84 protein-coding genes and 1 tRNA gene (1 of these 85 running past the window's edge) are annotated in these 102,646 nt (G+C 54.0%); 50 read left to right on the forward strand and 35 right to left on the reverse strand.

The genetic code is table 11. From position 1 onward, the window contains the following. On the forward strand, window positions 1-547 hold the 3' portion of the coding sequence (locus AB1724_07435) for a DUF2333 family protein (protein ID MEW6077625.1). The gene continues 635 nt to the left of window position 1, outside the view; 547 of the gene's 1,182 nt are visible here — the last part of the coding sequence; the start codon falls outside the window, past its left edge; the stop codon is at window positions 545-547. Window positions 548-634: 87 nt separating this feature from the next. Continuing rightward, the gene (locus tag AB1724_07440; protein MEW6077626.1) at window positions 635-1,225 is read left to right on the forward strand and encodes a chalcone isomerase family protein; all 591 of its coding nucleotides are present in this window, start codon (window positions 635-637) and stop codon (window positions 1,223-1,225) included. A gap of 36 nt (window positions 1,226-1,261) precedes the next feature. Here the strand turns inward: AB1724_07440 and AB1724_07445 are convergent, their stop codons facing one another. The 3 genes from AB1724_07445 to AB1724_07455 form a co-directional block, all read right to left on the reverse strand. After that, window positions 1,262-1,681 (reverse strand): response regulator, encoded by a 420-nt coding sequence (locus tag AB1724_07445; protein ID MEW6077627.1) that lies wholly within the window; start codon window positions 1,679-1,681, stop codon window positions 1,262-1,264. Between the two features lie 161 nt (window positions 1,682-1,842). Then, window positions 1,843-2,010, reverse strand: coding sequence for a hypothetical protein (locus tag AB1724_07450; protein ID MEW6077628.1), 168 nt, complete (start codon window positions 2,008-2,010; stop codon window positions 1,843-1,845). Then, window positions 2,011-3,822, reverse strand: coding sequence for a radical SAM protein (locus AB1724_07455; GenBank protein MEW6077629.1), 1,812 nt, complete (start codon window positions 3,820-3,822; stop codon window positions 2,011-2,013). Window positions 3,823-3,999: 177 nt separating this feature from the next. Here AB1724_07455 and argJ point away from each other — a divergent pair, with 177 nt between their 5' ends. From argJ to AB1724_07520, 13 genes are all read left to right on the forward strand, one after another. Then, window positions 4,000-5,190 (forward strand): bifunctional glutamate N-acetyltransferase/amino-acid acetyltransferase ArgJ, encoded by a 1,191-nt coding sequence (argJ, locus tag AB1724_07460; GenBank protein ID MEW6077630.1) that lies wholly within the window; start codon window positions 4,000-4,002, stop codon window positions 5,188-5,190. 104 nt (window positions 5,191-5,294) lie between these two features. After that, window positions 5,295-6,026, forward strand: a complete 732-nt coding sequence (locus AB1724_07465) for a pseudouridine synthase (protein MEW6077631.1) — start codon at window positions 5,295-5,297, stop codon at window positions 6,024-6,026. Beyond that, window positions 6,023-7,162, forward strand: coding sequence for an alanine racemase (gene alr / locus AB1724_07470; GenBank protein ID MEW6077632.1), 1,140 nt, complete (start codon window positions 6,023-6,025; stop codon window positions 7,160-7,162). The genes AB1724_07465 and alr overlap by 4 nt, the downstream gene beginning before the upstream one ends. A gap of 140 nt (window positions 7,163-7,302) precedes the next feature. Beyond that, window positions 7,303-8,583, forward strand: coding sequence for a citrate synthase (locus tag AB1724_07475; protein MEW6077633.1), 1,281 nt, complete (start codon window positions 7,303-7,305; stop codon window positions 8,581-8,583). Window positions 8,584-8,617: 34 nt separating this feature from the next. Beyond that, entirely contained in the window at window positions 8,618-10,690 is a 2,073-nt protein-coding gene (priA, locus tag AB1724_07480) for a primosomal protein N' (protein MEW6077634.1), read from the forward strand. Between the two features lie 28 nt (window positions 10,691-10,718). After that, window positions 10,719-11,213, forward strand: a complete 495-nt coding sequence (locus tag AB1724_07485) for a metallophosphoesterase (protein ID MEW6077635.1) — start codon at window positions 10,719-10,721, stop codon at window positions 11,211-11,213. A gap of 112 nt (window positions 11,214-11,325) precedes the next feature. Beyond that, the gene (locus AB1724_07490) at window positions 11,326-11,625 is read left to right on the forward strand and encodes a DUF1573 domain-containing protein (GenBank protein MEW6077636.1); all 300 of its coding nucleotides are present in this window, start codon (window positions 11,326-11,328) and stop codon (window positions 11,623-11,625) included. 54 nt (window positions 11,626-11,679) lie between these two features. Then, window positions 11,680-12,171: a hypothetical protein gene (locus AB1724_07495; protein MEW6077637.1), complete on the forward strand. Its 492-nt coding sequence runs from the start codon at window positions 11,680-11,682 to the stop codon at window positions 12,169-12,171. Then, on the forward strand, window positions 12,158-12,775 hold the full coding sequence (locus AB1724_07500; GenBank protein MEW6077638.1) for an HAD family hydrolase: 618 nt from the start codon (window positions 12,158-12,160) through the stop codon (window positions 12,773-12,775). Before AB1724_07495 ends, AB1724_07500 begins: the two co-directional genes overlap by 14 nt. A gap of 30 nt (window positions 12,776-12,805) precedes the next feature. Then, window positions 12,806-14,260 (forward strand): NfeD family protein, encoded by a 1,455-nt coding sequence (locus AB1724_07505; protein ID MEW6077639.1) that lies wholly within the window; start codon window positions 12,806-12,808, stop codon window positions 14,258-14,260. Next, entirely contained in the window at window positions 14,257-14,739 is a 483-nt protein-coding gene (locus tag AB1724_07510) for an NfeD family protein (GenBank protein MEW6077640.1), read from the forward strand. Before AB1724_07505 ends, AB1724_07510 begins: the two co-directional genes overlap by 4 nt. Before the next feature lie 44 nt (window positions 14,740-14,783). Then, window positions 14,784-15,770, forward strand: coding sequence for a flotillin-like protein FloA (gene floA, locus AB1724_07515; protein MEW6077641.1), 987 nt, complete (start codon window positions 14,784-14,786; stop codon window positions 15,768-15,770). A 5-nt stretch (window positions 15,771-15,775) separates the two neighbouring features. Then, the gene (locus tag AB1724_07520; GenBank protein ID MEW6077642.1) at window positions 15,776-16,417 is read left to right on the forward strand and encodes a hypothetical protein; all 642 of its coding nucleotides are present in this window, start codon (window positions 15,776-15,778) and stop codon (window positions 16,415-16,417) included. Window positions 16,418-16,493: 76 nt separating this feature from the next. On the opposite strand, the gene AB1724_07525 is transcribed toward AB1724_07520, so the two are convergent. Then, window positions 16,494-17,090, reverse strand: a complete 597-nt coding sequence (locus tag AB1724_07525) for an indolepyruvate oxidoreductase subunit beta (GenBank protein MEW6077643.1) — start codon at window positions 17,088-17,090, stop codon at window positions 16,494-16,496. 205 nt (window positions 17,091-17,295) lie between these two features. Then, the gene (iorA, locus tag AB1724_07530; GenBank protein ID MEW6077644.1) at window positions 17,296-19,152 is read right to left on the reverse strand and encodes an indolepyruvate ferredoxin oxidoreductase subunit alpha; all 1,857 of its coding nucleotides are present in this window, start codon (window positions 19,150-19,152) and stop codon (window positions 17,296-17,298) included. A gap of 280 nt (window positions 19,153-19,432) precedes the next feature. Between iorA and AB1724_07535 the strand changes: the two genes are divergently transcribed. The 3 genes from AB1724_07535 (at window position 19,433) to AB1724_07545 (ending at window position 23,638) form a co-directional block, all read left to right on the forward strand. Then, window positions 19,433-20,266 (forward strand): DUF169 domain-containing protein, encoded by an 834-nt coding sequence (locus AB1724_07535; protein ID MEW6077645.1) that lies wholly within the window; start codon window positions 19,433-19,435, stop codon window positions 20,264-20,266. 94 nt (window positions 20,267-20,360) lie between these two features. Beyond that, window positions 20,361-20,621, forward strand: a complete 261-nt coding sequence (locus AB1724_07540; GenBank protein MEW6077646.1) for a GxxExxY protein — start codon at window positions 20,361-20,363, stop codon at window positions 20,619-20,621. Beyond that, a complete protein-coding gene (locus AB1724_07545; protein ID MEW6077647.1) occupies window positions 20,618-23,638 on the forward strand; it encodes a TaqI-like C-terminal specificity domain-containing protein in 3,021 nt (1,006 codons plus the stop codon). Before AB1724_07540 ends, AB1724_07545 begins: the two co-directional genes overlap by 4 nt. Window positions 23,639-23,910: 272 nt before the next feature. On the opposite strand, the gene AB1724_07550 is transcribed toward AB1724_07545, so the two are convergent. The 9 genes from AB1724_07550 to AB1724_07590 form a co-directional block, all read right to left on the reverse strand. After that, the gene (locus tag AB1724_07550; GenBank protein MEW6077648.1) at window positions 23,911-24,483 is read right to left on the reverse strand and encodes a TIR domain-containing protein; all 573 of its coding nucleotides are present in this window, start codon (window positions 24,481-24,483) and stop codon (window positions 23,911-23,913) included. Between the two features lie 2 nt (window positions 24,484-24,485). Further along, window positions 24,486-25,337 (reverse strand): macro domain-containing protein, encoded by an 852-nt coding sequence (locus AB1724_07555; GenBank protein ID MEW6077649.1) that lies wholly within the window; start codon window positions 25,335-25,337, stop codon window positions 24,486-24,488. Window positions 25,338-25,501: 164 nt separating this feature from the next. Continuing rightward, window positions 25,502-26,443, reverse strand: coding sequence for a hypothetical protein (locus AB1724_07560; GenBank protein ID MEW6077650.1), 942 nt, complete (start codon window positions 26,441-26,443; stop codon window positions 25,502-25,504). A gap of 177 nt (window positions 26,444-26,620) precedes the next feature. Continuing rightward, window positions 26,621-28,270, reverse strand: a complete 1,650-nt coding sequence (locus AB1724_07565) for a TIGR04141 family sporadically distributed protein (GenBank protein ID MEW6077651.1) — start codon at window positions 28,268-28,270, stop codon at window positions 26,621-26,623. A gap of 333 nt (window positions 28,271-28,603) precedes the next feature. Further along, window positions 28,604-29,383, reverse strand: coding sequence for a metallophosphoesterase (locus AB1724_07570; GenBank protein ID MEW6077652.1), 780 nt, complete (start codon window positions 29,381-29,383; stop codon window positions 28,604-28,606). 254 nt (window positions 29,384-29,637) lie between these two features. Next, on the reverse strand, window positions 29,638-30,165 hold the full coding sequence (locus AB1724_07575; GenBank protein ID MEW6077653.1) for a hypothetical protein: 528 nt from the start codon (window positions 30,163-30,165) through the stop codon (window positions 29,638-29,640). 158 nt (window positions 30,166-30,323) lie between these two features. Then, window positions 30,324-30,533 carry a hypothetical protein gene (locus tag AB1724_07580; GenBank protein ID MEW6077654.1) on the reverse strand — a complete coding sequence of 70 codons (210 nt, stop codon included), beginning with the start codon at window positions 30,531-30,533 and terminating at the stop codon, window positions 30,324-30,326. Window positions 30,534-30,726: 193 nt separating this feature from the next. Continuing rightward, on the reverse strand, window positions 30,727-30,975 hold the full coding sequence (locus AB1724_07585; GenBank protein MEW6077655.1) for a hypothetical protein: 249 nt from the start codon (window positions 30,973-30,975) through the stop codon (window positions 30,727-30,729). Window positions 30,976-31,113: 138 nt separating this feature from the next. Continuing rightward, the gene (locus AB1724_07590) at window positions 31,114-31,728 is read right to left on the reverse strand and encodes a response regulator (GenBank protein ID MEW6077656.1); all 615 of its coding nucleotides are present in this window, start codon (window positions 31,726-31,728) and stop codon (window positions 31,114-31,116) included. Between the two features lie 411 nt (window positions 31,729-32,139). Between AB1724_07590 and AB1724_07595 the strand changes: the two genes are divergently transcribed. The 7 genes from AB1724_07595 to AB1724_07625 all read left to right on the forward strand — a co-directional run bounded on the left by AB1724_07595 (window position 32,140) and on the right by AB1724_07625 (window position 42,225). Then, complete coding sequence (locus tag AB1724_07595) at window positions 32,140-33,522, forward strand: sigma-54 dependent transcriptional regulator (protein ID MEW6077657.1); 1,383 nt, start codon at window positions 32,140-32,142, stop codon at window positions 33,520-33,522. Window positions 33,523-33,615: 93 nt separating this feature from the next. Continuing rightward, window positions 33,616-35,475, forward strand: a complete 1,860-nt coding sequence (locus AB1724_07600; GenBank protein ID MEW6077658.1) for a TonB-dependent receptor — start codon at window positions 33,616-33,618, stop codon at window positions 35,473-35,475. A 7-nt stretch (window positions 35,476-35,482) separates the two neighbouring features. Then, on the forward strand, window positions 35,483-37,054 hold the full coding sequence (locus AB1724_07605; GenBank protein MEW6077659.1) for an ABC transporter substrate-binding protein: 1,572 nt from the start codon (window positions 35,483-35,485) through the stop codon (window positions 37,052-37,054). A 382-nt stretch (window positions 37,055-37,436) separates the two neighbouring features. Continuing rightward, entirely contained in the window at window positions 37,437-38,762 is a 1,326-nt protein-coding gene (locus AB1724_07610; GenBank protein ID MEW6077660.1) for a radical SAM protein, read from the forward strand. Further along, window positions 38,762-39,931, forward strand: coding sequence for an MFS transporter (locus tag AB1724_07615; GenBank protein MEW6077661.1), 1,170 nt, complete (start codon window positions 38,762-38,764; stop codon window positions 39,929-39,931). The genes AB1724_07610 and AB1724_07615 overlap by 1 nt, the downstream gene beginning before the upstream one ends. 95 nt (window positions 39,932-40,026) lie before the next feature. Continuing rightward, window positions 40,027-41,778 carry a sensor histidine kinase gene (locus AB1724_07620; GenBank protein MEW6077662.1) on the forward strand — a complete coding sequence of 584 codons (1,752 nt, stop codon included), beginning with the start codon at window positions 40,027-40,029 and terminating at the stop codon, window positions 41,776-41,778. 9 nt (window positions 41,779-41,787) lie between these two features. Further along, on the forward strand, window positions 41,788-42,225 hold the full coding sequence (locus AB1724_07625; protein MEW6077663.1) for a cereblon family protein: 438 nt from the start codon (window positions 41,788-41,790) through the stop codon (window positions 42,223-42,225). Between the two features lie 20 nt (window positions 42,226-42,245). Here the strand turns inward: AB1724_07625 and AB1724_07630 are convergent, their stop codons facing one another. Beyond that, window positions 42,246-43,976, reverse strand: coding sequence for a YcaO-like family protein (locus tag AB1724_07630; GenBank protein ID MEW6077664.1), 1,731 nt, complete (start codon window positions 43,974-43,976; stop codon window positions 42,246-42,248). A gap of 160 nt (window positions 43,977-44,136) precedes the next feature. On the opposite strand from AB1724_07630, the gene hrpA reads away from it, so the two are divergent. After that, window positions 44,137-48,147, forward strand: a complete 4,011-nt coding sequence (hrpA, locus tag AB1724_07635; GenBank protein ID MEW6077665.1) for an ATP-dependent RNA helicase HrpA — start codon at window positions 44,137-44,139, stop codon at window positions 48,145-48,147. A gap of 135 nt (window positions 48,148-48,282) precedes the next feature. Here hrpA and AB1724_07640 read toward each other — a convergent pair whose 3' ends face one another. The 8 genes from AB1724_07640 to AB1724_07675 all read right to left on the reverse strand — a co-directional run bounded on the left by AB1724_07640 (window position 48,283) and on the right by AB1724_07675 (window position 61,570). Further along, on the reverse strand, window positions 48,283-51,309 hold the full coding sequence (locus AB1724_07640) for a PAS domain S-box protein (GenBank protein MEW6077666.1): 3,027 nt from the start codon (window positions 51,307-51,309) through the stop codon (window positions 48,283-48,285). Between the two features lie 116 nt (window positions 51,310-51,425). Then, window positions 51,426-52,265, reverse strand: coding sequence for a glycosyltransferase family A protein (locus AB1724_07645; protein MEW6077667.1), 840 nt, complete (start codon window positions 52,263-52,265; stop codon window positions 51,426-51,428). A 68-nt stretch (window positions 52,266-52,333) separates the two neighbouring features. Beyond that, complete coding sequence (locus AB1724_07650) at window positions 52,334-54,112, reverse strand: B12-binding domain-containing radical SAM protein (protein ID MEW6077668.1); 1,779 nt, start codon at window positions 54,110-54,112, stop codon at window positions 52,334-52,336. Between the two features lie 180 nt (window positions 54,113-54,292). Further along, complete coding sequence (locus AB1724_07655; GenBank protein ID MEW6077669.1) at window positions 54,293-55,150, reverse strand: protein-glutamate O-methyltransferase CheR; 858 nt, start codon at window positions 55,148-55,150, stop codon at window positions 54,293-54,295. Between the two features lie 12 nt (window positions 55,151-55,162). Further along, entirely contained in the window at window positions 55,163-56,296 is a 1,134-nt protein-coding gene (locus AB1724_07660; GenBank protein MEW6077670.1) for a chemotaxis response regulator protein-glutamate methylesterase, read from the reverse strand. An 84-nt stretch (window positions 56,297-56,380) separates the two neighbouring features. Beyond that, window positions 56,381-56,836, reverse strand: a complete 456-nt coding sequence (locus AB1724_07665) for a chemotaxis protein CheW (GenBank protein MEW6077671.1) — start codon at window positions 56,834-56,836, stop codon at window positions 56,381-56,383. 39 nt (window positions 56,837-56,875) lie between these two features. After that, a complete protein-coding gene (locus tag AB1724_07670) occupies window positions 56,876-60,208 on the reverse strand; it encodes a chemotaxis protein CheW (protein ID MEW6077672.1) in 3,333 nt (1,110 codons plus the stop codon). 126 nt (window positions 60,209-60,334) lie between these two features. After that, window positions 60,335-61,570 (reverse strand): U32 family peptidase, encoded by a 1,236-nt coding sequence (locus AB1724_07675; protein ID MEW6077673.1) that lies wholly within the window; start codon window positions 61,568-61,570, stop codon window positions 60,335-60,337. A gap of 179 nt (window positions 61,571-61,749) precedes the next feature. On the opposite strand from AB1724_07675, the gene AB1724_07680 reads away from it, so the two are divergent. From AB1724_07680 to AB1724_07755, 16 genes are all read left to right on the forward strand, one after another. Continuing rightward, window positions 61,750-62,238, forward strand: a complete 489-nt coding sequence (locus AB1724_07680) for a hypothetical protein (protein MEW6077674.1) — start codon at window positions 61,750-61,752, stop codon at window positions 62,236-62,238. 54 nt (window positions 62,239-62,292) lie between these two features. Further along, the gene (locus AB1724_07685) at window positions 62,293-62,730 is read left to right on the forward strand and encodes a hypothetical protein (GenBank protein MEW6077675.1); all 438 of its coding nucleotides are present in this window, start codon (window positions 62,293-62,295) and stop codon (window positions 62,728-62,730) included. Window positions 62,731-62,749: 19 nt separating this feature from the next. After that, window positions 62,750-64,270 carry a GMC family oxidoreductase gene (locus AB1724_07690; GenBank protein ID MEW6077676.1) on the forward strand — a complete coding sequence of 507 codons (1,521 nt, stop codon included), beginning with the start codon at window positions 62,750-62,752 and terminating at the stop codon, window positions 64,268-64,270. Between the two features lie 20 nt (window positions 64,271-64,290). Further along, complete coding sequence (locus AB1724_07695; protein MEW6077677.1) at window positions 64,291-65,298, forward strand: hypothetical protein; 1,008 nt, start codon at window positions 64,291-64,293, stop codon at window positions 65,296-65,298. Between the two features lie 441 nt (window positions 65,299-65,739). After that, complete coding sequence (gene aprB, locus AB1724_07700) at window positions 65,740-66,174, forward strand: adenylyl-sulfate reductase subunit beta (GenBank protein ID MEW6077678.1); 435 nt, start codon at window positions 65,740-65,742, stop codon at window positions 66,172-66,174. A 65-nt stretch (window positions 66,175-66,239) separates the two neighbouring features. After that, window positions 66,240-68,213: an adenylyl-sulfate reductase subunit alpha gene (gene aprA, locus AB1724_07705; protein MEW6077679.1), complete on the forward strand. Its 1,974-nt coding sequence runs from the start codon at window positions 66,240-66,242 to the stop codon at window positions 68,211-68,213. A gap of 259 nt (window positions 68,214-68,472) precedes the next feature. Then, window positions 68,473-69,744, forward strand: a complete 1,272-nt coding sequence (locus AB1724_07710; protein ID MEW6077680.1) for a CoB--CoM heterodisulfide reductase iron-sulfur subunit A family protein — start codon at window positions 68,473-68,475, stop codon at window positions 69,742-69,744. Between the two features lie 11 nt (window positions 69,745-69,755). Next, complete coding sequence (locus AB1724_07715) at window positions 69,756-72,095, forward strand: FAD-dependent oxidoreductase (protein ID MEW6077681.1); 2,340 nt, start codon at window positions 69,756-69,758, stop codon at window positions 72,093-72,095. Window positions 72,096-72,147: 52 nt separating this feature from the next. Then, window positions 72,148-73,356, forward strand: a complete 1,209-nt coding sequence (gene qmoC, locus AB1724_07720; GenBank protein MEW6077682.1) for a quinone-interacting membrane-bound oxidoreductase complex subunit QmoC — start codon at window positions 72,148-72,150, stop codon at window positions 73,354-73,356. 237 nt (window positions 73,357-73,593) lie between these two features. Further along, window positions 73,594-73,797, forward strand: a complete 204-nt coding sequence (locus tag AB1724_07725; protein ID MEW6077683.1) for a helix-turn-helix domain-containing protein — start codon at window positions 73,594-73,596, stop codon at window positions 73,795-73,797. Between the two features lie 10 nt (window positions 73,798-73,807). Further along, a complete protein-coding gene (pilM, locus tag AB1724_07730; GenBank protein MEW6077684.1) occupies window positions 73,808-74,863 on the forward strand; it encodes a type IV pilus assembly protein PilM in 1,056 nt (351 codons plus the stop codon). Beyond that, window positions 74,860-75,402 carry a PilN domain-containing protein gene (locus AB1724_07735; protein MEW6077685.1) on the forward strand — a complete coding sequence of 181 codons (543 nt, stop codon included), beginning with the start codon at window positions 74,860-74,862 and terminating at the stop codon, window positions 75,400-75,402. Before pilM ends, AB1724_07735 begins: the two co-directional genes overlap by 4 nt. A 50-nt stretch (window positions 75,403-75,452) precedes the next feature. Beyond that, window positions 75,453-76,175 (forward strand): type 4a pilus biogenesis protein PilO, encoded by a 723-nt coding sequence (pilO, locus tag AB1724_07740; GenBank protein MEW6077686.1) that lies wholly within the window; start codon window positions 75,453-75,455, stop codon window positions 76,173-76,175. Between the two features lie 56 nt (window positions 76,176-76,231). Continuing rightward, the gene (locus tag AB1724_07745; GenBank protein MEW6077687.1) at window positions 76,232-77,146 is read left to right on the forward strand and encodes a pilus assembly protein PilP; all 915 of its coding nucleotides are present in this window, start codon (window positions 76,232-76,234) and stop codon (window positions 77,144-77,146) included. Window positions 77,147-77,148: 2 nt separating this feature from the next. After that, on the forward strand, window positions 77,149-80,088 hold the full coding sequence (gene pilQ, locus AB1724_07750) for a type IV pilus secretin PilQ (GenBank protein MEW6077688.1): 2,940 nt from the start codon (window positions 77,149-77,151) through the stop codon (window positions 80,086-80,088). Window positions 80,089-80,897: 809 nt separating this feature from the next. After that, on the forward strand, window positions 80,898-83,579 hold the full coding sequence (locus tag AB1724_07755; protein ID MEW6077689.1) for an Ig-like domain-containing protein: 2,682 nt from the start codon (window positions 80,898-80,900) through the stop codon (window positions 83,577-83,579). A gap of 677 nt (window positions 83,580-84,256) precedes the next feature. On the opposite strand, the gene AB1724_07760 is transcribed toward AB1724_07755, so the two are convergent. Genes AB1724_07760 through serS form a run of 3 tightly spaced genes read right to left on the reverse strand, consistent with a single transcriptional unit; the run spans window position 84,257 to window position 87,797 of the window. Further along, window positions 84,257-85,021, reverse strand: a complete 765-nt coding sequence (locus AB1724_07760; protein MEW6077690.1) for a tetratricopeptide repeat protein — start codon at window positions 85,019-85,021, stop codon at window positions 84,257-84,259. 11 nt (window positions 85,022-85,032) lie between these two features. Next, complete coding sequence (gene thrC, locus AB1724_07765; protein MEW6077691.1) at window positions 85,033-86,526, reverse strand: threonine synthase; 1,494 nt, start codon at window positions 86,524-86,526, stop codon at window positions 85,033-85,035. Beyond that, window positions 86,520-87,797 (reverse strand): serine--tRNA ligase, encoded by a 1,278-nt coding sequence (gene serS, locus AB1724_07770; GenBank protein ID MEW6077692.1) that lies wholly within the window; start codon window positions 87,795-87,797, stop codon window positions 86,520-86,522. The genes thrC and serS overlap by 7 nt, the downstream gene beginning before the upstream one ends. 200 nt (window positions 87,798-87,997) lie before the next feature. Here serS and AB1724_07775 point away from each other — a divergent pair, with 200 nt between their 5' ends. Both AB1724_07775 and AB1724_07780 read left to right on the forward strand, forming a co-directional pair. Continuing rightward, window positions 87,998-88,585 carry a 5-formyltetrahydrofolate cyclo-ligase gene (locus tag AB1724_07775; GenBank protein MEW6077693.1) on the forward strand — a complete coding sequence of 196 codons (588 nt, stop codon included), beginning with the start codon at window positions 87,998-88,000 and terminating at the stop codon, window positions 88,583-88,585. A gap of 7 nt (window positions 88,586-88,592) precedes the next feature. Then, entirely contained in the window at window positions 88,593-89,258 is a 666-nt protein-coding gene (locus AB1724_07780; protein ID MEW6077694.1) for a protein-L-isoaspartate(D-aspartate) O-methyltransferase, read from the forward strand. Window positions 89,259-89,273: 15 nt separating this feature from the next. Here AB1724_07780 and coaD read toward each other — a convergent pair whose 3' ends face one another. The 8 genes from coaD to lpxC all read right to left on the reverse strand — a co-directional run bounded on the left by coaD (window position 89,274) and on the right by lpxC (window position 96,152). Beyond that, window positions 89,274-89,774, reverse strand: coding sequence for a pantetheine-phosphate adenylyltransferase (gene coaD, locus AB1724_07785; GenBank protein MEW6077695.1), 501 nt, complete (start codon window positions 89,772-89,774; stop codon window positions 89,274-89,276). Window positions 89,775-89,792: 18 nt separating this feature from the next. Then, a complete protein-coding gene (gene rsmD / locus AB1724_07790) occupies window positions 89,793-90,356 on the reverse strand; it encodes a 16S rRNA (guanine(966)-N(2))-methyltransferase RsmD (protein MEW6077696.1) in 564 nt (187 codons plus the stop codon). Next, window positions 90,353-91,714, reverse strand: coding sequence for a sigma-54 dependent transcriptional regulator (locus tag AB1724_07795; GenBank protein ID MEW6077697.1), 1,362 nt, complete (start codon window positions 91,712-91,714; stop codon window positions 90,353-90,355). The genes rsmD and AB1724_07795 overlap by 4 nt, the downstream gene beginning before the upstream one ends. A gap of 42 nt (window positions 91,715-91,756) precedes the next feature. Then, window positions 91,757-94,006 carry an ATP-binding protein gene (locus AB1724_07800; protein MEW6077698.1) on the reverse strand — a complete coding sequence of 750 codons (2,250 nt, stop codon included), beginning with the start codon at window positions 94,004-94,006 and terminating at the stop codon, window positions 91,757-91,759. Between the two features lie 54 nt (window positions 94,007-94,060). Beyond that, the gene (locus AB1724_07805; GenBank protein ID MEW6077699.1) at window positions 94,061-94,642 is read right to left on the reverse strand and encodes a DUF4390 domain-containing protein; all 582 of its coding nucleotides are present in this window, start codon (window positions 94,640-94,642) and stop codon (window positions 94,061-94,063) included. A 43-nt stretch (window positions 94,643-94,685) separates the two neighbouring features. Then, window positions 94,686-94,904, reverse strand: a complete 219-nt coding sequence (locus AB1724_07810) for a type II toxin-antitoxin system HicA family toxin (protein MEW6077700.1) — start codon at window positions 94,902-94,904, stop codon at window positions 94,686-94,688. After that, window positions 94,905-95,147 carry a type II toxin-antitoxin system HicB family antitoxin gene (locus tag AB1724_07815; protein MEW6077701.1) on the reverse strand — a complete coding sequence of 81 codons (243 nt, stop codon included), beginning with the start codon at window positions 95,145-95,147 and terminating at the stop codon, window positions 94,905-94,907. A gap of 87 nt (window positions 95,148-95,234) precedes the next feature. Further along, window positions 95,235-96,152, reverse strand: coding sequence for a UDP-3-O-acyl-N-acetylglucosamine deacetylase (lpxC, locus tag AB1724_07820; GenBank protein MEW6077702.1), 918 nt, complete (start codon window positions 96,150-96,152; stop codon window positions 95,235-95,237). A 260-nt stretch (window positions 96,153-96,412) separates the two neighbouring features. Between lpxC and AB1724_07825 the strand changes: the two genes are divergently transcribed. The 6 genes from AB1724_07825 (at window position 96,413) to AB1724_07850 (ending at window position 102,391) form a co-directional block, all read left to right on the forward strand. Beyond that, complete coding sequence (locus AB1724_07825) at window positions 96,413-96,679, forward strand: AbrB/MazE/SpoVT family DNA-binding domain-containing protein (GenBank protein MEW6077703.1); 267 nt, start codon at window positions 96,413-96,415, stop codon at window positions 96,677-96,679. After that, on the forward strand, window positions 96,676-97,080 hold the full coding sequence (locus AB1724_07830) for a putative toxin-antitoxin system toxin component, PIN family (protein ID MEW6077704.1): 405 nt from the start codon (window positions 96,676-96,678) through the stop codon (window positions 97,078-97,080). The genes AB1724_07825 and AB1724_07830 overlap by 4 nt, the downstream gene beginning before the upstream one ends. Window positions 97,081-97,162: 82 nt before the next feature. Beyond that, window positions 97,163-98,698 carry a YifB family Mg chelatase-like AAA ATPase gene (locus tag AB1724_07835; GenBank protein ID MEW6077705.1) on the forward strand — a complete coding sequence of 512 codons (1,536 nt, stop codon included), beginning with the start codon at window positions 97,163-97,165 and terminating at the stop codon, window positions 98,696-98,698. Window positions 98,699-98,836: 138 nt separating this feature from the next. After that, a tRNA-Glu gene (locus AB1724_07840) sits at window positions 98,837-98,911 on the forward strand. A gap of 293 nt (window positions 98,912-99,204) precedes the next feature. After that, on the forward strand, window positions 99,205-101,097 hold the full coding sequence (locus AB1724_07845) for an AAA family ATPase (GenBank protein MEW6077706.1): 1,893 nt from the start codon (window positions 99,205-99,207) through the stop codon (window positions 101,095-101,097). Beyond that, window positions 101,090-102,391 (forward strand): hypothetical protein, encoded by a 1,302-nt coding sequence (locus tag AB1724_07850; GenBank protein ID MEW6077707.1) that lies wholly within the window; start codon window positions 101,090-101,092, stop codon window positions 102,389-102,391. The genes AB1724_07845 and AB1724_07850 overlap by 8 nt, the downstream gene beginning before the upstream one ends. A gap of 61 nt (window positions 102,392-102,452) precedes the next feature. On the opposite strand, the gene AB1724_07855 is transcribed toward AB1724_07850, so the two are convergent. Further along, window positions 102,453-102,646 (reverse strand): hypothetical protein (locus AB1724_07855; GenBank protein ID MEW6077708.1); only part of this gene is annotated, 194 nt, incomplete at its 5' end.

The raw sequence follows: 102,646 nt of genomic DNA on the forward strand, positions 1-102,646 counted from the left end.
GGACGAAAATCTGGAAAGGGCCATGAACGACTTTATGATCGCTCCCGACAGTTTCATGCTGCCGTCGGCTGAATCAAAATACGGAGAAGGGTTGAAAGAGCTCCGGGCCTATCAGGCGCGACTGCTCTCCGGGGAAGCCGATTTTTATACCCGGGCGGACAATTTAATTCCTCTGCTGGTGGCCTTCGCCGACCTGCTGGGAAGTTGTGATGACAATCTGGTCAAAGCAACGGAAAAAAACGGCCAGCCGGTCAGCACCTTCGCGGCGGATAATTATTTTTACTACGCCAAGGGCGTTGCCAGCACCATATTGCCGATTCTCGAAGCCGTGGCCGAGGATTTTGAGGAAACATTAACCACCCGCAGGGCCACGGACGTGCTGCTTCACGCTATTCATGCCTGCCATGAAGCTTCAGGGATTGAGCCTCTGGTTGTACTGGAAAGCGACCTGGACAGTATTTTTGCCAACCATCGGACCAATATGGCGGCCCACATCAGCCATGCCCGGTTTTATCTGGACGTGCTGGCGGCAACCCTGTCGACCTGATGAAGTCCGATCAGTTATCGGCAGCAAAAAGGTCAGGAAGCCATAAAAACGAATCGGTATCGGATTAAAACGAATTAAAGGGGGTTTATGATGATGAAAAAGGCATGCATTATATTCGTTCTGCTGCTTATTCTGGCGCCGGCGGCCGGGGCTGCAGTCGTGTCCGGCGTTACGCTGCCGGATACGATAACCGTGGAAGGCCAGCAGCTGGTGTTAAACGGCGCCGGCATGAGAGAGAAAAAATTTCTGGTTGTTCCGGTCGATGTCTATGTGGCCGGGTTGTATCTGAAAAGCAAGACATCGGCGGCCCAGGCCATCATCGATGCCGATGAAACTATGATGCTGAAGATTCAAATTGTTTCCAGTCACCTGACCGCGGAGAAATTCAAGAACGCGACCCTGGAGGGCTTTCAGGAATCCACCGGCGGGAACACAGGGCCCATTCAGAAAGAAATCGACCTTTTCATGAAGGCCTTCGCGGAAGAAATCAAGCAGGGTGATGTTTTTGACATTCAATATGTAAAAGACAAGGGCGTGCTGGTTTATAAAAACGGGAAAACCACGCCCGAGGTGCTGGTTCCCGGTCTGAACGTGAAAAAGGCGCTGTTCGGCATCTGGCTGGGAAAAAGGACGGAAAGTTATCTCCAGGTGCTGGCGACGAAGCTGCTGGGAAAATAACAAGATAAGGTCGGCTGAAAAGCGGGGGTATCTCTTTTAGAGGTACCCCTTACTTTTTTTTCGGTCTGACTGTTCCCCCTGCAGACGACGCAATTTTTCAAACGCCCCGTCAATCGCCTGTTTGAGCGTATGAGAGTTGGATGGTTTGCTTAAATAACCGTCAAAACCGCAGGCCTCGAGTTTCTGCTCATCAAAAGAGGCGATGTATCCGGACAGGGCGTAAATGATAACGTCCGGATGGATTTTTTTAATGCGGCGGCACAGTTCCAGACCATCCATTCCCGGCAGGCTCAAATCGGTAATCATCAGCGGGAAAAATTCCGTTTTAAGTATTTCCAGCGCTGTTTCAGAGGAGTCGGCGGTTTGAACGGCATAGCCGATCTTAGGGATAAACCGCTCCATGATATCCCGCTGGGAGGCTTCATCGTCGATGAATAATATCTTTTTTTCGATCATCTGCCCCCCTGGTAGCCGTCAAATCTGTATAGCATTCTGAATAATTTTCAGGAGAACGCCCGGATCGTCCGCTTGTATGATACCGACAGGCCTTGACCTGATCGGGCTGCGGTCGATGGCGCGGCACGGCATATCCCCAGGCCGCCACCCGTCAGCCAGCTTTATTTGCGGGTTTCCGCCTCGGCTTCTTTTAACCGCCGGATAAATTCCCTGGCTTCCTCCTCGGTTCCGAACCGTCTTTTTTCGTATGCGGAATCCCTTTCAATAGTCACAATAACAGACACGATTTCTCCGTTTTTGTTTTTTTCCCTGGAAAGTTTCGCCTCCATTTACCTTCCTCCGCCGTTGTTTTCGGTAAACTGTCCGATGTAGTCACGAAATTGATGTTTTATTTCCGGATTGGCTTCGTTGTCGTAAAGTCGTTCGAAAATCCCCCGGACACCGTGTCTTGAAGTGACCAGGGAGTCCCCTTGTTCCTTGTAAAGGCTTACCGCCGTCTGGGATATGGCCGAGCACAGCGCGTCCAGAAACCGCTGCTTCACGCGCAAGCCCTCGCCGTTTTTGGTCGGATGAAGCAGGGACCGTAAAAAGATGGCCGATGAATTGCTGATGGCGGCCAGGGGGGAACCGATTTTTTTGGTGGCTTCATAGACCATGGCGGCAATGATCAGCGGGCTGTTGCGCAGCGAATCCGGGGGTTGTTTGTTGGTTTCCCCCAGGTCGGCGATGCACAACGAAATGAAGTATTCCATGGTCCCTTTTTTACCGTATAGATAGCTTCCGTTGACCTGGCTTTCGTTAAAGAAGATGGATCCCGGCAGATCGGTAATGGTGCTGGGCTGAACACCGATTTTGTTTTTCGTGCAGAATGCGGCCACCCGGGTGCCGGTGTTATCGGAAATGGAGTTGAAATAATCGTAGGGCAGCCCGAAAATAAAGGAACCGTGGATGGAAATGCCGTGGGCATGTATTTTTTTTATTTTAGACCGGTAATATTCTTCCACCGATAGACCGCTTTTTTCAATGTCTCCGACAATGTGTTTGTTGATGTATTTCAAATTGCGAAGGTCAAGGGATTCCAGGCCGATAAAAAAGTGGGTACCGCCCGATCGCCGGATTTTTTTCAGCAGGTCGGCGTCGTTGGCTACGTCTATGGAAATCTGAACCGCGTAATTGATGCACAGGTCGCTGTCGATGATCTTGTCCAGCATGGTTAACAGGTTCTTTTTCCCCAGCAGCAGGTTGTCCGGCGTAAAGAAATAGTAGCGGTTTGTAAAATCGGGCTTTTCTTTCTGGGAGGATTTCAGTTCCTCGACAAAATCATCCGGATCCCTAAGCCGTAAGGCGCGTTGTTTTTTAGGCAGTGTCGAAATGGAGCAGAAGTTGCAGGAAAAGGGACAGCCCGTATGGGGCGCCACCGGATTGATCCGGAAGTCCTTAAGCGGGGTATGCCGGATTAAGGGTAACCGCTGCAGCAGGTTGATTTTTAACGGGGTCAGCGGCTCCACGTTGGGAAAATCTCCCCAGACGCCGTTTTCAATCAGCTTATAACCGGTATATTCGGGCTTGAGGGTCCCGGTTTTGAGGTTGTCCAGAATTTCACTGATAACAATGGAGTCACCCGCGCCCTTGACAATGGAGACAAGTTCCGGGTGGGGAACATGCTCCCGGATAAAGGTGTCCACATCCTCGGCCGAGGTGGAGACGTGAATCCCTCCCAGAACAACCGGGATCTCGGCATGGTTGAGTACGATGGCCGCGGCCGCGGCCGCCGGAAAATTGGAGCTCATGGATGTGATGAAGACCGCCCGGGGCCGGCGCTGTTTTTCCTTGATCACCGCGGAAAACAGCTTTCTTTTTCCATCCAGCATGACCACCAGATGATCCTTGGCCAGTCTGGCCAGCTGGTTCTGGATGTAAACGGCGGAGTACATTTCGATGGCCAGGGTGTCCACCATGGTCATGCGCTGCTTGCCTGTGTGAAAGTCTATATATTCTAAAAAGTTGGCGGGGGTTATCGGTTTTTTCTGCTTTCCCGAAAGATAGCAGACGATATCGACGGGTGAAAGACCTGCTGACGGAAGCAGATCCATGAGGGAATACGTCAGCGGGTTATATACGATAAAATAGTTAAGCGGCATAACCGGAAAACCCTGCCGGCGAGCGGCCGGCTATTATTGATAAACACGCACTTATAACACAAGTAACACCGTTTTTGCAATACGGGATGATGTTTTTTGCGATAAAAAGTTATGGCCGGACGCGTTTTTGTGTGATAGAAAGCTGATAATAAAAAAGATTTCATGAAGGAGGGCAATATGACGTTGCCGGTCTGTCCCGGTTTTCAATGGAGCGGTGTTTCCGCCGGCATTAAGCCCGGAGGAGACAAGGACCTGGGGATGATTCTGTCCAACATGCCGGCCCGGGCCGCGGCCGTGTTCACCAAGAACCGGGTCAAGGCGGCACCGGTTCAGCTGGACCTTGAGCGTATTGTCTCCGGAATATGCCAGGCGGTTATTGTCAACAGCGGCAATGCCAACTGCTGCACCGGTGAGCAGGGGATGGGGGACGCCCGGCTGATGACCCGGCTGGTGGCCGAGGAACTGGGTATAGACGAGGAGTGGGTCCTGGTCGCGTCCACCGGCGTCATTGGCGTGCCCATGCCCATGGACAAGGTAACGGCCGCCGTTCCCAAAGCGGTGGAAGCCCTGTCTCCCGACGGATTCATTGATTTTGCCACCAGTATTCTTACCACGGATCAGTTTCCCAAAACCGTTACCCAGGTCTTCCAGATGGATGACGGCAGCGAGTTTTCCATCACCGCCGCGGCCAAGGGCGCCGGCATGATCCATCCCGACATGGCCACCATGCTCTGTTTCGTCTGCACGGACATCCAGGCCGCGCCGGAGGCGCTGGCCACGATCCTGGGCCGGGCGGTGGATTACTCCTTTAACCGGATAACGGTGGACGGGGATACCAGCACCAACGACACGGTCATGATCATGGCCAGCGGCATGAGTGAGGCCGACCTGGGTACGGATTCGAACCGGAACCGGTTTCAGCAGGCCCTGGATGAAGTGCTGCTGGAAATCGCCAAAATGATTGTCCGGGATGGAGAGGGAGCCACCAAGCTGGTCGAAGTCAACGTGCGGGGCGCCCATTCCGCGGAGGAGGCGCGGCGGGCGGCCCAGGTCGTGGCCGGATCGCCCCTGGTGAAAACGGCTTTTTTCGGTGAGGATGTCAACTGGGGCCGGATCATGGCTGCCGTCGGCCGGTCCGGGGTTGAAATGAAGCCCGAAAAACTCGATATTTTTTATGATACCGTCCAGGTGGTCAGCCACGGCCGCGGTTGCGGGGCAGCCGCTGAAGCGGCGGCGGGAAAAGTGATCCGGCAGAGCGAGATGACCCTGGTCATTGACCTCAACACCGGCGGGACCGGCAACGCTTCAATGTTTACCTCCGATCTGACCCTGGATTACGTGAAGCTGAATGCCCATTATCGTTCCTGATGACAAGACGTCTTTCTAAAGGGCTTCCGGCCTGCCGGCCCTTGAATCCTGTTCCCCGCCCGGAGCCGGATCCGGCAAGCGTCGGGGGAAAACCTGACCGTTTTATGCGTCTCCAGAAGTATATCGCTTCAGCGGGAGTCTGTTCCCGCCGGCAGGCTGAAACGTATATCAGCGACGGCCGGGTCGCCGTCAACGGCCAAGTGATCACCCGGATGGGCGTAACGATTGACCCGGCCACGGCCACGGTCACGGTCGACGGCCGGGCCGTTGTTTTGGATCGGCCCCCAATTTATATCGCCCTGAACAAGCCGGCCGGGTATGTCAGCAGCTGCCGGCAACGGCAGGAGAAGACCATTCTGGAACTGGTCGATGTGTCCGAACGGATTTATCCGGTGGGGCGGCTGGACAAGGAGTCCACCGGCCTGATCCTGCTGACCAACGACGGCGACCTGCATCTGGCCCTGTCCCATCCGTCGTTTGATCATGAAAAGGAGTACGATATCACGGTGGCGGCGCCCATCTCCGACGACGACCTGGCCAAACTGCGCGAGGGCGTCCGGATCGACGGCCGGAAAACCCGTCCGGCAAAAGTGGCCCGGGTTTCGGAACGGCGGTTTCGAATGACGCTGCTGGAAGGCAGAAACCGGCAGATTCGAAAAATGACGGGCAGCCTGGGCCATCGCGTGGTCGCCCTGAAGCGCTTGAGAATGGGCGGCATAAAACTGGGAAACCTGAAAGAGGGACAATGGCGCCATCTGACCGACGCCGAACGGAAGTCCCTGTTGAGCCTCACGGGCGCGAAAAAAGATCCTGCGAAAGTGCGGAGCGGAAATTGAATTTTTATTTTGCCTGGGCGGAAATTGATCTGACGGCGATCGCCCGCAACGTCCGTTCCTTGAAAAATTTTATCGGCAGCGACTGCCGGCTGATGGCCGTGGTCAAGGCCGACGGCTATGGCCACGGCATGGGCCGGGTGGCCAAAACCGCCCTTGAAAACGGCGCTTCCGCCCTGGCCGTGGCCAGGATCGAGGAAGGCATCGGCCTGCGGGAGATGGGTGTCGCCGCGCCGATCCTGGTACTCGGTTACACCCCGGCGCGGCTCTGCCGGGAGCTGATCGGTCATGACCTGATTCAGACGGTCTGGTCGGAAGACGACGCCCGGGCTTTTTCCCGGGAGGCCGCGGCCGCTGGAAGGACGCTGGCCGTCCATTTCAAGGTGGACACCGGCATGGGACGGCTGGGAAAAAGCCTTGTGTCGGGGGAAACGGCCGAAGCCGTCCGTGAAATGAGGGCCGTCAACGATCTGCCGGGCATCTCCCTTCAGGGCGTTTACACCCATTTTTCGTCCGCCGACGAGGCGGATAAAACTGGCGCCGCAGGGCAGCTGGCGCTTTTTTCGCGACTGACCGAAGCGCTGCCAGCGGCCGGGCTGTCTTCACTGCTCCGGCACGCCGCCAACAGCGCCGCCATCATTGACCTGCCGTCCTCTCATCTGGATATGGTCCGGGCCGGCATCGCCATGTACGGACTTTATCCTTCCGCCGCCGTCAGCCGGCGGGTATCGCTTGAGCCGGCCATGGCGCTGAAAACCCGCGTCATTCAACTCAAGCCGGTTGCGGCCGGAACCGCGGTCAGCTACGGAGCCACTTATATCACGCCCCGGGCGACGGTCCTGGCAATCGTGCCCATCGGCTATGCCGAAGGATACAACCGCCTGCTCTCTTCCCGGGGGCACATGCTGGTGCGCGGCCGGCGGGCGCCGGTGGTCGGCCGTGTCTGCATGGACCTGACCGTCCTCGATGTCGGCGGCATTGAGGGGGTCCGGGTCGAGGACGAGGTGGTGGTCTTCGGCCGGCAGGGGGAGGAGCAGATCACCGTGGACGAGATCGCCGCCGCCCTGAACACCATCAACTATGAAGTCGTCACCGCCGTCACCGACCGCGTCCCGCGGGTGTACTCCGAAAAAAAATGATTGTCATCCGGCCGGCCGTCTGATAAAAAAATAACTGCTTGTGATGGTCTTTTTTCCCCGGCTCTGAGAGCTCGCAACCGTTTTCCCGCGGTACATTAATTCGGTTTCGGAAACAGCGGACAACATACAGGAGAAGAACGATGACGAAAAACGCCACGCTGATCATTGACGGCCAAAGTTATGAATTGCCGATTGTAGAGGGCACCGAAGGCAAGCCCGGCATCGACATTCGCAAACTTCGCGATCTCACCGGTCATGTCACCTACGACCCCGGTTTCAGCAATACCGCCGGCTGCAAAAGCGCCATTACCTACATGGACGGCAAGGAAGGGGTTCTCCGTTACCGCGGCTATCCCATCGAGCAGCTGGCTGAAAGCGCCTGTTTCGTGGACGTGTGCTATCTGCTGTTAAACGGCGAACTGCCGACCCAGACGGAACACAACCGCATGAGCTGCATGCTCAATGATCAGTCCCTGGTTCATGAAGACATGCAGATATTCTTTCAGAATTTTCCCCGGTCTTCAAACCCCATGGGTATTCTGTCCTCCATGGTCAATGCCTTGAGAAATTTCTATCCGGAACTGATGGACAGCGACGAAGCCATGGAAATCACCTTTCTGCGCTTGATTTCCAAGGTCCGGACCATGGCCGCCATGTCCTACAAGATTTCCCGGGGTCACAAGGTGGTTTACCCCCGGCCGGATTACACCTATTGCGCCAATTTTCTGAACATGATGTTCGACACCCCGGTCATTCCCTACACCCCCCGGTCGGAATTCGTGGACGCCCTGAACACCTTCTGGGTGCTGCATGCCGATCATGAACAGAACTGCTCCACCTCCACGGTCCGCGGCGTGGGCAGCGCCCGGGCCAACATTTACGCCGGTATCTCGGCCGGCATTTCGGCCCTGTGGGGGCCGCTCCACGGCGGTGCCAACCGGGCGGTGGTGGAGATGCTGGAGGATATCCGCAAGAACAACGGCGACGTCCGCCAGGCCGTGGCCCGGGCCAAGGACAAGAGCGACCCCTTCCGGCTGATGGGATTCGGTCACAGTGTTTATAAAACCTACGATCCCCGCGCCCGGATCATGAAAAAGATGTGCGACCGCATGCTGGCCGTGTCCAAAATGGATGATCCCCTGGTGGATATCGCCCGCCGCCTGGAAGAGATCGCCCTGGAGGACGAATATTTCAAGGATCACAATTTATATCCCAATATCGATTTTTACAGCGGTCTGGTGCTGCGCACCCTGGGTATTCCCATCACCATGTTTACGGTCATGTTTGCCATCGGACGGCTTCCGGGATGGCTTGCCCACTGGAAGGAACTGTGGGAGGATCCGGAAAAGAAACTGTTTCGCCCGCGCCAGGTTTACACGGGCAGGCTGAAGCGGGATGTCCTGCCCAAGCAGGAGCGGTAATTCCGGCCGGATTCGTCCTTTACGGTAACGAAAAATGTTCTCGACCCCGAACACACCGACCCCCATCGACGTTCCGGTCAACGGCTGTGTTGACGTGGCGGTCTGCCTGCCGGTCTTCAGCACCTATACCTATCGGGTGCCGGCCGATCTGGCCGCGCAGGCGGTGCCGGGGAAACGGGTGACGGTTCCTTTCGGCAAGCGTTCCGCCACCGGCTATATTCTCGGTCCGGCTGGAGAAACGCCGGACGGTGAGATCAAGCCCATCCTGGAGATCCTGGACATCCTGCCCCTTTTCCCGGACGCCATGACCGGGTTTTTCCGCTGGATCGCCGACTATTACCTCTACCCCCTGGGGGAAACCATCAAGAACGCCCTGCCGGCGGCAACCGGCGCCAAAGCCACCAGCCGGGTCACAAAGAAAAACCGGGACGCTGTTGGCGAGGTCATTGCCCCGGACACTCCGCCGGAGCTGACGCTTCAACAGCGGCAGGTGGTCACGGACGTGGCCGCGCGGATCGGCGACGGTTTCTATTCCTGCCTGCTGGCCGGCGTCACCGGCAGCGGTAAAACCGAGGTCTACATGCGCCTGGCCGAAGCCGCCCTGGAAAAGGACCGCGACGCGCTGATCCTGGTGCCGGAAATCGCCCTTATTGTCCAGGCGGAACGACGATTCAAAGCGCGTTTCGGAGACCGGATCGCGGTTCTCCACAGCAGCCTCTCGGCCACCGAGCGCCGCAACCAGTGGATGCGGATCGTCCGTGGAGAAGTCCGCCTGGCCATCGGCACCCGCTCGGCCATCTTCGCGCCGCTCCCGTCACCGGGAGTGATCATCGTCGACGAGGAACACGACACCTCCTACAAACAGGAGAACGGCCTGCGCTACAATGCCCGGGACCTGGCCCTGGTGAGGGGAAAGCAGTCCGGCGCGGTGGTGGTTCTCGGTTCGGCCACGCCTTCCATGCAGTCGGTTTACAATGCCGCTACCGGTAAGTTTTCCGCCGTCTATTCCCTGGACACGCGTATCAACAATCAGCCGCTGCCCGAGATCACGGTGGTGGACCTGCGCCGGTATGAGGACCGGCGTGGCCTGGAGAGGTTCATTACCGATGAACTGAGGCAGGCCATGCAGGAGACCCTGGCCGCGGGCAACCAGGTGCTGCTGTTTTTAAACCGCCGCGGGTTCGCCAGTTTTCCGGTCTGCGCCGCCTGCGGTCAGGCCGTTAAATGCAAAAATTGCGACATTACCATGACCCTGCACCGGGCCGGCAACGCCTATCGCTGCCACTTCTGCGGGTTTTCCCGGCCGCTGACGGCCGGGTGCGCCCAGTGCGGTTCCACGTCCATAAAACAGCTCGGCCTGGGAACGGAAAAGGTGGAGGAGGCTGTCCGCAAACTTTTTCCCGAGGCGGCCGTGGACCGGCTGGACCGGGATACCACCGTCCGCAAAGGCTCCGTGGCCCGGATATTAAAGGATGTCAGAAAGGGGAAAACCGACATTCTCATCGGCACCCAGATGGTCGCCAAGGGGCACGATTTTCCCGGTATCACCCTGATCGGCATTATCTGCGCCGATATGTCCCTCAATTTTCCCGACTTCCGGGCCGGGGAGGTGACCTTTCAGCTGCTGGCCCAGGTGGCGGGCCGGGCCGGCCGGGGAAACGATCCCGGCCGGGTTATCATGCAGACCTACAACCCCGACCATTTCAGTATCCAGACGGCCCGGATGCAGGACGTGTCGGCTTTTTATGAGAAGGAGATCGCCTTCCGGAGGCAATTGTCCTATCCGCCTTATGCCCGACTGGTTCAGCTCCGCATTTCGGGCGGCGACAGCGATAAAACCAGGGCCCAGGCCCAGCTGGCCGGACAACGGTGCGCCATACTCAAACAAAGTGATTTGGCCCGGTTCGGCTCGGTGGAGATCCTCGGGCCGGCCGAAGCGCCTATTTACCGGCTGGCCGGCCGGTTCCGGTGGCAGATTCTGTTAAAGGCCCGCTCCGCCAACGTGCTCAACGGATTTGTGGCCTCCCTGCTCACTGAAAGCGGCGCCGCCATCCGCCAGCATGGGGTTCGCCTGGTGGTGGATGTTGACCCTTATGTCATGATGTAGTAATTTGCTTAAAAAGGACGCAAACGCGATGCGCATAGCCGTCATGAGCGATACCCATGACCAGATTCCCAATCTCCGCCGGGCCATTGCCGAAATCCGGACCGCCGACTGCGGCCTGATCATTCACTGCGGAGATTTCGTGGCGCCGTTCATGTTAAAGGAACTGGAGGCGTCCGGGCTGCCGGTTCACGGTGTTTTCGGCAACAACGACGGGGATCAGTATCTGCTGACCCGGCATTCCCTGACCCTTTACCGGAACATCACCCTGCACGGCCATTTCGGGCAGGTGGATGCCGGCGGACGCCGCATCGCTTTTATGCATGACGGCGTGGTCGCCGACGACATTGCCGCCGCCGGCCGCTTTGATGTGGTATGCTATGGCCACTATCATGTGTACGCCCAACGGAAAATCGGGAAAACCCTGGTGGTGAATCCCGGAGAAATGCTGGGCAAGGACGATGTGCCGGGCTTCTGTATCGTGGATACGGAAACCCTGGAGCCCCGGCGGGTGACCCTGGCCTGACGGGTTATAGAAATAATTTTTACAGGAGCGCATTATGTGGAAAATGAGGCTGGTCGGTTGTTTGGTCCTGTTGCTTGTAATCGGCACTTATGCTGGCGCGGAGTCTGTGGAAATGACGTCCGAAACAATGAAGAAGGTCGGTCCGGCGGTGACCCTTCCGGCGATTACCGCGCCCTCATCCGACGCGGCCAAGGAGGCTGCCGCGCCGGTCACGGAAAAGGACCGGAAGGCCGTCACGCCGCCTCCGGAAGCAGCCGTTAGCGCACCCCCGACCGGTCGGCCCATCGCGATCGTTGAAAACACCCTCTACACTTTTCCCGCGGTTATGGAGGGGGAAGAAGTGGTGCATGATTTCGCCTTTCGAAACGCGGGAGATGCCCCGCTGATTATCGAACAGGTCAACGCCGGGTGAGGGTGCACGGCCGTCTCGTTTACGAGATCCATCCCCGCCGGCGGCGTGGGAACCGTGACCATCAAGGTAAATACCAGCGGATTCGGAGGAAAGACGATTACCAAGGTTGCCAAGGCAAAAATCAATGATCCCTTGAAAAAAACGATCGATTTGACGCTAACCGGGACGGTGGAATCTTTCGCCGAAATCGTACCGCCGGTAGTCCGGTTTAACCTTCCGGTCGGCACCGCCCAGCGGCAGGAAGTACGGGTGATCCCCGGAGAGAAAAATGTTTTTAAAATCACCGGCTCCAGCGCCCGGGAAGGGAAAAACATCCGCTTTGAGGTAAAAGAAATTACCCTTGATACCGGGCGGACCGGTTATCTGGTGGAAGTGGAAAACACCAAGAAAGATGCCGGCGCCTATCAGGACATGATTTTTCTGAATACGGACAGCAAGAAACGGCCGCAACTGACCATCCGGGTTCATGGCTCCATTTATGATGAGTCGTTATTAGAAGAACAGAAAAAACCCGACCAGACGAGAACACCCGATGTCACCCATTAAAATCGTTGCCTTTGACTGCGACGGGGTCCTGTTTGACACGGTTGAGGCCAACCGGGCTTACTATAATTGCATTCTGGCCCGGATGGATCTGCCGGCGCTGACGGATGAACAGTTTCTTTATGTTCAGATGCACACGGTGGAGGAGGCCCTGATCTATCTTTGCGGCGCGGAAAACCTGGCCCAGGCCCATGCCCATCGCCGGCAGGTCAGTTATCTGCCGTTTATTTCACACATGAAGAAAGCACCGTTTCTGGAGGATCTGCTGGACCGCCTGTCCGGCCGGATGCATACGGCCATCGCCACCAACCGTTCCAACACCATGAACCGGGTGCTGGAGGAGCACGGCCTGGCTGACCGGTTCGAACTGGTGGTGACGGCCCTGGACGTGATGCGCCCCAAACCGGCGCCGGAGCAGCTTTTAAAAATTCTGGACTTTTTTAACGCCCGACCTGACGAGATGATGTACGTGGGGGACTCGTCTCTGGATGAAATGGCGGCCCGGTCGGCCCAGGTTCCCTTTATCGCCTTTAACAACACCGCCTTGTCCGCGGACTATCATGTCACGGGCATGCGGGAGGTCGGGGCGATTCTGGGGCTGGAATAAGCAAGGCTTACAATATTTCAGGAAGGACCAATGAGATATCTGTCCGCAATTATAGCCCTGCTGATGACGGCGCTGACAATGAACGGCCGGTGTACGGCCGCGGCTGAAACGGCGCCGAAGGTCTATATCATCGACATTGCCGGCGATGTTGCCCCCGGTATGGCGGCCTTTGTCAAGCGGGCCCTGGACGACATTCCCAGGGCCGAAGGCACCGTCATCGTGTTTGAGATGGATACCTTCGGAGGCCAGGTGGACGCGGCTTTGACCATCGTGGATCTCATCGTCGAGACGGACAAGGGGCAGACCATCGCTTTTGTCACCAAGAAAGCCATTTCCGCCGGCGCACTGATCGCGCTTTCCTGCGACCGGCTGGCCATGAAACCCAACACCACCATCGGCGACTGCGCGCCCATCATGATCGGCGGTGAAGGTCCGGAAATGCTGGGGGAAAAATTTCAGTCGCCCCTGCGGGCCAAGTTCCGGTCCCTGGCCAAGAAAAACGGATATGCCGAGGTTCTGGCCGAAGCCATGGTCACGGCCGAGATGGAGGTTTTCCGGGTGGTGAGGGACGGTAAGACCGTTTACATGGACGCCCGCGAGTTCGAGGAGCTCAGCGAAAAAGAGAAGGCGGCGGTTACTGAAAAAAAGACAGTGGTGGCCAAGGGTGAGCTGCTGACCATGGACGACGTGGAGGCCCGGGACCTGGGGTTTTCCCGGCTGACAGCGGACAATGCCGAGGAAATGCTCAAGAACCTGGGCATCACCGGCCGTGACATCATCCGGGTGGAGCAGAAGTGGTCCGAAGGACTGATGCGATTTATCGGTACCATCGCGCCGCTGTTGATGCTTATCGGACTTGGCGCTGTTTATACGGAGATCAAGGCCCCCGGTTTCGGCGCCCCCGGGGTCATCGGCATCATCTGCCTGGCGCTGTTCTTCATGCATCAGTATACCGTGGGCCTGGCCGATTACACCGAAATGCTGATCATCGCCCTGGGGTTTGTGCTCATCGGGCTGGAGATTTTTGTGCTGCCCGGTTTCGGCATCGCGGGTATTGTCGGCCTGATTTGCATCATCACCGGCCTGGTGCTCTCTTTGCAGGGATTTGTCCTGCCCGATCCCGCCCTGCCCTGGCAGACGGAACTGATGACCGCCAACCTGATCCAGGTCTTCGGATCGATCATCCTGGCCTTTGTCCTGGCGCTGGTGATGCTGCGCTACGTGCTGCCCCGGGCGTCGGCGGCCGGGCCTTATCTGGATACGACCCTGCGCGACTCCCACGCCGACTCCCTGGCCAACACCGGTGTGGCTATTGGGGATAGAGGCGTGGCCGTTACCCCCCTGCGGCCGTCGGGTAAAATGAAAACCGGTACCGGCGTTTATGACGTGGTCACCCAGGGCGATTTTCTGGACCGGGGAACGCCGGTGGTCATCACCGCCGTTTCCGGCAACCGGCTGATTGTCACAAAGGAGGCAAGGGAATGAATCCATTGCTGCTGGCCGTTCTTCTGCAGCTTCTGGCGGTGGCGGTCCTGATTACCGAGGTCATCATCCCTTCCGGGGGCCTGCTGGGCATTCTGGCGGCCGGGCTCATCGGCTATTCGCTCTATTCGGTTTTTACGGAAGTTTCTACGAATACCGGCTATCTGTTTCTGGTCGTTGACGTGGTGACCCTGCCGGTCATCTTCCTGGCTGGGCTTAAACTCCTGGCCAAATCTCCGGCCACGCTCCGGAAGGATCTGTCCACCGCCACCGGCGTGACCTCCCAGGCAGCGGACCTGGAAGCCTATCTGGGGAAAGCGGGGGTCACCGTCACCAATCTGCGGCCTTCCGGAATCGCGCTGATAGAGGGAAGGCGGCTTGACGTGGTCAGTCGAGGAGAATACATCGAAAAGGATGCCCCGATCGTTGTGTCGGCGGTCACGGGCAACCAGATCATTGTCAAAATTATGCCTCGTTCGTAGAGCGTATTCAACCCATAACCTTATTTTTAATTCAGGAGAACGCCATGCAAATGTATATTCTTGTTTTTTTGATAATCGCCGCCATCATTCTGTTTTTCTTTATCGGCTCGGCCATTTCCCTGTGGATCCAGGCCCTGGTCTCCGGCGCTCATGTCGGACTGCTGAACATCGTCTTCATGCGGTTCAGGAAAGTGCCGCCCAAGCTGATCGTGGTCTCGAAAATCATGGCGGCCAAGGCCGGTCTTGAAGTCACCACCGACGAACTCGAATCCCACTTTCTGGCCGGCGGTAATGTCAGCCGTTTGATTCAGGCCCTGATCGCGGCGGACAAGGCCAAAATCGAGCTGAATTTCAACCGGGCCGCGGCCATTGACCTGGCCGGCCGGGACGTGCTGGAGGCGGTGCAGATGAGCGTCAATCCCAAGGTCATCGAAACCCCCATGATCGCGGCCATGGCCAAGGACGGCATCCAGCTGCAGGCAGTGTCCCGGGTGACCGTTCGGGCCAACATCGACCGGCTGGTGGGCGGCGCCGGTGAGGAGACCATCCTGGCCCGGGTCGGGGAAGGCATCGTCACCACCATCGGTTCGGCCGAATCTCACAAGCATGTTCTGGAAAATCCCGATCTTATTTCCAAGCGGGTTCTGGACAAGGGGCTGGATTCCGGCACGGCCTTTGAGATTTTGTCTATCGATATCGCCGACGTGGACGTGGGCAAGAACATCGGCGCCGAGCTGGAGACCGACCGGGCCGAGGCCGACAAGAAAATCGCTCAGGCCAAGGCCGAGGAGCGCCGGGCCATGGCGTTTGCGCGAGAGCAGGAAATGAAGGCGCAGGTGGTGGAAATGCGGGCCAAGGTGGTGGAGGCCGAGGCGCAGATTCCACTGGCCATGGCCGAGGCGTTCCGCAAGGGGAACCTGGGCATTATGGACTATTACCGCATGAAAAACATCATGGCCGACACGGACATGAGAGAGAAAATCGCCGCCGGCCCTGAAGGCAAGGGCGGCGATCCCTCCAAAGGCAGGTAATAGTCATGGATATGGATACGCTGATTACAGTCGTTTTTGTGGCGGTGATTATCGCCTTTCAGTTGTTCGGCTCGATAGCCGGCCGTCTGCTGAAGCAGGGGCGGTCCGCGCCGGGTCAGTCCGAAAAAAAAGAAGGACTGTTGACCCGGGTCGGCCGGGAAATCCAGCGAGCCATGGAGGAGGCGGCCGCCAAGCAGCGGGAGGCTTCCCATGATGACGCGCCGCCGGACCGGGTGAGGGAAGAAGAGAAGACCGTCGTTGATGAAGGGCCGGGGAAAAAGCCGGCCCCGGCCACACGACGTCCGGCGCCCAGGCGAACCGCGCCCACGCGGCCGGCGATTAAAAAACCGGAAAGGCGTACTCCCGCGGTATCAGCCCCGTCCGTCGCCCGGTCGGTTGTTAGGAAACAAGAAAAGCCTGCTGCCGTTGAATCGGTCCAGGAGGACAAGGCCCTGATGGCGGATATCCGGCAGGGGCTGCTGGAAGCTGCGGCCCCGGACAAGCCCGGCGTCAGTCCAGCGATGACGGGCCAAGACGGCCCTGCGCTGGCGGGGATCGAACCCGGGAATGGGTACGAAGCGGATGACCTGCGCCGGGCCGTGGTCTGGTCGGAAATCCTCGCCCCGCCGGTGGCGTTGCGGGAATAAGGGCGGTAGGGGAGGTCGCCTGGTAGGGGCACGGCCCGCCGTGCCCCTACGTCTCGGCATGTCCGCACAGAGACCCTTAAGCCGCTTTTCCCGCCGCCGCAAAGCCCAGATCAAAGGCCTTCAGGTTGATATCGACCGTGGATTTCTTGGTGAAATCGGTGATGGCTTTGCGTACGATTTCAGGGGTGATCGGCAACACCCCGGTGTGAATCAGCGCTCCCAGCAGCACCATGTTGACCGACAGGGGACTGCCGGCTTGGGCGGCCAGCCCGGCGGCGTCGATGGCCACCAGTTTCGCGGTTTTTTCCGCCAGCAGAGACTTGATTTTTTCCACCGGCGGGTAAACGCCTTTGCCGATGGCCGCCGTAAACGGCGGCATGGGCGCCGTGTTGGTGACGACCACGCTGTCGGTGTTGCATCTGGCCAGGGCCCGCAGGGCCTCGGCCGGTTCAAAGGCCAGCAGTACGTCGGCGCAACCGTCGGAAATGATGGTGCTGTGAGCGTCGCCGAAAACCAGGGAGGACTCCACCACGCCGCCCCGCTGGGCCATGCCGTGAATCTCGCTCATTCGCACAGGTATATTGGCCAGCATAGCCGCTTCCGCCAGCACCTTGGAGGCCAGCAGGTTGCCCTGCCCGCCCACCGCCACGATGATCAACCGCTTGATATCCACATTCAACTCCTTTTCCGCAGATAATGCCCGGAGATGGTTATTGAGCGACCCTGATTGTTTTCGGGGGAGAATTCAGCAACGGCCCCGGCGTTAAAAATTTCTCGCTGTCTGAGGGCGAAGCCCGAGTTCGAGAAATTTAGCCGGGGACTTTGCTGAATCCCGAAAGCAATCGGTCGCGAAAAAACATCTCCGGGCATTATCCCCATTACTCCTTTACCGGCACAATGGCGTGTTCCGGGCAGATCTGGGCGCAGACCGCGCACCCCACGCACAGCACCGGATTGATGCGCACCCGGTTGTCCGGGTCAATATAAAAGGCCGGGCAGGCGAATTCATTAATGCAGGTGCGATGATTCTTGCACCGGTCGCTGACATGGAACACCCGGTTGGATTGCTGCTTCAGGCTTTTGGCCTTGAGCACGCAGACTTCCCGGGCGATGACCACCGACACGCCGGGATAGGCCACGGCTTCCTTTATGGCTTCGATGCTTTTCTTCAGGTTGTAAGGCTTGATCACGGCCACGTGGCCGACCCCGATTCCCCGGACCACATTCTCGATGGAGACCCGGTTGTACCCGGGAAAGTTCAGTTCGGCCATGTCCACGCCGGGATGGGGCTGATGGCCGGTCATGGCGGTGGTGCCGTTGTCGAGAATGACCAGGGTAAAGTTGTGGTTATTGAAAACGCCGTTGATCAGGGCCGGGATGCCGGAATGGAAAAAGGTAGAGTCCCCGATCAGGGCAACGACTTTCTGGTTGGACGCCCGGGAAAAGCCGCTGGCCGTGCCCACGGACGAGCCCATGCAGATGAGAAAATCACCCATGGCCACCGGCGGCAGAAACCCCAGGGTATAGCAGCCGATATCCGTGGGAAAGATGGTTTCGGCCGGGTTGACGGCCTGCTTGATGGCGTAAAAGGTAGCCCGGTGGGAGCAGCCGGGACAGAGATTGGGCGGCCGCTGGGGGATTTCCGGAACCCCGGCCGGGTCCACGGGCCTGGCCGGATCGTATTTCAGCCCGAAAAACCCGGCCATCACCCGGGCCACGGCCTGGGGATCATATTCGGACAGCCGGGAAAACAGACCCTCGCCCTTGCCGGCGATGGCCGGGCAGAGGCAGGCTTCGGCGGCCATGGCTTTGACCGCTTCTTCCATGACCGGCTCGCCCTCTTCGACGATGAGTACCTTTTCCTTTGATTGAAGAAAATCTTTTATAATGGCATCCGGCATGGGATGGGAAAACCCGATCCGCAGCACGGCGATCCGTTCTGCCGCTTTGAGTTCCGCCAGGGCGTCCAGCACGTAGCTGTGGCTGACGCCATTGCAGATGACGCCGAATTGTCCGGCGCCGGAAACAAAGTTGTAGGCCGAGGCATTGGAAAGTTTCCGGGCTTCCTCCAGGTGGGCCAGCAGTTTTACGTGCAGTTTGCGGGATACCGCCGGAACGGTGACGTAATTAAACGGGTCCTTGACAAACCGGCCTTTGGACTGGCGCGGCTTAAGCTTGCCCGGGGTGACCGGGCCGGTGGAATGGTTGATGCGGGTGGTGGTCCGCAGGATGACCGGTTCCTGCAGGGCCTCGGAAAGGTCAAAGGCGTAACAGGCCATTTCCCGGGCTTCGGCCACGGACGAGGGCTCCAGCACCGGCAGGCCGGATAGCTTGCCGTAGTAACGGTTGTCCTGCTCGTTCTGGCTGGAGAACATGTGCGGGTCGTCGGCCGAGAGGATCACCATGCCGGCCTTGACGCCCACGTAAGCCAGGGTCATGAGGGTGTCGGCGGCCACGTTGACGCCGACGTGCTTCATGACGCACATGCTGCGCACCCCGCAGTTGGCGGCCGCGGCCGCCACTTCCATGGCCACTTTTTCGTTGGTGCTGTATTCAAAGTAAAAGTCGTCGACCTGTTTGGAAATCTGGAAAAAACTCAGCGAGATTTCCGACGAGGGGGTTCCCGGATAGGTGGAGGCGAAGCCCACGCCGGCTTCCAGGGCGCCCCGGGCAATGGCCTCATTGCCGAACAGCAGGGTCTCTTTTCCGTCCATGTCCGTCAGAAGTTTGTGCATTTGTGTCTCTCCAGTCATAAAAGGGCGTTTTCACTTTTCCGGAACATATCCTATACGGCCGAAAAAGCGCAACGGTTTTTGAGAACTTGTTTTTAAAAATGGTTCGGTTATGATGAGTTGTCTTTGACCGGTCCCGGCGATTTACGGCACAGCCCAAAACTCCGCGATGATGATACGCTGAATGGTTGGCGTTGAGCGATCGTCGTCCGGCATGACCGGAAGTTTCGTGGAAGCGGCTGATACCTGTTCTGGAACAATGCTTTTTTAGGGAGAGAATTCTATGTCCTTTTCGGAACAATCTGTGGAAACCTTTCACCGTCTGGGGGCGGAGCTGGAAATCCTGATCCGGCCGGCCACCTTTCCCCTGGCCGTCAAACTGGCCCGGGAGGAAAAGGACATTCCGCCGGAATGCAGGCGGCCGAAACAGGTCTTCGGGGTTCAGAACTTTGTCTGCCAGAATTTCAAGATCGCCCGGACCTACGGCTGGACCATGGCCGTGACCGAGCAGGACATCAACTGCTACCTGGCCCGGAACATCTACGGCTGGGACCCGGTCACCGAAGAAACCATCCAGGCGGCCCACGCTTTCAATATCGGCCTGTATGCCAGGGACATGGAAACGTCCAAAAAACTGGAGGCTCACCTGTTCCGGCCGGCGGAACCGTTGCACGGTCTGGTCATCGCTCCCCTGACCCGCACCCGGGTGGCTCCCGACGTGGTGCTGATTTACTGCCTGCCGGCCCAGGCAATGCGGCTGATCCACGGCTATCTGTTCATCCGGGGCGGCGCCCTTTCCTTTTCCGCCACCGGCCGCATCGGCTCATGCCACGAGGGCGTCATTAAAACGGTGGTGACCGGTGAGCCGCAACTGGTGCTGCTGGGCAATGGCGACCGGGTCTGGGGCGGAGCCCAGGACGCCGAAGTGATGTTCGCCTGCCCGGCCGGCAAGCTGGAGATGCTGGTCGACGGCCTGAAACAGACCCACGCGGCGGGCCTGCGCTATCCGGTGCCGGTCTACATGAATTACTCCCCTGGCTTTCAGGATGATTTTGAAAAACGGGCCCTGGATCGGGCCGGGCGGACCATTGTCCGCCCGGAGGAGTCGGACAAATAGTGTAACGGAAGGCTTTAGCCTTCAAGAACTTCTTTAATCCGTGAAAATCCGTGTAATTTTTTGTAATCTGTGGATAAATAAAAAAATCGGACAAATGCTGAATCCTGACCTCAACGCAATCAACGATCCGCAAACGTATGCTATTATAGGGGCCGCCATGGCCGTGCACCGGGAACTGGGCAGCGGCTTTCTGGAAGCGGTATATCAGGCGGCCCTGGAAAAGGAGTTCCGGAACCAGGGCGTCCCTTATCAGCGGGAGCGGTCGCTTCCGGTGTATTATAAAGAAGACGTAATCGCTACCTACCAGGTTGATTTTCTCTATCAGCCCCTCCAATCGGCGGAACCCCGTCCATGACCGCACCCGATACCATAAAAAAACTGATCGACACCTTTGACAACAACCTGGAGGCCTACAAAAAAGGCATCTACAACGAAACCCAGGTGCGCCGGGAGTTCATCGACCCCTTTTTCCAGGCCCTGGGCTGGGACGTCACCAACGAAAACGGCTATGCCGAAGCCTACAAGGACGTCATCCACGAGGACGCCATCAAGGTCGGCGGCGTCACCAAGGCCCCGGATTACTGTTTCCGCATCGGCGGGGCGCGCAAGTTCTTTCTGGAAGCCAAAAAGCCCGCGGTCAATATTTCCGAAGACGTCCATCCGGCCTACCAGTTGCGGCGCTATGGCTGGAGCGCCAAGCTGCCCTTGAGCATTCTGACCGATTTTGAAGCCTTCTCGGTTTACGACTGCCGGGTAAAACCGGCCCCCTCCGACAAGGTCTCCCATTCCCGGGTCCTCTATCTGACCTACACCGAATATGTTGACCGCTGGGACGAGATCGCCGCCGTCTTTTCCCGGGAGGCGGTGCTCAAAGGCTCCTTTGACAAGTACGTCGCCTCCAGCAAGATCAAAAAAGGCACCACCGAGGTGGATGCCGCCTTCCTGCAGGAGATCGAGCGCTGGCGGGAGCTGCTGGCCCGCAACATCGCCCTGCGCAATGCCGGCCTGTCCCAGCGGGAGTTGAACTTTGCCGTGCAGCAGACCATCGACCGCGTGGTTTTCCTGCGCATCTGCGAAGACCGGGGCGTGGAACCCTATGGTTCCCTGATGGCCCTGCAAAACGGCGAAAACGTCTACCGCCGGCTGTTTACGCTGTTTAAAAAAGCCGACGATAAATACAACTCCGGCCTGTTCCATTTTAAAAAGGAAAAGGACCGGGAAAATTGCGACACGCTCACGCCCGCCCTGGCCATCGACGACAAGCCCTTAAAGGATATTTTCAAAAATCTTTACTACCCGGACAGCCCCTACGAGTTTTCCGTGCTCTCGGCCGATATCCTCGGCCAGGTCTATGAAAAATTTCTGGGCAAGGTCATCCGCCTGACCGCCGGCCACCAGGCCAAAATAGAAGACAAGCCCGAGGTGCGCAAGGCCGGCGGGGTTTACTACACCCCCACCTACATCGTGGATTATATCGTTAAAAACACCGTCGGCAGGCTGGTGGAAGGCAAAAAACCCGGGCCCAAGGGCGGGGTCAGCCACCTTAAAATCCTGGACCCGGCCTGCGGTTCGGGTTCGTTTCTGATCGGGGCGTATCAGTTTCTGCTGGACTGGCACCGGGACGCCTACCTGGCCGACGGCCCGGGAAAATGGGCCGTCGGCAAAACCCCGCGCGTCTATCAGTCCCACAAAGGCGAGTGGCGCCTGACCACCGACGAGCGCAAGCGCATCCTGCTCAACAACATCTTTGGCGTGGACATCGACCATCAGGCCGTGGAGGTGACCAAGCTTTCTCTTTTGTTAAAAGTCCTGGAAGGCGAGGACGAGCAGAGCATCGGCCGGCAGATGAGCCTGTTCCAGGAGCGGGTCCTGCCCGATCTTGCCGACAACATCAAGTGCGGCAACTCCCTCATCGGCCCGGACTTCTACGACCACCGGCAGATGACCCTGTTTGATCAGGAAGAAATGTACCGGGTCAATGCCTTTGACTGGCAGACCGAATTTAGCGACATCATGAAAGAAGGCGGCTTTGACGCGGTGGTCGGCAACCCGCCGTATGTGCGCCAGGAAGGGCTGGGCGATTTTAAGGCCTATTTTGAAAAGCGGTACTCCGTCTATCATGGCGTGGCCGATCTGTACGCCTATTTTATTGAAAAAGGGATTTCTCTTTTACGCCCCAATGGATTTTTTTCCTATATTGTGGCCAATAAATGGTTTCGGGCCAACTACGGCAAACCCCTGCGCCAATGGATGAAAGCGCGGCACATCGTTGAGGTGGTGGACTTTGGCGATTTGCCGGTTTTTAAACAAGCCACCACCTATCCCTGCATTCTGGTGGTTCAGAGCAAAACCCCGGCTCCGACCTTTCGGGCGGTTACAGTTCAGACCCTGGATTTCGGCAGCCTGTCGGATTATGTGGCTGAACATCACCATCCCGTGCGGCAGAGCGCCCTGGACGACGCCGGCTGGTCCCTGGCCGATCAGGCTTCCCAGGGCCTGCTGGACAAACTCCGCAAGACCGGTATTCCCCTGGGCGAATATGTCGAGGGGAAAATATATTACGGTATCAAAACCGGTTTGAACGAAGCCTTTGTCATTGATGCCGCCACCCGGAAAAGGTTGATCGCGGAAGATCCCAAAAGCAAAGAAATCATCAAGCCCTTTCTGGCCGGCCGGGACATAAAGCGGTATATGCCCTTGGATACAGAAAAATACCTGATCCTTTTTCCCCGTGGATTTACAAATTCGAAAGCTCCTGGTGCCGGCAGCCACTGGGCCTGGTTGAAAAAGAGCTATCCCGCAATTGCTGATCACCTTGAGCCGTTTACGGAGAAGGCTGAAAAACGGTGTGACAAAGGGGAATATTGGTGGGAACTCCGCGCCTGCGATTATTATGACGCGTTTGAAAACCCGAAAATCATGCTCCCCGATATTTCGCTGCGTGGTAATTTTGCGCTGGATAATAACGGGGGAAAGTATTGTGTTAATACCGCTTATGTCATTGCAAACTCAGAACAATACCTGTTGGGTGTTCTGAATTCAGCCTTGACGACTTTCTTTTACAAAACACTTTCTTCAACCTATCGCGGTGGTTATTTGCGGTTTATTTATCAGTATCTGGTAATGCTCCCCATCCGCACCATCAACTTCGATGATCCGGACGACGTGGCCCGGCACGATCGAATGGTTGACCTGGTGAACCAGATGCTGGACTTAAACAAGAAACTGGCCGAATCCAAAACCCCCCAGGAAAAAGCCATGCTCCAGCGCCAGATCGAAACCACCGACCACCAGATCGATCAACTGGTCTATGAGCTTTACGAACTGACGCCCGCAGAAATCGCCATCATCGAATCGGACAGCAGTAAATGACACACCCGGCTTCGGAAACAAACAATCCACGGATTACGCCGATTAACGCAGATTTCTTAATCCGTGAAAATCCGTGCAATCTGCGGATAATAAAAACAGCCGGACAACAAATCCAAAATTCAGTAGGTTGCCGAGAAAAAATGTAGGGGAGGGCTTCAGTGATTGCCCTTCAGCAACTCGTTAACGTAACAAATAACCGGTGCAAAAGGAGCACAGCGGAATTTTCATCCGAATTGATTTGCCTTGTTATGTGCCATTATATCTGAATCATCCTAATCGCACGGATAAAAATACATATCCGCATCCTTCTTTGTGTTCACCATGAAGCCTTCGCTTTCAAGCGCCTTCTTAATCAAGGCTTTTTTGTTCGGGATATGCAATGTAGGAACGCTACTCATTGAATCTCTAAATTTTGGCAAATTGTCCCACAAATTCTTGATCTTTTGTTTTATTGTGTTCGATTTGCAATCAATTATGTCTGATTTTTCACTGTATTCTGGATAAACAACTATCACAGGAAGTCCATTTGTGTTTATGCCAAAATCAACTTCTTCCCGAATCGCTCTTGAATTTTTAGTTATAGAACTTAAAAAAAGTATAATATTCTTGGAGTTGTTTAATCGATCGTGAATTCTTGGCTTTAGAGTTTTCTCCCAATCGCTTCCATCCCGAACATTGTAGTTCTTATTATGGGAGTCCACAAACGGAAAGGTTGAATCTGCCCCCTTCCAGGCTCTCAGGAGATTGTAACTTACAAAGTCTTTGGTAGAATGCGCACCAAGGTTGTTTTCGTTGAATGGTTCATCAACATAGAAAGCCGAATAGTTTCCGTTTCTGTATGCCATAATTACCTCCCTATAAGGACATGGTTTAAATTGTCTTTTATATCATATAAGTTGATTTGAAATCTGTGGGCATCTTCTGGATGAACCATAATGACAAGTCGGTCTGTGAACTTCCTGTCAAGTGAGGCATTAACGAAAGATTCAGCGATCTTCTCGATCATTTTCTTTCTTGGAATTTCAAGTCTTCCTCTTGCAGTGCCAATCACGGGCACAACCAGTTCTTGAAGTTCTCCAGATTCCCGAACATATCGCCAGAGACCATCCATTGCCTTCTCTATGAACCGAGGAGTGGTAGAAGCCGTTCCTTGTTCGTTTAGTTCAGCCATAGCAACAAAATAGAACGTCTTACCGTGTGTGTTTACGGGGATTGTGGTGCCCATAGGATACGGAGGACCGTCCAGACCATTTAATTTTGTCTTGATAGTTTCTATTAATGTTTTTTGGTCTCCAGTATAGTATTTGGCCGTAAATTGTCCTTGTAGGCTATCTGGTGAGATCTTTCCTCCAGCGACATCAGATTCAAATATGGTATTTGTGGAAACCATGATTGCACCGGCTGCGTCGAAAATGTTACCAATGCGGACTTCCACACAAAAGTCATTTTTTGGAAACGAAACGACAATTGAACGAATTGGATGCCTGAAAAGAATGGCTACAACTACCGCTGCAGCCATAACTACTATAAAACCGTATGATCCATATTGATCACGCGTATAAACACCAAAAAAGTCCAATGATTCAATTAAAAGCCAAAAGCCACCAAAAATAGCGAGTACAGTTCGAGCACCAACCCGAGAGAACAATACATAACGCCAATACGCTTGGCTCGTCACTGTATCGACTATGTACTTCACGGGCAACCTCCTATTCCATTTTTGCGATTTTTGGTTATGTCGCTTTTAAGTATCCGCTTACGCTCAACGAAACCAACCGTGTGCAGAACACGCGAAGCGGCGGTATGCCCCTGCTCCACTCGTAATACTTGGATTCGTTGCACATAAAAATGGGTATTAGCAGATTAAAAATGCGACGCAGTAGGAATTGCGGTTGTATGCGATTCGACCTTATCTTGCATCTCCGATCCGTCTTCAGATAGGTATGACGAGATGTCAGTGCAATCTCTAAGCAGCGACTCAATGTCCTGTTTTGCCTTTTGGTAGAAGCTTTCCTTTCCCGTATCTACGAAAGTAAACACTGGAGGCGTTTTGCGGATTTTTGCCAGGAAATAAGGTGTCAAAACAACGTCATTGTCGCCAAGAAACACACTCATCGTGTTGTAAAGCTGGTGACCGACTATCCTCAATGGTTTTTGTTTCGAATTGGCACTTTTGAGCAAATTCACGGTCTCAGCAATTCTTATGCGAATTCCCTGAACCGTTGAGCCAACTTTAGTCGCATGGAGTTGTATGGCCGGCGAATTGGGATGCATTAATATGAAAGTAGTTTCCTTACCATCATCATTTTGAAACCTATTGACAAAATTCTCATAATGGTTCCCGATCCATGTTCGTCCGTCATTTAAAACAATCGTCAGGCTCTTTGGTGTTTCGATAATGTTTGTAAAGTCGAATTGTTGAGCTTCGTTGAAGCAATGAGAAACACCAAGTTCACGTTGTTCTCTGTTTGCAGCGATGAAGTCTGCAATCTTCTCCGATCGAGACTTCGCCTCCTCGCCAAGTTGAGAAACACATTCGCAAATCGTTTGAGTCTGTTTCTCGGTGACATTGAGAAACTCCTTCCGGAGAAAGTACTCATAAAGTCCGCCTGTAAAAGCACCGACCAGCATTGCTGTAGCAAGGTGCTCAAAGAGAAGCTTCCAAAAAGTCCCGTTCTGTGTCAGTTGATCAATACTGATATTCTGGCTGAGTATCAACAGGACGAGCCCCACTATTAGGACGACGATGATAACCAACATATATTTGTAACGGAAATGGAGTTTAGGAATTTCGGCGTCATTCATTAATTACCTCCTTCGTTTTTGTCGAACGGTTGCAATACCTGATTTTTCTGTTATTCCAATGTTCAAACAGCAAACTGGGAAAGGTGAAAAGGTACGCCAGGACGTCGCTTCTGACAATCACCGGCCCGGCTTTTCGTGGCCGGTGCATTTTCTGGTTGCACGATCTATCCTTGTTCGTTAGCCCTTCGTTCCTATTTTCCTCTTTGGTGCTTTGCGTGGCGGGATTTTCTTTGTCTTTGAAAATATCGGATCAACTTTAATCTTCAGTAACTCAACCTTGAAACCATAGCCACGTAAGATTCTGTGTGTATTATTCAGATTGACGCGAGAAAAAAAAGGTAAACGGAGTCCTTCCCCTTGGTCTTCGCTAATCACAGCAAATGTAATTGTAAACTCTTGATCCTCCGGACGGTTGTCTTCAGAAATCAAGGGCCTAAATGAAGTGGGCAACTTGGTTTTGATCTTAGCACGGAAATCAGCATCTAATTGCATTAGCTGACCAGAAACAAAGCCCTGTGAAAACAAATGACTTAGTACACTTGATTTTCCATATCTCTTAATGTGAATAAGATTTTTCTTCGCGGAAAACAGATCGCATATTTCAACTTGGCCGTGTCCTCCGCCATGGGAAACCTTGTTCTTGTCATCTAATAGGGCGTATTCTTCAGGCATAGATGCGGATACTGATTGATTGTAGGCACCCTCATTTTCGTGTTTGTAGAACGGCAGGGAGAGGCCTGAAAAGGAAATTTTGGAAAAATTAGAATTAGTTTTTGTCACGAAATCCGGCTCAATCCTAAACCAATCTCCATCATTTAGCACATATTTTGCGCCTTCGAGATTCAACTCCGCATACAGACACCTGTAGACCGGCCAGGACCTATTTACACAGTTGTGATCTTCATCAGCACAGGAGACCTTTCTATCTTTTAATAGATCGAGAGATATTTTTTCGTCATTCACAGTCGTCATGAAGCCATCCATTGTGATATCGGAATGGATAATTTTTCGACCGCATGTGAACATAAACCCCTTCACTACGTCCCACTGAATGATCTCAGGAATTGATAACCAGACATTCTTAAAATCTTTCTTTTGGAGTTTTTGCTCTAAAGCGGTCTCTAAGGCGTCAATCAGAGATGGGTTGTTCTTAATGTTCGAAATATTATTGACCCATTCATAACCTTTATCTGAAAGGTCTTGTTCAAACTTGCTTAAATACGAATCCAATAGAAACTTGACATTTACTATATCTGTTTTTACAGATACGGACAAAGAATCAGCACCAGTCATTCTGCTTCCAAGCTTTTTGTCCTCCGGAGATCCGACTACCGCCTTAAGCATGTCTTGCTCTACATCTATTCCGAATTGATCTGAAGTGGTTTCGTAACTAGATTGAATACGCGACTGGCTTTCCAGATTATCTAATGATTGCTTGTCGATGCACCTTAGGCTTTCAATCGCAACTGAATTAAGAGTGACCAAAAGCCCAAATCGAGATTCCATAGCGCTTGATTGAAGCAAGAATCTTCCGCCTTGACCGAAAGAGAGGACAAAAAACCGATTGGAAGTCTTGACAACAAGTGCAACAGAAACACCATTCGTTTTCCCGATTTCACTTACATCAACGATACCATCAAATAGAGAAGCCCATTTCGGAAATTTTCTTTTCCCATACTTGATATAGAAATGACTGGGGCCAAAATCAGGAATGTCAAGTTCGAGATGTTTCGAGCAATCGGCTTCCCGAATAATTTGGTCAATAGTACTTATTTCCGGCTTCACCAGAAAAATGTTCAGATGTTGGGTGTTTGGCTCCTCTTTCACTTCCAGACTCCCCCGAAAGAGCTAACAGTCGTAATAAATGTAAAATCTTCCGTGTTACTGACGCATGTAAACGGAAAAAATTCCATTTATTAAGATATTACCCCCTCCAAACAAACATGGATAAAATTTGCCCGCATTTTTCATGTTTGTTTTTCGCAATAATATATTCAGAAGAAAAAGATATTTCGTCTTCCCAGGCCGTCTAATTCCATGTTTCATTGATCCATTCAATCGTTTCTGCCCTCTCCGTCTTGCAGCCGTTGGCGATCTGCTCCATGCGGTCCATTTTATCCACCGCGTTCAGGGGGATGGCTTCGTTAGGATAAAATTTAATCAGTTTAAGACAAATTCAAATTTTTTATCGGTTCCTGTCTCTAAGTTGAATACGAAGTAACTAATGTAGGGCAAATAATCTTCTTTCCCAGTTGAAGACCCCGGATTTGACCATAAGGGCACACCCCATAAACCCGATTTTTTTAACAAAAAAGGGATATGGTTATGCCCGAAAAATATTGCATCGACCTTGTCTTTCACTGCGCCTTGAAATTCTTTAGCATCCTGGAGCCCTTTATATCTCGGCAGAATGACGGGGTGGTGATGCAGATAAACCACCTTATATTTACAACTAACAACGTCTATGTCTGTGTTGATCATCTTTATTAGTTCTTCAATTTGAACCTTCCCCAATTTCCCTTCAGAATCCTCATTATTCCATCCCTCCTCCATCGAGTCGAGGCCAATGAATGCTATATTGTCAATAATATTCTTTTTTGGATAAGTCACAGAAGTATCGTTATAGAAAGCTTTTTTGAATAGCTCGACATATTTTTTATCATCTATTTTACCATCACCGTAGTCGTGATTTCCCGGAATTACGAGCACCATAAAATTGGCCTCAGTCAATTTTGCAATAGATTCTTTTGCCGCTTTATATCCATGTTTAAACACATTGTCAGTCAGGTCACCGGAAATAATTATGATAAAATTTTTTGATGGTTTGTGTTTAGATACAAGATGTTCCACCAATCGATCAAAGCGATTTTTTAATTTCCTATTTAACAATCTTGTGTTCCCCCCGATATGAAGATCGCTGAGGTGAATAATTTGTTTCATTACTCCTCCCATGATTAATGCTTTAACTGTTGTCTATAAAGTTGCCAACCATTTTTTAGGAAATTGGTGCCATGTTGAATTCACGCCTCTGCGGTTAGTGTGTTCTAAAAAATGCTTCTTCATATAACAGCCCATGCGTGGAATACACTTACCGTCTCACGTTTGGCCCCAAGCATCAAATATTCTTTGCTCGGACAAATAAGCCTATGACGTATACTAATGATATGTGAAGAAGCCCGGAATTACGATCTGCTTTAATAAATCAGTAAAGGTTGCAGCGCTATCCCTGTGGATGTAGAAACAACATGATAGAGACCCGGCGCTTTGCATTTTCCGGAAATTGGGTCGGGACTGATACCTTTTTTAATCGCTGCATCGAGGAGCTTTTCAACCGTTCCCAACAACGCTGTATTGTCGGACTCATCCTTAATGTTGCCAATTTGCCATCCATTAGTAATAGCGACATCCACCCCTGTTTTACCAAAACCAGACCGAACATTAACAAGAAATGGTTTCGATGTGTCCGGCAATAAGAATGGGGCACCGGCGGCGCATGTTATATAAGTGGCACCCTTGCAATTGCCTTTATCATCCTTTTCACCGCACACTTCTTTCTGGCTGACTTCAACAACAACCATTGGTTCGTAAACTACGTAGCCCTTGAGCTTTTTATCGCCAGAGTGCGCGGCGATCTCATCGGTAGGAGAAATTGGCGTAATGTCAAGGCCTGCACACCCGGCAATACTCGCTAAAATCAGCAGCAACAATAGTGATTTATTCATTTTATTCCTCCTTTTAGGTTTTTTTGCCTACTTCATACTGTAATTACCGACCACACAGTCGCCCCCGTTTCTCGACACCTGCTGAAATACGGAAATACGGTGCCAGTAACCTATTTACTCCCGGCCCCTGTATCGGAAAGTCCGTTTCTCCAAGCCGTCTAACTCCATGTCTTGCTGATCCAATCAATTGTTTCTGCCATCTCCGTCTTGCAGCCGGCGGCGATCTGCTCCATGCGGTCCATTTTATCCACCGCGTCAAGTGGGATGTTTTCGCCGGGATCAAAAACAACCTGAAGCCGGTGGTAACGATCATCAAGCAGTTGCCGGGCCTGATAGTCGGCGATGCCGGTTACTCCGTCCATCAGCACATTGAGCAGCCGCGGCGCCCATTGCGCGTATCCCCAGTTGACGCTGTTGCCGCTGATATGATTCAGGTTGGCGCCGGCTGAACTCTTCCGCTGGGTTCAGGCAATGGTCTTGTTTGTTTATCTTGGCTTCCGGACGATAAGGAGCGGTTTGTATCATACCGTACGTGGATTTTAAGTTTTGGTCCCCGTCCTGTCAGACGGCTGTTTTCAACTCCTGATGGGCGCATCGGGACCAGTCGTAGGTTGTTTTTCCGTCCCGTTCCTGACAGGCGATGCCGCAATGATTCTTGAGCTCGCAGTCGGGGCTGATGAGCATCTCTGTTGTGTCTGATATCTGCCCGGTCTCGTATGTCAGGTCGGTACAGTATTCAATGTGGACTTCGGCCTTGACGGCCGGGCAAAAAAAATTTCGGCCGGTTTTAATAACAATTCGAGGTTTCATGAGTCTACTTCCGAAATCAGAATTTTGTGACCAGTCAGAACAACCTTCTGCAACAAAGGCCATGGTTATGAATCCTTCTGATGAAGGCGCGGTTTTGTCCCTGGCGATATCCTCAACCAGGGGGTTACATGACGGGCTTTAATGAAGCACGTCGTATTCAGTTCGCCTGAGGCGGTACCGGTCGACAATCCGGTTAAGCAGGTCTCTGGCTTGTTCGGCGGTTGGCATGGCCTGCTTTTGCGGAAAAGACACCTCGGGATCGGTCAGAAGATTGATGATAATTGTTTCACAGTGTTTTTTGAATGCTTCGGCTTCCTGTTCCCATTCTTTCAGGGTGACGATTATGTTCAGCTGACTTTTGAGCAGTTCTTCGGTGGCGTTGTGCAACGAATCCCAGATCTCTTCGCTGCTGATTATCTTTTTCACCCGGACCAGCAACTCCTCATCGTCAAACGGTTTTTTCAAGAAATCATCCGCGCCCAGTCGCAGCGCTTTTGCCACGACGGGTGTTTCGTCGCGGTCAGCCAGTATCAGGATGGGAACCTCCCTGGTGACCGGGTCAGCCTTCAGTTGTTCGAGCATCCGAAAGCCGTCCATGTCCGGCATCATCAAATCGAGCAGGACGATATCCGGCAGCAACCGCCGAATGGTGTCGACTGCCTGTCGGCCGCCTTTGGTGATATGCACCCGGAAACCATCCGCCTCCAGATGCCTTCGGCATAGTTCACAAGTGGCGGGATTGCTTTTAATCATAAGGGCGAGCCCCTGATCCGGGGGCTCTTTGTTTGAGGCCATGGGAGGACTCTCTACGCTAATGAAAATCTGAAAAACAAAGCCAATCCGATAAAATCGATAAACTTAATTGAGATAATAGAAATATAATTTACGCAAAATGCGTGCCGGTTCGGGCGGTGAGTCGTTTTTTAAAACATTGATTTTATGATATTTTTTTGTATTTTCGGCTTTGTTCGACAACAGGTGTAACATTTTGTTACAATATATGGTTGGCGGGTGTAACGAATTGATACGGTTCATCCTGAATTAATGGAGATTTGATCGGGGCCGGACAGCGATGGTTTATGGCGATTTTATTTAATCATTTGAAATTACGATAAATGTCTTATTCCGTAGTCGACTTTTACTGCAAAATGTGATATATAATTAATGATGGAAAAGCCCAAAATACTCCTGGTCGATGATAATCAGACATTTGTCGAGCTGTTTCTTTGTCTTCCGGAAGCCGAAGCATATGATCTGTTCCCTTTCACATCGGCCAGAGCGGCCCTCGATTTTTTTAAAAAGGGCTCGGTCGACCTGGTCATTTCGGATGTTCAGATGCCGGATATGGACGGGAATGAACTTCTGGCCGCCATTCAGGACATAAACCCGGATATCCCCTTTATTCTGATGACGGCTTACGGATCCACGGAAAAGGCTGTCACCGCCATTCGTCATGGCGCCTACCATTATTTTCAAAAACCCCTTGATGACCAGTGGGATCTTTTCTGGGCCACGGTCCGGGAGGCTTTGGAAAAGCGGCGGCGGTTAAAAGAGATCGAGTCCCTGCGCACGGAAAAAACCCTCAAGGTAAGCGCTGCCCGATCCATGATCGACCGCACCCCCGGCATGCAGCAGGTGCTTCAGGCTGTCAACGAAGTGGCCGGCCTACCGGTGACGGTGCTGATATACGGTGAAACCGGCACCGGCAAGGAACTGGTGGCCCGGGCCATTCATGAGCTGAGCGATCGCAAGGCACGGGGCTTTTTTGCGGTCAACTGCAACGAATTCTCTCCCGGCGTGCTGGAGAGCGAATTGTTCGGTCATGAAAAAGGCGCCTTTACCGGCGCGGTCGGCTTCAAAAAAGGGTTGTTTGAAATCGCGGACAAGGGGACGCTGTTTCTGGATGAAATCAGCAATGCCTCTTCCGCCCTTCAATCCAAACTGCTGCGCGTGCTGGAGACACATGACTTTACCCGCGTCGGCGGAAATGTCACCTTGTCTTCCGATTTTCGGGTACTGGCCGCCACTAATATCCGGCTGGAGGAGTTGGTGGGAAAAGGAGAGTTCCGGCAGGACCTTCTCTACCGGCTGAACGTTTACACCATTGAAATACCTCCGTTACGGAAGAGGAAAAGCGATATCCCTCTGCTGGCGGAATTTTATATGGAGCGGTTCCGCAAAGCCTACAACCGTCCTGTCAGGAGAATTTCGGAACAGGCCCTGGCCGCCCTGGGCGTGTATGACTGGCCGGGCAATGTGCGGGAACTGGTCAATGTGATAGAACGGGCCGTGATCACCTGCCGGGAGTCCATGATCACCACTGCCCATCTGCCGCTTATTAACCGGGAGATGTTTCACTCCTCCAGTCTCGACCTGAAGGAGATGGAAAAATATCTGATCGGCCTGGCCTTGAAAAAAGAGCGTTATAATAAAACCCGGGCCGCGGCGCATCTCGGCATCAGCCGGAAGACTTTGATCGAAAAAGTGAAGAAATATGAAATCGAGGACAGAAAGAATGATGAGGAAGGAAGTGTAGAGACCGAGTAGGATTAAAGGACTTGAGGGGGCAAGGAGGGGAAAAGTCACCGGTAGCGGATCTGAACGGACGGATTGAAAGACATCGACAACAGGGTGGGCCGGATGATGAAGAGGAGATATGACAGAGGAGTCGTTATTAATGTTTTTATATGGTTGCTATTCGCCTGGAGCCATGCCGGAGCCGCCGATACGCCGCCGGACAAGGCTTCCGCAGGGGAGACAACCTATCATATGACGGATATGGTGGTTTCCGCCACCCGCAGCCAGGTGCCGGAAAACGACGTGGCGACCAACATCTCGGTCATCACCCGGGAGGAGATCGCCGCCATGCCGGTAGCCACCGCCGCCGAAGTTCTGCGGTTTGTCCCGGGGGTGTATGTGGAGTCTGCCGGCGGTATCGGCAGCGAGGCCACGATCCGGATTCAGGGCTCGGATCCGCGGCATGTGGCCGTGTACCAGGACGGGGTGCCGCTCAACCTCCTGGCCAATCCCTTTGCCGATCTTTCCCTGATACCGGTTGCCGCCATTGACCGGATAGAGGTGTATCAGGGGGCGGCCTCCTCGGCCTGGGGGTCCGCCCTGGGCGGGGTCATCAATATTATCACCCGGGAGCCCGCGGCGGATAAGGCCATGTCCGCCGAAGCCCAGGCCTCATACGGCGAGGCGGACACCACCCGGAACTATGCCAGTCTTCAGGGCACAGTGGACCGCTGGGGATATTTTGTGTCACTGACGCGGGACGCCAGCGACGGGTTTGTCGATAAAAGCGCCTACGAACAGCAGGCCGCCTATGGCAAGGTCAACTATACCATCGGCGATACCGGCCGCCTGAATCTGGTCTGCAACTATGATGACGGCCATAAAGAAGATCCCATAATCAACTACCCCGATTTCTGGGATGACATGGAACGGACGCGTGCCTATCAGCGCCTGCTGCTGGAAACCTTTCCGGAAGACACCCTGTCCTTGACCCTGGAGGCCAGGCACCAGGACTTTGACGCCCTGATCGAAGACGTCTACGCCGATCACCGGGAACCCTTCAGCGATTACCGGGAAGAGAGCTGGGGCGGCAGCGTCCGGGCGACTTACGAACCCGCGGCCTTTCATACCATGAATCTCGGTTTTGACGGTGACTGGGGACGGTATGACGACCGGAGTTTCTCGGGGGAGTATGATACCGGCAACTGGGCCGTATATGGCAATGACACCCTGCGCTGGCGGATGGTATCGATCAATACCGGGCTGCGCTATGACCACAACCAGGACTTCGGTTCAGAGATGAGCCCTTCCCTGGGGCTGGTCTGCCGGCTGCCGGGCGACCGGGCTCTAATCCGGGCCCAGGCGGCCAGCGGCTTCTCGGCGCCCCCGCCGTCCTGGGTCAACGATCCCTTCGGCGGCAATCCGGATCTGGATCCCGAGACCGCCATGAATTACCAGTTGGGCGGCGAAATTCAGGCCCTGTCCTGGCTGCGGCTTGAGGTCAACGGCTTCTATTCCAGCGTCAAGGACCTGATTCAGCCGGACTGGGAGCGGATGCAGTATGTCAATATTGACGAGGTGCTGCGCAAGGGTGCCAGCGGCGGGCTGACGGTGACTGCTTTTTCGCCATTGCGCCTGTCGTTTTTCGGCACGTTTACCGACGTCCAGGATCAGCAGAACGGCCAGACCGTTACCGATATCCCCCGGGTTCAATACCAGGCGTCGGCCGTTCATGCCTGGCAATGGCTGACCCAGAGCCTTCACGGTGATTATATTTATTATAATTCCTCCTACCCGGAGACCGAAGACCAGGTTTTTGTCTTTGATTATCTGGCCCGGGCGCGGCTGCCATGGGGCGGTAAGCTCTGCCGGCCGGAGCTGTTCGGCGCCGTACACAATCTGTTTGACGTCGACTATGTCTATCGCAGCGTCTGGCCCCAGCCCGGCCGGTGGGTTGAGGCCGGGGTGCGGTTGAACTTTTAGGCAAAACATGAAAATTCCCTTTTGGTTGTTTATCGGGCTGCTGTCGCTGGCCCTGGTCGTGAGCGCCTGCCGGACAGAAGCGCCGGTGTCTGCCGCGCCCGACCGGGCTCATGCAAATATCCTCCGCTTTGACGTGGCCGCCCCGCTTGTTTCCATGAATCCGGCTGAAGATAATGCAGCCGGCGCCACCATGATTTTTCCGCTGCTTTACAGCTTCCTGTTTGTGAATGATGTCAATGGCCGCCTGCAGCCGGACCTGGCCACCTCCTGGGCCTACGACGAGTCGGCCCGGACCTGGACCATACGGTTACGGACCGACGCTTTTTTTCATGATGGTCAGCCGGTGACGGCAGAAGATGCCCGTTGCTCCCTGCAGGTGATGATCAGCAAGCTTTTACCGAAGGTCATGGCGTCTATAGAAGAGATTTCGATCCCTTCGGCTCACACCCTTCGTATTCGATTAAACAAATCGTATCCGGACTTCCTCGCAACGATCCAGGACATTCAAGTCCTGCCGGCATCGGAGTTAACTGCGGAAGCCCGAAGTTTTACTCCTGTCGGGTCCGGCCCGTTTGTTTTTGAGGCGAAAGAGGGGGAGCGCAAAGCCGTTCTGACCGCCAATAAAAACTATTATGCCGGCCGGCCGGCCCTTGACGGCGTGGAATTTTATTATCAGCCGGATAAGGAAAGGACATGGACCCGACTCCTGGCCGGCGCCACCGACATTGCTCAGGAGATAGCCCCCAAAAACTATGAGATAACCCGCCAGTATCAGGATCGGTTTTATTTTCATCATAATATGCTGACACATTATGCCATCCTTTTATACAACAGCCATGACCCTCTGTTTGCCGATGAACGGATACGCCGCGCACTGAGCCAGGCCATTGACCGTCAGTATATCGTTGACCAAATCCTGAAAGGGTATGGGCGGGTGGCCATCGGGCCCATGGGCGTGGATTCACCCTTTCATGCGCCGGGACTGACGCCTCTGGACTATAATCCACGAGAATCCCTGCGGGTGCTGCACGAGGCCGGGTGGGAAACCGGCGAGGGAGGGGTTCTGGTAAAAAACGGCCGACCGTTCGCTTTTACGCTGCTGATTTCAGCGGAAGCGCAGGTTAAAAAAGCCGTGGCCCGGTATATTCAGCTCTGTTTTAATGATATCGGCATTCGCATGGATATTCAGGCGTGTCCATGTCAGGAAATCTCCGCCAGTTATTACCGGAACAGCGATTTTCAGGCCGTCCTGACCGAATTCCCGGGCGCTTACAACAGAACCGAAAATATCATCAGCGGCTGGCTGCCGGATGAAGCAGGCCATAACCTGACCGGAAATTTTTCCCATCCCGAAGTGACCCGCCTGCTCGAGATGGCCCTGCGGGCCGATGATCCCCGGGCAAAAAAGGAGTATCTGTTTCAGGCTGACGCCCTTCTGGCCGAACTTCAACCCGGCACGTTTCTTTATCAGCAGACCGCCTTTGACGTCATGTCCAAGCGTTTTTCCCTGTCCGCTCCGTTCTTCCTTTCCAATGAAGGCATCTACTGGCTGCGGCTGGCCGCCATACGCTCCAAATAGTCTCTTTATGTGACGGCGTCAAAACGCAAAATCGTTACCATCCGTGACGAACACGCGTTTCCTCTCACGATAAGTTTTCAATTTATACCTAACTTTCAAACCGTTGCGACTAATCATCTCTCCGGCATCTCCCTTGCTATCTTCCGGGATGATCGATCACCAGAAGCGTAACACCCGGCAGGACCCAATCAACTTAAAAGGAGAGAGAAAATGAAAATGAGAAAAAAGATGATCGTAATCAGAAAAGGCAATTTCGGTTTCAGAAAGCAGGGCATGATGTGCTGCAGCTTCAAAGTGTTCTCCCGCAACTAACCCCTAACCAATGAATCGTTCCCCGGGCATTCCCTGCGAATGTCCGGGGAGCCCTGCCAAAGGAGCGGCCATGCCGACATACAAACCATCCCGGTTTATCGTTGAGGTTCCCATCAATGACGGCTCTCCCGGAAAACCTTCCCTGGTGGCCCTTTACCAGACCATTACCCAGTCTTTTATCCTCATGGACAAAGAGGAGTGGGCGGCCATTGTCCAATCACCGGGATCGGAACCGGATCCGGAGACTATTGCCATGCTTCGCGATGAGGGGCTGCTGGTGGACACAGGCGTGGACGAAGCCGCGGTGTTCGGGTGCTGGCAACAGCAGCAAGTTCATGATTTTTCGAACATGACCTCCAAGATCATCGTGACCCGGAAATGCAACAACCGTTGCGTTTACTGCATCATTGACCCTGAGGCAAAGGAGATGAGCCACAAAACCGCCTGGATGATGGATGAGTATTATATTCGGACCATGCGCGAACGTCGGCCGTTGCGCGTACGGGACGATTATCTCGGCGGCGAACCCCTGCTGCGGCCGGAGATCATTCATGCCAGCGCCGCCCGGCGGCATCACTTTTGCCGCCAACATGACATTGACTATGGTTTTACCGTTACCACCAACGGCACCATGCTGACGCCCGCGATTATTTCCCGCCTGCTGGACACGGGCCTGAACAATATCCGCGTCAGCCTGGCCGGACCGGCCCGGGTGCATGACCGCCTGCGTCCGTCCAAAACAGGCCGCGGCACTTATGAAGCTATTATTACCAATCTGCGTACCGTGTCCGGCCTGGTGCCCATCACTATCGAATGCCAGTATGACAGCGGCTGCCGGGATTATGAAACGTTTCCCGAAATGCTGGACGATTTTGCGCGCTATCATCTGGAAATTGAAAACGTGTATTTTACCCCCATCATTAAAAAAAGGGGAAAAAGCGAGTACAGCTGTGGCATGGGGGATCCCCGGATCGCCCTGGAACTTCGGAATACCGCTGAAGAATACGGATATGCCAGCGAGCGACAGGCCCCTTCCAGCCTTTGTCGTGCCGATTTCCGGGCCATGTTTGTGTTCGACACCGATGGTTCGATCATTCCCTGCCCGGGGTTGCAGAACGGTGAGATGGCTTATGGCCATGTGGAACATGGGGTGAATTTTATAGCCGAATCTCAACTATTGAAGCGCTGCCTGCCCTCCACCTGCCTGGAAAAATGCCCGCTGCTGCCCCTTTGCATGGGCGGCTGCCGGCTGCAGGCCCTGACCATCGATAATGACTTCGCCGGGGTTGACTGCCAGTATGAAGCCTTGGCGGTGTTTCTGGAAGACTATGTCAGGCACATGGCTGAAAAGGCCAATGAAGCTGAACCGGAAGCGCTAGCGGAGCATGTCGCCTGATGGAAGATCGTTTGCCGATCGTGTCCCGGCGGATCATTGCCGCCGATCTGTTTTCCGATGTCGGGAACCAGGTGATCGCACTATTCCTGGTCGATTTGCTGGTATTTAAGGGGGACAACGCCCTATCCAGCCTGGTAGTGCTGTGCCTGGTTCATCAATTACCGTCCATTCTCTTAAGCCCTCTGGCCGGCCGGGGAGTGGACCGGCTAGGTCCGGGGAAATGGATGGCCCTGGTCAATCTGGGAAAATGTCTGCTGGTGGGCGCTCTTTTCCTGGCGACGACCCGTTGGGCTCTGTTTGCCCTATATCTGATGTTTGTCAGCGCTTCGCTTTTTTTTTCCATCGGTCTGTTTTCCGCTGTTCCTTTATTGATCCCCCGCGAGCGGATTCTCCGCTTTAACGCTATTAATGAGCGGGTGGCCATCGGCGGCGCGCTCCTGTTCCCCTGGCTGATCGGCATGTTTCTATCGCGTACCGACAAAACCGCGCCCCTTTCTCTGGCGGTACTGGCCTTTGCCGGTACGATTTCTCTGGTGGCTTCCCTTCCTGATCCTCGCCGGCATGGCACTTCCACCGGCCGACAGAAGGAAACCGCCAGAGATCTTATACGGGGAAGCAGGCTGCTCCTGGGGAAGAATAGCGGCCTGCCGCTGTGTTTTATCATGCTGGGACTGGTTGTTTTGTGCGGCGGATTTATTAATCTGGGTATGCCGCTGCTGTTTAAAAACGCCCTCGATGGTAATATCGGCCACTGGGGGTTTGTTTTGTCGGCTTTTCAGGCCGGCGCATTCCTGGCAACCCTGTTGTTGCCTCATTGTTCGACGATAATGCGCCGGCGGGGTGTGCCGGCCGCGGGCTTCCTGCTTCTGGGCGCGGCCATGATCATACTGCCTCTGGTTGACGGTTTTATTCAATTGGCCGGTCTCATGACCCTTTTCGGTTTCGGCCTTACCCTGCTGCAACTGTTCTGGGAAAGTCGGATTCAGCAAAACATTCCCCAAACTGCCATCGGTCGGGTCATGTCGTTGATGTCGACTTTTAAAGGAATCTGCTTTCTGTGCGCGATTCTGTTCGGGGCGACGATTTCCAGCTTTTGGGGGGTTCAATCGTTTTTGATGATCGGTGCCGTCTTTATGGGATCGGCTTCCTTTGCCGTTCGACGAATTTGACACCGGCCGGCTAGTGAATGCCTCCGCCTTTCCATATCAGAGACTAACCGCATTCATCTTTACACGATATCTTCGGCCAACTATAATCGTCCGGTATGAAAATTCGGACAAAGAAAAAGCTGCTTTATAAGTTTCTCGGTTTTTTTCTGCCGTTTATTATCATTTCCATTACCATTACCGGTTTGGTTCTGTCGGCGACCAGCTTTAATTTTTTCCAGAAGACCGTCACCCAGGACTACCAGAACATCATCAAAAGCTCGGCCGGCGAGATCCGGCTGTTCATGGAAAACGCCCGCAACAACCTGGAAAGTCTGGCCCTGGTGATTGCCGCCGCCGGCCTGGACCGCTGGCAGGAAAAAATGGCCCTGACCGGGTTTCTCCACAGTAATCCTCAGTTCGTTTCCCTGACCCTCTATTCCCTGGACAAGGAGGCGGTTGTGACCACCGTCCTGGCGGGTGACACGCCCCCGCCTGTTCCGGATGAGCTCCTGTTTGATCAGGCGGTGGCGGGCCGGATCATCATGTCCGGTGTGAGGGTTTCCGGTCAGGATATGCCGATGGTGCACATGGCCATACCCATCCGCCGTCAGGGAGTGACACGTGAAGTACTCTGGGCGGAACTGAACCTCAAGTCCATCTGGGATGTACTCTCGGGAATCAGCGTGGGACGAAGCGGACAGGTCTATATCCTTGATGTGTCGGGACGGACTATCGGCCACCGCCAGATCGACCGGGTGATTAAAGCAACACCGCCGGAAAATCCGGCCATCGTCAACTCCCTGCGGACGGCGTCCGGTCCGGTTGAATGGATCGAGAACAACAACGGACAGGAGTATTACAATCTGGGCGTTTATGTGCCCGGCCTGGACTGGATCGTCGTGCTCAGTCAGCCCCGGCGGGAAATTTTTTCTTATCTTTACCGGAACATCTGGTGGGCGGCGCTACTGACCCTGGGGCTGTGCGCCATGGCCGCTGTTTTCGGCTGGCGCTGGGTCCGGCGACTGCTGTCGCCGATTCACCGGCTGCATGATCAGGTCCGCGCCATCGGCGGGGGTGAGCTGAACGGAAAGGTGACGATTGATTCGGAGGACGAAATCGGGGATCTGGGAAGGGCATTCAATGACATGACCGATTCCCTGAAAGCCTATATTGAACGGGAAGTGGAAACCGCCCGGGCGCTGATGCACGCCCAGAACCTGGCCGTGCTGGGCACCACATCCAGCAAGGTGACCCATGAGGTGGGCAATTTCCTGAACAATATCGACATGGCCATGTCCGGCTTAAAGAGTGAGCCCTTGACTCCCCGGGGGGAGAAAATTCTGCAGATCGTCTACCGGGAATCCGGCCGGGTAAAGGCATTTATTCAGCGCTTTCTGCAGTTTGCCCGAAAACCGGATTTGCGTCTCCAGAAGCGGCCGCTGGCGCCTATTATTCGGGAAGTCATGGACGTTTACCGGCCGCTGGCAACACAGCAGGGCGTCACCATTGATCTGGACTGGCCGGAGACACTGCCGCCGGTCAATGTGGATGCCGGCATGCTGGGGCAGGTGTTGAATAACCTGATCAAAAACAGCCTGGATGCCATTTCCGGACCGGGAACCATATCCATTGGCGGCGCGGCCGGACCGCGGGAGTTGACGATTTCCGTTACCGATTCCGGGGCGGGGATGGAGGAGTCCGTCCGCGCCCGGATTTTCGAGCCGTTTTACACCACCAAGGGCGCCGGCGGGACCGGCCTGGGCATGGCCATCGTCAAGACCATTGTCGAATCCCATCGCGGCGTCATCGAATGCCACAGCACCGTCGGCCAGGGGACGACGTTTGTGATCCGCCTGCCGCTGTATTAAGAGGAAGGAATGCTTGTCAGCCGGTCACCGGTATTCAGCCTGAAGCAGCCGTTCGACAAAACGCCCGGCGGCGCGCCCCTGGGCGGGGAGTCCGCGGCTGCGGCCGACCGGACGGATTCCGGCGTTTTCCTGCTGTGCGCCAACTGCCTGCACCTGATTACGTCCCGGCAGGCAGCCATCAGCGTCAACGGCGCGCACCAGCATACCTTCGCCAATCCTCACGGCCTGGTCTTTACCATCGGCTGTTTTCAACAGGCGCCGGGATGCGGCCTGGCCGGGGACGCCACCATGGAATTTTCGTGGTTTGCCGGATATTCCTGGCGGGTGGCGGTGTGCGCGGCCTGCCTGTCCCATCTGGGCTGGCATTTTTCGTCCGATGGCTCCGGTTTCTTTGGTCTGATCATAGACCGGCTGGTGGAATCGGATTCAGCCGCCGGGAGACCGTAGGGGCGACCCGCCGGTCGCACCTACCTAGCCAGAATCTCTTCCAGGTGCTGCCGGGCGAACTCGATGGCCGGGTCAAGGGCCAGGGCCTGCTGATAATAATAGAGGGCCTTGTTGATTTGTCCCAGTGCCCGGTAGTTCACGGCCATGTTGGCGTAATCGATGGCCGATGAAGGGTCCAGGGCCAGAATGGCGGCAAACCGTTCTACCGCCTTTTCATACTCGCCCAGCTTGAAATGGCAGAAGCCGGCCAGGTTCAGGATATCCGTTCGTTCGTCATCAATCGCCAGTCCGTCTTCAAACGCTTTCAACGCTTTCCGGTATTGTCCCCGGTCCTTAAAGACCTGGCCAATGGCCGAATAAATGGCGGGACTATCTTCCGGGGACGGGTCCAGTTCAAGTGCCCGGTAAAAATGCGTCAGGGCAGCTTCCGGATCGCCTGCCTGCAGGTGGCTCTGGCCGAGGTAAAAGCTGATGTAATAGGCTGGGCCGACCATGTCGTTCATGGCCGTCAGCCGGGCAACGGCTTCCCGGGGTGGAAATTTTTCAGCCGCCAGCTTGGCCGTGAACATGCCGGCGCTGGCATTTTCCGCCCGCTGGAGAAAACGGGTGCCGGGGATGATGATGTAAAAGGCCGGCAGCCCCAGCAGAGGGTCGGTGGTCTCGACGATGTAAACCTCCAGGTTATGGTCCGCCAGGGTCGACAGGCAGCGCTCGACCTCCACCCGGATGTTCTCATGGGACAGGTCGGGCAGATCGGTGATGTCCAGATAAGGCGTTAACCCGGTGATAAAGGACGCCTCCTCCAGCCGCCGGAACTTGGGCAGCCCGCTGGCCACGTAACAGGCGCCGGTGTCAAAGTCGCCGCCCAGCTGGGCCGCTTCCGTCAGGGCCCGGCTCATGGCCTTGCGCGGGTCGGGCGCCGTTCCGGCCGTCCAGACCAGTTCGCTGCGGTCCGGGAAAGTGGCCGGATCATGGGCCAGTACGCCCACCGTGGGCAGGCCGAGCCCCATGGTGAAATCCGAAAGATATATACGGATGCCGGCGGCATGGTACCTGGCGATCATTTCCACTACTGCCGGATGATCGGCCGATTCCGGACGGATAGCCGGCGTCAGGAGCCGGTGCCGGGCGATGTCGCAGCAGACATGGCGCTCCACCACCTCGCAGATCCCCTGGCACAGGGCTTCCTCATTGCAGTTGCCGGCGCAGGAGCCGTTGAACTGGTTGATGGCAAAAAACCAGTCAAAGGGCAGCAGCACTTTCTCGCCCCGGGTCAGGTTCCAGGCCGTTGTCCAGCGCAGGGGCAGGTCGGCGAAAAAACGGCCCACGGCGTCGATGTTGCCGGAAATGTCGTCGACCGACCGGGCCAGGACCGCAAAGCTCATGGATTTGTCTTTCAGATCTGCCTGGCGATCGGTCTGAAAATTGGCCGGGTTGGCGGAAAAACGGTAGAGGCTGAACCGCTCCACCAGCTCCATGATGGCACTGGCTTCGGCCTGCACGGGCGTGGCGCCCTTGCCCATCTGCTTGGCGGTGCCGGTCATGTTTTTCGCGTCCTGGCCGCAGATGCTGGAATAAACGGGAATACCCAGGCGGCCCCGGTCCACCCGCCGGGTTTCCTTCAGGATGTCCAGGCCGGCGCCGGCGGCTTTTTGCATGAAGTTGTCAATCGTTTTCCGGGGGGTAAGGACTTTGTCCTGATCACCGGTGAAGCGCTTGTAAGCGTCGTTGAGCGTAAATTTGTCTGGCATGGATTTCCTGCTAAAGGGTTCATGGGTTCAAGGATTCGAGGGTTCAAGGGATTAAAGCAGCAGGGTCCGGGGTGTCCTTGACCCCTCGACCCCCTGGCCCCTTGAATCCTCCTGCCCGCCATACGGGGAAAATAGTTCATCATTGACGGGAAGTCAATCCGTGCTGATCTTGCGGGCTGGAAGGGGGTATGATAAAAAGCCATCCATGACCGCTTCCGAATTTTCAATGGCGCTGAAACAGGCGCGGGCGCTGCTGCCAAAGGCCCTGCGGGCGGACCGGAGCCAGGCCCGCCGCCGCATCGAGCATCTGCTCAAGCCCGGCGACAAGACGCCCGGGGAGAGGGATGTCCGCATGCTGGCCGACGTGACGGCACGGCTGGGAAAATCGGCGGCCCTGAAAAATATCCGCTTTGATTCTTTTCCGCCGGTTTCCGTCAATCCGGCCCTGCCTATCGCGGCCCATCAGGCCGATATTATGGCGGCCCTCAAAACGCACCCGGTAGTCATCGTATCCGGCGCGACCGGCTCCGGAAAAACCACCCAGATTCCCAAGATGTGCGTGGCGGCGGGCCTGGGCCGGGACGGTCGCATCGGCTGCACCCAGCCCCGGCGAATCGCGGCCCTGACCATCGCCCGCCGCATATCGGACGAGATCGGTGCCACCGTGGGCACGGCCGTGGGATACAAAATCCGTTTTTCGGATCGGACCGCCGACAACACCTTGATCAAGGTCATGACCGACGGCATTCTGCTGACCGAGGCCCACCATGACCCGATGCTGAACGAATACGACGTCCTGGTCATTGACGAAGCCCATGAGCGGACCCTCAACATCGATTTTATCCTGGGCCTGCTCAAAACCATCCTGCGCCGGCGCAAGGACCTGAAGGTGGTCATCACCTCGGCCACCATCGACACCCGCAAGTTTTCCGCCGCCTTTGACAACGCGCCGGTGATCGAGGTTTCCGGAACGCTCTATCCGGTCATGGTGGAGTACTTCCAGCCGGAAGAGAACAAGCCGTCATCTTCCGGCGACGGCGCGGGGGAGATGTACGTGGAGCAGGCGATGGCGGCGGTGGACCGCATCCTGGCGCGAGACCCGGCCGGAGATGTCCTGGTGTTCATGCCCACGGCCCAGGACATCCGCGAAACCTGCCGCATCATCACCGGCAGACGGTACGCCGGGGTGACGGCGCTGCCGTTGTATGCCCAGCTTCCGGCCGGCCGGCAGGAAAGCGTTTTTAAAAAACACCGGGGAAGAAAGATTATCGTGGCCACCAACATCGCCGAAACATCCCTGACCGTGCCCAATATCCGCTACGTGGTGGATACGGGGCTGGCCCGCATTCCCTATTACAACCCCCGCACCCGGGTGACCTCCCTGGCCGTGCGCAAAATTTCCCAGAGCAGCGCCCTGCAGCGCCAGGGCCGGTGCGGGCGGGTGGCCGAAGGCGTCTGCGTCCGGCTCTATCCGGAAAAGGATTTTTTACGACGGCACTTGTTCACCCCGCCGGAAATTCTGCGGGCCAACCTGGCCGAGGTTATTCTGCGCATGATGGCGCTGAAGCTGGGCGATGTCCGGCGGTTCCCCTTTGTGGACCCGCCCATGGAAAAGAGCGTCGTCGATGGATATGAGGTGCTTTTCGAACTGGGCGCCATCTCGATAACGGATGAGCATGGCTATCTCCCCTCCCACCGATACCGGCTGACCGGAACCGGCGGCCTGATGGCCAGAATTCCGGCCGATCCCCGGCTGGCCCGCATTTTGATCGAAGCCGGGAGATCGGGTTGCCTGGAGGCGGCCCTGGTCATCGCGGCGGCGTTAAGCATTGCCGATCCCCGGGAGGTGCCGCCGGAAAGCGAAAAGGAAGCCCGGACGTTGCTGGCCGATTTTACCGACCCCTCTTCCGATTTCGTCACCCTGCTCAATCTTTGGGAGGCGCTGGCGGGAAAGGAATCCGGCGAACTCAAAGCCTTCTGCCGGGACTGCTTTCTTTCCATGAACCGGGTCCGGGAATGGCGTGACATCCACTCCCAGCTTTCGGAGATCGTCGCCGAGAGCCGTCTGGCCCGGAACCCGGCGACCCGCGCGGTTGACCGGAAAAAGGACCCGGAGCGGTTTTACGAGGTGTTGCACCGGGCCATTTTAAGCGGGTATCTTTCCAACATCGCCGAAAAGAAGGAAAAAAATTTTTACGCGGCGGGCAAAGGCCGGGAGGTGACCCTGTTTCCCGGTTCGGCCTTGCATAACGGCGAAGCGGACTGGATCGTGGCCGCGGAAATGGTCGAGACCACCCGGCTGTATGCCCGGACCGCGGCCAGGGTGGAAAAAAAGTGGATCCGGGAGGCGGCCGGCGATCTGTGCCGGCCCCTGTATATCAACCCCCGCTGGTCCCGGGAACTGGGCGAGGCGGTGGCGGATTGCCAGTTCCTTCTTTTTGGTCTTTGCGTGGGCGTTGACAGGGAAGTGCCGTACGGCCCGGTTTATCCGCGGGAAGCTTCCGACTTGTTCATCCGCCACGCCCTGGTTCGGGACGAGGTGGCGCATCCGCCGGCCTTTATGCGGCACAACCGGAAGGTGATCGAAACGGTCATCGGCATGGAGGACCGCTTGAGAAAAAGGGATTTTCTGATAAGCGAAGAAGATCTGTTCGCCTTGTTCCGGGAAAAAATCGACGATACCGTGTTTTCCATGGAAGCGTTGAAAAAGCGCATCCGTAAGCGCGGAGACTCGTGGCTGCGGCTGACGCCGGAGGACGTCATGCGGCGCGAGCCGGACCGGGAAGAAGTCTCGCTGTTTCCGGAAACCATTCATGCCGCCGGCGTCCGGCTTCCGGTCACCTATCGCTTTGACCCGGCTGATACCGCCGACGGCGTCACGGTCAATATTCCGGCCCGGGCGGCCTCGGACATCCCGCCGGAGCCCCTGGACTGGCTGGTGCCCGGCCTGCTGGTGGAAAAAGTCACGGCCCTGCTCAAAAACCTTCCCAAAGAGTATCGCAAGAAGCTGGTGCCGCTGAATCGGACGGTAGCGGTGATTGTGGAGGAGATGCCCCGGCAGGACCGGCCCCTGATCATGGCCCTGTCCGATTTTATTTTTCAGCGGTTCGGCCTGGAGATTCCGGGCAGCGCCTGGCAGCCTCAGCGCCTGCCGGACTATCTGACCATGCGGCTGGCCATTGTCGGTGAGAATGGTCAGCCGCTGTCCGTTTCACGGGACAGCGCTGTTTTGCGGCGCTTTCATTCTTCAAAGGCCGGGCCGGATGATATCGCCGACATCCGCCGGTTCTGGGAGAAAAACGGAATTGATCATCGGCACTTTCCCGACCTGCCGGCGGAAATTCCTCTGCCGGCAGGCGCCGGAGTGGTTTATCCCGGACTGCAGACCGATGGGGGCGACGTCTGCCTGCGGATATTCAGAAACCGGATCAACGCCCTGGCGGCCCATCGCCGGGGGGTGCGGCGGCTGCTGGAAAAACGGCTGTCCCGGGAAGTGACCTTTCTGAAACAGGACGTGACCCTTTCCCCGGCCATGGCCCGGCAGGCCCTGTACCTGGGAGGCGCCGACGCGCTTTCCGGCGGCATGGCGGAAAAGATCCTGGGCGAATGCTTCGGCGTGGACATCCGAGACCGGGGGGAGTTCAACGAGTACGCGGAGAAGATTCCGGCAACGCTCTATCAGCAGGCCCATGAACTCAAACCGATCGTCGCTGAGATCGTCTCGGAATATTATCAGGCCCGCCAGGAATTGACGTCGCTGACCGCCTCCCTGAATCCCCGGGGAGACCTGGCCCGCGAGCTTTCACAGCTGCTCAAGGAAATGGGCGACCTGGTGCCGGATAATTTCATTGCCCTCTATGAACGGGACCGGCTGGCGCATCTGCCCCGGTATGTCCGGTCTTTTCGCCTGCGCGCCCGCCGGGCGGTGGACAACTTTCCGACGCACCGGCAGAAGACCGCCCAGGTCGCCTGGGCTGTCGGCGAAATCTCCCGGCTGCTGGCGGACCTGAATCCCAATTCGTCCGCCGACAAGCGCCGGGCGGTGGAGGACCTGTTCTGGATGGTGGAAGAATACAAGCTGTCGATTTTTACCCAGGAACTGAAGACCGCGTTCCCGGTGTCAAAAAAACGGATTCAGGAGAGGGTCCGGGAAATCGATCGGATGATCTAATACCGATTCCAAATCAAAGCGCTCTCTGCGTTGGCTGCGTCGTCGGCTCCTCGGCGTATTACAATACGCCTGCGTCGCCTCCTCCTGGCCGCCTTGAGATCATCTTTGATTTGAAATCGGTATCGGGATAAGAGTTCAAGGGTTATCCTTCGCCAGCGCTTCCCGCATGGCCTCGGCCAGCATCTGGCCGGTGACAGGCTTTGGGATATAACCGTCCAGACCGCTTTTCAGGAGGTTTTCCCGTTCACCCGCCATGGCATGGGCGGTCAGGGCGATAACCGGCACTTTTCGGTCGCAACCGCGCTGATCCTGGATCCGGTGAATCTGCTGGGCCGCCAGAACACCGTCCATGACCGGCATCTGGATATCCATCAGAACCACGTCGAATTCATTTTTTTCAAACGCGTTTACGGCTTCTTCACCGTTGAACACCGAGGTGACCGTATGCCCCATCAGTTCCAGCTGTTTTTCAATGACTTTCATATTGATGGGGTTGTCCTCGGCCAGAAGAATCCTCAAACCCCGGAGCCCTGTGGCGGATGTGGGGGCCTGCTGCGAAATGAGACGTTTGGCTTTTTCGGCCGGCATTTTTTTCTTTAAAGGGATCCTGAACCAGAAGGTCGATCCCCGGCCGGCCTGGCTGGAAAAGCCGATGTCACCGTCCATCATTTTCACCAGTTGTTTGCTGATGGCCAGCCCCAGTCCGGTTCCCCCGAATTTTCGAGTCATCGAAGCGTCAAGTTGGGTAAACGACTGGAAGAGCTTGCCATGGTAATCTTCGGGAATACCGATACCGGTATCGGTGACTTGAAAACGGACGGCAATTTCCAGTTCGGTTTCGGTCTCTAAAGAAACCGTGACCGCTACCGATCCCTGCCGGGTGAATTTGACGGCGTTGCTCAACAGATTCATCAGCACCTGTCGCAGCCGTACCGGGTCACCCACCAGGCCGCCGGGAATATCGTTACTGATATCAGCGGTGCAGGTGATGCCCTTGCCCCTGGCCTGCATGCAGACGATGTCCATAATGTCCGCCAGCAGATCTTTCAGATCAAAGACAATGGACTCCACCTCCAGTTTGCCGGCCTCGATTTTTGAAAAGTCCAGAATGTCGTTGATGATGGCCAGCAGGGATTCGGCGCTGGTTTTAACGCTCCGGGCAAAATCCCGCTGCTGACCGGTCAGATTGGTGTCCAGCAGCATATCGGTCATGCCGAGGACACCGTTCATGGGCGTCCGGATTTCATGGCTCATGTTGGCCAGAAATTCGCTCTTGGCCCGGTTGGCCGCCTCGGCCGCTTCCCTGGCCTGCCGCATGGACGCTTCCGCCAGGGTGGAAAGAATGATCTGCGAGGCGGTGTTGGCCAGGTTGCCGTAAAGCTGGTATTCCGCCTCTGAAACAACATGCCGGGAGAAAACGGACAGGACGCCGATGACCTTGCCCTCGTTATCCCGCAACTGCCTGCCCGAGAAGGCGACAATACCGTTTTTCCCGACCCATTCACGATCCCTTATGATCGGTGTGGTTTCGGCGGTGTTGGTCAAAAACCCCGGCAGGCTGTCCGTACCTTTCCAGTAAATATCATGATATCCGAAGGGGATGCGGGTGTAAGCGCTGTCCGCGCGTTCGGGATATCCGGAACTGGCGATCAGATGAAGGCACGGGACGCCGTCCCGGCACAGGCGCTTTTCGGTTGCGACACCGGCATGCGGGCAGGAAGGGCAGCGGTCCCCCGGCCGGGTGACCCAGATACGGCAGAGAAAGACGTCAAAGGTTTTCCTGATGCCGTCGGTGATGACCTGAAGGCGGTCCTCCAGAACGGTCTTTTCCAGAAGTTCGTTATGGATATTATTGATGCCGACATGCCAGTCGACCATCTGCTTGAGGGCTTCTTCGGCCTTTTTGCGGGCGGTGATATCGGCCAGGATGCCTTCAATGCCCAGCGGCTGTCCCTGCTCATCATAATAATAGGAACTGCTGACCATTACCGGCACGGGGGTGCCGTCTTTTTTCTGAAGCAGTACTTCATAGTCCCTTACCCGGCCCTGCTGTTGCATGGTGGTCAGGAAGCGCTGACGGTCCGCCGGGTTTTTGTAAAGGACCTTACTGATATTTATCTCCATCATTTCCTCAACGGAAAGGTATCCGAACAGGGGAGCGGCAGAAGGGCTGGCCAGGATCAACCGCCCGCGGTTATCGGTCCGGTAGTACACATCCTGCATGTTACTGATGATGGACCGGTATTTCTTTTCACTTTCCACCAGGGCCATCAGGGCCTGTTTGCGGTCGGTGATGTCCCGGGCGATTCCCTGGATGGCATACGGTTTTCCGTCCCGGTAGAGCAGCGTCCCCTTGGTCTGGACCCAGATATACCCTCCTTGGCGAATTCGCAGCTTGAGTTCCATGATGTCGGGCTGAGTTCCGGTATCAATTATCTGCTGCAGATTTGCAATCGCATCCGCCAGTTGATCGTCGGAAAGCAGGTCGGCGTAATTAAGATGGTGGATTTCCTCCCGGGAATACCCCAGGGCTTTCAAGGCGGCGTCGTTGGCATCCAGAAAATTCCCGGAAAGATCACTGATGTAAATGAATTCCAGCGACCGCTCAAACAGGGCATGGTATCGTTCCTGGATATCCCGGAATTTTGCTTCGGCTTCCTTGCGTTCATTGATGCAGCGGCTGATACCGATGACGCCGGCCGGCTGCCCGGTCTCATCCAGCAGAAAATCCACGTTCAGTTCCAGCCAGACGGTGCCGCCGGATTTGTGGTACATTTCCACTTCGATAATCTGGGACGCTTCCGGCGGTTTGCCATTTTGCACGTTTTCCAGCTTCTCGGAAAACATCGTCACGGCTTTTGTCAGGGAGTCCGGCGTCATCTGGCGATCCAGCGGAAGTCGCATCACTTCCTCCGGAGTAAAGCCCCTGATTTTTTCAACCGACGGGCTGACATAGGTGTAACGCAGGTTCATATCAAGCGTAAAAATGATGTCATTGATGTTTTCGGAAAGCAGGCGATAGCGGAAAGCGTCTTCCAGAAGCTGGCTGATCTGCTTCCGGTCCCGTTCGGATTGCTGCTTGAACTCCCGCAGCCGGTTCCACAGAAAAGCCAGCAGCACCAGGGCCGTCAGGCAGCCGAACAGAGGGATAGTCGAAAACATGGTCCCGCCCTTTTCTGTTGCCGTAGTGATTGAGAATTTAAAATATAACAATATATTGATAATATTTAAAGAAAAAACGGTTTTCCGGGCGGGTTGGTGGTGGCAGCGGCCGGCCGTTACTGGCCGCGGGCCGCGGTTTCCGCGATTCGATCGTATTCCCGCGCTTCCTCGACCCGGTTTCGCCGGGCGCAGCCCTGGGCGTAGATACGGCATTTTCTGACCAGAACCGAAACGGCGGCGTCACGCATGGCCGGTGTCAGATGCGGCGAAGCAATTAAGTTTTTCAGGGAGTGGATTCTGAATTTATCCAGGCCCCGCGCCGCGGAAAGCTGATCGCCATGGCCGCCCCGCTTGATCACCAGGGGGTCATTGATCAGGTGGATGGGATACCGGCAGGCCATCCGCAACCACAGGTCATAATCTTCACAGGCGGGCAGCGACTCGTCAAATCCTCCCATTTCAACAAAAAAAGATTTCTTCATCATTACGGCCGACGGACTGACCAGACACAGCTCCAGGGATGGGAAAAAGATCATGCCGGAAGGTTTTTTATGCTTTTTGGCGGGATTGATTCGCCGGCCGTTTTTAATCCAGATCTCCTCGGTCTGACAGATCAGGGCCTCGGGATGGGTCGCAAAGAAAGCGACCTGCCGGTTGAGCTTTTCCGGCAGCCAGAGATCGTCTGAATCCAGAAAGGCGACATAGGTCCCCCTGGCCCGGGCTGCACCGGCGTTGCGGGAGGCGCTGACGCCTTTATTCGTATTGCCGGTTATCAGGGTAATGACGTCGGCGTATGGGGCCAGGGAGGCCGGCGTATCGTCGGTGGAACCATCATCAGCGACAATCAGTTCAAAAGCGGTAAACGTCTGGGCAAGAACCGCCTCCACCGCCTGGCAGACCATTCGGCTCCGGTTGAAAGTCGGGATGATGACGCTGACATGGGGCGCTTTGCACATGATCTGGCATCATACACCGTGCCCGTCGATTCCGGTATGGTTTTGTATAATATCTCCGGGTGGGGCCTTTAATTCAACCGCAACCGCCGCTCGGCCTCTTCAAACAGGGATCGTGTCCGGGCGTAAATTTCCGTGTACTTGCGGTTGATGTCCTCGCGAAAGTCCTTGTGGACATTGTCGATGATATGCCTGACGGATTCAAGCCTGGTCTTGCAGGCAGCCCATCCTTCGGACAGTTTGCGGTGCTGGGCCAGGGAAGTGGCTTTTACCAGATCCGCCTGACGACTGAGGTAGATACGGGATTTCTCATAAATATCGTCCAGCGTGGAGGCGGCGGCATCGACCTTCAGCGTCTCCTGGGTGATTAAATGAAAATGATGACCCATGACGGCGTGGGTAATGACCTCGGCAAACAAATGCGGGTTGCGGATCAGGTTGCGTCCGATGAATTTCAGATACTGGAACCCGTAAGGCGTGAACGGCTGAATGGTCAGAGATTTGAGCAGTGCCATGATTTCATGTAACCGTACGTTGCGTTGCCGGAAGGCGGTATGCTTCAGTTGCGACAGCAGGGTGTCGCAGCGGGCAAAATAGTTTTTCAGGTTGGCGTCATAGAGCGTGCCGAGGACTTTTTTATATCCTTCCCGGAGCATGTCCGGGTTCATGGTGGTGACGATGTTGGTACTCATGGTATGGGTGTTGCTTCCCGTCGACTGTCCGGTTAAACGCCCCTCCGTTTCCAGCCGGCGGTAAAGTTTGGTGCCGGGCAGGGCGATTAAGATTCCGACCATGGCCTTGGGTATGCCGGCTTCCTGGATGAAGGTGATCTGGCGGTCAAATATGTTTTCGGTATCGCTGTCAAAACCCAGGATAAATCCGGCGGTCACTTCGATTCCGTGCTGCTGAATAGTACGCACCGCTTCCTTGAGATCGAATTTCAAATTCTGGCTTTTGCCGGTTTCTGATAGGCCTTCCGCCGAGGGGGTTTCAATTCCGACAAAGACCATGTCAAAGCCGGCGGCACTCATGGCATCCAGAAGCTCCGGGTCGGCGGCCATGTTGATGCTGGCTTCCGTGTAAAATTTGTACGTGAAATGATTCTTTTCCTCCCATTCCCGGATGGCCGGCAGCAGCTCTTTTTTTACCCGGTTTTTGTTGCCGATAAAATTGTCATCGACCATGAAAATGGAATCCCGCCAGCCCAGCCGGTAAAGCGCGTCTATTTCCCGGATGACGTAGTCGGCGGACTTCAGCCGGGGCCTGTTGCCGTACATGATCCAGATGTCGCAGAACTCGCAGGTAAAGGGGCAGCCCCGGGAGTACTGAATGGCCATGGAGCTGTAGCGGTCCATTTTCAGCAGGTCGAATCGCGGCAGCACGGCCTCGGTGATGTCGGGCTTATGCGTCGCCCGGTAGATGTTCCCGGCGGTCTGGTTTTCAAAGTCCCCCATAAACTCGGCCAGAACGGTTTCCGCCTCGCCCAGAACAAAATGGTCCACCCCCTCGATTTCCTCGTGGCTGGAGGTGGGATAGGGACCGCCGGCGACAACCGGCTTGCCGGCGGCACGGCAGACGCGGATGACTTCCCGGAGAGAGTCTTTCTGAATGATCATGGCCGAGACAAAGACCGCGTCAGCCCATTCTACATCGCTTTGCCGCAGCGGCTCGATGTTCATGTCCACCAGCCTCAAGTGATAACGGTCGGGCAGCAGGGCCGCCATGGTGATAAGGCCCAGGGGCGGCAGCCCGGTGGTCCGGTTGATGAACCGCAGCGTGTACTTGAAACTCCAGTAGGTGTTTTTCGGAATTTCAGGATAGACCAGTAGAATGTTTTTAAGCCAGCTCATGGTTCTCCTCCTTGGCACTTCTGACGCGGGGCGTCTCCCCCCCAATGCGCTCCTTATTCCGTAACGGCGCCAAACATCGTTTTAGAGACATCGGTAATAGCCGCGGGAGCGATTGAACCTGATGAAATATTATTCCGTTTGAAATAAAAAACCAGGAGAAAATAAGCCGTTACAATATTTTTACAAATTCGTGGAAGCGTCGGGGTTGGGTTGATAGAACTGGGCGCGGAGATATTTTTTGGGAATAAAGAGATCCGTGTCATGGGTCAGGGATTCGGTCGCACCGATGAGCAGGTATCCGTCATCAGCGAGTTGTGACCGGATGATGCGGTAAAGCCGTTTTCGGTCCTGCGGGGAGAAGTAAATACCCACGTTGCGGCATAAAACAATGTCAAACTGTTTTGAGGTAGGAATTTTTTGAAATAGGTTATGTGTTTTAAAGGACACCATCCAGCGGAACTTATCGTTGATTTTCAACGTGTTGTCGTTGATCCGGGTAAAGTAGGTTTCAATCTGATCCGGCTTCAACCCCCTGGACAATTCGAAATTGCTGTAAGCGCCGTAACTTGCCTTGGTGATGGCCGCGTTGGAGATATCGGTGCCGAGGATATAGATATCATAATCGCTCTCGGAAAGGTTCAGGCTGTCAATGATAAAGGTGATGCTGTATACCTCCTGTCCGGTGGAGCAGCCGGCCGACCAGATGCGGATCGGTATTTTTCCCCTCGGCGTGGGGCCGGCGCTTCGCCTGTCGATCAGGTCGGGAAGAATTTTGTATTGCAGCAGTTCAAAAGGGGTGATGTCGCGGAAAAAATAAGTTTCATTGGTGGTAATGGCGTCAATGATTTTTTCCTCGAGGGTATTGTCTCTCCTGGCTTTGTAATACAGCTCTGAAAAGGAAAAACACCGGTACTCCTCCAGGAGCGGCGCCAGCCGGGTATCGAATAGATACTCCTTGCCCTTGGGAAGGGATATGCCCGATATTTCAAACAGGTATTTGGAAAAAACACTGAACTCGAGGGGAGATATTTTGGGCATAAGGAAGCAATTTTAGTGTTGCTTTGCGGAATTAATGATTTCAGCGGCAATGCTTTCCAGCGGCAGAACAATATCCACCAGGCCGGACTCAATGGGTTTTTTGGGCATGCCGAAGACGGTACAGCTGGCCTCGTCTTGCGCGATGATATAGGCTCCCCTGGCTTTCATGGCCTCGATGCCGAGGGTACCGTCTGAACCCATGCCGGTCATGATAATTCCGGTTGCCCTTTCGCCATAATGCTCGGCTATGGACCGGAACAGGTAGTCGACGGACGGCTTGCAGCTGTTTTCTGGCGGGTCGTCGCAGACGCGGATGATTTTTACGCCGTTTTCCTTTTTCCCTACCCGCATCTGCTTGCCGCCCGGTGCGATGAAAATGGTGTTGGGTGTTATCATCTCCCCGTCCTGGGCTTCTTTGACACGAACGGCGGATTTGGAATCCAGGCTTTTTGCCAGAGACTGGGTGAAGAGCGGCGGCATGTGCTGAACAATCAGGATGGGAATGTTGATGGTTTCCGGCAGATCCGGGATCATGGCCGCCAGCGCTTTGGGGCCGCCGGTGGAAACCCCGATAACGACGATTTCCGTGGACGTTTTCCGCTTTTTCTCAACGGGCCGGTCAACAGGAATTGCCGGTTTCACGACTCCGGCGGCAATGGCCGGATCCGTCGGCTTTTTCGGATCTTTGGCTTTGTATGTCGATTGGCCGGAAAGAATCTTCTTGATTTCCCGGCGATCGGCAAACGATCTCAACATGGGGGCAAAACGCTGCCGGATATACTGCTTGTTCGCCTCCATCGAGTCCAGCTCGGGTTTGGGAATAAAATCAAAGGCGCCCAGCTCAAGGGCTTTGATCGTCATTTCGCTGCCCTCGTAAGTCAGGGAGCTGAGCATGATGACGCCCACGTTGAAGGAAAGCCGGTTGATCTCTTCCAGGACTTCAATACCGTCCATGCCGGGCATATCCACATCCAGGGTAATCAGGTCCGGCTGCAGGGATGCGATGCGGGCGATGGCGGTTTTGCCGTTACTGGCGGTGCCGACAATTTCAACGTTGGGGAGTTCGGAAAGAACATCGCTGATGATCTTCCGGTACAGAATCGTATCGTCAACAACCAGTATTTTCATTTTTTCGGAATCGTTCATATTGCCTTTGTGTGCTTGAATAAAACCGTTGCCGGTTTTTAACGTGATGTCTTCATCCGGACCGGTGATCGGGGAATACCCTTTCTATTCGTCGGCCAGCGCTTTCTTGATATCCAGTATTCCGATCAGGTGCTTATCGGTTTTCAGAACGCCGGAGAAGTATGTTCCCTGGACGCCGCCGAGATTCGCCGGCGCGGGATCAATATTTTCAGGTTTTGCGGACAATACCTCGCTGACTTCATCCACCATAATGCCGACCAGTTCCTCTTCAAAATGGACAATAATGTTACGGCTGTTTTTCCCCCGGGTCAGCGGGGAGAGCCCCAGCTTTTTCCCAAGATCGAGAATGGTAACGATCATTCCCCGCAGATTCAGAACGCCCACGACATAGTCCGGCGCCTTTGGAACCCAGGTCAAACTGTTGGTCTGCTTGTTGATTTCCTGGATATCCGTTATATCGATTCCGCACAAGGAACTTCCAATATAAAACGTAACCAGCTCGGTCAAATTTTTCTGTTTGATGGCGGCTGTTGACTGCATGGCGCTTTCCTTTGTCTGATAAAACGGTTTCCGCGATCGTCAGGGCCTGGTTTTTTCCAGATGTCGCTTCACCGTGTCGAGGAGTTTGCCTCTGTCCATTTTTATCTGATAATCATTTATGCCGACCTGTTTTCCTCTGACGATATCGGCTTCACCCGCCAGGGAGGTGAGCGCGATGACGGTAAAATGTTTTAACCGGTCGTCGCTTCTGATTTTTTCCGTCAATTCAAAACCGTTCATTTTCGGCATTTCCAGATCGGTGATGATAAGATCGATATCTCGGTACTCCTTGGTTAGAACCGACCAGGCCTCCTGACCGTTTTTGGCTTCGATCACCCGGTATCCCCCATCCTCCAGAAAGCCCTTCACCTGTCGCCGGAAAAAGTCCGAATCCTCCGCAAACAGCAGCGTGCCGCCTCTGCTGCCGCTAACGCCGCCGGTTGCAGCCTGTTGTTTCTGGGCCATCTGGCTCATCCAGTCCGGAAAGAGGGTCTTGACCGCTTCAAATACATCAATGATCAGGGTTGTCCGGCCGTTAATGATGGCGGAACCGATAATGCCCGGCTGCTTTAACGCTTTGGAGTCGATATGAATCGGTACTTCGACTGCGTCAACCGGCGGTATCACCATCAGGCCGATTTCCCGGCCGCCGATGGTAAACACGATAATTTCGAGATCCTGAACCTTGGGAAGCGGTTTTACCGCGGCCACCTGATCCATCGAGAAAAGCGGCAGGGCGCCGCCGCGGTACTGAATGATCTGTTTGCCGCCGACATGTTCGATGGCGTCCGTCTTGATGCTTTCGATTCTCTCCACCAGCCCCAGGGAAACGGCAAACCTTTCCCTGTCATTGTCATTACTGAAGATGAGCAGCGAGGCAACCTCCCGGTCATTCTGAATGGCCTGCGCCTCTTTCATCTCCACTTCCTCCTTTTTTTCTTTCCGTGAGATGTCCACAATGTTCAGTGTAGCGGAGGCGGCAATCCCGGCGACATCCAGAATCAGGGAAACCCTTCCGTCTCCCATGATGGTGGCGCCGGAAAACTCCTGGCATTGTTTCAGATGTCGGCCCAGGGGCTTGACCACGATTTCTTCGGAGTCCAGAAGACGATGGACGACCAGTCCGTATTTCATGTCGGCCAGGGAAACAACGGCAATGTTAATGGCGCTGGTGGCGTGAAAACGCCGGTCATCGTTCAATCGGCGGGAATGAAATTCAACGGGTTTTTTCGCCTGCCGGTTGTTTTCGTCCGTATCGCTGGAATCACTTTCGTCGTCCAGTGGATTTTTTTTCGAACGCCTGTCGGCTATCTTCTGGCGTCGTTCCGCTTGCGGGCTGCCGTTTTGCGGGTCGATATACGTTTTCTCAATCATCAACACATCGGCCAGGTCCACCAGAGGAAGCAGCTTGCCCCTGAGCCGGACGACCTCCGCGTCCCCCACCTTTTCGATGCGGTTTTTCACCTGGTCGGCGGGAATTCTCAACAGTTCATCCAGATTGACCTGGGGAATGGCATATTTCTCGCCGCCGACCAGTACCATCTGGCTGGGGATGATGGCCAGGGTCAACGGCAGCTTGATGATAATGGTGGTATATTTCCCGGGGATGGATTCAATATCCATCGAACCGCCCAGCTTGTCGAGGTTGGTTTTGACCACGTCCATGCCGACACCTCGGCCGGACACATCGGTTACTTTTTCGGCGGTGGAAAAGCCGGGAAGAAGAATGAGTTCCAGCTTTTCTTTTTTGGTCATGGTGCCGGCCTGGCTTTCCGAAATCAGCCCTTTTCGAATCGCGGCTGCCGCGACCATGTTGCCGTCAATACCGCTTCCGTCATCCGTAATTTCAACCGAAACCTGTCCGGCTTCATGTAGAGCGGCCAGATGGATTTTGCCGATGGGACTTTTCCCCAGATTGGCTCTTTTGCCGGCGGGTTCGATGCCGTGGTCCACGGCGTTTCTGATCAGATGGGTCAGGGGATCGCTGATGGCTTCGATAATGGTTTTATCCAGCTCGACATCCGTTCCCTCAAGGGTGAGTTCCACTTTCTTGCCGAGTCGCTGGGACATGTCGCGGACCAGTCGCGGCAGTTTGTTGAATATATTGCCGATGGACTGCATTCGTGTTTTCATGATAACGTCCTGCAGTTCCGACGTGACCATGTTGATTCGCTGGCCGGCCGCGGCAATGGCTTTTTTGTTGCCGCCGGCAATATTCTGCAGCAGCTGGTTGCGGCTTAACACCATTTCTCCGGCCAGGGTCATCAGACTGTCCAGCAGCTTGACATCCACCCGCAGGGATGTTTGCGCCTTCGACGGCCTGATGGTGACGTCCCCTTTTTCCATGGTAACGCCATTGTCGCCGGCTGCCTCCAGGGTCTCGCCCGGCTCCTCATCGGCGGACTCCCGTTCCATGGTCTCGGTATCATTATTGAATGAGGACGCGTCATCCGCTATTGAAGACGCCGTATCCGCCAGCGGGGGTTTCGTTTCGGCCGTATCGTCAGGTTCCGTCGACGCCATCCTGTTTCTTCCGCCGGTTTCCGGGGGATCAGGCTCATCCGCCTCTCCCCCCCATGCTTCGGCTTCCTCGTCCGAAAGGATCATTTTCGGTGTTATCTTGCGGACATTTTTTTTGCTGACGTTAAACAGAGCGGGTAGAATGTCCTCACCGATCATCGTTGAATAGAGAATCAGGAAGGGAACCTGGTTGGGTACCGCGGCGTCCAGGGTTCCCACCCGCTCGATATCGATGGCGGTGTCAATGACATTGCCGCTGGTGGAAATGCTTTTGGTCATATCCATCAGGGACTTTTCATGGTCGTGGATGTCCTGAATCAGGTCCCACTTGATGATATACAGTTCCCGTCCGCCTTTGGTGGCTTCATTGAAGTCATAGCGGGTAATGGTAAAAACGGCCTTTCCGCCTTCTCTGTCAAGAATATGCACCGGCTGGCCGACGCTGGACTTTTTCGCTTCGGGAAGTGAGGCGGTCGTCAGACCGGTCAGGGAAACCACCTCCTCGGAAATATCGACTTCCTCGCTTTCCCTGATGTTGTTGATCATGCTGTTTAACTTATCGAAAGCGGATAAAACGATACTGATGATACTGGTGTCCGGTATGATTTTCTTTTCCCGGACCAGGCCCAGGACATTTTCGACCTTATGGGCCAGGTCCTTGATGTTGTTTAACCCCATCAGGCCGGCGCCGCCTTTAATGGAATGAGCGGCGCGGAAGACTTCGTTGACAATTTCCGCGTCCGCCTTGTCACCGGCTTTTTCTATGGCCAGGAGGTTGCTTTCGATATTCGACATATGTTCGAGGGATTCTTCCACATACATTTTCAGGCTTTCTTCATCCTCGATAATCATCGTCCGCCTCCGCTAAACGCATCCTTTTGCTGCTTTTTATACCCGGGATTCGGGTGCATTAAGAAAAGTCGCCTCAATACGGCATAATTTTTTATTTTAATTATATAAATAAAAAAAAGCAATAACTCAAATGCCATGGCCCGGTTTGGCTCTTCTGATCAGATCGTTGGGGTGACCGTTCTGTGACAGTGTAACGGTTACCACGGTGTTGGGCTGGGCAAAGTCCAGGGGCGCCCCATCGGTATCGTTAATTTGCAGAATGGTGTCGAACCTGATCGGCTGCCGGGGGGAAAGAATTTCCACCGGATCATGGGAAAAGAGTTTGTTCTTGACCTGGACGAGGCATTGGCCCGGCCCGGTTTGACGGAGAACTTTGGCGATGACAACTATTTCCGGCTGCGGGTTGATGCCGGCATTACAAACGGCTTCCGGACCGGGCTTTCCGAAATAGAAATGCGTGGAATACCCGCGGCTGGTAAGGGATGCCAGAGTATGTTTCCAGCGGCTTTTCACCTGAAATTCGCCCGGATTCGAACAGCAGGCGTCGAGGGCTTCGCGATAGGTGTGAACGACCGCGGCCAGATAATGAATGCTTTTCATCCGGCCTTCAATCTTCAGGGCGGCAATACCGGCGCCGATCATTTTATCCAGATGGTCGACCATGCACAGGTCTCTGGAATTAAAAACAAAGGTACCCCTTTCGGTTTCCTCCACCGGCAGGTACTGGCCGGGCCGGTGTTCTTCGGAAAGAAAATAGCGCGAGCGGCAGGGGTGGCAGCACAAACCCCGGTTGCCGTCCCGCCCGGCCAGAAAGTTGCTGAGCAGGCATCGGCCGGAATAGGCGATACAAATCGAACCATGGACAAACGCTTCTATCTCCAGGTCGCAGCCGGAGGTGATTTCCTGTATCTCTTCCAGCGACAGCTCCCGGGCGATGTTAATCCGGGTGACGCCCTGGCGCTTCCAGAATAGAGCGGCTTTCCGGCTGGTGGTATTGGCCTGGGTGCTGAGATGGATGGGCATGTCCGGCAGGATGTCCCGCATCATCATCAGAATACCGGGGTCGGCGACAATCACGGCGTCCGGACCTATCCGGCCCAGTTCCTCCAGATACCGGGCAATTTCATCTTCTTCCGCGGTTCGGGGATAAATATTGCAGGCCACGTAAAGCCGGGCATGGTTTTGTCTCGTGTATGCGGCCGCCCGGGCTATTTCCTCGACGGTAAAATTGTCGGCGGCATTTCTCAGGGAAAAGCGCTGATCGGACAGATAAACGGCATCGGCGCCATAATCCACGGCTACTTGCAGTTTTTCAAAATTACCGGCCGGCGCCAGCAACTCCACTTTGGGGGGGCGAATCATGGCGGCTGATTGTATCGGATTTTTGCAGGAGTGAAAATCTTTATCCGTTTTTTACCCCGTCAGGAGCAACCCCATATTGAAAAAAAAGAAAAAAGTTGTAAAATAATAGAATTTCCTGTCGGCCCGAAAGAAAATTTTTACGATAAGGATATAACCAAGATTCAGGCACTGGGGGCGTGATGATCGGTTTTAAACTGGATGAACTCATGACCGGCACCCATCAGTTTACCGATGGCCGGACGGATGCGGGCGTGAAGCGGCCGCTTTTTTTTCACATCACCTGGGGCAACAGCAGTCTGGCGCGGTTTTTCAATCCATTTTCCGGTCAGTTTCTGCTGAATGAGGCCAGAGGGGTGATCACCGTGGACGGTCTGGTGAACAAGGCGGACTGCACCGGAACGCTGCGCCTTCTTTATTTTACGGAAAGGAAAATCCGGTACGACCTGATTTTCAAGGATGACGCCGGCAAAGCCTATCGGTATGTCGGTGAAAAAAGAGATATCTGGCCCTGGAATCTTCACCGGACCCATGTGACCTGCTACGGCACGATCACGGACCTTGAAACCGGCCAAACGATTTCCGAATCCGTAATTTATTTTCCCTATCGGGAAACCCTGGCCTTCCTGCTGTCGTTCCGTTTGCGTTTTAACGGCGTATTTACCCCATAATTATTTAATGAGGCGTTATGTCCGGTCCTGGTCGGCGGATGTGGTGATAAAAACATGAAATTTAAAGTACTATCGAATCGCGAGGCCGCCATCCTGGCAGCCGTGGGACGCGGTATCATCCCCCCGGGCGGACCGCACTTTGCCATCGGGGCCGGGGATCTCGAAGGGAAATGGCTTCCCCGGGCGGATTACGCCATATTCCGCATGCCTTTTTTTACCCGTCTGGCCATCCGGATAACGCTGCGGGTAATCGATTACCTTCTGCCCATATATATAATGAAGCGAATCATATCTATCACCCGGCTGGACAATGCACGGCTGGAAAATCTGATGGATCGGGCGGAAAAATCCGGCATATTCGGTGCGGCCGCTATGGTTATCGTCAAGGTGCTGATTTTTCCTGCTTTTTATGGCCTTCCCGAGGCCCAGGCGGCCATCGGCTACAACGCCAGGTTTCCGGTTCCGCCCTATTTCGAATCTCTCAAGGAGTAGTCCGTAAAAAGATTGAAAAATGATAAAAGAATTTAATGGGATAGACTCAAACATCACCGTTACGGCGGATGTCTGCGTGATTGGAACCGGCGCGGGCGGCGCGGCCGTGACCAAGGAACTGGCCGAGAAAGGGTTGTCGGTCGTCGCGCTGGAAGAGGGCAGCCATTTTACGGTTAAAAACTTCAACCAGGATCCCGGCGACATGATGGCCCGGCTGTACCGGGAAAACGCCATGACCCTGGCCCTGGGGCTGCCGCCGATTTCCATCACCCTGGGCCGCTGCATCGGCGGGACCACCACCGTCAATTCCGCCACCTGCTTCCGGACCCCGGAAACGGTGGTGGAAAAATGGCGCCGGAAGTATGACTGCGCCGGATTGTCTTATCCGGATCTGGTGTCCTGCTTTGAGCGGGTGGAAAAAGAGATTAACGTCATGGAGTTGACCGAGGATGTTCTCGGTCAGGGTTACCAGATCGTCAAACGCGGTGCGGAAAAGCTGGGGTTGACGGCCAGGCCGCTCAAGCACAATGTTCGCGGCTGTGAAGGCGCCGGTGTCTGCCAGTGGGGATGTATCAAGAACGCCAAGCAGTCGGCCGATGTCGCCTATATTCCCAGGGCTGTTTCCGCCGGGGCCCGGATTTATGCCAATTGCCGGGCAAAAAGAATAATAACCGAATCCGGACGGGTCCTGGGGGTCAAGGGACGGTTCGTGAACCCGGAAAACGGCCGGGAGACATTTTCCATCCGGGTAAACGCCAGAATCGTCTGTCTGGCCATGGGCACGCTCATTACCCCGGCTTTTCTGTTGAAACAGCGCCTGGCCAACTCCTCCGGCGAGGTCGGCCGCGGGCTGACGGTTCATCCCTGCGGCCGGGTGGTGGCGGAAATGGACGAGGAGGTCAGGGGCCATCACGGCGTTTCCCAGGGCGGGATGATCGACGATTTCGCCCATGAAGGAATCATGCTGGAGGGCATTTTCATCCCGCCGGGTGTCATGGCCATGGCCCTGCCGGGCATTGGCCAGGCTCACAAGCATCTGGCCCGGCATTACAACAACCTGGCGGCCTTCGGCGTCATGGTCAGCGACACGACCCGGGGACGGGTGTTTCCGCCGGTACTGCCCGGTTATGCCTATACCGCCTGGTATTCCATGAATCAGAGAGATGCCGAGCGCCTTAGAAAAGGAATCGGCTACGTGGCCGATATCTTTTTTGCCGCCGGCGCCCGGCGGGTGTTCACCGGGTGTTTTAAAATGCCGGTCATTCGGACTCCGGAACAACTGGCGCGATTTAAAACCATGCGGATAAGGCCCTGGTATTTTGAAGTCATGGCTTTTCATCCGCTGGGAACCTGTCGTATGGGCCATACGCCGGGGAAATCCGTGGTGGATCTGAACCTGGAAACCCATGATGTCAAGGGACTGTTTATCACCGACGGCAGCGTCTTTCCGTCTTCTCTGGGCGTAAACCCCCAGGTGACTATCATGGCCTTTGCCACTCGGGCGGCTGATTATATCGCGGCCAATATGGATCGCTATTGATGATTTCAAAAGGATAAATGATGGGCAAATCAATTCAGGACATGATTGAAAGGGCCAATCACTCCCGTTTTCGCGCGGAGAAAAAGGGGTTCTATGAAAGTTTTTTCCTGCGGGCCAACCATCCCCGGAAGCCGCAGGCATTCTGGATCCGATATACGGTTTTTGAACCGAGGGATCCCGCGGCGCAAACTATCGGTGAGTTGTGGGCCACCTGGTTTGACGGCGATACCGGTCAGCATGTTTCCGTGAAAAGCGAATGGCCGATTTCCCAATGCCGGTTTGACAAAGACCGGTTTCGCGTGAACGTGGGCGAAGCGGTGCTGGAGGATAAAAGAGCCGCCGGCAAGGCTGGCGCGAAGGATATCATTGAGTGGGATCTTGTTCTTTCCGGAGACAGTACACCGTTGTTTCTGCTTCCCCCCGGACTTTATGACACGGGCTTTCCCAAGGCCAAGGCCCTGGTCGGCCTGCCCCTGGCCGTGTTCAACGGCCGGCTGATCGTGAACGGATCGGTGGTGGACATCCATGGCTGGGTCGGCAGTCAGAACCACAACTGGGGCGTTAAGCACACCGACTCGTATGCCTGGGGCCAGGTGGCCGGGTTTGACAACAGCGCCGACACTTTTTTTGAACTGGCCACGGCCCGGTTGAAATTCGGACCGGTCTATACCCCCCGCATGACCCTGATGGTGCTTCGACACCAGGGCCGGGAATATAAGCTGAACAGCATTGCCCAGAGCCTGAAAGCTTTCGGCCGGTTTGATTATTTTAGCTGGAATTTCAAGTCACGGACCAGGGAGATTCAGATTCAGGGCACGATCGTCGCGGGCAGAAAAGATTTTGTGGGGCTGCGTTATTACAATCCGCCCGGCGGCATCAAACACTGCCTGAACACCAAAATCGCGTCCTGCCGGATCACGATTGAAAGCAGCCGGGGAGCTTCGGAAACCCTGGAAACAACATCACGCGCCGCCTTTGAAATTTTTACCGACGATCATCATGGCCACGGGGTTCCCGTTTACGCCTGAAAGCGGTCGCCGGGTACCGCCTCCCGTTACCCGGAAGGGCAGGATTCCCCTTGTAACATATCCATATATTGTAGATTTCCTTCTGGCTGCCCACAACACCATGTAGTCTTATTTCGTCTTTTTCAACGGGCCAAAAGTTTGTGTAAATATCTTGACTTTTAGTTTTTTTGATTTTAGTCTGACCCTTTATTGTTTTAGGTTGTGACGGAAAAATCCGTTGAACAACCGCATTCCGAACCTGGATGTAATCGACGGGTTCCGGATGAGTTGATTCTTCAGCCGGAGATAATCGGCTTATTATTAGAACAAAACAAATTAAAGGAAACAGAAGGGAGGTGCCACAGAAAACTTTTGTCACCCAATGACAACATTTTGAATGACAGGTAATGAGTCAGGATGTGTCTTCCACTTAATTTACGGTTAGAAATCAGGAGGTTTTAAATGCCAAGTTTTGTAATTGCTGAAAAATGTGACGGTTGCAAGGGCGGCGAGAAGACGGCTTGCATGTACATCTGCCCGAACGATCTGATGGTCCTGAATACCGACGCCATGAAGGCCTACAATCAGGAACCGGATCAATGCTGGGAATGCTTTTCCTGCGTGAAAATCTGCCCCACCCAGGCCATTGAGGTCAGAGGCTACGCGGACTTTGTCCCATTGGGAAGCAGCATTATGCCGATGATGGGCACCGAAGACGTGATGTGGACCTGCAAGTTCAGGAACGGCACCGTCAAACGGTTCAAGTTCCCCATCCGCACCACCAACGAAGGTACGGCCAATGCTTACAAGGATTTGAAGGGCAAGGATCTGGATTCTCCGCTGCTGTGCACGGAAGAAGCCGACGGCCGCACCCTGCCGACCCCGCCGAAAGCCTAATCGGACGGATGTATCGAAGCTGATTTTTTGAAAATAAATATTGTTATTCTTAGGAGGATATAAGTATGGCATTACCGAACAAACCCAAAGGTGAACTGAAGGCTGTTAGAGATCCCGCGGTTGAAGAACGCGAAGTCGACATCCTGATCGTCGGCGGCGGCATGGCTGCCTGCGGCACGGCTTTTGAAATCAAGAAATGGGCCGGCGACAAGAAGATCCTGCTGGTCGACAAGGCCGCCATGGAAAGAAGCGGCGCGGTCGCTCAGGGCCTTTCCGCCATCAACACCTACATCGGCGAAAACAAGCCGGAAGACTATGTCCGCATGGTCCGCAACGACCTCATGGGCATCGTCCGTGAAGACCTGATTTATGACCTGGGCTGCCACGTGGATGACTCCGTCTATCTGTTCGAGGAGTGGGGCCTGCCGATCTGGAAGCTGTCCGCCGAAGGCAAAAACATGGACGGCAAGAAGGGCCAGGCCATGGGCACCCTCAAGTCCGGCGCCAAGCCGGTCCGCACCGGCAAATGGCAGATCATGATCAACGGCGAGTCCTACAAGAGAGTCGTCGCCGAAGCCGCCAAGCTGGCGCTGGGTACGGAAAACATTCTCGAGCGCGTGTTCATCGTCGAACTGCTCAATGACGCCAACGATCCCAAGAGAATCGCCGGCGCCGTGGGCTTTTCCGTCCGCGAGAACAAAGTTTACATCATCAAAGCCAACGCCATCATGGTCGCCTGCGGCGGCGCGGTCAATATCTACCAGCCCCGTTCAGTCGGCGAAGGCAAAGGCCGCGCCTGGTACCCGGTCTGGAACTCCGGTTCCACCTACACCATGGCTCTGCGGGCCGGTGCTGAACTGTCCATGATGGAAAACCGTTTCACCCCGGCGAGATTCAAAGACGGTTACGGCCCGGTCGGTGCCTGGTTCCTGCTGTTCAAGGCCAAGACCCTCAACGGTCTGGGCGAGAACTTTGCCGCCAGCGACGCCGCCAAGGCCGAACTGCAGAAATACGCCCCCTACGGCACGGCCGCCATTACCCCGACCTGCCTGCGTAACCACCTGATGCTGTTCGAGATGAAATCCGGCCGCGGCCCCATCATCATGGACACCGTCACCGCTCTGGCTACCCTGGGCAAGACCATGGACAAGAAGGAACTCAAGCACCTTGAGTCCGAAGCCTGGGAAGACTTCCTTGACATGACCTGCGGTCAGGCCAACCTGTGGTGCGCCACCAACACCGAACCGGAAAAGAAGAACTCCGAAGTCATGCCGACCGAGCCGTACCTGCTGGGCTCTCACTCCGGCTGCTGCGGAATCTGGACCTCCGGCCCGGATTTTGACTGGGTTCCGGCTTCCTACAAGATCAAGGCCAAGAACGGCAAGGTTTACAACCGTATGACCACGGTTGAAGGCCTGTTCACCGCCGGCGACGGCGTGGCCTGCTCCGGTCACAAGTTCTCCTCCGGTTCCCATGCCGAAGGCCGTATCGCGGCCAAGGAAATGGCCAAGTTTGTCCGTGACAACGCCGCTTACAAACCGGCCATCAAGGAAACCAAGGATGAGCTGGTGGCGCTGGTTTACAAGCCGGTCCGCACCTACCTGGATCACTGCGCCTACACCACGGCCGACAACATCAACCCCAACTATATGAAACCCGAGGGAATGATGTACCGGCTGATGAAGGCCACCCATGAATATGGCGCCGGTACCGCCACCTACTACATGACCAGCGAAAAGAACCTGGAAATGCTCATGGATATGTTTGTCACCATGCGCGAGGACTGCGAGAAACTGGCCGCCGGCGATCTGCATGAGCTGATGAGAGCCTGGGAAATCTATCACCGGATTTTCACGGTTGAAGCCCATTGCCGTCACATCCAGTTCCGTAAAGAAACCCGCTATCCGGGATTCTACTACAACGCGGATCATCCGGGCCAGGATGATACCAACTGGTTCTGTTTCACCAACTCCACTTACGACAAGAAGGCCAACCAGTGGAACCTGAAGAAAGTGGATTACGTAAAGATCATCCCCTAATCCCTAATACAGGGATTGGTTTGATCTTTTGATTAGCGACAAAAACCTCCAGGCGCTTTGCCGCCTGGAGGTTTTTGTTAATCAGCCGGGGAGCCTGTTTTGCCCCGGTTTGGCGCATGTGACGGGATCGTCTTTTTTAGAAAAAGCCGGTCTCGCCAGGTTCGCCAAACCGGCGCCGGCCGTAACCAGTAACGGGAACTTGATATCGTCGGATATCTTCAGAAAAAATAAACATTAACTCGAAGCACGGAGGGATGGTATGACAACGGATAAATCAACCCCTGCCAGTGAAAGCATCATGGTCGTCGGCGGAGGCATCAGCGGCTTGACCGCCGCCCTCGAAGCCGCCGAGGTGGGGTACGAGGTCTTTCTGGTTGAAAAAGAACCCTATCTGGGCGGGAGAGTGGCGCAGTTGAATCAGTATTTCCCCAAGCTGTGTCCCCCGACCTGCGGTCTGGAAATCAATTACCGGCGGCTTAAAGACAATCGCCGGATCAAGACCTTTACCCTGGCCGAGGTGATAAAAGTCGCCGGTCAGCCGGGTGACTACACCGTCACGGTGCAGATGAACCCCCGGTTCATCAATGAAAACTGCACCGCCTGCGGTGAATGCGTGGCCGTCTGCCCGGTGGAACGGAGCAATGCGTTTAACTTCGGTCTGGACAAGACCAAAGCCGTATACAAAACAACCGACATGGGGTTCCCGGCGCGGTACACCATTGACGCTGCGGCCTGCAAAGGAACCGCCTGCGGCAAGTGTCTTCAGGTTTGCAAATACAGCGCCATTGAACTGGATATGAAGCCCAAAACCCTGGATCTGCATGTCGGCGCCGTCATCTGGGCAACGGGCTGGGTTCCCTATGACGCCGCCAAAATCGACAATCTCGGATACGGCACCTGTCAGAATGTGATCACCAACATGATGCTGGAACGCCTGGCTTCGCCCAACGGTCCTACCCAGGGCCGCATTACCCGGCCGTCTGACGGCAAGGAACCGGGCAGCGTCGCCTTTGTTCAATGCGCCGGCTCCCGTGATGAAAAACATCTCCCCTACTGTTCCTATATCTGCTGTATGGCTTCACTCAAGCACGCCACCTACATCCGTGAGCGCTACCCGGAAGCGAAGATCTATATTTTCTACATTGACTTGCGGACCCCCGGATACAAATATGAAAAGTTCTATCAGAAGATCAAGGAAGACAAGAACATCTTCCTGATCAAGGGCAAGGTGGCCGAGGTCAAAAATGCCGACGGCGGTCAGGTGACGGTGGTGGCGGAAAACGCGGTCACCGGAGAAAAGACCCAGCAGACGGTAGACCTGGTCGTTCTGGCGACCGGCATGCAGCCTACAGCGGCCGTAGTCAAGCTCCCGGCCGATCTTAAGCTCAACTCGGACGGTTTTATCGTCAACGACTTTGCCAGGGGCGGCATGCTCGCGGCCGGCTGCGCCAATAAGCCGGCGGATGTGGTCTCAAGCAACCAGAACGCGACCGGTATGGCACTAAAAGCAATTCAAACTCTGAAACGGTAGGAGGTTTCCTCATGAATAAGAAATATTGCGTATATATCTGCACCGGCTGCGGAATAGGGGATACGCTGGACATCGAGGCGCTCTGCGAAGTCCCCAGGGAAGAAGGCTTTCCGGTAAAGACTCATCCTTTCCTGTGCGGCAAAGAAGGCCTAGACCTGATCAAGAACGATATTGACAAAGACGGGGTGAATACTCTGGTGCTGGCGGCCTGCTCCCGCCGGGTGAATGTGGATGCCTTCTCTTTCCCCAACTGCCTGGTGGACCGGGTTAACTTAAGAGAGCAGGTGGTCTGGTCCCACCCCCGGTCGGACTATCCGGCCGTGACCGAGGAACAGAAGGATGACGGTGAGCATTTTGACCGGGTTCAGATGCTGGCCGAAGACTACATCCGCATGGGCATGGCCCGCATGAAAAGCGTCGACCTGCCCCAGCCCTATAAGCTGGAGGCGTTTACCAACAAGATTCTGGTCATCGGCGGCGGCGTAACGGGCATGGCGGCGGCGCTGGACGCGGCCCGGGCCGGGTATCCGGTAACCATCGTGGAAAAAGAAAGCGCCCTGGGCGGGTTTGCGGCCAAGATGCGCAAGCAGATGCCGGTGACCGAGCCTTACGACGGACTGATCCCGCCGGTGGTGGCCGACCTGAAGCGGCAGATCGAGGCGGAGAAAAACATTACCGTCAAAACCGGCACGATTGTCGCCCGTATCGCCGGTCAGCCGGGAGACTTCACCGTTACCATGAAGAAGCCCGGTGAAAAGCACCCCTTTGACGTGCCTTTCCCTCTGCCCGAGGAGATGAAAAAGGACGCCAACGGGAAGGATCTTAACGCGGAACAGCTTTACGAGGCGTTGCTTAAATATAATGAAGGCAGGGAAGACATTCTCAAGTTCGATCCCAACGGCGAAAAATTCGGAGCCGTGGTGCTGGCCGCCGGCTGGCGCACGCCGGTTCTGGAAGGGGAAAAGTATGCCCACCTGGGAATCGGAACGACTCCCGATGTCATCACCAACACCCAGTTTGAGGAAATCGCCGCCAAGGGCAAGGTGACCCGGCCTTCGGACGGCAAGGAAGCCAAATCGGTCGTTTTTATCCAGAGCCCCGGCAAGGGAGAGGATGATTCCGATTTTGAATACTGCGGTGCCGTCACCAGCATGGCCGCGCTCAAGCAGGCCAAGTACGTTCGTGACGACTACAGCGACGGCAAAGCCTATATTTTTTACCAGCACATGCGGACCCCCGGCCTGGCCGAGAATTTTTATAAAAGCATGCAGCAGGATCCGGGCATCTTTCTGACCAAGGGGGAAGTGATGAGCGTCACCAAGAGCGGCAGCCAGCTCATGGTCGAGGCCAGCAACACCCTGCTGGGAGAAAAGCTCAAGGTCAGAGCCGATCTGGTGGTGCTGTCCGCCGGCATGGTGCCGGTTACGGCCGATGACCCGGTGGTCAACCTGGCTTACCGCCAGGGCCCGGCTTTCCGGGACAACGCCCTGTTCAACCAGTACGCGGACTCCAACTTCATCTGCTTTCCCTATGAAACCCAGCGGACCGGCGTTTATGCCGCCGGTACCATCCGCCGGGCCATGACCATCGAGGAATCCATGGAAGACGCCGCCGGCGCGGCCTTAAAAGCGATTCAGTGCGTGGAATCTTCCAACCGCGGGGTGGCGGTCCATCCCCGGTCGGGCGATATGACCTTCCCGGATTTCTTCTTCCAGCGCTGTACTCAGTGCAAGCGCTGCACCGAAGAATGCCCCTTCGGCGCCCTGGACGACGATGAAAAAGGTACGCCCAAGCCCAATCCCACCCGCTGCCGTCGCTGCGGTACCTGCATGGGCGCCTGTCCCGAGCGCATCATCGGCTTCGCGGACTACAACATCAACAGCATCGGCAATATGGTCAAGTCCATCAAGGTGCCGTCCGCGGATGACTATACGGAACCGCCCCTACGGATTCTGGCGCTGGTCTGTGAGAACGATGCCTATCCGGCCATTGACATGGCGGGCATGAACCGGCTCTCCTTTTCGGCGGATGTCCGCATTGTGCCGGTCCGGTGTCTGGGTTCCGTGAACGTGATCTGGATCAAGGACGCCCTGTCCCAGGGAATGGACGGCGTTATTCTCCTCGGTTGCAAGCACGGCGATGAATATCAGTGCCATTTCGTCAAGGGCAGTGAACTGGCCAGCATCCGTATGAAGAAGATCGGTGACGCCCTGGCCAGCCTGGCGCTGGAAGTGGAGCGGGTGACCCAGAAAGAGGTTGCCATCGACGACTATCACAAGATCCCGGAGATCATTAACTCCTTTGTGGCGGAAGTCGAAGCGCTGGGGCCCAACCCCTTCAAGGGTTTTTAATTGGCGGCCTGTTAATAAAACTGAAATTGCAGATAATATATGGAGGCATGAGATGAATGATAATTACCTGGCTGAGCCGGATCTGGGATTTATCCATGAGGTTATCGGGCTTGGCGGAAATACCCTGAAAAAATGTTTTCAGTGCGCCACCTGCTCGGTGGTGTGCCCGATTTCACCGGATACCCGGCCCTTTCCCCGGAAGGAGATGATCGCGGCGTCCTGGGGCCTGAAGGACCGGCTGATCAAAGACGTGGATATCTGGCTGTGCCACCAGTGCGGCGACTGTTCGGTGAAGTGTCCCCGGGGCGCCAACCCGGGCGACGTACTGGGAGCGATTCGTTCATACGCCATCAGCGAATACGCCACGCCCAAGGCTCTGGCCAAGGCCGTCAATGACCCCAAGAAACTCCCCCTGCTTCTGGCCGTTCCGGCCATTATCTTTGCCGTTCTGGCCATGGTGACCATGACCATGGGAGGGTTCATGGAAAAAATATTTGAAACACTGGGGATAACCTCTCTGGGGTTTCATTGGGCCCATGAACATGCCGAGGGTGTCATTGCGCAGGCTGATTTTTATTCCACCTGGTTTGTGGATCTGGTGTTTGTGCCACTGGCCGGGCTGGTCACGCTGGTATTCGCCCTGGGGGTTTACCGGTTTCTTACCGACCTCCATGAGCAGGCCGTCAGTGACGGACGTTCCAAGGTTGGTCGTCAGAAATTTATCGATCTGGCCATCGGCACCGCCAAGGGGATTGTCGCTATCCTGCCGACGATTTTAAAACACAGCAAGTTTACCGAGTGCTCTGAAAATAAAGCGCGCTCTACCGCCCATATGATGGTCCTCTATGGTTTTGTCGGTCTGTTTATCATGACCTCTTACGGTTTTATCGCGCTTTATCTGCTGCAACACCCCGGACCTTATGCCCAGTACAATCCCTTCAAGATTCTGGCCAACGCGGCCGGCATTGCCCTGGTCCTCGGGGCTGTGCTGATGATCAAGAACCGTCTGGGCAAGGAAGATCAGGTCACTTCCTACAAAGACTGGTTCCTGGTCGGCCTGATGCTGGCGCTGGGCGGTACGGGCATGCTCACCGAGCTGGCCCGGCTGGCAGAATCCAAATCACTGACCTATTTTACTTACTACCTCCACCTGATTGCCATTTTCTGCACGTTCGCGTATCTGCCGTTTTCCAAGCTGGCGCATCTGGTTTATCGGACGGTGGCATTGGGCTACGCGGAATATGCCGGAAGAGACAAATAACTTTCCATATTGCCTGGATACATAAAAAAGGGGGGCTGATTTCAGCCCCCCTTTTTTATTTGTTATACTACCATATGTTGTTGTGTAGCATAAATTGACGCCAATATGTATTATTTAATGATAATTTAAAAACATTTTTCTTGACTTAGCTATAATATTTCATAATTAATGCTAATTAAAGGGAGAAAACGGGGGAGAAGAGACAATGCAGAATCAAGCAACAGGTAAAATCAAACCATGGAAGAGAAGAAGATGAGCCGCTTGTACAAAATCAGGCAATCACTTTTGTTAAGCCGGTCCGAGCTGGCCAGAAAAGCTGATGTTTCTCCTATTACCATAGCTCGTATTGAAGAAGGGAAGGCCTGCCGCATGGAAACACAGAGAAAGATCCTTCGTGCGCTGGGATATGACCTTTCCGATAAACACAAGGTGTTTGATTGAGGACACGTCTATGCTGTTTAAGAAAAAAGATCATCTGGTAGGACTGGACATCGGCTCCAGCGTATTAAAGGCGGCGGAAGTGGCGGTGACCTCATCGGGCAGAAAGCTGATGCGCTTCGGCTCCATTGAATTGCCTCCTGATGCCATTGTCGAGGAGGGAATCAAGTCCCCGGAAACCGTAGCGGAAACCATTAAAGAACTGCTGTCCCTTTATAACATAAAAGAGGACCGGGTGGCGGTTTCCATCGGCGGATATTCGGTCATCGTCAAGAAGATCAACGTCACCTCCATGCCCGAGGAACAGCTTCAGGAGGTCATTTCCGCAGAAGCGGAGCAATATATCCCCTTTGATATAAATAATGTCAATCTGGATTTTCAGATTCTCGGGGATAATGAGCAGAACCCCAGCCAGATGGACGTCCTTCTCGTGGCGGCGAAAAAAGAGACGGTTAACGATTATTTAAACGTCCTGGAAATGGCCGGCCTGACCCCGGTAGTCGTTGATGTGGACGCCTTTGCCCTGCAGAACATTTATGAAGTCAATTATGAAACAGGTGACAACTGCGTCGCGCTGATCGATATCGGGGCCATGAAAACCTCGTTGAACATTTTGCGGGGCACCACCTCCGTTTTCATGAGGGATGTTTCTTTCGGCTGCAAACAGATCAATCATGATTTAATGAAACGGCTGGGCTGCACGTTTGAAGAGGCCGAAGAACTCAAGTTGAGCGATAAGCAGGAAAAGATTCCGGCCGAAGACTTGAACCATATTATTTCTTCGGTGATAAACGACTGGATTACGGAAATTCGTCGGGCCATGGACTTTTTCTACGCCACCTATTCCGAACAGGATATTAAAACCATATATTTGAGCGGCGGCGGGGCCAATATCAAGGAATTCAGGCAGCTGCTGGCATCTCAGGCGTCTTCTCAAGTAGAAGTGATGGATCCGTTCAAGGCCTTTCAGCTAAAAGACAGCCAGTTTGATATGGCATACATAAAACAAATGGCCCCCCAGGCGGCAATATGTCTGGGAACTGCAATTAGAAGGATCGGCGATAAATGATTAAAACCAACCTTCTCCCCTATCGTGCGGCAAGGAAAAAAGAGAATATTCGAAGGCAGTTGTCTGTTTTCGTGCTGTTCTTTGTTTTTGTCGCGGTGGCGCTGTCATTTTATCATTTCCATTTGGCTTCCAGTCTTTCCCATTTGAGTGACCGCCTTGCCGTAAAAGAAAAGGAACTCAAGGAATACCAGGATAAAGTCCAGGAAGTGGACAAGATCAAAGCCCAGCTGGCCGTCCTTGAGCAGAAGCTGAAGGTCATGGAGCAGCTGAAAAAGGACAGAAAGGATGCCGTCGATCTGATGAACGCGCTGATGGATTTAACCGTCAAGGAAAATATGTGGATTACCAGCGTCAGCGAGAAGGGCGGAGGCATCAGCATTGACGGGATCGCGATTGATAACAGGACGGTGGCCGTATTTATGTCGCGGATTGAAAAAAGCACCTTTTTTTCAGGCGTGGTCCTGAAGGACTTGGTGGCAGTTGATCAATCCGGGTTAAAATTAAAGAAGTTTTCTCTGCAGTGTTCCAAGTCGGCATAATATATTAGGAAAGCCCAATGAAAAAAAACCTTGAAGCCTACAGCTCAAAAATGCAGCCCCTGTTTGAACAGCTGGGGAAACTCACCAAGTTGCAGCGGACCCTGATCGGCATTGTAATTTTTGCGCTTTTAATAGCCGGGTTCGTTTTTCTATCCATAAAGCCGTTGTATGAAAAAATTGCCGTTGTTGAGAAAAAAATCAGCGATACGGAAAAGCTGCTCCTTGAGGCCAAACAGAAAGCAGCCGCTCTGGAAGGTTTGAAAGAAGACTGGGCGAAAAAGCAGGAAGAGTTTCAGGTGGTAATGAACGCCCTGCCGGATAAGCAGGAAATTCCTACGCTCCTGGGAGACATATCGGCGGCCGGCCGCAATACCGGTCTTTTGTTTAACCGGTTTGCGCCTCAGGGAGAGATTTTCCGTGATTTTTACGCAGAAATACCGGTTGCCATTTCCATAAGCGGCACCTACGATCGTTTGCGATCATTCTTTGGCAAGGTCTCCGAAATGTCGCGCGTGGTAAACATAAAGAATATCAATATGTCGCTGTCAACCAAGGGCGGCGGTGGCGGTAAAAAAGGTGCGGTTGCTACAACCACCCCCGGGCTGATCAATGTTGAGTGTACGGCCGCGACATACCGGTTCCTTTCAGAGGCCGAAAAGGCAAAAACAGCCGATACGGGAAAGAAGGGCGGTAAGGGCAAAAAAGACAAAGACAAAGATAAAGACAAGGAAAACAAGGCTGAATCAAAGGAAAAGACTGAAGAGAAGAAATAATTATGAGCCAGATGAAAAGTTTCCGTAAATTTAGCGCAGGTGTTTTCTTGGGCTGTGTGGCGTGCCTTCTTGTTTTCGGGTGCGGCGGCAAGGGGAAAACCGACACTTCTGAAAACAAGAAACAGACAAAGGAAGTCGTCCGGAAAATTCCGGGAGCGGCGCCTCAACAAGAAACCGCAGCGGACAAGAAGCCGCAGGACAAACCCCGTTCCGAGGCACCCGCCGCTGTTCCGGCATCATCGGGAAAAGCAGAGATCCCAGAAGGTGTCAAGCAACAGCCGCAATCGGAACCAGCGCCGGTCGACGGCGGGCAGGCTTCCACGCCGGAGCCCCTGTTATCTGAAGAAAAGAAGGCAGAGATGGAAGCCGTTACCCGGGAAGCCGGAGACATAAAGCAGCAGGAACCGGCAATCCCTGGAGAAAAGCCTAAGACCGCACCTTCGGATTTGGTTGTGGCCGAAAGCCGGGATCCTGTGCAATCAGCACCGGAAGGCCTGGCGGAAACAGATCAGCCCGCACCGCCTGTCATTGATCTGGGGGTGAAAGAGGGCGCCGAAGGCGGTTCGGAAGACAGCAATCTTCTGGGATACGACCAGGAGGGCACGGGAACGGGCGGTGAAGAAGAAGGCAGTGACACATTCAACCCCTTTGCCCCGTTGTTTCAAAAAGAAAAAACCGGAGTGGCGATGACGACAAGCCCGGACCGGCAGCAGCGAAAATTCATAACGGAACTGGAGAAAATCGATATCGGCCAGCTGACGCTGGAAGGCATTATTCAGGCGCAGACCGGCAACCGGGCGATTGTAACCGATGCCAGCGGCAAAGGATACGTGGTCAAAGAAGGCACCTATATCGGATTGAATTCAGGTACGGTTGAAAAGATAGAATCAGACAGGATTGTTATCGCGGAGAATATCGGAACGCGACAATCGAAGACGGTATTAAAACTTCAGAAACCGGCTGGAGACTAGATATGATAACAAAATCAGCAAAAAAATGGAAGTTAAGAGCAGTCGTATGTTTTCTGGGAATTTTCCTTGCGGCGCTGGGCATGTATGGATGCGCAACCACGGAAACCGTGCCGTCGTCAACGGAGACGGGGGAAGCGGCAACCGGGCGGGAAGCGCCCGCCGGCGGTAACCTGATTACCGGTATCAGCATCGAAGAGACCGCTGATGCGATTGTCATTTCCATCCAGGCCAATCATCCCATTGATTATACCCTGGCGGAGCCGCCTCTTCAGCAGGCCAAGGTTCTTTATTTCCCTGATTCAGGTCTTTCCCTGTCTTCCTCCGAATATCCGGTTGATAATGAAGTCATTGGCAGTGTTCAGGCGATTGAACTGGTGAAAGGTGGGCCATCGAAAATAGTCGTGCCGATCAAAAATCCGGGAGCCGCCTGTGAAGCGCGCCGTGGAGACGATGAGACTTCCTTGCAGCTGGTTTTTCCCAGGGTAGCCGAAGGACAGGCCGCTGCTGCGAAAAATACGGCCCAGGATACCGTCACCGAAGAAGAATCTCCGCCTGTATTGGATGAAGAAGCCGCCCCTTCCGTTGAAGAAGCGACTCCGGTGCCAACCGGCGCGGCAGCAACCCGCCTGGAAAAGGTGGATGTGACAGAGGAAGCGGGTCAGGTTACGGTTCGGATGAAAGCCGACGGAACCATCAAAAATTATAAGCGTTTTACGCTGACTGGCCCGCCTCGGATTGTGGTGGACCTGGTCGGATTAACCAGTTCCGCCAAAAAAGAGCAGCGTCTGCTTGTCAAGTCGGATATCGTTCAGCAGGTCCGCTATTTAGGCCATGAGGGCTATGTGCGAGTGGTTATAGACGCCAAGCCGGCTTATTTGAAGGATTACAAGGTCGTTCCGGTGGCCGATGGGCTGATGGTTTATGTCGGTAATTCGGCGAAAGTAGCCCAGGCCCCGGTGGAACAGGATCGCCCGGCCCAGGTTAAAACCGAAGAGACCGCCGCCGTCGCTCCTTCGTCCGGTTCCGCTGAAGAAGCGGCCTCGCCGGCGATAACGGAAGAGGAAACTCCGGCGCCGGTTGCGGCGGAAGAAGAATCGGCACCGCCAGTCGCGGCCAAGGCGGCCAGTGTTTCCTCCGAGTCATACGGTCGGACGGCCCTGGTAAACCGCATTGACTTTATTGATGAGCAGGGTAAATCCACCGTCAGCATCGGTACGACCCGGCCGGTTGAATTTGAGCTGACCAGAACCGGAGCCAACAAGGTCCGGCTGACGCTTCAGGGTGCTGATATCCTCAGCTTCCGGCAGCGGCCGCTCATCACCACCCGTTTTGACAGTGCCATTAATTCCATTATGCCATTGCAGACGCCGGCCATGAAAGCCAAGGGCATTTCGGTGCTGGACATCAACTTGAGAGAAGAGGTCGGCTATAAAACGGAACAGCAGGGGAATATGATCCTGGTTCATTTTGACCGTTCTTCCGTGTCGGCCGACCCGGCACAGAAAGTGGTCATTCCAACCGGTGAAACGGTTATTGCCGAAGAACCAAAATCGACCCCGGCAGCGGACACCGAAACCGGAGCGGACCGGAAGGAGATGACGGCTTCGGAATCGGCAGCGGCGGAAGAGCCGGAAATCGCGGCCGAACCTGAAGTCGTCGTGGAAGAGGAATCGACGGTCGCGGCGGAGGAGGCACCGGCAACGATGCCCGGCAGGAAAAAGGTATACACCGGTGAACCCATTGCCCTGGAGTTTTACAAGACCGACATCCGCAACGTGATTCGCATTTTAAAAGATGTCAGCGGTAAAAACTTTGCCATTGACGAAGGGGTCATGGGCAGCGTTACATTGAGCTTCGTCAATCCGGTTCCATGGGACCAGGTCCTGGATTTGATCCTGGAAATGAACAACCTGGGCATGATGGAACACGACGGGATCGTTCGCATTTCCACCAAGGAGACCATTTTAAAACAAAAGGAAGCCGAACGGGCCGCCATGGCCGCCGAGCAGGAGTTGAAAACAACCCAGGAGCAACTGGCTCCCCTGGTTACCGAATATTTCCCCATCAGTTACGCGAATGCCTCCCAGGATATTCTGCCGCATATTACCGATATTCTGACACCGGAAAAGGGGCATGCCAAGGTGGATGAGCGGACCAACCAGTTGATTATGACGGATATCCAGGAAAAATTGGATATGGCCCGGCAAATCATCAAGGAAATCGATAAGGTTACGCCCCAGGTGATGATCAACGCCCGGATCGTGGAAACCAGCACCACCTTCTCACGTGAATTCGGCGTGGAATGGGGCATGGAAAATACCCCCGGGACCTATGAAAGCGATCTGGGCGGCATATATAATTATGGTGTGTCCATGAACAACCCGGCCGCCGCCGCCTCCAATATTCTGGGATTTAATTTTACCCGGATCACCGGCACACCGTTTTCTCTGGGCGCCTGGCTTTCCCTTATGGAAACAGTCGGGCAGGTCAAAATTATCTCCAGCCCCCGGGTTGTTACGCTGAACAAAAAGAAGGCCACCATATCCCAGGGCCAGGAAATTCCCTATACCACGGTTGATGAGGGTGAAGCCGATACGGAATTCAAAGATGCCGATCTTAAACTTGAGGTCACCCCGCAGGTGACGCCGGACAACCGGATATCCATGAATATTCATATTGAGGAAAAAGAAGTCGGGGAACAGGGATCGTTTGACGAGCCGCCGCTGAACACCAAGGAGGCCACCACCGAACTGCTGGTCAATGACGGCGATACCATTGTTATCGGCGGTATCATCCAGTCCACGGAAAAAGAAGGGGAAAGCGGCGTTCCGTATCTTTCCAAAATTCCGTTGCTGGGTTTTCTTTTTAAACATCAGTCCCGGTCCAGCGAGAATTCGGAGCTGCTGATTTTTATCACCCCGACCATTATCCGGCTGGAATGATGACGGGTAAGGATGAAAGCAAACAGGTTCAATAAAATACACGCTAACACCATACAGGTTATGTTAATGCCGTGTCAGGCCAAGTAAGAGAGGACATTCGTATGATGAAGAAATCAAAACACTGGTTATGGACAGTAATGATTTTGCTTTTGGTGGCGCTGCTGGGTGCGGGCTGCAGCGGCGACAGCGGCGGGCCCAATGACACGGATGACGGCGGCGTAGCCGGGACCCCGGCCAAGATAACCCTCTGGGTCAGCAATACGACGCTTGCGTCTAACTCCACGGTAACGCTTACAGCTACAGTAAAAGATAAAAAAGGGAAACCAGTAGCCGATGGGACGACAGTTCACCTTAATGAGTCAGGCGAAGGTGATGTGACAATTGAGCCAAGTAGTTTTCAAAATACGATAGATGGGGTGGCAACCTTTATTTTGTCGGCATATGGTGAATCATGGGCTGCAGGCCTGGTTCATATTGTTGCCGATTGTGAAGGTGTTTTGGCCACGGTAGATATTACTGTGGTCAATACGGCCCCACAGGTAACCGTAACAGCTGAAGAAACAGAAGTTGTTGTTGGAAGCGTTACAACTATAACCGCCACGGTCACAGACAGCAACGGCGTGCCGGTGGCGGATGGAACATATGTTTCTTTTGAACTGGTAGGAACAGACTCCTGGGCTGTCGGATCGTTGAGTGATACATGGGATGTTCAGACGAGTAACGGTATCGCAACGACTTTTTTTACAGCAGAAGGAGATGGTACGGTCGAGATAGTGGCTACCTGCGGAGCGGGTACCGGGCGGCTGACCATGACTGTTGGAGAGGGGAATGTACCGACCCCGACCACGCCGGCCAGCATAACGTTAAGTGCCAGCTCCACCGCAGTAGGTGCCGGCGGGCAATCTACCATAACGGCTATTGTAAGAGACAGCAGCGGCCTGGCGGTAAGTGATGGCAATCCCGTCAGCTTTACGACAAGTTCCGGCACGATCAGTCCCACCACCGCGGTTACCGTCGGCGGCCGGGTTACCACCACGTTTACCGGCGGAAATACCTATGGCCAGGCGACCATAACGGCTACTTCCGGCACTGCCACCGCCACGCTTGTAATCAATGTGACGGCCGATGTCGGATACCTGACCATCGCCACCTCACAGACATCGGTAAAAACCAACAACCAGGACAGCGCCACCATAACCGCCACTGCCCTTGATGAAAACCGGGCGGCGATGGTCGGGGTTCCCGTCACCTTCTCCGCTTCCGCCGGTCAGATCAGCGCCGCAACAGTTTTAACGGATGAAAACGGGCAGGCGGCAATTGAGTTTACTTCCGGCGCTTATGACAAGACCAACCAGACGGTAACCATAACCGCTACCGCGCCGCCCAATCTGACGGCCACGATTCCCGTGCAGTTGAACGGGACAAAGATTCTTCTGACGATAAACAGCACCGCCCTTCAGGGATTGCCAGTTCCCTCCAGCGCCACCCTGACGGTGACGGTTCAGGATGCCGGGGGTGTCGGTATTTTTGGCGCGCAGGTGGTGATTAACCAGTCCAGTACCGGCAGCGCCAGCGTCCTTTTAAAGATGGCCGGGACTGCGGGAACCGGCACCGCCACCCTGACCGGGACCACCGATGTGAACGGCAAGTTTACAGTTACGGTCACGGGTAATAATCCCGGCCCCGAACCGGTCACGCTGGCCGTAACGTCCCTGGGCGCTGAAGCGACTCAAAATGTTACTGTCAGCGGTCAGGCCTTTGAATTTTTATCAAAAAGCAACACCGTTGCCGGGCCGAACAATGTGTTCGCCTTTAATGATCTTAATCCCGACACCATCACCCGGGCTGATGTGGGCGGATCGTTTGTGACCGACGGTTTTGCCGCGGGTAATGTGATTTATGTAACCGGCGCCGCTAACCCGGCGAACAACGGGGTTTTTGACGTGACCACTGTCACCGCGACCACCCTGACCCTGGCGGCCACCGTCGCCCTGACCAATGAACCGGCAGGGGCGGTTGTCACCATCACCAAACTGGTTTCGGCTGACACCACCATTGGCGCCAACACCAGCAGTACGGTCGACCTGTGGGTACGCAGCCCGGGCGGAAACAACGTGAAGATTTCCACCTCCGCCGGATCACTGACAAGCCTCACGGCCGTTAGCGGCAACAACAGCACGGTCCTGACCGCCAGCCCGGATCCCGTGACAAATGTAGTCGCGTTTACACTGGCGACCCCGGCGTTCCCGTGTGTCGCCATCTTAAACGCCGAAGACGCAACGGACAGCTCGATCAACGATTCCCTGCAGGTCGCGATCGCGGCTCCATCCAGTGGAGCCCTCAATGTGACCATCCAGGCCTTGCCGACGGTCATCGCGCCCAGTTCCGGTACAGTCAGTTCCGTGTCCAATCTGTCCATTAAAGTGACCAACGCGGCCAACCAGGTGGTCAGCGGCGCCCCGGTCCGCTTGACGCTTGTCAACACCACCGGCAGCGGCGAGTATATCAATCCGGCGCTGATTTATTCGGACGCGTTCGGCCAGGCCTCGGCAACATTTTACGCCGGCAGCCTGCCTTCGGATTCAAACGGCGTGTTGTGCGTTGCCAAGCTCCTGGATGCGAATAACGCCGCCCCATGGGTTCCGGCTGAGACCCGTCCCCAGGCCAACTGCTTTGCCTTCACCAGCCTTGGCAAGACCATAACGCGGGCTTTCGGGGACTTTGCCGCCGATGGTTTTGCGGTCGGAGACCGGATTCTGGTGACCGGATCCCAGTTCAATGACTGGGTGTATAAAATAGGCGTCGTCGCCCCGGCGACTTTGACTCTGGTTGATGACGTCCAGATCAAGGGAGACCAGTTGACGGATGAGGGCCTTTCCGCCAACTTCATTAATATCGAAAAGGTGGATGCGGCCCAGGTGGTGGTCGGCGGTTCGGCCAGTTCAGTATCCATCGGCGGGCCGACCAAGCTGGAAGAATACAACTTGAGCACCTACAAAAGCGCCATGTCGGTTCTGGTGTCTGATTCCAACGGCAACCCGGTGGCTGGCGCGACCGTTAATTTAAGTGTCTGGCCGTTGGGATACTATACGGGTTGGATTGATGGCGGGTGGCAACTGTGCTGTTTCAATTATTATCCCAACGAAGACATAAACCGGAACGAAGTACTGGATCCCGGCGAGGATGTGGGCCTGTTCCCCGGACAGAACAATGGCGTTTTAGACCCGGCCAAAGCCACCGCCGGTACGGTGCCTGCGTTTGTCGTTACCGACGAGTATGGGGTAGCCGAATTCAATTTTGTTCAGCAGAAATTATACTCATGCTGGACAAAAGTGGAGGTTCGGGCCTCGGTGGTTGTTTATGGTACGGAAGCCATCGGAATATTACGATATGGTCCGGGTTATATGGTAGTCGACGAAGACAGTTTGGACCCATCGCCTTGGGATAGCAATTGTTTGGATCCTTTCCTGGTGCCATGGCCTTGTCCGTAATTAACCGATAGAAGAACACACAATAAACAAAAAAGAGCGGCCGGAAACGGCCGCTCTTTTTATGTTTGTGACTCATCTTCTCTTCGTCGTCATTCCGGGACGTACACCAGAATCCAGTGTCAAACTGACAGCAGTCGTTTTTATCTTGTCTGAAACTTCCTCCTCGTCATGCCGGCCCCCGAGCCGGCATCCAGCATAAAATTTTGGATCATCTCCCGATTAGTTGGACTATAAAACTGCATAATTTTCCTGGTTGAGCCGATGGGTTTCGGTAGGGTTCAAGGGGTCAAGGATTCAAGGGGCCAAGTGAACAACCGTAATGAACCCTGACGAATGCGTTAAACCTCGATGAGGGATTGAAGCCCGGCCATTATTCACGGGTGGTTCCGGCATCATTTGGAAAAACGACTTGCCAGGGGAAAAGAACATAGCGCTAATAGAGAATTGATAGAGGTGATTATATAATCTATCAATAACAAACACTTGGCCCCTCGATCCCTTGAATCCTTGGCCCCTCCGTACCAACTAATTTGGAGAAGAACCAAAATTTTATATTATTCATCTTTTCTGGACCCCGGATTGGAGTCCGGGGTGACGAGGAGGATTGTGCTTAAGCCGGCGGCTTCACTGGATGCCGGCTCACGCTCCGCTGGCCGGCATGACGAGGCGTCTTGTTGCTATCTGCCGCAGGTTTTTTTCCGCACCTGTCGCAGCTGCTCCAGGGCGTCTTTTTTCAACTGATCTTCGGTGGTTGTGGATGCGGCCCTGTCAAAGGATTCCTCCGCTTTTTTGTAGTTTCCCGCGGCGGCATAAGCCCGGCCCAGATCATAATGGAAAACAGGGATGTTGGATTTGATTTTCACCGCTTCTTCCAGGCTTTGAACGGCTTTTTCCGGGTTTCTCATTTCCAGATAGGTTTTGCCCATCCAGTGGGCTGAAAAGGGGTAATCCGGCTTCAACTCCCGGCTGGCCTGAAAATGTTCCAGGGCCTTGCGAAAGTCTCCCTTGTAAAAGTAAGCCTGGCCGATCATCAAATGAGGAAAATGGGGCGTGGCGTAAAGATAGTTGTCCACCAAGGGCTCCAGGGTTTCGATGGCCTTGTCCCACTCTTTTAACTCCATGTAAATCGCGCCCAGATTATTCCGGGCGGAAGAAAAGTCGGGTTTGAGGACCAGGGCCTTCTGATAATATTCGATGGACGTGTCAAACTTTTTCTTTTCATAGTAAAAATTGCCCATGTCGTAATGAACATGGGCATCCGTGGGATCCAGTTCCATGGCCTTCTGCAGTTCCCGGTAGGCCGCGACATATTTTTTTTCCGCCAGGTAGGCTTCTCCCAGCTTGCGGACCTGCTCGGCTTCGATTTTGTTTTTTGTTTCCGTCGTGGCGCAGCCGGTGATGATCAGAATCAAAACAACCGATAACCAGAAAAAGGGTCTCATTGTTTTTATCCTTATTCTTTTGTCGTCAACTGCAGGCGCCGGGCGATTTCCCGGGCGGTTTCCTTTATCAGGCGGTTCGCCGGTTTTTTTCCGTCGGTCGAAGCGGCTGCTTCCGGAATGGTGACCAGTTGGGGCGTATTGATCAGTTCGGGATCGGGCGTTACGTTATATGAAGGAGGGAAACAGTTGTCAAAATACATCTGTTGAAAGTTGGCGAATTTCAGGGCATGGGCGGTTGAGTCCAGAATGGCCGTTTCGTTGGGGCCGACCAGGTTGTCCCGGATGGCGGCCGCCAGCCCGGCCAGGCTTTCTCCGCCGTGGGTGCAGACGATGTTGCCGTGGCGGTTGGCGATCAGCTGCCAGTCCATGATCTGCTGCTCGGTCACTTCGGTGATAAAAATCTTGTTGCCGCCGCCGACGGCTTCGTATCGCTTGGCCAGATGAATGACCCGGGGCATGGATACGGGGTTGCCGATCATGGCGGCCTGGGCCACGCTGGATTTCACCTCCACCGGGACAAATTTCCGCCGGGCCGGATCCGGTTCCCGGTAGTAACGGAACACCGGGTTGGCGTGGCTGGACTGCACCCCGATGATTTTCGGCAGGGCGGTGATGATCCCGGTCTGAAAGAACTTGAGGAACCCGCTCATGATGGCGGTGATATTGCCGGCGTTGCCGATGGGCACCACCACCACTTTATCGGTCAGGTCATAGGAAAAATCCTGGGCGATTTCATAGGAGTAGGATTCCTGGCCGAGAATGCGCCAGGCGTTTTTGGAATTGAGCAGGGTAACGTTGTAGGTTTCCGACAACTCCTCCACCACCTTCATGCAATCATCGAAGACCCCGGGGATTTCAAACACCGCCGCGCCGTTTCCCAGGGGCTGGGAAAGCTGCTGCGGGGTGACCTTTTTGTGGGGGAGCAGAACCGCCGATTTTATCCGTGGTTTTAAATAGGCCGCGTAAAGGGCGGCCGACGCGGAGGTGTCTCCGGTGGAAGCGCACACGGCCAGCACGTCGGCCAGGCTGCCGTTTTGCAGCAGATAGTTGATGCGGGAGAAGGCACTGGCCATGCCCCGGTCTTTGAAAGAGGCGCTGGGGTTCTGGCCCTCATTTTTAAAGAAGAAACGAAAGCCCACTTTCCGCTGCAGCGCCGGACTGGCTTCAATAACCGGTGTGCGGCCTTCTCCCAGCCAGACAATGGCATCCAGGGGCATGTCGGGCCCGATGAATTCGTGAAAGAGATACACCCCCTTGAGGGCGGGCAGGTTGAGGCTTTTTCGAAAATCGTAAATCCGGCGCCAGTCCGGTCCCGGGATTTCCTTCAACCGTTCAAACTGACTGTCTTCGATCATCAGCACGCTGCCGCAGTCCGGGCAGGTGTACAGGAGTCTTTCGATGCCGTGGGTCTTGTCGCAGCCGATGCAGCGATACAGCAGCGCCCCCCGTTTTTTCGGGATCAGGTGGTCTCTTATGTCCGCGGGAAAATCGGTCGGATTTAGCATGATAGCGTTTCCAGGGAGTCCATGTAGGGCCGAAGCGTCTCCGGAATGGTAACGGAGCCGTCCCGGTTCTGATAGTTTTCCAGCACCGCCGCCAGGGTTCGGCCCACGGCCAGGCCGGAGCCGTTGAGCGTATGCACGAACTCCGTGCCTTTCTGGCCGTCCCGTTTGAACCGGATGTTGGCCCGCCGGGCCTGAAAACTCTCAAAGTTGCTGCATGATGAAATTTCCCGGTATTTCTGCTGGGCTGGAAACCAGACCTCCAGATCATAGGTCTTGGCCGATGAAAAACCCAGGTCGCCGGTACACAAAGACACCACCCGGTAGGCCAGTCCCAGGCGCCGCAGGATCTCTTCGGCGTTGGCCAGCAGACTGTCCAGTTCCTGGTAGGAGTGCTCCGGCAAAACCAGTTTTACCAGCTCCACTTTGTTGAACTGGTGCTGCCGGATCAGCCCCCGGGTGTCTTTACCGTAAGAACCCGCCTCCGAGCGGAAACAGGGGGTATAGGCGGCGAATTTAGCGGGCAGGTCTTTTTCGGACAAGATCTCATCCTGGTAAATATTGGTTACCGGTACTTCCGCCGTGGGGATCAGGTAAAAATCCCAGTTTTCCAGCTTGAACAGGTCGGCTTCAAACTTCGGCAGCTGACCGGTGCCGGTCATGGTCTTCCGGTTGACGATAAACGGCGGCAAACATTCCCGGTAGCCGTGCTCCCGGGTGTGAATGTCCAGCATGAAGTTGATCAGGGCTCTTTCCAGCCGGGCACCGGCGCCGGTCATCAGGGGAAACCGGGCGCCGGCGATTTTGGCGGCCCGTTTAAAGTCGATGATGCCCAGGGCCTCTCCCAGATCCCAGTGAGCCAGGGGCGTAAAATCAAAAGCCGGGGGGGCACCCACGGTTTTGACGACGGGATTGTCTTCCTCGCTGCTGCCGACCGGGACCGAGTCGTGGGGAATGTTGGGCAGGCGCATCAGCAGTTCGGAAACCGCCTGTTCGTTGCCGGCAAGCGCTTCCTCTATTTCCTTGATTTGGTTGGAGACCTCCCGCATTTCCGTGATCAGGGCGGTCGCGTCCTGGCCGTTTTTTTTGCTGCGGGCGATGGCGTCGGAGGCAACGTTTCTCCGGTGGCGAAGGTCTTCGCTCCGGGCCAGAAGGTCCCGCCGCTTTTCGTCATAAGAAACAAATTCATCAATAATTCCGGGATTTTCTTTTCGGTTTCCCAGGGATTTTTTGACGATTTCCAGGTTCTGTCTGATAAATTTTATGTCAAGCATTGTTTTCGGTAGTTTCGTGCTTAAATTTTAGGCGGTTCCATGAACTGCAGGCGTTATTTCGCTATGTAAACTTATTTTTTCTATCATAACCCCCCGTTGGAGTCAATAGATTATTATCAGCTTGACTTTATTCTATTTTTGTCATATTTAGAAAGATTAATACAAAACGCCAAATTCTACGAGAGGATTGAAGGTAACCCATGGATGACGTGAAAGAAATCAAAAAAGAAATCCGCAATGATATTGCCAAAAAACTGGGGTCTTTTTCCAAGGGAGAGGTGTCGGCCAAAAGCCGGCTGATCGAAAAACGACTCATGGAATTCGCTAATTTCGTGGAGGCCCATGTGGCGCTGATGTATGTCAGCCGATCCGGCGAAGTCGATACCCAGCGGATTGTCAAGCATTGCTATCTTTTCAATAAAATTGTCGTCATGCCGTTCTATGACGCCAGAAATAAAAAGGTGCAGCTGCTGAAGGTGGACAATCCGGAAACCGACCTGATTTCCACGGAGGAGCAGGACGTGGCCCCGGACCCGAAGCGCTGCCGAATGGTTCCGGTGGACAGTATCGAAATCGCCATTATCCCGGGCCTGGTGTTTGATGAAAAAGGGGCCCGCATCGGTCTGGGATCCGGCATTTACGACAAGTTGATTCCGCGGCTTCCGGCCACTACCCGGAAGGTATCCCTGGCGTTTGAGGACCAGATTATTCAGCAGGTGCCCAAAGGTTCCATCGATCGGTATGTCGATATCATTATAACGGAAAAGCGGACGATTTATAAGATATAGCCGCTTTATGGAAAAAGATGATATCCGATACGCCCGCCGCCGGGAACTGATGGTCAGCAACCAGTTGATGAACCGGGGCATATCCGATTTCCAGGTGCTGGAGGCCATGAGCCGGGTTCCCCGGCATCTGTTCGTCAGCAAAGCGTTTATGGACAAGGCCTACGAAGATCACCCCCTGCCCATCGGCGAACAGCAGACCATTTCCCAACCTTATATCGTCGCTGAAATGACCCAGGCCCTGCAGCTGGGCAAAAAAGACCGGGTGCTGGAAATCGGCACCGGATCGGGGTATCAGGCGGCCATTATCGCCCAGATCGCTTACCGGGTTTACACCATCGAACGTAAACATTCGCTTTTTCTGCAGGCGCGCTCCCTGTTTGACCGTCTGGGTTATTATAATATCGTCACCCGGTATTCGGATGGCACGCTCGGCTGGCCGGAGAAAAGTCCCTTTGACGCGATTATCGTAACGGCCGGTGCTCCGGAGATACCGGCGGCCCTGGTGAACCAGCTGGCCGTCGGCGGACGGCTGGTGGTTCCGGTGGGGGGGGAGGCTTCCCAGCAGTTGATCAAACTGGTCAAGGAACCCAACGGCCGGGTGCGGGCCACGGAACTGGGCGGGTGCCGTTTTGTCAAGCTGATCGGTGAGCAGGGCTGGCGCGTTCCCTCCTGACGGACAGGGCGATTTTTATCCCGCCTGTTTACCGCGGGTTTCCGCGATTTTTCTGATCAGCCGTTCTTCCACGAACGGCGGTACCATGCCGGACACATCGCCGCCGAACGAGGCCGCTTCCTTGATAATGGAGGAACTGGTAAAAATCCATCGCAGACCGGTCACCAGGAAAATGGTCTGAATGTCACGGTTTAACCGCCGGTTCATCAGGGACAGCTGGAACTCATAATCAAAATCCGATACCGCCCGCATGCCCCGCAGAATGACGGCCGCTTTTTTCTGCGCGGCATAATCGATCAGCAGGCCTTCAAAGGAGTCCGCTTCGGCGCCGGGCAGGTCGGCCAGGCTCTGCTCGATCATCTCGATCCGCTCCTCAACGGTAAAGAGCGCTTTTTTGGCCGGATTGTGAAGCACGGCCACGATAATTTTATCGAAAATATCCAGTCCTCTTCTGACAATGTCCAGATGGCCGTTGGTGATTGGATCAAATGATCCCGGATAGATGGCGATTTTCATTGGGGCTCTCCTTGTTGGTTAATTTGTCCCATACTCCAGAAAAGAAACGACCGTTTGACCGTAACGCCGTTGATCCAGCAGATGAAAGCGGCCGCTTTCTTCCTCCGCCGGTTCCCGGGGCGAATGTTCCAGAACGACCATCGAACCGGGTTTCAGAAGTACGGTTCCGGCAAGGGCCGCCAGGGCTTTTCCGACCGTGTCACGGTTATAGGGCGGATCCATGAAGACAATGTCGAACATCAGCTGCAGGTGGACCAGTCCGGACAAATTTCGGGTCGCGTCCTGGCGGATGATTCCGGCCGCTGACGACAGGCCGCAGGCCTGAAGGTTTTGTCTGATAACAGCCAGGGCCTCCGGTCTGCTGTCGACAAAAACGGCCCGGGCCGCCCCCCGGCTCAACGCCTCAATGCCCATGGCGCCGGTTCCGGCGAACAGGTCAAGCACGACGGCGTTGTCAATCCGGGAAAAAAGGATGTTGAAGATGGCTTCCCGGACGCGACCGGCGGTAGGGCGAACGGCCATTCCCCTGGGAGAGACCAGTGACCTGCCCCTGCACCTGCCGCCGATGATCTTGAGGCTCATTTCCTTTCCAGCTCTTTGAGCTTCTGTTGGATATAACTCCGGCCGACGCCGATGGCCTTAGCCGTTTTGGTGATATTGCTGTCGTTCTGCAGCAGCTTGCTTTTTACGAATTCTTTTTCAAAAGCGTTCCGGGCCTGCTTAAGGGTTTCATAGGAGAAGAAGGGGTTCTGGGCTGATTTGGGGGCGCCGACATTTTCCGGATTGTACGGGGCCGGAAGATCGCCGGCGTCGATCGTTTCCGCATCCGTCATGATGGTCAGTCTTTCCATGAGGTTTTTCAGCTCCCGGACATTGCCCGGCCAGTGATAGTGACAGAGCAGGTCGACGGCTTTTTCCGTCAGTTTTTTTGGCGGCAGGTGTTTCTGTTGAGCCTGTTTTTCCAGAAAAATCCGGATCAGTTCGGGGATGTCCTCCAGGCGATGCCGTAATGGTGGAACTTCAATGGGAATCACATTGAGGCGGTAATAAAGGTCTTCCCGGAACCGGCCTTCCCTGATTTCGCTTTCCAGATCTTTATTGGTGGAAGCGATGACCCGGACGTTGACGGCCAGCGTCCGGGTGCTGCCGAGACGCTGAACCTTCTGCTCCTGCAGAGCGCGCATGAGTCTGGCCTGGGTGTTTGAGTTCATGTCGGCGATTTCATCCAGAAACAGCGTGCCGTTATTGGCCAGCTCGATTTTCCCCGAAGACTTGGTAGCCGACTTGTCGGCGGGGTTTTTCTCGTGGCCGAACAGATCCCGGTCGATGAGATTGTCCGGGATGGCGGCGCAGTTGATGTCGACGAACTGTTCTTCCGCCCGGGGGCTGAGCAGGTGAATCATTCTGGCCGCCATTTCCTTGCCGGAACCGTTTTCACCGGTGATCAGTATCCAGGCATCGGACGGGGCCGCGACGGCAATCTGTCGTTTCAACTCGAGGGTGGCCGGGCTGTTGCCGTCGATGGCGTTTTCTTTCAGGGCTTTGGTTCGCAGGTACCGGTTTTCCTCTTCCAGCCGACGGAAGTTCAGGGCGTTGTTGATTTCCACGATAACCTTGTCGATGGAAATCGGCTTTTCGATGAAATCAAAAGCCCCGATTTTGGTGGCGTTTACGGCGGTTTCAATGGTGCCGTGCCCCGTGACCATGATGACCGGGATGTGGGGGTTGGTGGCCCGGATTTCCTTCAGGGTTTCAATGCCGTCGATGCCCGGCATCCAGATGTCCAGAAGAACAATATCCGGCGGGTCCTGCCCGATGATTTTCAGCGCCTCGTATCCATTGGACGCGGTTATCACTTCAAACCCTTCGTCCGTCAGCAGTCCTTCAAACGGCTGCAAAATCGATGGTTCGTCATCAACAATCAGTACGGTCGGAAACATGGTTAATCCTGTATGACGGTTATGCCGATCATGGTCATAGTCTTACAACGGCAACTCGATAATAAACTTGGTGCCAACGGGATCGTTGTCCTGGACGCTGATCGTGCCGCCATGGTCGGTAAGAATGGAATTGACGATGGCCAGCCCCAGGCCCATGCCGGACTTTTTGGTAGAGAAATAGGGCTCGAACATATTGACCTTTTCCTCGTCCGGAATCCCTTCGCCGGTATCGGCAAACTCCAGACGCACCATGCCGGCCAGGGTATCGAAGGTGACCGTGATAATAATATCACCGACGCCTTTCATGGCAGCAATAGCATTGTCAATAAGATTTATCAACGCCTGTTTGATCTGCCGGCGGTCCAGGTTTACCGGCGGAGCCGATTCCGGGGCGTTGACGGTAAAACGGAGTTCGCTGTCGCTTTCGGTATAGAGGGCGGTGGTTTCCCGGATAATCGACAGCAGATCGCAGGGGGAGGGGTTGGCCGTGGGAAATTTGGCGTAGGCGGAAAATTCGTTGACCAGGTTACGGATAATATCCACGTAGTCGAGAATGGTACTGATGCATTCATCAAAAACCTTGTCATTGGCCGTCGCGGCGAATTTCTTCTTCAGCCGCTGGGCGGAGAGGGAAATGGGTGTCAGGGGATTTTTAACCTCATGGGCGATCCGTCGGGCGACTTCCCGCCAGGCAGCCATGCGCTGGGCCCTTTCCAGTTCAGTCAGGTCATCCATCACCAGGACCATGCCCATATAGGCGTTGGCCTGATCCTGCCGCAGGGCGCTTAAATACATCATGAAGCTGCGGGGCTGCCCGCCCACGGTCAGCCGCATGGGGAAGACCAGCGTGTTTTCTCCCAGCCGTGTTATCCGCTCGACACAGTCTTTGGCCAGCTGCAGGTATCGCCCGCTTAACACGCTGGAGTAGTGCCGGCTGATGATTCCATCTTGAGTGATCGACAGCATTTTTTCCGCGGACTTGTTGATGGTGGTAATGATGCCGTTGGCGTTTAAGGAGATGACCCCGGTGGAGATGTTATCCAGTACGGTCTCCATGTACAGCCGGCGCCCTTCAATTTCGTCGCGCTGCCGGGCCAGCATGGCCGTGGAGGCCTCAATCTGCTTTCTGCCCGTGCGAAGGTCGCTGGTCATTTTGTTGAACGAACTGACCAGCTCGCCGAGTTCGTCGTCGGCCAGCCGTTCAATGGTATGGTTCAGGTCGCCGGCCGCCACTTTTTTCAACCCCTCGGCCAGGTCCATAATCGGGGTGGTAAGGGATTTGGCGATATAGAAACCGAACCAGACGGCACAGAACACAACCAGCAGGCCGACAATCGTCAGGGAGAGCAGATAGGAAATCTGGATGGGCTCCTGGAGGAGTTTAATCTGGTGATATTCCTTATACCCCTTGGAAATGGCGTCCAGGTTGGAAGACAGGCGCGGCGGCAATAGTCGCGAGACGGCCACCAGCCCCTCCGCCTCCCGGGGGCTGACGCCAAAGGGAACGGTGGCAACGGACGAGACCAGCTCGCCGGCCGGGGTCTGGCGGGAAGCGGAAATGATACTGGTTTTTTCCGAGGGCCCCTTTTTTAATACCTCGGCTGCGATGGCGGCAACCGGCTCAACTTCCAGTTTCTGGGAAACGGCCCAGCTCAGGCGCTGGCCCCGGACAGAATAGACCTCCACGCCGTCCAGGTTAAACTCCCGCTGAACGACCTGGATGTATCGGGTGAGCTCGTCCCGGCGGTTTCCTTTTAGAAGCCCCTGCTTGTCAAGCTGATAGGCGGTTCGTTCCAGGAAGAAATTGTTGTTGTTTTCAATGAGGTTGTAAATGTTTTTACCGACCTTCAGGGAGTGGGCCAGGGCCTGATCCACGGGCACGTTAAACCAGAACTTGATGCTGGTGGTGATAAACCCCATGGCAAAAAAGAACAGAATAATGGCCGGGAACAGGGTCAGCGAAATAAACGCCACCACCAGGCGGGTGCGCAGCCGGGCGCCCATTACGTTCTGTTTGCGGTCATAGAAGAGTTTGACAAGGTTGCGGAACACCAGAAAGATCAGCAGAATCAGCAGCAGCAGGTTGATGTTGATCAGGATAAACATCAGGATGGTGTTGGAAACGGGGATGTCGGTTCCGAAATCGACGATGCGGGTTTCGGTAAAGGTGAGCACCGCCACGATCAGGATGAGGGCAATGATGATTATACCCTCTCTCTTTCTTCGGCGGCGTTCCTCCTCGGACAGGCCGGACATGAAGGTTCTCATGGCGTTAACGACGCGACCGGTCATCGTTTTTGAGGCCGCCAGGAGTGGAGATCGATTCCGGTTTTCCATGATGGTGAACTAATAGGTAAAACTGACCGTCTGCCAGTCGGTTTCCGCATCCCAGCTAGAGACAAAAAACAGAATATAATACAAATAAGGCGGCAGGCTCATGGTATCGAGTTCCGCCATGGCGCTGACGATATAGGTGGCCCCTTTTTCCAGTTTTCTGGTTCGGGTCAGGCGCATGCCTTCAATTTTACACATACGGGCGCGGGCCTCTTCAAACGAAGCGGTAAGAAAAGGCGTCTCGTTTTCCCAGGAGCGGGTCACGGCATATTGCCCCTTGAGGGGGTCATAGGCCAGCGTGTGCGTCTCCTCTTTTTCGGCAATGGTTTCGTCTAACCACATGGAGCGTTCGCTCTCAAGGGTGACGATAAAAGAAAAAGTGGCGGTAATCCCGCTTTTGACGGCTTCTTCCATTTTTTCAGTAAACGCGTTCTCGACCGTGGCGGAAAAAAGCACTTTGTCCTGGGCAGTCTGAACCGTCAGCCCGGTCAGGGCCGGTTCCTGGGCACTGACCCTGGCGCCGACGATCAGAACCAGGAGCAGGCAGAGGGAAAAGGCACGGCCATATATTTTAGCAGGAGTAGCAGGACCCATTCTGTGCATCCCAGTTGTCTCTGGTTTAAGGGCATTCCGGCCCCTATAGCTTTTTCCACTCCTCCCGACTAACCCCAGCTTGCCGGAGGATACGTGCGAGAAGTTCCTTGCCGATGTCGGCCTGATGAGGATTGGGAATTCGAAGAGTGATGTCGTCCTTGATCATGAACGGGTGTTTGCCGCCCGAGTAAGGCCCCTTAAATCCAAGCTGCCTGAAATATCGTAGGAATTCTTTTCTTTTGACTGGCCCGAAGGGAGGCACTTAAGCGACTTCCCTGATCAGGATCTCAATCCCGTCGATGACGGGTAAATGAAGATTCTTGTGTATCCGGAAAAGAACCCATTCCTCCGTCACCTCTCTCAACTCCTCTCGACAGTCCTCAAGCGTTTTGGCATTTGCGTAAACGCCATCGCATCCCGGTATTTCACCATAGTAGCTGCCGTCATCGGACAGTATTTCATACTGTGCATGGCGTAGTGCCGCCTGGATATATTCCAATAGCATATTAGAATCCCTTGTTTGCCTGACCGTCCCCCTGAACAGATGTTTGCCGGGTATTAGCCCTATAAATAATTCTACAATGAATGGTTTTTAAAGGGCAAGGGTTTTCACGGACCGGTCGTGCTCGGTGCCGGCTTGAGTGGCCGGGAAGTTTAAAAAAGCCGTTTCCCAGCAGTCCCGGCTGGCAAAGAGTCTGGTCAGCAGCTTGTGGTTAAACTGGTGGCCGGACTTTTCAGCGATGATATGTCCCCTCAAAGGCATTCCCAGAAGGGAGAAATCACCGATGCAATCCAGTATTTTATGTCTCACAAATTCATCCGGATAGCGCAGTCCGTCCTGGTTTAAAATGGACTGACCATCGATGACCACGGCGTTGTCAAGCGACCCCCCCCGGGCCAGGCCAAAGCTCTGGAGGGACTGATATTCATGATAAAAACCGAATGTCCTCGCCCTGCTGACCTCTTTTTCAAAAGAGGTTTCGTTGACTTCCAGGGACAATTGCTGCTTTCCGATCAGGGGGTTTTGGTATTCGATGGTATAGGTGATTTTAAAGACCGAGTCCGGATAAATGGCGGCTTTTTTGCCGTTTTCTTCAATCGTAACCGGTTGTTTAATAACGAAAAAACAGCGCTGGGCGCTCTGCTCCTGAAGGCCGGCCTGTTTAATCATGGTGACAAAAGGAAAGGCGCTGCCGTCTAATATCGGAATTTCATAAGAATCGATCTCAATCAGGGCGTTGTCGATGGAAAGACCGGCCAGGGTCGCCAGCAGGTGCTCTACCGTGGAAACGATGGCGCCGTTGCTGCCCAGCACCGTGGCCGAGGTGGTGTCCGTAACCATTTTAAACAGGGCCGGGATGCTGGGGGCGTTGCTCAAGTCCGTTCTTACGAATTTGATACCATGATTGGGCGGGGCGGGTTTGACGGTCAGGTTGACCGTTCTACCGGAGTGAACACCCGTTCCGGAACATGAAACGGCTCCGGCCACTGTCCGCTGGCAATAATACATGTGAAAACCCTTGTCCGTAAGTCGGCGGCAGCCCGACTGTATCTTGGTTGTTCAAAAATGGTTTTAATAAGATAGCCGATAAGGCCCCGTCAAGTCAAATTTTTTAAATGGGTTAGAGCGGAAGGGTATAAGGTTTAATGTTCAGGGTGCAAGGTGAAAGGTGAAAGGAACAGCCCGCTGTCCGAATAAAAAATCTTGCCATTTTATACCAAAAGCCATACAGTCTTACCAGTAAGATTATAATTTCAGGGAGGTGTCATATGGCAAATTTATCAACAACAAAAATGTCCTCAAAAGGACAAGTGGTTATTCCTGAAAATATTAGAAAACAGCTAAACTTGAAAGCTGGTGCTCAATTTGTCGTTGTCGGGGAAAAAGACATTGTTATTCTGAAAAGCATAACCCCGCCGATTATTGACGAGTTCTGCGACCTTATCGCTAAAGCCAGGAAAAAAGGGAAACAAGTTGGAATTAAAAAATCTGATATTGCCAATGCCATTCAGAAAGTCCGCAGGCAACGTGTATGAGAGTTGTCCTTGATACGAATGTTTTCATATCCGGAATATTTTTCAGCGGGCCTCCCGCATGGATTCTTAAAGCATGGGAAAAGAAAAAGATACAAATGGTTATTTCACAAGAAATGCTTTTCGAATATCAAAAAGTTGCCCGGGAATTGTCATCACAATTTCCTGCGGTTGACATATTACCCATTGTTGAACTGATTACAATCCATGGGGAGTTTGTAGATACAAAAGGAGTCCATATAGCAATATGTGAAGACCCTGATGACAATAAATTCATCGAATGTGCGATTGCCGGCAATTGCACAGTAATCGTTAGCGGCGATAAGCATTTATTGAAACTGGGAAATTATAAAGGAGTAAATATTTTAACCCCGAGGCATTTTGCGGACGGTTTTTTAAGATAATAATGTCAGGCTAACTCGAAAAGTTGGAATTCCGGATTGGGATCAATTTTAGAGGCGCCTTTATGGTCAGGGAGGACCTTTCATGCTTACCAGGGTATTCAGCAGCGCCGTCATCGGTATTGACGCCTATCCCGTTGAAGTGGAAGTAGATATCGCCCGGGGCCTGCCTTATTACACCACTGTGGGGCTGGCCGAAGCGGCCGTCAAAGAGAGCCGGGAACGGGTCAAGGCGGCCATCGTCAACTCCGGATTTTTCTTCCCGGATGATCATATCACCGTCAACCTGGCGCCGGCCGGCATCAAAAAGAGCGGCACCGGCTTTGACCTGCCGGTTGCCCTGGGGATATTGTCGGCCACCGGGATGTTTCCGCCGGAGGCCCTGACCGGCTACCTGATTCTGGGCGAGTTGTCCCTGGACGGTCGGATCCGGCCGGTGAGAGGCGTTCTGCCCGTGGCCATGGCCGCCCGGCAGTCGGGCTGGCGGGGTGTGATGGTGCCCCGGGAAAACAGCGCCGAGGCGGCAGTAGTCGACGGGATCGCCGTTTATGCCGTGGATAACCTGGCTCAGAGCGTCGGGTTTTTCGACGGCAGCGCCGAACTGCCGCCTACCCGGGTGGATTGCCGCCGGATTTTCGATCAGGGCCGCGCCTGCCCGGACGATTATGCGGAGGTGGCCGGCCAGGAGCATGCCAAAAGAGCCCTGGAGATTGCCGCGGCCGGCGGTCATAATCTCCTGATGACCGGCCCGCCCGGTTCCGGCAAGACCATGCTGGCCCGCCGTCTGCCGTCGATCCTGCCGGATTTGACCTTTGATGAGGCCATTGAGGCCACCAAAATTTTTTCCGTGGCCGACCAGCTTGCTTCCGGCCAGGCCCTGGTTTGCCGGCGGCCCTTCCGCAGCCCCCATCACACCATTTCCGATCCCGGCCTGATCGGCGGCGGAGGCCATCCCCGGCCGGGCGAGGTCAGCCTGGCCCATCACGGGGTGTTGTTTCTGGACGAGCTGCCGGAGTTCCGGAAAACCACCCTGGAAATGCTGCGTCAGCCCCTGGAAGACAAGAAGGTCACCATCTCCCGGGCCGCCATTTCCATCACCTATCCGTCATCTTTCATGCTCGTTGCCGCCATGAACCCCTGCCCCTGCGGGTTTTTAAACGACCCCCGCCATGAGTGCGTCTGCCGGCCGGAGCAGGTTAACCGGTACAACGCCCGTATCTCCGGGCCCCTGCTGGACCGGATCGATCTTCACGTGGACGTGCCGGCCGTGGCCTACCGGGAAATGGCCGGCGACATCCGCGCCGAGGCGTCGGCGGCCATCAAGGAGCGGGTCGTCCGCGCCAGACAGATTCAGGAGCAGCGGTTTGCCGCCACCGGGGTTCACTGCAACGCCGCCATGAACAGCCGGCAGATCCGGCGGTTCTGCCAGCCCGCCCCCGGCGCCGCCGGCTTGCTGGAAATCGCCATCGATCGCCTGGGCATGTCGGCCCGGGCTTACAACCGCATCCTCAAGGTGGCCCGGACCATCGCCGATCTTGCGAGTGAAGATCAAATCCAGGCCGATCATGTGGCCGAGGCCATCCAGTTGCGCGGCCTGGACCGGAAAATGGCGGTTGATTAACCGGGCATTTCCAAACAACCTGCTAAAATAGACCGCGCCAGTCACCATTTTTCCCATATAAATGAGCGGTCCTTATCAGTTTTCGTTTGACAAAGCCGCCTTCTTTTTATACCACTATACGGTCTGCTTCGATGATGTGGTCCCATCGTCTAGCGGTTAGGACGCTGGCCTCTCACGCCGGTAACGAGGGTTCGATTCCCTCTGGGATCACCAAAAAAATCCAAATAGTTGATTTCCCAGTTTAACTCTTAAGCCGCCCGACGGCTCATTTGACGGCCCGCCTGACGGCTTTTTTCTGCAGTTGTTTTCTGATTTTCCGCAAAAGCACCTAAAAGAGGTAAACCGCCTTAATTCCACTAGTCACTGCTCGGTTCGTACGGCAGGCACAAAAGGGTATATCTTGAGTTTAGATAAAAAATAATATAAAAAAATTATTCAGGCTTATAAGATTTCTCAAGTTATCGCCGTCCTTTTTAAGTCAAGGCCATCAGAAGGAGGTAATTAAAATGAACTTCTGGCACATGCAACTCCATCGTAATGACACAAAAGAAATTCCACCAGAAAAGGTTAGAAAAATTTTAATAGAAACATCCTACATTGGTTTAGGCGATTGGGATAAAGGAAAAGCGCAGATTGATCAGTTTAAAGATGAACTTAAAGTTGGTGATATTGTTGCTATTAGAAGTGGGAAAAAGCCCATTGCGTTAGTTGCAGTAATTGGAGAACCAGAGTATTCAATAAGCCCAAATGAAGACTTAGACTGGTTTTCGCATAGAAGGGAAGTCAAAATCTTAGATTTTTACAAAAACGAATATGGTTTTCAAATTTCTAAGGCACTGGGGACATTAACAAAGTGCGCCAATTTAGATAAAGAAACTTCAAAAACAATCATTAGTTGGTATGAAAAAATTAAGGAAGGAATTTGTATGGAAAAAGCAGTCGAACTACTAAAATATAAGCATCAGATTATCTTACAAGGCCCCCCGGGAACAGGAAAAACAAGATTGGCAAAACTGATAGCTACAGAATTGACTAAACCCATTTCTGTTGGAAACCCAATTAATATAATTGACGATTTCATAAAAAAATTTGACCTTAATGATGAGCCCGTTAAAGGAAAGAGAGAAAAAGCCCAAAAGTTGCTCACCCAATTTTATGAAAGGTTCCCGATAGACAAAATAAAAGATATGACTTTAGAAGAATATTGTGTTGGTAAAGGTGATAGAGATAATTTTTGTTGGTGGATTGAAAGAGGATTAAAGAGTTTAGGTTATTATTTCCCAGGAACCTCACGCTCGTATTGCATTTATTGGAAAAAAGAAACAGAAGATTATAGTAAGCACGGATTTATAAGAGATATTGAAGATAACGAAGAAGCAATGAAAAAGCTTGCTTCTTTAATTGATGAGGTCATTAAAACAAAGAACCCACAAAAAGCTAAGGCTTTTTTAGGAGACAGTTTGCTTTTAAAGTTATTGAATACCTATTATCCGGATGAATTCTTCCCTATAAACAGCGAAAAAATGATTGATAACGCCTTGAAAATATTTTCGATTGATTATAAGGGGCTTGATGTCTTTCAAAAGAACAAGAAACTGAACGAAATATTCGTTGAAAAAAAGAACCAATTTAAAAGTCAGGTAAATAATCTTGAATTCGGCTATTTCATTTGGGAGAAGTTTAATCTTAAAGAAGGTGAAGATATAGATGATGGCCAAGGGATTGTGGCTAAAGGTGAATATCATCTTATTCAGTTTCATCCAGCATATACATATGAGGATTTTGTAAGAGGAATTGTTGCCACAACTACCGAAAATAACGATATAGCTTATAATGTAGAAAATAAAATATTAGCAGAATTTGTTCAAAAAGCTATAGATAATCCAAATGGTTATTATGTTTTAATCATTGATGAAATCAACCGTGCGAATTTACCGGCTGTTTTTGGAGAACTTATTTATGCATTAGAGTATAGAGCCGAACCTGTTACTAGCATTTATGAATATGAAGGCGAACAAGATATATCGTTACCAAAAAATTTGTACATTATTGGAACAATGAATACAGCAGACCGTTCTGTCGGGCATATTGATTATGCCCTTCGAAGAAGATTCGGCTTTTTTGACGTTCTGCCAGATGAAACAGTTATAAAAAATGAAAAGGCAAAAATATTGTATGAAAAAGTTTCTGAGTTATTTACGCAAGATTTTTTATCCCCTGATTTTAAGGAAAATGATGTGAAAATTGGTCATAGTTATTTTATTTTAAGAAACGAAAATGATGAGAATGAATTAAAAATGAAGTTAGACTATGAAATAAAACCTATTTTAAAAGAATACCTGAAAGACGGTATATTATTAGAAAGAGCAAAAGATAAAATCGAAAAATTAAATGTCTAAAATACTTTTTGATAAAATATTTTCAGAGCACCACAACTATCCAACGGGAGAAGATATTTCTGCAGTTGATATAATCCTGCCAAAACCTATTCGGTTCAAAAATTTTCTCGATAACGAGTACAAATGTGTTTGGATTGTAGAAGAAGGTGGAAAAAGATTTCTTCATACAAAATATTTTATTGGTACGGACTGGCTAAAAAGAAATGAAATTGCAATATATATAGCACCAAAGCTGGACGATGATAAACAGCAAACAAATTACCTGGAGATGCTTTTTTCTTGTTTGCGTCATTCAGAAGTAGCAGACTTCACGAAGGAATTATATGAAATAAAATTTGAAGACCCCCCGATAGAAATTGAACAGAAAAAAGATTTATTAACTCCATTGTTAATTGTTCATTTTCTGCAGGTATTAAAAATAATTGTAAGAAAAGGGCTAAAAAAATCTTATTACAAAGTTGAAAACAACCTGAATTCACGAATAAAAGGAAAGGTATTGGTTTCCAAAACCATAAAAAAAAACATTTTGAAAAACAAACCGCTCAATACCTTTTGTAATTATGATGAATTTGGTTTGAATGGAGCTGAAAACAGGCTACTTAAAAACACCTTAATGTTTGTGCAAAAGTACCTCGCCTTATTTCCAAATTATTCAACGATGGCTTCACGAATTATTAACTATTGCCTCCCTGCCTTTCAGCAAATTGACGACACCATTGATGTGCGGACAACGAAAGAGATAAAAACCAATGTTTTTTTCAAGGAATACAGCGAGGCAATACGTTTAGCCCACCTTATTTTAAAACGGTTTGGATACAATATAAAGAATCTTGAGACCGAAAAAGCAGAAGTTGTAAAAGTTCCTCCCTTTTGGATAGATATGTCAAAACTGTTTGAGCTATATGTTTTAGGGTTACTAAAGGACAAATATCATAACGATGTTGAATATCACTTCAAAGGAATACATGGTCAAGAGCCTGATTTCCTTTTAGTGTCTGAAAAGGACAAAGTAATTATCGACACCAAATACACAAAAAAATACAAATTGGGCTTTTATAATGAATATCTAGTTGATAATATAAGACAATTAAGCGGATACGCGAGAGATATTAAAATTTTATCGCGATTGGGGGTCGATACAAACGAGAACCAAAACATAGTATTAGATTGTTTAATAATTTATCCAGATCAAGACGCATCAGAAACTCTAGCGGAAGACTTGAGAGCAGACAAAGTAAACGAATTTATAAGATTTTACAAAATGCCTATTAAGCTTCCAACAATAAATGCTTAAAATTGAATACGTTATACTCACCGACCTTATACATTGATACAAACAAATTGGAAAAGGGGCCTTATTTGTACCGCTTACTGATGGCGTCTGCTTTTTCTTTTATTCCGCCCGCCAGCCATTCAGGCGACTGCGGTGGACCCGGTGCGTCGGACAATTTTTTTGGGTAGCTAAGCTCTGATTCGGTTAGGGTTTCCTTTGGCTCGTTGTTGCTTCTCAACCGGGGCAACGGAAGGAGCCCGTAGGGCGACTGGAGTT

This window comes from Thermodesulfobacteriota bacterium, from assembly GCA_040753795.1.
GTDB lineage: Bacteria > Desulfobacterota > Desulfobacteria > Desulfobacterales > Desulfosudaceae > JBFMDX01.

Excerpts from the sequence above, each read along its gene's own strand:
- qmoC (MEW6077682.1), top strand. The coding sequence starts at position 72,148 with ATGAATGATAATTACCTGGCTGAGCCGGATCTGGGATTTATCCATGAG.
- rsmD (MEW6077696.1), bottom strand. The coding sequence starts at position 90,356 with ATGAGCCTCAAGATCATCGGCGGCAGGTGCAGGGGCAGGTCACTGGTC.
- AB1724_07805 (MEW6077699.1), bottom strand. The coding sequence starts at position 94,642 with ATGGGTCCTGCTACTCCTGCTAAAATATATGGCCGTGCCTTTTCCCTC.
- AB1724_07630 (MEW6077664.1), bottom strand. The coding sequence starts at position 43,976 with ATGCCAGACAAATTTACGCTCAACGACGCTTACAAGCGCTTCACCGGT.
- AB1724_07735 (MEW6077685.1), top strand. The coding sequence starts at position 74,860 with ATGATTAAAACCAACCTTCTCCCCTATCGTGCGGCAAGGAAAAAAGAG.
- AB1724_07505 (MEW6077639.1), top strand. The coding sequence starts at position 12,806 with ATGAGATATCTGTCCGCAATTATAGCCCTGCTGATGACGGCGCTGACA.
- lpxC (MEW6077702.1), bottom strand. The coding sequence starts at position 96,152 with ATGTATTATTGCCAGCGGACAGTGGCCGGAGCCGTTTCATGTTCCGGA.
- AB1724_07535 (MEW6077645.1), top strand. The coding sequence starts at position 19,433 with ATGTCCTTTTCGGAACAATCTGTGGAAACCTTTCACCGTCTGGGGGCG.
- AB1724_07620 (MEW6077662.1), top strand. The coding sequence starts at position 40,027 with ATGAAAATTCGGACAAAGAAAAAGCTGCTTTATAAGTTTCTCGGTTTT.
- AB1724_07690 (MEW6077676.1), top strand. The coding sequence starts at position 62,750 with ATGATAAAAGAATTTAATGGGATAGACTCAAACATCACCGTTACGGCG.
- AB1724_07655 (MEW6077669.1), bottom strand. The coding sequence starts at position 55,150 with ATGCCCAAAATATCTCCCCTCGAGTTCAGTGTTTTTTCCAAATACCTG.
- AB1724_07575 (MEW6077653.1), bottom strand. The coding sequence starts at position 30,165 with ATGAATAAATCACTATTGTTGCTGCTGATTTTAGCGAGTATTGCCGGG.
- AB1724_07550 (MEW6077648.1), bottom strand. The coding sequence starts at position 24,483 with ATGGCATACAGAAACGGAAACTATTCGGCTTTCTATGTTGATGAACCA.
- AB1724_07670 (MEW6077672.1), bottom strand. The coding sequence starts at position 60,208 with ATGATTATCGAGGATGAAGAAAGCCTGAAAATGTATGTGGAAGAATCC.
- serS (MEW6077692.1), bottom strand. The coding sequence starts at position 87,797 with ATGCTTGACATAAAATTTATCAGACAGAACCTGGAAATCGTCAAAAAA.
- AB1724_07520 (MEW6077642.1), top strand. The coding sequence starts at position 15,776 with ATGGATATGGATACGCTGATTACAGTCGTTTTTGTGGCGGTGATTATC.
- AB1724_07605 (MEW6077659.1), top strand. The coding sequence starts at position 35,483 with ATGAAAATTCCCTTTTGGTTGTTTATCGGGCTGCTGTCGCTGGCCCTG.
- aprA (MEW6077679.1), top strand. The coding sequence starts at position 66,240 with ATGGCATTACCGAACAAACCCAAAGGTGAACTGAAGGCTGTTAGAGAT.
- AB1724_07600 (MEW6077658.1), top strand. The coding sequence starts at position 33,616 with ATGATGAAGAGGAGATATGACAGAGGAGTCGTTATTAATGTTTTTATA.
- AB1724_07445 (MEW6077627.1), bottom strand. The coding sequence starts at position 1,681 with ATGATCGAAAAAAAGATATTATTCATCGACGATGAAGCCTCCCAGCGG.
- AB1724_07710 (MEW6077680.1), top strand. The coding sequence starts at position 68,473 with ATGACAACGGATAAATCAACCCCTGCCAGTGAAAGCATCATGGTCGTC.
- AB1724_07500 (MEW6077638.1), top strand. The coding sequence starts at position 12,158 with ATGTCACCCATTAAAATCGTTGCCTTTGACTGCGACGGGGTCCTGTTT.
- AB1724_07615 (MEW6077661.1), top strand. The coding sequence starts at position 38,762 with ATGGAAGATCGTTTGCCGATCGTGTCCCGGCGGATCATTGCCGCCGAT.
- AB1724_07560 (MEW6077650.1), bottom strand. The coding sequence starts at position 26,443 with ATGAATGACGCCGAAATTCCTAAACTCCATTTCCGTTACAAATATATG.
- AB1724_07465 (MEW6077631.1), top strand. The coding sequence starts at position 5,295 with ATGCGTCTCCAGAAGTATATCGCTTCAGCGGGAGTCTGTTCCCGCCGG.
- argJ (MEW6077630.1), top strand. The coding sequence starts at position 4,000 with ATGACGTTGCCGGTCTGTCCCGGTTTTCAATGGAGCGGTGTTTCCGCC.
- AB1724_07650 (MEW6077668.1), bottom strand. The coding sequence starts at position 54,112 with ATGAGCTGGCTTAAAAACATTCTACTGGTCTATCCTGAAATTCCGAAA.
- AB1724_07440 (MEW6077626.1), top strand. The coding sequence starts at position 635 with ATGATGATGAAAAAGGCATGCATTATATTCGTTCTGCTGCTTATTCTG.
- AB1724_07830 (MEW6077704.1), top strand. The coding sequence starts at position 96,676 with ATGAGAGTTGTCCTTGATACGAATGTTTTCATATCCGGAATATTTTTC.
- AB1724_07760 (MEW6077690.1), bottom strand. The coding sequence starts at position 85,021 with ATGAGACCCTTTTTCTGGTTATCGGTTGTTTTGATTCTGATCATCACC.
- pilQ (MEW6077688.1), top strand. The coding sequence starts at position 77,149 with ATGATAACAAAATCAGCAAAAAAATGGAAGTTAAGAGCAGTCGTATGT.
- AB1724_07675 (MEW6077673.1), bottom strand. The coding sequence starts at position 61,570 with ATGATTCGCCCCCCCAAAGTGGAGTTGCTGGCGCCGGCCGGTAATTTT.
- pilM (MEW6077684.1), top strand. The coding sequence starts at position 73,808 with ATGCTGTTTAAGAAAAAAGATCATCTGGTAGGACTGGACATCGGCTCC.
- pilO (MEW6077686.1), top strand. The coding sequence starts at position 75,453 with ATGCAGCCCCTGTTTGAACAGCTGGGGAAACTCACCAAGTTGCAGCGG.
- AB1724_07645 (MEW6077667.1), bottom strand. The coding sequence starts at position 52,265 with ATGTGCAAAGCGCCCCATGTCAGCGTCATCATCCCGACTTTCAACCGG.
- aprB (MEW6077678.1), top strand. The coding sequence starts at position 65,740 with ATGCCAAGTTTTGTAATTGCTGAAAAATGTGACGGTTGCAAGGGCGGC.
- AB1724_07510 (MEW6077640.1), top strand. The coding sequence starts at position 14,257 with ATGAATCCATTGCTGCTGGCCGTTCTTCTGCAGCTTCTGGCGGTGGCG.
- iorA (MEW6077644.1), bottom strand. The coding sequence starts at position 19,152 with ATGCACAAACTTCTGACGGACATGGACGGAAAAGAGACCCTGCTGTTC.
- AB1724_07485 (MEW6077635.1), top strand. The coding sequence starts at position 10,719 with ATGCGCATAGCCGTCATGAGCGATACCCATGACCAGATTCCCAATCTC.
- AB1724_07795 (MEW6077697.1), bottom strand. The coding sequence starts at position 91,714 with ATGTTTCCGACCGTACTGATTGTTGATGACGAACCATCGATTTTGCAG.
- AB1724_07800 (MEW6077698.1), bottom strand. The coding sequence starts at position 94,006 with ATGACCGGTCGCGTCGTTAACGCCATGAGAACCTTCATGTCCGGCCTG.
- AB1724_07755 (MEW6077689.1), top strand. The coding sequence starts at position 80,898 with ATGACTGTTGGAGAGGGGAATGTACCGACCCCGACCACGCCGGCCAGC.
- AB1724_07665 (MEW6077671.1), bottom strand. The coding sequence starts at position 56,836 with ATGCAGTCAACAGCCGCCATCAAACAGAAAAATTTGACCGAGCTGGTT.
- AB1724_07570 (MEW6077652.1), bottom strand. The coding sequence starts at position 29,383 with ATGAAACAAATTATTCACCTCAGCGATCTTCATATCGGGGGGAACACA.
- AB1724_07825 (MEW6077703.1), top strand. The coding sequence starts at position 96,413 with ATGGCAAATTTATCAACAACAAAAATGTCCTCAAAAGGACAAGTGGTT.
- thrC (MEW6077691.1), bottom strand. The coding sequence starts at position 86,526 with ATGCTAAATCCGACCGATTTTCCCGCGGACATAAGAGACCACCTGATC.
- AB1724_07725 (MEW6077683.1), top strand. The coding sequence starts at position 73,594 with ATGGAAGAGAAGAAGATGAGCCGCTTGTACAAAATCAGGCAATCACTT.
- AB1724_07455 (MEW6077629.1), bottom strand. The coding sequence starts at position 3,822 with ATGCCGCTTAACTATTTTATCGTATATAACCCGCTGACGTATTCCCTC.
- AB1724_07815 (MEW6077701.1), bottom strand. The coding sequence starts at position 95,147 with ATGCTATTGGAATATATCCAGGCGGCACTACGCCATGCACAGTATGAA.
- AB1724_07610 (MEW6077660.1), top strand. The coding sequence starts at position 37,437 with ATGCCGACATACAAACCATCCCGGTTTATCGTTGAGGTTCCCATCAAT.
- AB1724_07850 (MEW6077707.1), top strand. The coding sequence starts at position 101,090 with ATGTCTAAAATACTTTTTGATAAAATATTTTCAGAGCACCACAACTAT.
- AB1724_07835 (MEW6077705.1), top strand. The coding sequence starts at position 97,163 with ATGCTTACCAGGGTATTCAGCAGCGCCGTCATCGGTATTGACGCCTAT.
- AB1724_07625 (MEW6077663.1), top strand. The coding sequence starts at position 41,788 with ATGCTTGTCAGCCGGTCACCGGTATTCAGCCTGAAGCAGCCGTTCGAC.
- AB1724_07475 (MEW6077633.1), top strand. The coding sequence starts at position 7,303 with ATGACGAAAAACGCCACGCTGATCATTGACGGCCAAAGTTATGAATTG.
- AB1724_07585 (MEW6077655.1), bottom strand. The coding sequence starts at position 30,975 with ATGAAACCTCGAATTGTTATTAAAACCGGCCGAAATTTTTTTTGCCCG.
- AB1724_07450 (MEW6077628.1), bottom strand. The coding sequence starts at position 2,010 with ATGGAGGCGAAACTTTCCAGGGAAAAAAACAAAAACGGAGAAATCGTG.
- AB1724_07715 (MEW6077681.1), top strand. The coding sequence starts at position 69,756 with ATGAATAAGAAATATTGCGTATATATCTGCACCGGCTGCGGAATAGGG.
- AB1724_07685 (MEW6077675.1), top strand. The coding sequence starts at position 62,293 with ATGAAATTTAAAGTACTATCGAATCGCGAGGCCGCCATCCTGGCAGCC.
- AB1724_07775 (MEW6077693.1), top strand. The coding sequence starts at position 87,998 with ATGGATGACGTGAAAGAAATCAAAAAAGAAATCCGCAATGATATTGCC.
- coaD (MEW6077695.1), bottom strand. The coding sequence starts at position 89,774 with ATGAAAATCGCCATCTATCCGGGATCATTTGATCCAATCACCAACGGC.
- AB1724_07695 (MEW6077677.1), top strand. The coding sequence starts at position 64,291 with ATGGGCAAATCAATTCAGGACATGATTGAAAGGGCCAATCACTCCCGT.
- priA (MEW6077634.1), top strand. The coding sequence starts at position 8,618 with ATGTTCTCGACCCCGAACACACCGACCCCCATCGACGTTCCGGTCAAC.
- AB1724_07660 (MEW6077670.1), bottom strand. The coding sequence starts at position 56,296 with ATGAACGATTCCGAAAAAATGAAAATACTGGTTGTTGACGATACGATT.
- AB1724_07680 (MEW6077674.1), top strand. The coding sequence starts at position 61,750 with ATGATCGGTTTTAAACTGGATGAACTCATGACCGGCACCCATCAGTTT.
- AB1724_07540 (MEW6077646.1), top strand. The coding sequence starts at position 20,361 with ATGCTGAATCCTGACCTCAACGCAATCAACGATCCGCAAACGTATGCT.
- AB1724_07595 (MEW6077657.1), top strand. The coding sequence starts at position 32,140 with ATGATGGAAAAGCCCAAAATACTCCTGGTCGATGATAATCAGACATTT.
- AB1724_07780 (MEW6077694.1), top strand. The coding sequence starts at position 88,593 with ATGGAAAAAGATGATATCCGATACGCCCGCCGCCGGGAACTGATGGTC.
- AB1724_07590 (MEW6077656.1), bottom strand. The coding sequence starts at position 31,728 with ATGATTAAAAGCAATCCCGCCACTTGTGAACTATGCCGAAGGCATCTG.
- floA (MEW6077641.1), top strand. The coding sequence starts at position 14,784 with ATGCAAATGTATATTCTTGTTTTTTTGATAATCGCCGCCATCATTCTG.
- AB1724_07490 (MEW6077636.1), top strand. The coding sequence starts at position 11,326 with ATGACGTCCGAAACAATGAAGAAGGTCGGTCCGGCGGTGACCCTTCCG.
- AB1724_07845 (MEW6077706.1), top strand. The coding sequence starts at position 99,205 with ATGAACTTCTGGCACATGCAACTCCATCGTAATGACACAAAAGAAATT.
- AB1724_07640 (MEW6077666.1), bottom strand. The coding sequence starts at position 51,309 with ATGTTTTCGACTATCCCTCTGTTCGGCTGCCTGACGGCCCTGGTGCTG.
- AB1724_07545 (MEW6077647.1), top strand. The coding sequence starts at position 20,618 with ATGACCGCACCCGATACCATAAAAAAACTGATCGACACCTTTGACAAC.